The following is a 115,343-nucleotide window of genomic DNA, read 5'->3' as shown; positions in this document are numbered from 1 at the left end:
CCGGAAGGCGAGCAGCCCGGCGTCGGGGTCCACGCCGTCCGCGAGCCAGTCCAGCAGGATGGGCAGGAGCTGGCGCTGGAGCGCGGCGCGCCGGCTCACGCCGGCGGTGAGGGCCTCGATGTGCCGCATGGCGCCGCGGGGATCGAGGTAGCCGAGGGCCGCGAGGCGGCCTTGGGCGGCTTCCGGGGTCAGGCGCGCCTCTTCGCTGCTGAGGGTGGCGACGCTATTGAGCAGCGGGCGGTAGAAAATGCGTTCGTGGAGTTCCCGCACGGAGCGCTTGGTCTGTCGCCAGGCGGCCACCAGGGCGTCAGGCTTGGGCCGCTCGGCCGAGAACGGCCCCAGGACGGCCTTGGCGAGGGAGCGCAACGACGCTTCGTTGGCGGGCATGAGGTGGGTCCGGCGCAGCTGGAACAGCTGGATCCGGTGTTCGAGCAGGCGCAGGTAGCGGTAGTCGCGGTCGAACTCCGCGGCGTCTGAGCGGCCGATGTACCCGCCGGCGGAGAGCGCGGCGATGGCCGAGGTGGTGTCCCGGCAGCGCAGCGATTCATCGGACTTGCCGTGCACGAGTTGGAGCAGCTGGACGGTGAATTCGACGTCGCGCAGTCCTCCGCGGCCCAGCTTGATCTGCCGCTGTTCCTCCTCGGCTGGAATGTGCTCAGTGACGCGGCGGCGCATGGCGCGGACGGATTCGACGAAGCCTTCCCGGCCGGCCGAGGACCAGATCAAGGGCGTCACGGCCGCTTCGTAACGGGCGCCCAGCTCGGGGTCGCCAGCAATGGTCCGGGCCTTCAGGAGGGCCTGGAATTCCCAGCTCTCGGCCCAGCGCGCGTAATAGCTTTCGTGCGAGGCGAGGGTCCGGACCAGCGGCCCGGACTTTCCCTCGGGCCGGAGGTTCGCATCCACTTCCCACAGCCCGGGTTCGCGGCTAGTGGACATGATCGCCCGCGAGATTCCGGAAGCCAGGACCGTGCCGATGGTGGTGGCGAGGGTGTCCTCCAGCGCACCGGAATCGATCACGTAGATGACGTCGACGTCGGAGATGTAGTTAAGTTCGCGGGCACCGCACTTGCCCATGCCGATCACGGCGAGGCCGACGTCGGCCACCTCCGCGGCGTCGAACTTCTCCGCCGCCTCGGCCCGGGACACGGCGAGGGCCGCCTCGAGGGCGGCGCCGGCGAGATCGGCCAGTTCCGCACCTGCAGCCGGCATGAAGTCCAGCGGATCGGCTGCGCACAGGTCCTTGATGGCGAGTTCCACGAGCCCGCGCCGGTAGGCGGTCCGCAGGGCGGCGTAGGCTTCCTGACCACTAAGGGCCGCCACCGGCCGGGCAGACTTGGGGTCGGCCCGCACCGACTGCAGTAACCGGGCCCGCAGGGTCACGGCGTCCGCGGCCAGCGGTTCGGGGCTGATCCGCACCTCGAAGGCGTCGAGGTGCTCGGGGTGGCGGATGAGGAACTCACCGAGCGCCTCGGAGGCCCCAAGGACCCGGTACAGGGGTTCGCTGCTTTCCGGGTCCGCGACGGCAAGCTTGCGCAGCTCCGGGTGTTTCTCGATCAGCCGGACCAGGGACTGCAGGGCCGTGTCCGGGTTCGCCGCCAGCTGCAGCCCCGCGAACAGGGCATCCTGGTCGAGCCCCTCCAGTTCCCGGGCCGCCAGAAACCGCTCGCCCTTGTCGAGGTCGCTGAAGCCGGCGGCAATGAGGCGTCGTGCCAGGCTCATTGGGGCAGCCTACAGAATGCCGAGGTTGCGTTGCAGCTCGTAGGGCGTCACCTGGAGGCGGTAGTCCTGCCATTCTGCACGCTTGTTGCGCAGGAAGTGCTCGAACACCTGCTCGCCGAGGATCTGCGGCATGAGCTCGGAATCCTCCATGGTCCGGATGGCGTCGTGCAGGCTCGCCGGCAGCGGGTCGTGGCCCATGGCGCGGCGTTCCGCCGAGCTCAGCGACCAGATGTCGTCCTCTGCCGCTGCGGGGAGCTGGTAGCCCTCCTCGATGCCCTTAAGGCCGGCGCCAAGGAGCACGGCGTAGGCCAGGTAGGGGTTGGCAGCGGAGTCGATGCCGCGGTATTCGATCCGCGCTGACTGGCCCTTGCCGGGCTTGTACAGCGGGACGCGGACCAGCGCGGAGCGGTTGTTGTGCCCCCAGCTCAGGTAGCTCGGCGCCTCTCCCCCGCCCCAGAGCCGCTTGTAGGAGTTCACGAACTGGTTGGTCACCGCCGTGAATTCGGGTGCGTGCTTGAGGATGCCGGCAATAAACTGCCGCGCCGTCTCGGAAAGCTGGAACTCTGCGCCGGCCTCGTAGAAGGCGTTGGTGTCTCCTTCAAAGAGTGAGAAGTGCGTGTGCATGCCGGAGCCCGGGTGGGCGGTGAAGGGCTTGGGCATGAAGGTGGCATACGTGCCCTGCTGCAGCGCGACTTCCTTGATGACCGTCCGGAACGTCATGATGTTGTCCGCGGTCTGCAGGGCGTCCGCGTAGCGCAGGTCGATCTCGTTCTGGCCCGGCCCGGCCTCGTGGTGGCTGAATTCCACGGAGATGCCGACAGATTCGAGCATGGTCACGGCGGTCCGGCGGAAGTCCTGGGCCACACCGCCCGGGACGTGGTCAAAGTAGCCGCCCTCGTCCACAGGGATGGGCGATCCGTCGGGGCCCGGCTGCTGGGACTTGAGCAGGTAGAACTCGATCTCGGGGTGGGTGTAGCAGGTGAAGCCCATGTCCGCGGCCTTGGCCAGCGTGCGCTTGAGGACGTTGCGCGGGTCCGCTGCAGAAGGTTCGCCGTCGGGCGTCAGGATGTCGCAGAACATCCGCGAGGTGGCCTCGGTCTCGCCGCGCCACGGCAGGATCTGGAACGTGGCCGGATCCGGCTGGGCGAGCATGTCGGATTCAAAGACGCGGGCCAGGCCCTCAATCGATGACCCGTCGAATCCGAGTCCTTCCTCAAAGGCGCCTTCCACCTCGGCCGGGGCCAGGGCCACGGACTTGAGCGATCCCACGACGTCGGTGAACCAAAGGCGCACAAACCGCACATCGCGCTCTTCGATCGTCCGCAGGACAAACTCTTGCTGGCGGTCCATACTGGCCTCTTTCCGGTTCTTCCATCCGCCCCAGGCCCGCCATTCATGGGCCCCGCGGCTGCTCACCGTTCACTTTACTAAGCATTGCCGCCGATTGCTGAAGCCGGGCCCCCGCGTAACACACCGTTAACACAACGGCCGACGATTTCGCTGCGTGCGGCGGCGCTGCGCCGCCCCCTGGACCATGCCTGTGACGTGATTCACTGGCAACCGGGATGTTCCCCGGTAGCTGTGTCGACCCGTATCGCACTACGCTCGTGGCATGGCCACCAGCAACAGCTCTGATTCCAGCACGCCCGCAGAACTTGCGGCCCCCTACGGCAACGGCCCGGCAGCGGCTTCCGCCGCCGTCCCCTCCGGAACCACGGGCACCAGTGCGGGATCGGCGGACGCGTCCCGGAAACCGGTGGCCAGGATCCGCACGCATCACCTCCACCAGGCCAAGGTCAGCGGTGAGCGCTTCGCGATGCTCACCGCCTATGACCAGTACACAGCCGAGATTTTTGACCAGGCCGGCATCGAGGTGCTGCTGGTGGGCGATTCGGCCTCCAATAACGTCTTCGGCAACGAGACCAGCCTTCCCGTGACGGTGGACGAGCTCCTACCGCTGTGCCGGGCCGTCGCCCGCTCCGCGCGGCGGGCCCTGGTGGTCGCCGACCTGCCGTTCGGCAGCTACGAGGTCTCCGCCCAGCAGGCGGTGGCCACCGGCGTGCGGTTCCTCAAGGAGGGGCTGGCCCACGCGGTCAAGATCGAAGGCGGTAAGTTCTACGCCGAGACTGTCCGCGCCATGGTCCAGGCCGGCATCCCGGTCATGGCGCACATCGGCTTCACCCCGCAGAGCGAGCACGCCCTCGGCGGCTACCGCGTCCAGGGCCGCGGCGATGACGCCCAGCGGTTGATCGACGACGCCGTCGCGCTGGCCGACGCCGGCGCGTTCTGCGTGTTGATGGAAATGGTGCCGGCCGCCACGGCGGCCGCCGTGGATGCCGCCGTCGAGGTGCCTACCGTCGGCATCGGCGCTGGCAGCGCTACCACCGGACAGGTCCTGGTGTGGCAGGACATGGCGGGCCTGCGCGGCGGAAAAATGGCGAAATTCGTCAAGCAGTACGCGGACCTGCGGACCTCGCTCAGCGACGCGGCGAAGGCTTACGGCGAGGACGTGCGTTCCGGCCAGTTCCCCGGCCCGGAGCACTCCTTCTAGCGGCGCCTGCGGGCCTCGGTCCCTCCGGATCCGGTCAGCAGCCCGGCGCCGGGGCCCACACCTCATCCTTCACGGACGATGCGTTGCGCCTCCGCTGAGGTCAGGCTGACCATTAAGGTCTGCATCAAGGCCTCAGCAGATGCTCCGCCAGCCCGGACGGTTTCATGCGCGAAGCGCTGGGTCCGGCTCCGGCGGACACGATTGGAGGAGTAGCGATGGACACGAATAGCTTCTGGGACGTCCTGCTATGGAGTTTCTGGTTCTTTATCTGGATCGCCGCACTGATGGTGTGGTTCCGCTGCCTGATGGACTTGTTCGGCGACCATGAACTCAGCGGCTGGGCCAAGGCCGGCTGGGTGATATTGCTGATCTTCGTGCCTTGGCTCGGCGCCCTGATCTACCTGATCGCCCGGGGGCGGAGCATGGCCGAACGGCAGATGAAGGCACTGGCCCAGCAGCAGGCCGCCCAGCAGGAGTACATCAAGCAGGCCGCAGGCACAACGGCCAGTCCCGCCGGCCAGATCGCCGATGCCAGGGCACTGCTCGATTCCGGAGCCATCAACCAGACCGAGTTTGATTCCCTGAAGGCAAAGGCCCTGGCCTGACGCTGGCTTGACGCAACAGCTGACCTAAACAGCGGGGCGCCCGGCATGAGAATCACCTGGCTTGGTCACTCCACGGTGGTTCTGGATCTCGACGGGCTTCGGGTCCTGACCGATCCGCTGCTTCGTCCCCATGCCGGGCTGCTGCGTCGTTTGGCACCGCGGCCGGACCCGGCGTCGTGGAGCCGGCCGGACGTGGTGCTCCTCTCCCACCTGCACCACGACCACGCCGAGTTGCGCTCCCTGCGCATGCTCCGCGGGGCAGCGCTGATGAGCGCTCCGGCGAACGTTGCCTGGCTACGTCGCCGAAAGCTGCCGCACACAGTTCCGCTGGGCGACGACTGGACCCCGGTAAGCAGCGGGGTCCAGATTCGCCAGGTCCCGGCCGAGCATCGCAGCCGCCCCATGCCGCACCGACCCAACGACGCCAATGGCCAGCTCGTTCGGGGCCCATCGGGCATCGTCTGGATCGCCGGGGATACGGGATTGTATCCGGAGATGGCCGCGATTCCCGCCATGGCTGGAGGGCCTATCGATGTAGCCCTGGTACCGGTCTGGGGGTGGGGACCACGGCTCTCGGCGGGGCACCTGTCTCCGGAGAGCGCCGCCCAGGCTGTCGCGATGAGCGGTGCGCGGTTCGCCGTCCCGGTGCATTGGGGAACGCTGCACCCTCCGTTCTTCGCACACTTTGCCCGGGGCTGGTTCGAGCAGCCCGGGCAGCGGTTTGCTGACGCGATAGCGGAGCAGGCTCCTGGCTGCACGGCAGTGGTCCTCGCACCCGGCCAGTCCTGGGTGGCGCCCGCGTGAGTCACTCAGCCCAGACATTCAGCCCAGGCACTCAACCCAGTCACTCAACCCTGTCACTCACCGCCGCTCACTCAGCCCTGCTTACTCACCCTCGCTGATTCAACCCAGTCACTCAACCCCGGGACGTCGTCGTGGCGCGCTGGCCGCAGGACTCGAGCATCGTCACCAGCACCCGGTGGAGCTCTCCGGCGCCTTCGATCCGGTCGGGCAGCCCCACCATGAGATCGGTCGGGCCGATCAGCACGGCGCGGTCCTGCCAACCGCCGAGGCCCCCGTGGGATCCGACGAGGCCTTCGAACGCTGAGACGTCGTCGGTCACGGGATCAACCGTGCTGTTGACGTACAGATCCGGCGCCTCGGGGTGCAGCAGGGCACGGGCGAGCACCCGCGCCGCGTGGGACCCGAAGCCGGCCAACGGATCCGTGCCTTCGACCGCGCCGCTGGCGAGGTCGAGCCGCCCGCCGCTTCCGATCGCCCACGCCCGGCCGTCTTCATCGATTCCCGCGACGAACCCGACGCCGGGGTGGCCCGCCAGGCCGGGGATCAGGGCTGGCCACTGACTCTCGAGGGCTTGGAGAGTCAGGCGCCGGTCACCCCGCACGTAGATCAGGCCCAGGTTGCCGGAGCCCAACACGACCACCGGATCCTCGGCGTCGCCGCCTGAGCCAGAAGTCTGCGGTGCCGCCGTCTCTTGTGCCTTGGTCAGCACCTCGTCGGCACGGCCGGCCAGTTTCCCGGTCATCCCGCCGGCCGCGATGTCACCGGCGATGGAGTCCGCGCGGCCGAGCCCTTCGACGGACGCGTCCACGTTCTGAACCTGTTCATTCATGAGTTCCGCGCACAGCTCGCCGAGCGCCTGCCCATACCGGTCCGCGAACGGGGTGCCCTGGGATTGGCCGTGGTCCGAGAGCACCACCAGCCGATAGCGGCGGGGCGCTGTCCCGGCGAGCTGGGCCAGGGATCCGAGCGTGCGGTCCAGGCCATCCAGAGCGGCGAGCGATTCGGGCCGGAACATGCCGGCGTGGTGGGCGATCTCGTCGTAGTCGACGTAGTCGACATAGATGCTCTTCGTGCCGCGACGCAGTTCCTCCGCCACCAAGGCCGTGTTCAGGTCTCGCAGCAGGCCGTTGGTGACTGCTCGCAGCAGGGCGAAGGTCCAGTCTCGATGCACCCGCGGGTTGAGATCCCGTCTAACCTGCCTCCGGGCTTGCCAACGCTCCTTGAGGATCTCCCCCACTGTCCGCGTGAAGCTGCGCATGAACCCATTCGGCGAAGCGAAAAACCAGGCGAACGCGCGACGGGTTTGGGTGGAGCCGCGCCGGGCCTCCACCCGGCTCATCGTCAAGAGCGATCGGGGCGCGTCGCCGGTGAACAAATTCGAAATAGAGACGCCGTCGTCGCAGAGCAGTCCTTGGCCGGTGCTGTGCCTTTCCTCGATCACCCGGGCGTCTGCCGGACGGTTGGCCACCAGGACCCGTTTGAGCTCACGGTCATACCAACGGAAGGCGGGGATCCCGTCTACGGTGCCGTGCAGAATGCCCAGCTGGCTGGCCGGCGTGGTGCATGGCAGCTGCGGAGTCCATTCACGGAACTGGTAATTCCCCGACGTCAGCCAGCGCCGGATATGGGGCACTGCCCCGGACTGAACCGCCCACTGCAATACCGGGAAGGGAACACCGTCGAGCTGCACGAACAGGACGCCGTCAATCTCTGGATCGCTCACCGTTTCCTGCCGGCGTGCCCTTCCGGCCAGTGAGGTGATGAGTCCGTCATCGGTTCCGGCCGTAGTGGCCCACGAGATCAGCGTGCCCACGACGGCACTGACCCAGGTTGCGGCAAGTGCGGTCCATGCCGTCGACTCGATGCCCGGCACCAGGCGGATGGCGACGTACATGATCAGGGCCTGCCCGATGAAAGCAATAAGAAGCACCGCCAGCCAGCCCACCCTCGCGGAGACCTCCACCAGCGCGGGGCGGAGGACCAGACCGACGATGCCGGCCACCGCTGCCACGGCGGCGTAAGCCCACCAGCTGGTTGCCGAGAAGCCAGGCAGCAGCGCGCCGGTGATAATGAGGGCTACCGTCGAGGCAGCCCAGGCAACGGCCAGCCTGGCCAGGTCGGTGACTCGGGCGCCGCGGGTGCGCATAACGCTCGTCGGCATTTTCTCAGTATGGCTGGCCGCAACCGTCTGGAACTCACCCTCACAGGGTGAGAATGACGGGCTGAGAAAAATCAGTCCCCGTGCCCGGGGTCCGGTCCGCGACTGCCTGCGATGCCCTCACTGGCGCGGCTCGCCGAGCGGGTTAGTCGTCCTCGTCCTTGTCCCACGCCTCGTTACGCGCCTTGACCTTTTCCAGGGCGTGTTCGGCTTCCTCACGGGTCTTGTACGGTCCGATCAGCTGACTCCAGTCGGACATCGCGTCTTCCTCGATTTCGTGAGTGTTGACGTTGTACCAGTATTCGGGCATCGGGGTTCCTTCACTGTTTGTCCGGCTGATTTCCTGCGGTTTTTTCCTGCTGTTTCCGGAGGTATGTTCCGGGCCGATTTTCCGGGCTCTGTTTTCCGGGCAAAGCCCGGGGGCTTATATGATCAATCTATGCCTTCTCTAGCCTCAACTGCACCCATTGGCACGCTTGTCCCGGGGACAGTGAGCCCGCAGCTTCCCGTACCGCCGTCCATCCCGCGTCCGGAATATGTGGGCAAGCCGGCTCCGGCAAAGTTCACCGGCTCAGAGGTCAAGTCGGCGGAGATCATTGAAAAGATCCGGATCGCCTCCAAGATTGCTGCCCAGGCCATCGTGGAGGTCGGCAAGCACATCGAACCGGGCGTCACCACCGACCACCTGGACCGGGTGGGCCACGAGTTCCTGCTGGACCACAATGCATACCCGTCCACCCTCGGCTACCGGGGCTTTCCGAAGTCACTGTGTTCGTCCCTCAACGAAGTCATCTGCCACGGGATCCCGGACAGCACGCTGGTTCAGGACGGCGACATCCTCAACATCGACATCACGGCCTTCGTCGGCGGCGTTCACGGCGACACCAACTACACCTTCCTGGTCGGCGATGTGGACGAGGAATCCCGCCTCCTCGTCGAGCGCACCCGGGAATCGCTGAACCGCGCCATCCGGGCCGTAGCTCCGGGACGCGAAATCAACGTGATCGGCCGGACCATCGAGTCCTACGCAAAACGCTTCGGCTACGGCGTGGTCCGTGACTTTACCGGACACGGAGTCGGCGAAGCTTTCCACACCGGGCTGATCATTCCGCACTACGACGCCGCGCCCGCATACAACACCACGATAGAAACCGGTATGGTGTTCACGATCGAGCCAATGCTGACCCTGGGCACCGTTGACTGGGACATGTGGGCCGATGAATGGACCGTGGTAACCCGCGACCGCAAGCGCACTGCCCAGTTCGAGCACACCCTGCTCGTCACGGAGTCCGGTGCCGAGGTCCTCACGCTGCCCTGACCGACCGCTCCACTCGCTGTTTCCCTGAACCTCCCGCTCTTTCACCTGCCGGCCCGCCCGGTCACCACAGCCCGCCCCTGCCACGAACGGAACGACATTGGCCAAGAAGGACGAAAAGTCGAAGAAGCACGCACCCTTGATCGGTATTGACATCGGCGGGACCGGTATCAAGGGCGGGATCGTGGACCTGAAGAAGGGGAAGCTGATCGGTGACCGTGTGCGCTTCCCCACGCCGCAGCCCTCCACCCCCGAGTCCGTGGCCGAAGTCGTCGCCCTGGTTGTCGCTGAGCTCACGGCACGTCCTGACGCCCCCGATGCCAGCAGCCCCGTGGGAGTCACCTTCCCCGGCATCATTCAGCACGGCGTGGTCCACTCGGCCGCGAACGTGGACAAGTCCTGGCTGGAAGCCGACATCGATGGCATGCTCACGGCACGTCTTGGCCGCCCCGTGGAGGTCATCAACGACGCCGACGCCGCCGGCCTCGCCGAGGCCCGCTTCGGTGCCGGCGAGGGGATCGACGGCACCGTCCTGGTCATCACCCTTGGCACCGGCATCGGTTCGGCCTTCATCTTCGACGGCAAGCTGGTCCCCAACGCCGAGCTCGGCCACCTGGAGATCGACGGCTTCGACGCCGAGACCAAGGCCTCGGCCGTGGCCCGTGAGCGCGACGGCCTCAGCTGGGAGCAGTACAGCGTGCTGCTGCAGCGCTACTTCTCCCATGTGGAGTTCCTGTTCTCTCCCGAACTCTTCATCGTGGGCGGCGGCATCTCCAAGCGCGCCAACGAGTACCTGCCGCACATGAAGCTCCGCACTCCGATCGTCCCGGCCGAGCTGAAGAACGACGCCGGGATCGTGGGCGCGGCCATCGAGATTGCGCTGAAGCACAAGCTGGCCAAATAAAGGCCCCTTGGGCTGTAGAAGCCAATTGAGCTATCACTCCGGGTCGTTCTGAACGCTGGGAACGACCCGGAGTGATAGCTCAATTTTTTGGAGCCGGTGGTGGCCGCGGCTTCCCCTCCGCTGCCACCACCGGAGTCTGTGGTGGATCCTAGGACACAGTCACTGGGACAAAAGATTCACAAAATTCACGACGGAACTGCATCTACGACGGCGCTTGGAGCGGGCGCTTGTCCGGGCTCTTGCCGTCCCGGCCCTTGGTCTCGGCCTCGTGGCGAAGCAGGGAAATGGCCGATTCGAAGTCTTCCAGCGATTCGAAGGCCTGGTAGACGCTCGCGAACCGCAGGTAGGCGACCTCGTCGAGACGCTGCAGCGGCTCCAGGATTGCCAGCCCGACTTCGTGGGCATCGATTTCGGCGGCGCCGGAGCCCCGGATCGTTTCCTCGACTTCCTGCGCCAGCAGGGCGAGATCGTCCTCGGTGACCGGACGGCCCTGGCAGGCCTTGCGGACGCCGTTGATGACTTTGCTGCGGCTGAAGGGCTCGCCGACGCCGGAGCGCTTGATGACGGTCAGGCTGGTGGTTTCCACCGTGGTGAACCGACGGCCGCATTCGGGGCACTGCCGGCGGCGCCGGATTGCGGAGCCGTCGTCGGCGATCCGGCTGTCTACAACGCGCGAATCGGGGTTTCGGCAGAACGGGCAATACATGTCGGTTCCTCCCCTGTCGCAATCCGCAGTCAGTGCTGTATCAGGGCCGGTGCCACTGGCGCGGAAACCGCGGCAGTCAACGCTGCCCTGTGTCCCCAGTTTACGACTAGATGTAGCTGAATAACAAGCCTGTAATTACTACATGTAGTGGTCTGGGCCCTGGTTACCGGGCGGCGAACCGCACTGTGACGGCCTCGCCGTGCGCGGGCAGGTCCTCCGCGCCGGAGAGGCTGACGATGTGGCCGCTGACCTGCTCCAGTGCGGAGCGGGTGTAGTTGATGACCTGGATGGCCCGCAGGAACGTTGTCACATTCAGTCCGGAGGAGAAGGCCGCCGTGCCGCTGGTGGGCAGCACGTGGTTGGAGCCGGCGCAGTAGTCGCCCAGGCTCACGGGGCTGTAGTCCCCTACGAAGATCGCACCGGCGCTGCGGATCCGGCCGGCCACCCGGGCGGCATCGGCGGTCATGATTTCAAGGTGTTCCGCGGCGTACGCGTCACAGGCGGCGATGCCCTGCTCCAGGTCCTCGACCAGGACGACGCCGGACTGCGGGCCCGAGAGTGCCTCGCGGACGCGGCTGGAGTGCTTGGTGGCTGCGGCCTGCCGTTCAAGTTCCACGCGGACGTCGGCGGCGAGAGCCTCGGAGTCCGTGAACAGAACCGATGCCGCCTTGGGGTCGTGCTCGGCCTGGCTGATGAGGTCCGCGGCCACGAGGGCGGGACTGGCGGTGGAGTCGGCGAGGATCGCAATCTCCGTGGTGCCGGCCTCGGAATCGATCCCGACAACCCCCTTGACCAGCCGCTTGGCAGTCGCCACGAAGATATTGCCCGGACCTGTCACGACATCCACGGGGTCGATCCCGGGGAGGCTGCCGGCGCCGGACGCGTCCGCCGGAATGCCATAGGCGAAGGCGGCGATGGCCTGCGCCCCACCGATCGCGTAGACCTCCTCGATGCCCAGCAGACAGGCCGCGGCCAGGATCGTGGGGTGCGGGAGGCCGCCGAAATCCTTTTGCGGCGGCGAGGCCAGGGCAATCGATTCGACGCCGGCAGCGAGGGCCGGGACCACGTTCATGATCACCGAGGACGGGTAGACCGCCAGGCCGCCGGGGACGTAGAGACCCACCCTCGCCACGGGCACCCAGTTCTGGCTGACGACGGCGCCCTCGCCGAGTTCGACGTCGATGTTCGCCGGACGCTGGGCGTCGGCGAAGGCGCGGGCCCGCTTGATGGACTCTTCGAGTGCCGCGCGTACGGCGGGATCCAAGCCCTCAAGGGCCGCACGCAGCGCCTCGGCCGGGACCCGGGGGTGCGTCTGCTCGACGCCGTCGAAGGCCAGTGCCAGTTCCCGGAGTGCGCCGAAGCCGCGAGTCCGGACGGCGGAGATGATGTCCAGGACCTTGCCCTCGGCGTCGGCCATGGTGCCGGACTGTGCCCGGGGCACGGCAGCGCGGAGTCCGGCGAGGGACAGTTGCGCACCGCGCACGTCCACCGTGCGGAAGTTGAGGGCGGCGGTCATCGGGGTCACGGGGCTGTCAGGAGTTAGGCTCACCCGATCATTTTACGTGTCCTGCCGCGGCGGGCCGGCACTGGCCTCAGCGGCGGGGTTTGCCGCCGGAGCCAGGGAAGAGGCTGTTCAGGAAGATGGCCAGGGCGATCGCCGCGGGCCAGATGGCGAGGACCGCATAGGAGCGCAGTGAGAAGGCGACGCTGGCGCTGGCCGAGGTATCCGCCGGCGCGCCCCACCATTGGGCGCTGAGCACGCCGGTTCCCCACGCGATGAGCGCGCCGGCAGCGCCGGCGAGGACTACCAGGATGACGGTGCGGGGGCCGGGCTGGTGGTGCTTGGTGCCGGCGACGAAGGACCCGGCGATGCACCCGGCGAGCAGGCACAGCCCTGCCAGCACCAGGTCCCTGGGCAGCCAGGTGGCGGTGTTGGTGCCGGCGGCGAGGTCCGGGTTTCCCGTCAGGAGATTTAGGCCCGACGGCGCCAGCAGCCACCAAAGCAATCCCACCGGGATGCCGGCGGCCGCGATGACCGCGGCCTTCCGCCACGGGGTCCCGCCGGGTCCGGGCTGCTGCTCGGGATTCTCGGGCCGGACCGGCTGCGCGGGCTCCCCGGCATGGTGGACGGGGCCGTCTACTGCGGGCTGTGTCATGCAACAAACGGTAACAAGGATTCTGCAGGCGCATGGCGAAGCCCCGGCAGCACATGACGGCGGAAGTAAACAAAATGCCGCAGTCGATCGCCGGCGCAATACGCTGGCAGAGTAGGAAGTACGACACGCACGTGCAGCAGGGAGTTGGATCGCAGTGGCCACAGATGAAGGAATCTTCGAGGGAACGTTCAAGGAAATGTTCCGCCGGCACGCGGCGGGCGTGGCCATCATCACGGCCAACCACAACGGCGTGCCGTTCGGATTCACGGCAACCTCAGTGGCGTCGCTGTCCGCCAAGCCGCCGCGCTTCACGTTCAACATGGCCAGGACCTCCAGCTCATGGCCGGCGGTGGCGAACACGACCTACATTGGCGTTCACATGCTCGGGCTGGAGAACCAGGAGCTCGCCGACCGCTTCGCCCGGGCCGGCAACCGGTTCGACGGCGACCACTGGGAGCTCGGACCCCACGAGGTGCCCGTGCTCAAGGGAGTCAGCGGCTGGCTGATCGGCAAGGTCCAGATGCGGCTCTCCTTCGAGAACAACGCCGTTGTGGTGGTCGAGGTGGTGGAGGGCCAGGTCGGCGACGACGGCACTCCCCTGCTGTACCACTCCGGGGCCTACAGCCAGCCCGTGCCGCTCGACTACGAGATCTGAGGGCCCCAGTCGGCCACTGGTGAGCGGCGCTGGCTACCCGCCCTAGTGGCCGGAACTCCGGGGCAACTGACCCGCGCTAGTTGTCCAGGCAGGTCGGGCCGAGCAGCACCTTCAAGTCGCCAAACAGGGACGGGCTCGGGTTGACGCGCAAATGCACCGGCAGGCCCATGACCTCCACCCGGGTGTCACCCTGCAGGTGCAGCCGGACCTCGGAGTTTCCGCGGTGGGTCCGCAGCACGTCGCCCAGCTCAGTGACCACGGCCTCGGTTGCCTTGTGCGTGGCCATGGTGATCACCACGGGCCCGTTCTGGCTGTCGCTGAGGTCCGGCACGGAAAGTTCCATGCAGTTCAAGGTGACGGCACCGTCGTCGCGCCGTTGCAAGCGTCCCTTGACCACCACGATCAGGTCCTCCGCGAGCACCGAGGCGATGGGGCCATAGACCTGGCCGAAGAACATGACCTCCATGGAACCGGCGAGGTCCTCGATCTCGGCGCGGGCGTAGGCGTTGCCGCTGGCCTTGGCGATCCTTCGGCTGAGCGAGGTGATCATGCCCGCGATGGTCACGATCGAGCCGTCCGGCGGGCCGTCCTCGGCGATGATCGAGGTGATCGACCGGTCGGCGTGCTGGCTCAGGAGCCCTTCCAGCCCTTGCAGCGGGTGGTCGGAGACGTAGAGGCCGAGCATGTCGCGCTCGAACGCCAGCTTGTCCTTTTTCTCCCATTCCGGCAGGTCCGGGATCTCCGTGCTGAGCGAGGCCTCGGGCTCCTGGTCCTCAAAGCCGGCGAAGAGGTCGAACTGGCCGATCGCCTCGTTGCGCTTAAGGGTGATGACGGAGTCGATCGCCTCTTCATGGATCATGGCCAAGGCGCGCCGGGGGTGGCCCAGCGAGTCGAAGGCGCCGGCCTTGATCAGGGATTCGATGGTGCGCTTGTTGCAGACCACCGCCGGGACCTTCAGGAGGTAGTCCTTGAAGGAGGTGTAGGCGCCTTCTTTTTCTCGTGCCGCCACCATGGCTTCGACGGCGTTCACACCGACGTTGCGGATGGCGCCCATGCCGAAGCGGATGTCGGTGCCAACAGGGGTGAAGTTGAGGGCTGACTCATTGACGTCTGGCGGCAGCACCGTGATGCCCATCCGCCGGCATTCGTTGAGGTAGATGGCCGACTTGTCCTTGTCGTCGCCCACCGAGGTCAGCAGGGCAGCCATGTATTCCGGCGCATAGTGCGCCTTCAGATATGCGGTCCAGTAGGAGATTACGCCGTAGGCGGCCGAGTGCGCCTTGTTGAAGGCGTAGTCCGAGAACGGCAGCAGGATGTCCCAGAGGGTCTTGACCGCGGCCATGGAATAGCCGTTGTCCTGCATGCCCTGGGAGAAGCCGGCGAACTGCTTGTCCAGCTCGGACTTCTTCTTCTTGCCCATGGCGCGGCGCAGGATGTCGGCCTGGCCCAGGGTATAGCCGGCGAGCTTCTGCGCCACGGCCATGACCTGCTCCTGGTACACGATCAGCCCGTAGGTCCCGCCGAGGATTTCGGAGAGCGGCTCCTCGAGCTCCGGGTGGATCGGGATGACCTCTTGGATCTTGTTCTTGCGCAGTGCGTAGTCGGTGTGCGCGTTGGCGCCCATGGGTCCGGGCCGGTAGAGGGCCAGAACGGCGGAGATGTCTTCGAAGTTGTCAGGCTTCATCAGCTTGAGCAGAGAGCGCATGGGTCCGCCGTCGAGCTGGAAAACGCCCAGTGTGTCTCCCCGGGCCAGCAGCTCGTAGGACTCCGTGTCATCCAACTCGAGGGTTTCGAGGTCGAGGTCGACGCCGCGGTTCATCTTGATGTTTTCCAGGGCATCGGAAATGATCGTCAGGTTTCGCAGCCCGAGGAAGTCCATCTTGATCAGGCCGAGGCCCTCGGACGTCGGATAGTCGAACTGGGTGATGACCTGGCCGTCCTGGAACCGGCGCATGATCGGAATCACGTCGATGATGGGGTCCGAGGACATGATGACACCGGCGGCGTGCACGCCCCATTGCCGCTTCAGGCCCTCAATGCCCAGTGCCGTCTCGAAGACCTTGGCAGCCTCCGGGTCCGTGCTGATCAGCTGGCGGAAGTCCCCCGCCTCGCTGTAGCGCTTGGACTGGGGGTTCTGGATGTCCGCGAGCGGAATGTCCTTGGCCATCACGGCCGGCGGCAGCGCCTTGGTCAGCGTCTCGCCCATGCTGAACGGGTAGCCCAGCACGCGCGAGGAGTCCTTGAGGGCCTGTTTGGTCTTGATGGTGCCGTAGGTGACGATCATCGCCACACGTTCGTCGCCGTACTTGCGCGTGACGTAGTCGATCACTTCGGAGCGGCGCCGGTCATCGAAGTCGACATCGAAGTCAGGCATGGAGACGCGGTCCGGGTTGAGGAAGCGTTCGAAGATCAGGCCGTGGTGCAGCGGGTCAAGGTCGGTGATGCGCATGGCGTACGCCACCATGGAACCGGCACCGGAGCCACGCCCGGGACCGACGCGGATGCCGTTGTTCTTGGCCCAGTTGATGAAGTCGGCCACCACGAGGAAGTAGCCCGGGAAGCCCATGGAGGTGATGACTTCCAGCTCATAGTCGGCCTGCTTGCGGACCTTGTCCGGGATGCCCTGGGGATAGCGGTATTGGAGTCCCTTATCGACTTCCTTGACCAGCCAGGACGTTTCGTCCTCCCCCTCCGGGCAGGGGAACCGGGGCATGTAGTTGGCGCCGGTGTTGAACGAGACCTCGCAGCGCTCGGCGATCAGGAGCGTGTTGTCGCACGCCTCCGGGTGGTCGCGGAACAGCTCCCGCATTTCCTGCGGTGACTTCAGGTAGTAGCCGCTGCCGGAGAAGGCAAAGCGCGAGCCGCCGTTGTCGTAGGTCGGCTCCAGGAGGGTGGAGCCGGACTGGATGGCCAGCAGGGCCTCATGCGCCTTCGCGTCGTGCTCGTGCGTGTAGTGCAGGTCGTTGGTGGCCACGAGCGGCAGGTTCAGGTCCTTGGCCAGGCGCAGCAGGTCACCGGTGACGCGCCGCTCGATGTCCAGGCCGTGGTCCATGAGCTCGCAGAAGTAGTTCTCCGCGCCAAAGATATCGCGGAACTCGGCCGCGGCCTCAAGCGCTTCGCGGTACTGGCCCAGGCGCAGCCGGGTCTGGACTTCACCGGACGGGCAGCCGGTGGTGGCGATGAGCCCTTCCGAGTACGTGTTCAGCAGCTCACGGTCCAGCCGGGGCCATTTGCCGAAGACCGAGTCCAATGAGGCGATCGAGGAGGCCCGGAAAAGGTTCCGCATGCCCACGTTGTTGTAGCTGAGCAGGGTCATGTGCGTGTAGGAGCCACCGCCGGAAATGTCATCCTTGCGCTGGTGCTCCTCGCCCCACCGCACACGGGTCTTGTCCGTGCGCGCGGTCCCGGGAGTCACATAGGCTTCGACGCCGATGATGGGCCTGATGCCCTGGTCAGTTGCCCGCTTCCAGAAGTCGAAGGCGCCGAACAGGTAGCCGTGGTCCGTCGTGGCGAGGGCCGGCATGCCGAGCCGCTCGGTTTCGTCGAACAGCTCACCGAGCCGGGCGGCACCGTCCAGCATCGAGTACTCGGTGTGGTTGTGGAGATGGACAAACGAGTCGTTGCTGGAAGTCACCGCACCATTCTAGTGCCGAGCCACGACGGCGGCGTGCAACCACGACGGCGGAAGCGGAACCTGCCGGACAGACCGGCGGATCCGCCGGCCGAAACCAGGGGCAAGACCGAGGGCCGGAGCGGATCGGGCCGCCCGGCCCGGACCGGCTCAGGCGTCTCCGGACTCCAGGACCTCAAGCGCGTACTTCAGGTCCTGCGGGTACTCGCTGGCTACGGTAACCCGCTCCCCCGTCCGCGGGTGGTCGAAGGAGAGTTCCCGGGCGTGCAGCCACTGCCGGGTCAGTCCGAGGGTGGCGGCCAGCCGCGGGTCGGCGCCGTAGGTGAGGTCACCGGCGCAGGGGTGCCGCAGGGCCGCAAAGTGCACACGGATCTGGTGGGTCCGGCCGGTTTCGAGGTGCACCTCTACCAGGGAGGCCTTCCCGAAGGCTTCCAGGACCTCGTAGTGCGTCACCGAATCACGGCCGTCCTCGATCACGGCGAACCGCCAGTCATGGCCCGGGTGACGGCCAATGGGCGCGTCGATGGTGCCCGCCAGCGGATCGGGAAGGCCCTGGACCACGGCGTGGTAGACCTTGTCCACAGTGCGTTCCTTGAAGGCCCGTTTGAGCACGGTGTAGGCGTTTTCGGTTTTGGCGACCACCATGACGCCGGAGGTCCCGACGTCGAGCCGGTGGACGATGCCGGCGCGCTCGGGGGCGCCCGACGTCGAGATTCGGTAACCGAGCCCGGCGAGGCCACCCACCACGGTGGGCCCCACCCAGCCGGGCGAGGGGTGCGCTGCCACGCCCACCGGTTTGTCGATGACTACAAATTCGTCATCGTCCAGCAGGATCAACAGGTCGTCCACAACTTCCTCCACGATTTCCAGGGGATCCCTGCGGTCCGGCACGACGACGTCGAGCACGGTGCCGAGGGTGAGCTTGAGCGACTTCCCGACCCGCTGGGCATTGCTGGTGACGTTGCCCTCGGCGATCAGCGTGGCTGCCTGGGAGCGGGAGATGTCCATCAACCTGGCCAGGCCGGCGTCCACGCGGGAGCCGGCGAGGTCCTCCGGGACGGTGAACTGGCGGTGCCCGGCAGTTGCAGCACCGGCTTCACCGGCAGCATCAGCCGCCACGTCGTCAGACGCGTCGGCTGCCAGGTCGTCTGCGAGGCTGTCGGCGACGTCCGGCGCCAGATCCTGCGGCATTTCCTCCGCGGCGCGTCCTGCGGCGTTTCCTGAGGTAGTTTCAGACATCTTTGGCCACCGTATCCTTCGTGTGGCGTGAGCCGTCCAGGGAGATCCCGCGGAGGGTGAGCAGGCAGATAATCACGACGGCGGAGACCACGGCCGAGTCTGCGATGTTGAAGATCGCGAAGTTTGGGAGCTGGATGAAGTCCACCACGTGGCCCTGCGCGAAGGACGGCTCGCGGAACAGCCGGTCAGTGAGATTGCCGAGTGCGCCGCCGAGTAGCAGCCCCAGCGCCAACGCCCACCAGAGCGAGCCGAGCTTGCGCAGCTGCAGCAGGATCGCGACGGACACGGCCGCCATGATGATCGTGAACACCCACGTGACGTTCTCGCCGATCGAGAACGCGGCGCCGGAGTTACGGATGTAGAACCAGTGCAGCAGCGGCGGAAAAACGGGGATCCGCTCGCCCTCGGTCATGGTGCTGGTGACCCAGAGCTTGGTCAGCTGGTCGAACACGTAGGCGAACACCGCGAACGCAGCGAACAGGGCAAACAGTCTTGCCCGGCGCGGCCGGGGGTGCACAGGCTGTGCCGCCTCGACAGGCTGCATGGCGTCTGGTGATGGTGCGTCAGTCATAGGGCTTTCGTTCGGGAGCCAGTGCGGAGACCGGGGGGTCAGGTACCCGGCTAGCGCCAGGCACCGGACCGGTGGCGGCACGTTGCGGAAAAGTGAAAAGCCGGCGGCCGAGGAAACCTCAGCCACCGACTTTCAGAATACTTTGCTTTTTGCCTAGCTATTGGCTTCGACCTCAGGGGCCGCAACGGAGCCACGGGCATCGAGGTCACGGAGCTGGCCTTCGATGTAGGCCTTCAGGCGTGAGCGGTAGTCACGCTCGAAGCCGCGAAGCTGCTCGACCTTGCGTTCCAGCACGGAGCGCTGCTGCTCGAGGGCACCAAGGATCTTGCGGGACTTTTCCTGCGCATCGTTGACGAGGCTGCTGGCCTCGATCTGGGCTTCAGCGATGATTTTGTCCCGCTGCTGCTCGCCGTCGGCGACGTGCTTGTCGTGCATCTGCTGCGCCATAGCCAGCAGGCCGGCGGCGGACTCGGAAGCCGGAGTGGCAGCGGTACGCGCCGGTTCGACTGCCTGGGCTGCCTTGGCAGCCTGCTCGGCTTCCTTCTTCTTGGCAGCTTCTGCGGCCGCCTTTGCCTTGGCCTCGGCCTCGGCCTTGGCGGTGTCTTCCTTCTCGGCCTTGACGGGCGCCGGGACCTTTTCCACCACAGGTGCGGCGGCTGCGGAGCTGGCAGGCGTGCCGGCGCCGGATTCGGCGAGCTTCTTGCGGAGCTCGTCGTTCTCCTGGTTCAGGCGCCGAAGTTCGACGACGATCTCGTCCAGGAAGTCATCAACCTCGTCCTGGTCGTAGCCTTCGCGGAACTTGGTCGGCTGAAAGCGCTTGTTGACAACGTCTTCTGGCGTCAAAGCCATCTGGTCACCTCGTTGGTCTAGTTAGTCAGTAGGCCTTCCGGCCGTCAAAACTACGGTACCTAAATATGGTCTGGTTCCTCTAATTCAACACCGCAGTGTCAAACCGGAGTTTCATTCGGTGAGGGTCTGGGCCCGGGCAAGTCGCATGCCCGGCCCCGGGGGCTCATGCTGCGATCGGCTGGGCGTACACCAGGCCCTTGACGATCCACATCGCCACGCTGACGGCCACGAACAGGAGCAGGAAGCCGATGTCCAGTGAAATTCCGCCCAACCGCAGCGGCGGGATGAGCCGGCGTAGCAGCTTGAGGGGCTTGTCCGTGACCGAATACACAGCATGGGCCGCCACGAGTGCCATGCCGCGCGGCCGCCAGCTTCGGGCAAACATCTGCACCCAGTCGTAGACCAGGCGGATGATCAATGCCACGAAGAAGAGCAACAGAGCGATATAGACGAGTCCGAAAACAATTCCCATGAGCTAACTCATATCTCCATGTTCATTCCGGATACCGCAGTGTCCTAAGAAAAGTGTCACTTCTATTTCAACACGGATAATTCCGCACGGATGCCAGGCGGGTGTCCCCGCCTGGCATCCGTAACGATATTCGGGCCTAGCTTTGGTTGAAGAAACTTGCCTGGGTCTCGCTGACCTTCTTGTCATCGCCAATGACCTCGATGTACGACGGCGAGAGCAGGAACACCTTATTCGTCACCCGTTCGATGCTGCCGCGGAGGCCGAAGACGAGTCCGGCGGAGAAGTCCACGAGGCGCTTGGCGTCAGCCTCGCCCATGTCTGTGACGTTCATGATGACGGGGATGCCATCGCGGAAGCTTTCACCAATGAGCTTGGCGTCGTTGTACGACCGCGGATGGATGGTAGTGATTTGCCGGAGTCCGGTGGTCTCTTCGCGGCTCGATGCCGCACGCTTGATGGGTGTCACAGGTGCGCGATATTCCTCTTCAGCGGCGTGAGGCTCTTCCCGGGGGACCTCGCGGACGGGCGCCGGAGCACGTCGTTCCTCGCGGTCCTGCTCCACGGATTCGTCCTCATCCTTGTGCGGTGTGGGGTGCTCAGACTCGTAGTGTTCGTCGCCGTCGGCGAGCCCAAGATAGATCATTGTCTTGCGCAGAGCGCCAGCCATGGTCGACTCCTAATCTTGTCCGTAAGCGGGCCGCTTAGTGACTAGACAGCCTTGGAATCCCCGCCATTATCTTCCAATACGTCGAACTTACCGCAGGGCCGGACGCGGACCGAGAATATCGGAGCCTATGCGCAGGTGTGTCGCCCCGGATCGGACCGCCTCTTCGAGGTCCTGGCTCATTCCGGCGGATATTCCCGTGGCGCCCGGATATTGTTCAGCCAGCCGCCCGGAAATGCCTGCCAGCTTCTCGAAGGCAACCGCCGGATCCGCCCCGAGCGGGGCTACGGCCATGACGCCGGCGAGCCTCAGTCCGGCAGCACCGGCCAGCTGTTCGGCCAGTGCGGGGACCTCGTCGGGGGCTGCGCCGCCGCGGTGCGCTCCTGCGTCCTCGTCCAGGCTGACCTGGATGAAACACTCCAGGGGCGGGCGCCCGGTGCGTTCGCTTTCGGCGGCCATCGCCTTGGCGAGGGCGGAAGCCAGCGCCTCCCGGTCCACGGAGTGCACCGACGCGGCGTACTTCACCACGGACTTGGCCTTCTTGCTTTGGAGCTGGCCGATGAAGTGCCAGCTCAGGCCGAGGTCTTCGAGCTGCGCCGCTTTGTCGGCGGCCTCCTGGTCCCGGTTTTCCCCGACGTCGGTAACGCCCAGCGACGCCAGCCGCCGGACGTCCTGCGGAGGATGGAATTTGGTGACGACGATCAGGCGTGGCGGCGTCGCCTGGCGGCCGGCGGCGGCCACGGCGGCGTCGATCCTGCGGCGGACGGCCGCGAGGTTCGCCTCCAGCTGGGCAAGCCGCGGGCCCTCCAGCGCGTCCTCCCGGTTCTCCCCCGGCACGTTGACCGGCTTGAACGTGCTTGTGTCCGGTACATCCACCGGCTCAGTCATGGCCATCCGCCCTTGCCCCATGCGTCCCGTGCGCCCCGTGCGTCCACACCAGCCCCGCGAAGCGGCCGGTGCGGTTGTCGCGGCGGTAGGAGAAGAGGGTGTCGTCCTCGAGTGTGCAGCCCCCGGAGTATTCGATCGCGACGCCCGCTGCCTCCAGCTGGCTCCGGACACCTGCCGGCAGGTCCAGGCCGGGGGCGCCGGTGGATGTGGTGCACCACGTGGCAGGTACGGCTGCGGCAACGTCCGCGCGCAGGCCTTCCGGGACCTCGTAGCAGCGGCCGCAGACCGAGGGCCCAATCCAGGCGCTGATGCTGTCCGCGCCGAGCTCCCGCAGGCGAGCCACGGCGGCGGGCACCACTTCGGCGGCAACGCCGGGCCGTCCGGCGTGGACGACGCCGAGCACAGGTGCCCCGGCCACGTCCTCGCCGACCAGTACCACGGGCACACAGTCCGCCACCAGGACGGCCAGCGGCTCGGTCAGGGAGACCAGGGCATCGGCTGTGGGGGCAGCGGCCGCTGTCGTCGCCGTCGAGCCGACGATCGTGGCGACGTCATTGCCGTGGACCTGGTTCATGTACCGGAAGGAGCGCCCGCCGAGCCCGGCGGCCGCTTCGAGCTCGGCACGCCTGCGGCGGACCGCCGCGGGGTCATCGCCAACATGCAGTGCCAGGTTCCCGGCTCCGGCGTCGGTGAAGGCCACCCACACGCCCGGCCGGACTTCAGCCCGCCAGCAAAACAATCACAACACCGCCATCGACATGTCCGGAATATCTACGTTCATACAATCCACCGTATCCCGCCGCAAAGCAGCATGGCACCGCCGGACGGCAGTGCCATGCTGAAGCGGAACGATTTACTTGAGGAAGTCCGGGACATCCAGGTCATCGGAGTGCCGGCCGGACAGGTCCGGCTCAACGACGGCCGGGAGGTCGACGTCGAAGCCCGAATCGGCCGGTACCGCGGAGGGACGCTGCTGGCCCCAGCCGCCGTAGCCGGAGGCGCCGACAGTGGCGTGCAGCGGCTGGACCGGGGCGGCGGCGGGTGCCTGGGCCGGAGCGGGGGCGGCGGACGTGGGCCGCTGCGGCGCGGCCGGCAGGGACTGGTCCATGGACGGGGAGGTGGCCTTGACGTCATCGAAGCCGGCGGCGATGACGGTGACGCGTGCCTCGTCGCCGAGGGCGTCGTCGATCACGGCGCCGAAGATGATGTTGGCCTCCGGGTGGGCGACTTCCTGGACCAGGCGGGCTGCCTCGTTGATTTCGAAGAGGCCCAGGTCCGAGCCGCCCTGGATGGAGAGCAGGACGCCGTGCGCGCCGTCGATCGATGCTTCCAGCAGCGGGGAGGCGATGGCCAGTTCCGCAGCCTTGACGGCACGGTCTTCGCCGCGGGCAGAACCAATGCCCATCAGCGCGGAACCTGCACCCTGCATGACGGACTTGACGTCAGCGAAGTCGAGGTTGATCAGGCCCGGGGTGGTGATGAGGTCCGTGATGCCCTGGACGCCGGAGAGCAGCACCTGGTCGGCGGAGCGGAATGCATCCAGGACGGAAACGTTGCGGTCGCTGATGGAGAGCAGTCGGTCGTTCGGGATCACGATCAGGGTGTCGACTTCGTCGCGCAGGGCGTCGATGCCGGCCTCGGCGGAGCCGGCGCGGCGGCGGCCCTCGAAGGTGAAGGGACGCGTCACGACGCCGATGGTCAGGGCGCCAAGGGAACGTGCGATCCGGGCGACGACGGGGGCGCCGCCGGTACCGGTTCCGCCGCCTTCACCTGCGGTGACGAAGACCATGTCCGCGCCCCGGATGACCTCTTCGATTTCATCGGCGTGGTCCTCGGCGGCCTGGCGGCCAACCTCAGGGTTCGCGCCAGCACCGAGACCACGGGTCAGCTCACGCCCGACGTCGAGTTTGACGTCGGCATCGCTCATCAACAATGCCTGGGCATCGGTGTTGATGGCGATGAATTCGACGCCGCGAAGACCGACCTCGATCATGCGGTTGACTGCGTTCACGCCACCGCCGCCGATGCCGACGACCTTGATGACGGCCAAGTAATTCTGCGGAGCTGCCACGTTACGTGTCCCTTGTTCGTGTACTAATGCGAAAACTGGTCGAGTCCTGCTTGAAGCTTTGAACCTTAACCTTCGACTTGAAGGTTATAGTTATGTCAAGTAACTCATGTCTGTGACGGTATTTCCTATGCCGGGGACATTCAATAACCGCCGCCGCGTGTCGCGCGAATACCGGGCAAATAGCCCCTGTATGTACTCCGGAGGGCAGCTAGACGTCCCCTGGGCGTCCCTCTGGTGGTCCCTCTGGGGCGCGCGGACGGATCCGCGTGCCTGCCAGCGCAGTGTTGGGCGTCCCGGAGCGCGGCGGAAGCGGCCGCAGCTACCGCGTAACAGGGTGCCGGGGCACGCTGACATCGTAAACGTTGACGGGGTTCTTCGGGTCGGCCGGGACCTTCAGGAGGGCGGAAAGGACCCGCGCCTTCAGTTCCTTCTCCCCCGCGTTGCCCCAAACTATTCTCTGCCCGTCGTCGAGTTTGAGTTCGACGGCGTCGGCGGAGGCGGCGGAGGCGTTGGAAAGCCGCGCAAGCACATCCGCCGGCAGTGCCCCCAGCACCGCTGTGATGGCCTGGAAGAGGTCCTTCGGAAGTGTTCCGCTGCCGCCGTCGATCACTGGGAGCGATACCGAGGCGGCATCCGCGGTGGTGCTGAGCTGGACACCGTCGACGTCCACCAACTGGAATGTCTTGCCCTGCTTGACCAGGGCCACGGGAATGCGCTCGGTGACGTGCACCTGCAAGGTGGCGGGCGGCAGCGCCTTCGCGGTGACGCCCTTGACCTGGACCAGCGGCTTGAGCAGGGCTGTGACCTCCTCCTCGCTGATCTGAGGCAGTGGCTTGCCCTGAAGGGGCGCGAGGGCGGCCTGAACCTGATCCGGCTTCAGCATTTTCGTGCCCTCCACAGTGACCGTCCGCAGGGCGAGCACCGGCGAGTAGACGGCGGCCGCGACGATCCCCGCCATCAGCACGGCCACGATGGCTATGGTGCTGAGAAGGATGCGCCGGCGGCGTTTGCCCTTGGGCTCAGGAAAGGACAGCACCTTGCCGGACCCAATATCCGCTGTGCCCTGCGGGTGCTGTGGTTTCTGCGGGTGCTGAGTGTTCTTCGAGTGGCCGCTCGCGGCGTCTGCGGCGTTCTTGGACGCTGAAATGACATCCGTGCCCGTTCCGCCGGACGGCGGCCGGGAGCCGGTTCCGGAAGCGTTGGATCCGCCCCGGTAGGTGGGCCTCCTGGTGCTAGGCACCGGCGGCCTCGATCGTGAGGGCATCGACAATCAGGGGCCCGTAGGCCGTGACGTCGCCAGCGCCTGCAGTCAGAACGATGTCCCCGGGTCCGGCGTCCGCCAGAAGCGCCTGCACAGCCTCCCCGCCCGGTCCGACGAGGCGGCCGCCGGAGCCCAGGTGCTCGGCGATCAGTCCGCTGGTGACACCGGGAATGGGATCTTCGCGGGCAGGGTAGATGTCCAGGACCAAGGCCGTGTCCGCAGTGTTGAGGGCTTCGGCGAACTCGCGGGCAAATTCGCGGGTCCGGGAAAACAGGTGGGGCTGGAAGAGTACGTGCACCTTATGCTGCCCGGCCACGGCCCGTGCCGCCGACAGGGCGGCCCGGACTTCCGTCGGGTGGTGGGCGTAGTCGTCGTAGACGCGGACGCCGCGCCCTTCCCCTTTGAACTCGAAGCGGCGCGAGGCGCCTGAGAAGTGGGCCAGTGCCGCCGCCGCGGTCTCCGGCTCGACACCGAGTTCAACCGCCACGGCGAAGGCGGCCGCAGCGTTGAGCGCGTTGTGCCTGCCCGGAACCTGGAGTTCGACGCCGAAGGTGCCGGCCGTCGTCGAGATCTCCACCTGGCCCGGTTCGGCGTCGTGCAGCCGGATGGCGGCGTCGGCCGCCGTCCCGTAAAGGACCACGCGGGTATTGCCGCGGGCCAGGGTGCGCTCGGCCAGGGCCCTGGCCCCGGGGTCGTCCGCGCAGGCAACAAGGACGCCGTCGGCCGGGAGCAAGGCCGTGAAGCTGTCGAACGAGGCGTAGACGGCCTCGGCGGTGCCGTAGAAGTCCAGGTGGTCCGGCTCGACGTTGGTTACTACGGAGATCATAGGGCGGTAGTTCAGGAAGGAGCCGTCTGACTCGTCGGCCTCCGCCACGAAGATCCCCGCGGTGCCGTGGGCCGCGTTGACGCCGAGCGCCGGGACGTTGGCGCCGATGGCGAACGACGGGTCCAGTCCGGCGCCCTGCAGCAGCACCGTGATCATGGAGGTTGTGGTGGACTTGCCGTGCGTTCCGGCGACCGCCACCACGGTGTCATCCGCCATGGTGGCGGCCAGCGCCTCGGAGCGGTGCAGCACCGGTAGCCCGGCGGCGCGCGCCGCCGCGAGCTCGGGGTTGTCGGGCCGGATCGCCGAGCCGGCGACCACCGTCTCGGCGTCGCCGAGGTTGCCGGGCGCATAGCCGACGGCGATCCGTGCCCCGGCGGCTGCGAGGTCTTCCATGACGGGCAGGGACTTGGCGTCGGAGCCGCTCACCGGGATGCCGCGCGCCACCATGATGCGGGCAACGGCGGACATGCCGACGCCGCCGATGCCGATGAAGTGAACGCGGCCGAGGGATTCGAGGGAACGCGTTCCGTGTTGGGGCTGGGTCATTGCTCTACTGCTTCCTGCCGTGCTGGTTTGAGGACGCGACCTCGAGGATGAGATCGGCCATGCGCCGGTCCGCGTTCCGGATGCCGAGCTGTTCGGAGCTGGCGGCCATCCGGGCCAGCTTGCCCGGGTCCAGCAGCAGGGGAATGATGTTCTCGCGGATCCAGTCGACGGAGAAGGCCTTGTCGTCGACGATCAAGGCGCCGCCTGCGGCGACGAGGCCCGCAGCATTCAGCGCCTGCTCGCCGTTGCCAATGGGCAGGGGGACGAAGACGGCGGGCACGCCCACCGCGGCCACCTCGCAGACGGTGGCAGCTCCGGCACGGGCCAGCAGCAGGTCCGCCGCGGCGTAGACGGTTTCCATGCCGTCCACGTATTCCACCTGCCGGTATCCCGGCGCGGCGAGCGGCTTGCCGTCGGCGTCGTGCACGGACTTGCCGCGTCCGGTGATGTGCAGAGTCTGCACGCCGGCGTCGGCGAGGGCTCCCACGGCCGCGGCGAGGGACCGGTTGATGCTCTGGGCGCCGGAGGAGCCGCCCGTGACGATCAGCGTCGGCTTGTCCGCGTCCAGCCCGAGCGCCTGCCGCGCACCGGCCCGGGCGGCCGCGCGGTCGAGGCCGGAAATTTCGGGGCGCATTGGCATGCCGACGTGCCGCGCGCGGCCCAGTTTGGTCGCGGCGAAGGCGACGGCCACGTGGGCGCCGAGGCGTGCGCCGACACGGTTGGCCAGGCCGGGGCGCGTGTTGGCCTCGTGGACCACAATCGGGATCTTCCGGCGCCGGGCCGCGACGTACATCGGCGTGCACACATAGCCGCCGACTCCCACGAGGACGTCGGCGTCTGCCTCATCCAGGATGGAGCCCGCCTGCTTCACCGCACCGGCCATCCGGCCCGGAAGCCGGAGCAGGTCAGCGGACGGCTTGCGCGGGAGCGGGACCTTACTGATGGTGGCGAGGTCCAGCCCGGCCGCCGGGACCAGCCGCGCCTCCATCCCGCCGGGGGTCCCCACAGCCAGGAGCTGCACTCCGGGGCGGGACTGCCGGAGGGCCCCGGCAATGGCCAGCAGCGGGCTGATATGGCCGGCGGTTCCGCCGCCGGCAAGGACCACGGACAAGGGCGTCTCGGTGTTCATGAAGGGCTGTTTACGCTTTCGTACGGTTTTTGGAGGCGGAGTTCTTGATGGTGGGAATTTTGCCTGCAGAGTTCTTGCTGGCGGGGACCTTGGCCGATGACTTGTAGGCCACGTTCCGGGCGGGGTTCCCGGAGCCGTTCCCGGCGCCCTTGGCGCCGGGCTTGGTGCCGCTCTTGGCGCCGGGACGGGCGGCGGACCGGCTGGCTGCAGTGCTGACGGCCCGGGCAGCGCGGGCGCGCCGCACGGAATTCGCGAAGGCGGCCGGGCCGAACCTGAGCATCTTCTTCGGCTGCATGCCCGGGTCCATCTGGGCCCGGGCCAAGGACAGGACGACGCCGATTGCGCACAGCGACATCAGCAGGGCCGAGCCGCCGTAGGAAATGAAGGGCAACGGGACGCCGATCACCGGTGCCAGCCCGGTGACTACGGCCATGTTGACGCTGGCCTGGCCCAGCAGCCAGACCATGATCGCGCCGGCCAGGACGCGGTGGAAAACATCGTGCTGTGCGACGACGACGCGGTAGATGGCGGTGCCGAGGATGGCGAAAAGGACCAGGACGACGAGTGTCCCCACCAGCCCGAGTTCCTCGCCGATGATCGCGAAGATGAAGTCGTTGTGCGCTTCCGGGATCCAGCTGTACTTCTGCCGGCTCTGGCCCAGTCCGACGCCGAACCACCCACCGGACGCGAGCCCGTACAGGCCGTTGGTGGACTGGTAGTTCAGGTCTGAGCCATCGGCGCAGGTCTGGCCCGTCCAGGACAGGATGCGGCACATCCGGTTCGGGCTCGTGACGGCGAGGACCGTCGCGCCAATGGCCAGTAACGCCCCGGAAATGGCGAAGAAAGAGAGCCTTACGCCGGCGAAGAACAGTGCGGCGGCCACGATGATCATCACAATCATGGCCGTGCCGAGGTCGTTTCCGGCGAGAATGAGGACCAGGACCACAGCAGCGCCCGGGAACACGACGGGAATGAGCGCGTGGCGCCATTCCTGGAGGAGCTTCGCTTTGCGGTCAAGCACCGTGGCCATCCAGAGCGCGAGGGCAAGCTTCGCGGCTTCGGAGGGCTGGAAGGTGAACGGGCCGACGTCGATCCAGTTCTGGTTACCCAGGGCGCTCCGTCCCACGAGAAGGACCAGGCCCAGCAGCGCAATGGCCAGGAGCATGAGCCACCAAGCGACGCGCCTGAGCCAGACGACGTTGACGCGTGAGAGGACAAACATCGCGAAAACACCAAGCGCGGCGAATCCGCCCTGTTTGAGGGCGGCGGAGTACGGCGACTCCCCCGCCGCGATGGCTTCCACGCTGGAGGCGGAGAGGACCATCATGATGCCGATCGCCGTCAGGGCCAGGGTGGAGCCAAGGATCAGGTAGTACGTGGACCCGTTGCGGGACTTGCCGGTGCCTTCGAGCGCGGACCAGAAGCCGCGGTTCCAGGCAAGCACCCGGGCTGCCGGTGTGACGGCGGGCCTGCCGGCCGTTGGCGCGGCACCCGCGGCGGTCCTGGTGCCGACGGTCCTGCTGCCGGGGGTTCTGGTGCCGGCGGGCTTGCCACTGGTGGCCCCGCCTCCGGCGGATGGTGCCGCCGTCGTACGTGTGGGCGTGCTGACCATTGTTACTCCTCGCTGGTCTGAGCCTGCCCTTCCACGAGCTCGCGGACAGCTTCGATGAAGGCATCGCCACGGTGAGCATAGGAAGAGAACTGGTCCATGGAAGCAGCCGCCGGGGCCAAGAGCACAGTGTCCCCGGAGGCGGCCAGCTGCGCCGCCGAGGCAACGGCCTGGGCCATCACAGTCTCGCTGAAAATCGGCGAAGGGCCTGCGGCGGCTTTGGCCGTTCCGGCAGTCTGCACGTCTTCAGTCTCGCCCTTGGCCGGCAAGATCACGGGGACATCGGGCGCGTGTCGCTTCAGTGCGGCCTGCAGATCGCTGGAGTCCGTGCCGATCAGGACCACGGCTTTGAGCCGGTTGCCCTGTTCCTGGATCAGGGAGTCATAGTTCACGCCCTTGGACAATCCTCCGGCGATCCACACCACGTTCTGGAACGCGGACAAAGCGGCGGCGGCGGCGTGCGGGTTGGTGGCTTTGGAGTCGTTGACCCAGAGCACACCCTCATGGCGGGCCACGGGCTGGATCCTGTGGTCACCCGGGAGGTAGTTCAGCAGGCCCTGGCGGACCGCGGACGGCTCCAGGCCGTAGGCCCGGACCAGGGCGGCCGCTGCCAGCGCGTTCGCCACCATGTGGCGCGGTGCCGCCGACCCCAAGTCAGCAATGGACGCGAGTTCGGCGGCGCTGTCTTTGCGTTCGGCGATGAACGCGCGGTCCACTAACAATCCCTCCACGACGCCGAGCATGCTGATGGCCGGCGTCAGTGTGGTGAAGCCCACGGCCCGGCAGCCTTCCACCACGTCCGCGTCCTCGACCATGCGTTCGGTCTCGATCTGCTCGGCGTTGTAGATGCAGGCCTTCTGCGTGTTCGCGTAGACCTTGGCCTTGTCGGCCAGGTAGGAGGCGTAGGAACCATGCCAGTCCACGTGGTCTTCGGCGACGTTGAGGCACACGCTGGCCACCGGGGACACCGAGTGGCTCCAGTGCAGCTGGAAACTGGAGAGCTCCACCGCGAAAGCGTCGTAGTCCACCGGGTCGCGCAGCGCGTCCAGGATCGGGGTCCCGACGTTGCCGACGGCGATCGCCTTGAGCCCGGCGGCCTGGAGCATGGACTCGGTCAGGCCGACCGTGGTGGTCTTGCCGTTGGTGCCCGTAATGGTCAGCCAGTCGGCGGTCTTGCGGCCCTTGCGTTCGCGGAGCCGCCACGCGAGTTCGACGTCGCCCCACACCGGAATGTGTGCCCGCGCCGCAGCGGCGAGCAAGGCCTGGTCCGGGCGCCAGCCTGGGGACGTTACCACCAGATCAGGCTCGTGCCCGTCGATCTTCGGAACGGATTCCACTGCTTCTTCGCCCAGCAGGACGTCCGCGGCGCCGACGATCCGGAGCGTGTCGGCCTGGGCCAGCGCTTTGGCGCTGGTGGCGGCGTCTACCACCACCACCCGGGCACCGAGTTCAATCAGGGTATCGGCGGCGGCGAAGCCCGAGACGCCGATGCCGGTGACCACGACGCGCAGGCCGGACCAGTCGGAGTCCCAGGTGGTGAGTCCCTGCAGCCGGGGTGAGGTGGTGAGCGGGGCGGGGATCGGTCCGGTCACAGCAGCACCACCCATTCGGCGTAGAAGATGCCGAGGCCGGCGGCGACAAACAGTCCGGACAGGATCCAGAACCGGACCACCACCGTCACTTCGGCCCAGCCTTTGAGTTCAAAGTGGTGCTGCAGCGGTGCCATCTTGAAGAACCGTTTTCCCTTGGTGATTTTGAAGTAGCCCACCTGGATGATCACCGAGAGCGTGATGAGGACGAAGAGTCCGCCGATGAAGGCCAGCAGCAGCTCAGTGCGGGACAGAATGGCGAAAGCTGCGACGGCGCCGCCGATGGCCAAGGAACCGGTGTCGCCCATAAAGATCTTCGCGGGCGAGGTGTTCCACCACAGGAACCCGACCATCGCCGCGCTCAGGATGGCAGCCAACAGGGCCAGGTCCAGGGGGTCGCGGACCGAGTAGCAGCCACCGCCGGCCTGCCGCGGGGACCCGCACGCCTGGTTGCTCTGCCAGATGCCCATAAGCGTGTACGCCCCGAACACCATGACCGAAGCGCCGGCCGCGAGGCCGTCAAGGCCGTCGGTGAGGTTCACGCCGTTGGTCGCAGCCGTGACGATCAGGTTGGACCACAGCACAAACAGGATCGCGCCGAGCACGGTTCCGGCGAAGGCCAGGTTAAGCCACGGAATATCGCGCACCAGTGAGATCTGGGTGGAAGCCGGTGTCTCGCCGGCAGCGTTGGGGAAGTTCAGCGCCAGCACGGCGAAAACGATGCCAACGGCGCCCTGGAGGATCAGCTTGGCCTTGGTATCCAGACCCAGGCTGCGCTGCTTGGAGATCTTAATGAAGTCGTCCAGGAAACCGACCAGCCCCATGCCCACCATGAGGAACAGCAGGAGCAGCCCGGAAGCGCTTGGTCCCGGGGAGTGCGGGTTCATCATCCACATGAACAGGTGCGTGAGCCCGTAGCTGACCAGCACCGCCAGGACCACCACGGCGCCACCCATTGTGGGCGTACCGCGCTTGGTGTGGTGGGACGTGGGTCCGTCATCCCTAATGAACTGTCCGTAGCCCTTGCGGACCAGGAACCGGATGAACAGCGGGGTGCCCACAAACGCGAGGAACAGCGCCATTCCGGCGCCCATCAGCAGTGCAATCACAGCTGTGCACTCCCTTCAGTGGCGGTTGCGGCAGTTCCCTCAGCAGATCGCTCGGGAGAGTCTTTGGTGGCATGTGGGGGTAATGCTATCCGATCCCCCAAGTGGCGCAGCCCGATGCCGTTCGAAGACTTGAACAGGACCAGGTCGCCGGGCTGGAGCTCAGCTTGAAGCAGCTCATAGGCCTCGTCCGCAGTCTCGGCGAAAACGCATTCGTCGCCCCAGGAGCCCTCGTTGACGGCCGAGACATACAGCGACCGGGCCTCCCGGCCCACCACGACGAGCCGGGAGATGTTGAGCCGCACCACCTGGGTGCCGACTGCGATGTGCTCACGGATCGAATCCGGGCCAAGTTCCAGCATGGCGCCCAGGACCGCCCAGGTGCGCCGGCCCTGGCCCAACTCGGCCAGCGTCCGCAGTGCCGCCCGCATGGACTCCGGGTTGGCGTTGTAGGCATCGTTGATGACGGTCACGCCGTCGGGACGCTCGGTGCGTTCCATGCGCCAGCGGCTGGCGGCAGCCTGCGCGCTGAGCGACGCCGCGATCTGCTCGCCGGGGATGCCGGCCGCGTGCGCCGCAGCAGCAGCCGCGAGGAGGTTGGCCATGTGATGGGCACCGATCAGCTTGGCGGCAACGTGGTACCGGGTGGATCCGTGCCGGGTTGATCCTTGCGGGGTTGCCCCGTGAGGGGCCCCGTCGCCGGGCAGGTAGAGCTCAAATTCGGGATGGCCTTCGGCGTTCAGTTCCACACCCTCGGCCCTCACCACATTGGCTTGGGCCGCGTCCGCCTGGACGCTGTTGTCCTGGCCTATGCCGGCCGCGCGGGAGGTATAGCCGAGCACGCGGGCCCTGGTCCGGGCGGCCATCGCGGCGACGCGGGAGTCGTCCAGGTTCAGCACAGCGGTGCCGTTGGCCGGGAGCGCTTCCACGAGTTCGCCCTTGGCGACCGCGATGTTCTCGACGCCGCCGAATTCGCCGGCATGGGCGGAGCCGACGCCGAGCACGACGCCGATCTCCGGCCGGACCATGTCCGCGAGGTATCGGATGTGGCCGATGCCCGTGGCGCCCATCTCGATGACGAGGTAGCGGGTGTCGAAGTCGGCTTTGAAGACCGTGAGCGGGACGCCGATCTCGCCGTTGTAGGACCCCTGCGGCGCAACGGTGGCGCCTTCGGCGCCGGCGGCCGCGAAGATCCCGGCGAGCAGGTCCTTCGTAGTGGTCTTGCCGGCGGAACCGGTGATGCCGATCACGGTGAACGCGGCGCCGGCAGCCGCGCGGCTGGCGCGGATCCGGCGGACCGATTCGGCGGCCAGCGCGCCCATGGCGAGGACAGCGTCCTCAACGACGACGGCGGGATAGTTCGTTCCGGCGGCGTCGGCGATGTCGCGCTCGACGAGTGCCAGGACGGCACCGCGGTCGAAGGCGGCGCCCACGAAGTCGTGCCCGTCGGCGTTCTCCCCCGGTTTGGCCACATAGAGGGAACCCGCCGTGGCCTCGCGGGAGTCGGTCACCACGGATGCGGGGGTAATTCCCGGTTCCGCGGCGAGCCGGCCGTTGGTTATGTCGGCGATTTCCGCCGCTGTAAGTGCAATCATCTCGGTTTAGGACTCTATCCGGTGGTCTTCGAGAACGGTGAATCCCCGTGCTGTCAAGGCGTTCCGGAGCTCCACCCGGTCATCCAGTGCCAGGTTCACTCCCTTGACTTCCTGCCACACCTCGTGCCCGCGCCCGGCCACGAGGATGGTGTCCCCTGCTCCGGCGAGCTCCACGGCCTTCACGATGGCGGCGTCGCGCGGGAAAACCTCCAGGATCGTGCAGTCCAGGCCTTCGTCGTCCTTGGCCGCCAGGGCGCCGGCGAGGACGTCCGCGCGGATGGCTGCCGCGTCCTCGTCGTGGGGATCGTCGTCGCTGACAATGACGGTGTCCGCCAGCCGGGCCGCGATGGCACCCATGGCGGGGCGCTTGCTCTGGTCGCGCTGTCCGGTGGCGCCGAAAACGATGATCACCTTGGATCCGGGTTCCGTGGACCGGACCGCCTCGAGGGCACGTTCCAGGGCGTCGGGGTTGTGCGCGAAATCCACTACGGCCGCCGGGGCCGTAGACACGAGCTGCATCCGGCCGGGCACGGCGACGGTGAAGGGGTCCGCGGCGTCGAGGGCGGCCTGCACAGCGGCAGGCTCATGCCCGCCGGCGAGCACCATCACCGTGGCCAGCGCGGCGTTGGCGACGTTGAAGCTTCCCGGCATGCCGGTGTGGACGCGCAGCTCGACGCCGTCGCGGTGCCGGAGTACGAAGTCGGAGCCAAGGCCCCGCGGAGCGATGCGGGCCACCGTCCAGTCCGCTGTCCCGTCTCCTGTCGAGGCCGCCTCAGCCTCCCCCGTGCCGGTCGCCGTGGCCGTGGCCGTGGCGAGGGTTGTCACCGGGATGTCGGCGGTGTCCGCGAGCTTCCGGCCCCAGGCATCGTCAACTGTCACCACAGCGGCGCGGGCGCGTTCCGGCGTGAACAGCCGGGCTTTGGTCTGGAAGTATTCCTCCATGGTCCCGTGCAGGTCCAAATGGTCCTGGGTGAGGTTGGTGAACCCGGCCACGTCGAACACCACGGCGTCCACGCGGTGGAAGGACACGGCGTGCGAGGAAACCTCCATGGAGGCGGCATCGAGCCCGCGTTCGCGCATGAGCGCCAGCAGCGCGTGCACATCCGTGGATTCGGGGGTGGTCAGCAGGCTCGGGATCGGCTCGCCGCCGGCCAGGATCTCAATCGTCCCGATCAGCCCGGTCCGTTTGCCCAGCGCCCGAAGGAGGGCATTGATGAAGTAGGTGGTGGTGGTCTTGCCGTTGGTGCCTGTCACGCCGAAGAGGGCCGGTGCCCCGGCGCCGTCGGGCCGGCTCTGGTAAATGAGTGCGGACAGCCTGCCCACCACGCTGCGCGGCTCGTCGGCCAGCAGCACCGGGACGGGGATGTCATTGGCCAGGGCCAGCAGCCGTGCTCCGGCGTCGTCGGTCAGGACAGCCACGGCGCCGGCGTCGACGGCCTGGGACACGAAGTCGGCCCCGTGCCGTGTGGCGCCCGGCAGGGCCACGTAGAGGTCCCCCGGGCGGACTGAGCGGGAGTTCAGGGAGATCCCGGTGACCGGGACGGAGCCGGATGTCCCGGGAACGGCGACGCCGATCGCCGCACCGATGGCTGCCAGCGGCACTGCGGCAACCGCAGTGGGCCGGAAGCCCGGGGTGGAGTCATGGCCGGACGGCGCGGAAGCATCGGGGTCGGTGAGCTCTGACAAGTGGATCTCCGTTGTGGTGCTAGTGGATCGGGCGCTAAGTGAATCGGGCACTGCATGAATCGGGCACTGATGAATCTGGCACTAAATGGATCTGGCACTGGCACGGACATGCTCCGGCGCGCAGGCACTGGGCAGTGGCGCCCGCTGATAACTTCCGGGTGCCAGACGGAACAGGCGCTACCTGGCGTACTGCGGCAGCCGCACGGGTTCACCGGTGGAGGGCTGGACGTTGAATGTGCGCAGCGTCTGGCTCATCACCGAACGGAACACGGGTCCGTTGGTGATTCCGAAGATAGACCCTTTGGGCCGTTGCAGGACCACCTCAACAATAAACCGCGGATTGTCCATGGGCGCCATTCCGATGATCGAAGCGGTGTAGCCGCAGAAGCCGGATTTGCCGTCGTCGCACGGCGATTCGGAGGTGCCAGTCTTCGCGCCCACGCGGTACCCGTCGATTGCGGCCTCCTTGATCTCGCCCTCGGTCACCGCGCTCTCCAGGATGTCGCGCACCTGCTTGGCGGTCTCCTTGGAAACGATCTGCTGCGGCGTCTTGGCCGGGACTTTGTCCTCGGTTCCGTCCGGGTTGATGTAGCTGTCGATCAGCCGGGGCTGGAGCATCACGCCGTCGTTGGCGATGCTCTGGTAAGCCCGGACGGTCTGGAGAGTGGATTGGGCGACGCCCTGGCCAAAGAGGACGGTGTACTGCTGGCGGCCATCCCACTGGTCGGCCGGGGTCAGGATGCCCTTTGATTCGGCCGGGAGCCCAATGTCGGGGGCCTGGCCGATCCCGAACTTCTGCAGCCAGTCATGGCGCTGGTCCTTGCTCAGGCGCTGGCCCACCATGACCGTGCCGGTGTTCATGGAATAGCCCACGATTCCGGCCAGCGTCCGGTGCTCGGTGCCGTGTTCGAACGCGTCGCTGAAGGTCTGTCCGTCCACCGTGTACGTCGGCGGAACGGTGAAGGTGTCCAGCGGGCTGGATTTGCCCTCCTGGATCGCGGCGGCGGCCGTAATCATCTTCTCCACCGAGCCGGGCTCATAGGAGGCGGTGACGGCCCGGACTCCGCGGTCCTCGGCGGCAACTTTGCCGGGGTCGTTGGGATCCGGGGAGTCGGTATCGGCCATGGCGATGATGTTGCCGGTCTTGACGTCGGAAACCACGATCACACCCCACTCGGCGCTGAGCTTGTCCTTCTGACTTTGGATCGCCTGCTGGGAAAAGTACTGCAGGTCCGAATTCAGGGTGAGCTTGATGTCCTTGCCGTTGATCGCCGGCGTCAACTCGTCCACTCCCACGGGGATCCGCAGTCCGTCGGCGCCGATTTCGAACACGCGCTTGCCGGGGGTTCCTTTGAGGATCTCGTCCTGGGTCTGTTCGAGCCCTGCCTGCCCCGTGGCGCCGTCCTTGAGGAACCCGACGATCCCACCGGCCACGGAGCCGTTGGGATATACCCGCTTGCTGGTGCCTACAGTGACAATGCCCGGAATCGACAGCTTGGAGACCTGGTCCTCGACGTCCGGTTTCAAGTCCTTGGCCACGATGTAGTAGCGCTGGGTTCCGGTCAGGGCATCGCGCAGGGCGTCGCGGTCCATGCCGAGCACGCCGGCCAGTTCGGAGATGCCCTGGTCCCGGGTGACTTTGACGAGTTCGTCTTTGCCCTTGATGGTTTCGAGCCGGCGGAAGGATTCGGTCTTGGTGTTGACGGTCTGGTCCACCACGATGTTGTAGCGGATGACGCTGCTGGCCAGGACGGTGCCGGAGGAATCGAGAATACTGCCGCGCTCTGCGGGCAGCACGATGGGCGTGAGCCGGTTATTGAGGGCGGCCTCGGCCATGCCCCCGATGTCCAAGCCCTGGACCATGAACAGCTTGCCGCCGACCACCAGCAGGAGCGCCAGCATGATGCCTAGTCCCCAGCGGAGCCGCCGGGTGGCGTTTGGGGCTTGCGCCTTGCTTGCCTTGCCGGAGTTCTTCGCCACGGTGAGTCCTTGCTGCTTGCCTTGCTGGTGGTCAGTGAACGTTACTGCCCGGGGGTCTTCTGTGCGGGGGCGGGCACCGATCCGCCGTGGAGCTCCACGGCGGGGGCTGCCGGCGGTGCGGGGGCGGCAGGTGCCGGAGCCGGCTTGGTGTCAGCCGGTTTGGTGTCGGACGGCTTGGCGCCGGACGGCTCGGTGTCTGTTTCTGTCGTTTTGCGCTGGGCGAGCGGTTCATTCTCCGTGGCCGGCGGGACGACGTTGAGCGCTCCGGCGAGGGCCGGCGCGGCGATGACGGCGCCCGGGGCGTCGCCCTTGACGGCCGGTTTCGCCTTGCCGGTGACATTGAGGGTGGAAAGATCGATCTGGCCCTTGGCGAGGGAAGCCACCATGCCCAGTTCCGTGGCCTTGGCCGCGAGGTTCTGCGGGGCGTCGAAGTTCTGGACCTGCTGAGTGAGGTCCTGGTTCTGCTTGGTCAGGGTGGTCTGTTTACTGCGGAGTTCGACCAGCTGGTACTGGGCCGAGGAGACGGAGATGTTCAAGACCAGGACGGCCATGAGGGCAATCGCCAGGAGGCCGAAGCAGAGGACAACGAATGGTGCGCGGCGTTTGCGGGGCACCGAGCGGACCACAGAAAGCGGAGTGCGCGCCTTCCGGGTCGGTGCAGTGCCGGGGCGGCCTGGCAGGGCACGGGCGGTGGCGCCCTGGGCAACGGGGTAGCTGTTGACGGCGGCGTTGCTCATGCGGCTCTCCTGGCTTTGATGCGTTCGACGGCGCGCAGCCGGGCGGAAGCTGCGCGGGGGTTTTCGGCGATTTCAGCGGCGGTAGGTACCTCAGTGCCCTTCGTCAGGGTTTTGAGTTCGGCTTTGTGCTCTTCGAGCTCGACCGGGAAGCCGAGCGGGGCCGAGGACTTCGATCCGGCCTGGAAGAAGCCCTTGACGATCTTGTCTTCCAGTGAGTGGTAGGACATGACCACCACGCGGCCGCCGAGGGCGATGGCCGCGATGGCTGCCGGGATGGCGCGTTCCAGGACGTCCAGTTCCTCGTTGACCTCGATCCGGAGTGCCTGGAAAGTGCGTTTCGCGGGGTGGCCGCCGGACTTGGCGGCGCCAGCGGGCACCACGGACCGGATCTGTTCGACGAGTTCGCCGGTGGTGGTGAAGGGCTTTTCGGCGCGCGCGGCCACGATCCTGTTCGCGATGCGGCCGGCGAACTTCTCTTCGCCCCATTTCCGGATGATCCGGACGAGTTCTTCTTCGCTGTAGTTGTTGACGACGTCGGCGGCAGTCTGGCCGCGGCTGGTGTCCATCCGCATGTCCAGGGGCGCGTCGAAGGAGTAGGCGAAGCCGCGCTCCCGTTCGTCCAGCTGGAGGGACGAGACGCCGAGGTCCATCAGCACACCGTGGACTTCGGTGAAGCCCAGGTCCGCGAGGACGTCCGGGATTTCGTCGTAGACGGCGTGAACGAGGTCGGTCCGATTCGCAAAGGGCGCCAGCCGCGCCCCCGCCAGTGCCAGGGCTTCCTCGTCGCGGTCGATGCCGATCAGGTGGAGGTCGGGAAAGCGCTGGAGGAGGGCCTCGGAGTGTCCGCCCATGCCAAGCGTCGCGTCGATCACCACGGGGGTCTCGCCGCGGCTCCGGGCAGCCTCGAAGCCAGGGGCCAACAAATTGATGCACCGGTCCTTGAGGACCGGTACATGGCGTTCGGACGTAGGCTTCGCCTGGTCAGGATCAGTCATGCCTTCGTCCTTTCGTTGCGGGAGTTTGCTGACTGCGGGTGGTTGGGGCTCTTACGCAACGTTCCTTGGTCCAGATCCCCATCCGCGCCTACCCTGCGCCGGCCTGGCTCCGGGGAAGTGAGCCAGGACAACAACCGGATGGGCGGCTGGAGATCTCGATCAAGGAACGTTGTTTGCTTGTGGATCAGTGGGGGTTCAGAGAATCCCCGGAATAGCGTCGTCAGTCTCCGAGAAGGCGGTTTCCTTTTCGGCCAGGTACTCGTTCCAAGCCTGGGCGTCCCAGATCTCCGCGCGGGATCCTGCGCCAATGACGGCGAGTTCCCGGCCAAGACCTGCGTACTCCCGGAGCGCCGGCGGAATCGTCACGCGCCCCTGCTTGTCAGGTACCTCGTCCGAGGCTCCAGAGAGGAAAACACGGATGTAGTCACGTGCCTGCTTGGAGGAAATTGGAGCCCCCCGCATCTGCTCGTGAACCCGGCCGAATTCAGCCTCACTAAAGACGTAGATGCAACGCTCCTGGCCCCTTGTGAGAACCAGCCCGCTGGCAAGTTCCTCGCGGAACTTCGCGGGGAGGATAATTCGACCTTTTTCGTCCAGACGCGGCGAATGTGTGCCGAGAAACACGGCCCACCGCCCGTCTGTTCTAGAAAGTCCAACGTCCCCTGTGCTGCCACTACCCTCTTACGTCCTCCACATTACTCCACATCGCTCCACAGTCAACGACACGCCCGGGATGTTTAGACAAATTTGCGGATGTTTATCCCCTTTCTTCCCAGCATTTGCAGGGGATCAGGATTGGTGGGGGAAAGTGGAGCGATTTTGCCTGCTTGCCTTACTCGCCGTGGCGATTCGCGGCCCGGACCGGCCCCAGGGTGGAAACAATTCGACGGCGGCACCCTTTTGCGTCCCGATCGCAGCAAAATCTCTAGCCTTTAAATGGCGAAAGACCCGCCGAAGCGGGTCTCGCACCGTCCCCGGAGTACCGGTGGCGGGAAGTGGAGGGCCTAAGTGACCGTCACGGATTGGTTCAGGATTCGCCCCCGTGGCGTTCGTCCCAGCGCTGCTCAAGATTGCTCATGAACGAACTCCGGGGTTTGCCTTGCTTGCGGCCGGCTGCCCGGGCCTTGCCGACAGCCGAACTGCGCATGGTGGCGAAATATACGCCGGCGCCCATTACTACAAAGCCCACGACGCCGACGATGATGATTTGCGTCGACACTCCAACCAATAACAGCAGCACGCCCGCGAGAGTCGCGAGCACGCCCATGACCAGATGGCGCGTGGACCAAGAGCGTCCGGGGACCGAACCCATCTGGCTTGCAAACTTTGGGTCGTCCTCATGCAGCTGCTTCTCAAGTTGCTCCAGCAACTTCTGTTCGTGCTCCGAGAGCGGCATCACGACCTCCTCATGTCTGCCAACGTCCGGGCGTGACGTGGCCATTGCCCTTCTCCCCTAACGCCCGGGATGGCGAAGTGGTTCCCGCTCACCGCCTTTGGTGAACGGAGCACTTCAACAGTCCCGCGCCGGTCTGAGCCGCCCAGGTCGCCCGTACGGTCGATCCAGTAGTCCTAAACCTAGGTATTAATAAGGATAGATTGTTGCGGCCTGTTCTGAAAGACAGTCTTAAGGCCCTGTCCCATGCCCGGAACCGCTTGTCCGGAAACCCCTGCCGTGCCGGCACCCGTGAATCCCTGCGCCAGGCTCATTCGAGGGGTCCCCCGGGATCCAGCAGCCGCGCCGGTAGAACCGACTTATTGCCGAATTTCCGGGTGACAGCATCGAGGGCTTGTTCGGCAGCCCGCCAGTTGTCGTCCCGGCGGTCAAGGCTGAGCTGGAGCGGCGCGTGGGCGGCCTCTTCCAGCTGTTCGGCCCGGATGCCAACGAGACGGACTGTCATGGGCCTCTCTCCCACGGATTCCAGGAGCTGCACGGCCACGGCGTAAAGGAGTTGGGCGCTGTCGATCGGTGTGCTGACGGTGCGGCTGCGAGTGATGGTGGAAAAGTCCGCGTAGCGCAGTTTGAGCGCCACGGTGCGCGCGTGCATGCCGGCACCGCGGAGGCGCTCCGCCGTCCGGTGCGAAAGCCGCAGCAGCTCCCGGTGCAACAGGGCCTCATCCGCGGTGTCAGTGGCGAACGTCTCCTCGGCTCCAATGCTCTTTTCCGGCCGGACCGGCGTCACGGGCCGCGGATCGATCCCCCAGGAGAGCCGGTAGACATGCTCCCCCGAGGCGCCCAGCAGCTTCCGCAGCGAGGGCAGCGGCGACGCGGCGACGTCCGCCACCGTCCGGATACCCCTGCGGGCCAGCACTTCGACGGTCTTGCCGCCGACGCCCCAGAGCGCACTGACAGGAAGGCTGTGCAGGTACGGGACAGTTTCCTCAGGCCTGATCAGCAGCAGCCCGTCCGGTTTGCACCGGGTGGATGCGATCTTGGCCACAAACTTGCTGGCGGCAATGCCCACAGACGCCGTGATGCCCAATTCCCGGAAGACGCGGGCCCGGATCAGTTCTCCAATCTCACGGGGCGGACCGAGCCTCCGGATGGCTCCCCCGACGTCCAGGAATGCCTCGTCCACGCTGAGCGGCTCGACAAGGTCCGTAATGGAACCAAAGATTTCCATGATCTGGCCGGAGACTTCGTAGTAGAGCTTGTGGCGAGGTTCGATGATGACAGCCGAGGGGCACATTCGTGCCGCCACCACCATGGGCATCGCTGACCTGACGCCAAATGCCCGGGCCTCGTAGGACGCCGAGAGCACCACGGAGCGGTCCGCCGGGTATCCGACAATCACTGGCTTTCCCTTCAGCTCGGGACGGCTGCGCAGCTCCACCGAGACAAAGAACGCGTCCATGTCCACGTGCATGATGCTGGTGCGCCGAAGGTCCAGCAGGGATTCCCCGCTCGGGCGGCTGGAAGGCTGAATGTGGGGCTGCGCATTCGACGGCCCTGGAGGGTGCACATTCGTCTGCACTCGCTGCTGATTGTCTGCGTCCGGCCCCACGTCTTCAATCCTATGCCCGGGGACTGACTAAACTGGAGGCTGATTCCGCTTCAACACCAGGAGGAAAGTCTCTGTGAAGGTATTTGGACAGCGCAAACGTGCCGCCGCGGCCATCGCGGCGGCAGGCACGCTATTGGCCTTGGCCGCATGCACGCCTGCCAGCTCCGAGGGCCTGGCGACGTCGTCGGCGGCAAACCCGGCCGCATCTGCGCAGTCCTCCACCACGGCTCCCCCCAGCCCTTCCGCGGAGCCCGGCACGTCGGCGACGGTCGGCGCCCTGGTTCCCGGCTTCCCGCAGAAGCTCCTGCCGCTCATGCCCGGTGCCAAAGTGGTGTCCAGCAGCTTGGATAAGACCACCGTGCCGGCAACCGTGGCACTCGTCGGCAGTATCACTGCCCCTGCTGCCGATGCCCTGGCCTTTTACACCAAGGCCCTGCAGGCACAGGGCTTCAAGCCCGTACCCGGTGAAACCGTAGGCGCCCTGCCCTCCAAGGACTTCCTGCGCGGGGACAACGAAACCGTGAACATCTCCGTCATGCAGACAACTGGTGTGTCCACGTTCACGATCGGTGCGAACGTCGCTGCCGAGTCCGTCAAGTGAGTCTCGCGGAACAGCTGAGGCTCGAGCAGTCGGATTACGTGGCCGCCGTCGCCGGCAAGCTCACGGAGTTCCTGACCAGCCGTCAGGCAGTCATGTCCTCGATCTCCCAGGACATCGATCCGCTCATGGGCTCGATCTCAAACCTGGTCACGGGCGGAAAGCGCCTGCGGGCGCTCATGTGCTACTGGGGTTGGCGTGGCGCCGGCGGGGAGGCCGGCGCGGCCGAGGTGGTCACGGCCGGCTCGGCCCTGGAGCTGTTCCAGGCTGCGGCCCTGATCCACGATGACATCATTGACCGCTCGGATACCCGCCGGGGCGGCCCCAGCGTCCACCGCCGGTTCATTGAACTGCACGAGGCCCAGGGCTGGGCGCTGGACAGCGAGCGGTTCGGCCACGCGGCAGCAATCCTGACCGGGGATCTCTGCCTGTCCTTCAGTGAGGAATCGTTCACGGAAATCGGGCACCGCGCCGCCTCCGGCAGCCCGGCACGGCTGATCTTCAACCTTATGCGCGCCGAAGTGATGGCCGGGCAGTACCTGGACATCCTGGAAGAGGTCGCCGGGCCCAGGCGGGACCGCGCCGGGGCAGTCAGCCGGGCACAGTCCATCATCCGGTTCAAGTCGGCCAAGTACTCCACTGAACACCCGCTTGCCCTGGGCGGCGCCCTGGCCGGCGCCGGTGACGAGCTGCTGCGCGGCTATTCCGCCTTCGCCCTGCCGCTCGGTGAGGCGTTCCAGTTGCGGGACGATGTCCTTGGCGTTTTCGGCGACCCCGTCACCACAGGCAAACCTGCCGGAGACGATCTCCGTGAGGGCAAGCGCACAGTCCTGGTGGCTTTCGCCCTGGACCAGGCCTCGGCGGTCGAATCAGAGTTTATCGACGCCAAACTGGGCAGCCCCGATCTCAGCGACGCGGACATCGAGGAGATCCGGCGGATCATCGTGGACTGCGGTGCGCTCCAGGCCACCGAAGTACTCATCGAGGAGTTCGGCAAGGCGGCCTTCGCTGCCCTCGACCTCCTGCCGCTTCAGGATCTGCCCAAAACTGCGCTCCGCAGGCTGGCAGAGGCCACGGTCTCCCGCGCCGCCTAGCCCGGCCCTGCCAGGCCAAGGTGCCTGGAAAAGCGGTCGGGCCGTGCACAGCGGCTTGCGCTGTGCACGGCCCGTCATGGCACGTCGTTAATGATGTTGCCGGCTCATTAGGCTGCCAGCGTGCTCCTACCAGGCCAGTGACTGCGCCCTGCGGCGGATTTCGGTCTTGCGCCCTTCCCGGAGGGCGTCGATCGGCCGGCCGCGGAGGGACTCGTCCGGGGTAAAGAGCCAGTTGATCAGTTCCTCATCGGAGTATCCGGCGTCCGAGAGGACAACAATGGTGCCCTTCAGGCTCTCCACTGCATGCCCGTCCTGGATGAAAGCTGCAGGCACGGACCGGATGCGCCGGTCGCCGATTCTCACGGCCGCCAGCGCACGTTCGTCCAGGAGTGCATGGACCTTGGTAATAGATACGTTCAGAAGCTGTGCGACATCGGGCAGGGGCAGCCATTCGCCCACGAGGCTTTCTACATTACTCACGGATAAAGATTGCCACGGCGGGTGCCCCGCCGCCTAGTCGGCAGCCGCAGAAATGACGGCCGCGGCCATGGCCCATCCCGCCCGCCCGAATGCCGCCCGGGTTCGCGTGGGACCCCGCAGGGACGCCATTTGGCCGACACTCCGCCGGAGACTGGTTTGCGGAATGTCAAACGGTTCTTGTGCTAATTCCCAATTCATGAGACATTCACATAGATCACATTTGTAACAGAAATAACTTTTGTCACACTGGTAACACCAGTTCTACCGGCCTGACCGCAGCGTTGCCGCTGAGAAGAGGATCTTTCCAATGACAACCTCACGTTCGCCACAGCTCCGTCCGGGGCGCAGCCTGCCGCTAATTGCGGCCACAACGGCGGCGCTTCCTGCCGTCATGCTTTCCTCCCTGGCGATTGCCCAGCCTGCCGCTGCCGAATCACGTGTGCGTTCGGTACCGGCAACCCTCGCGGCCGCCATGCGGGCACAGGCAAAGGCGGACGCGGCGACGTCCCTCAAGGCGGCACTGATCCCCGCCGCCTCTGTCCCGGCATCGCTGCCAAGCGCCATGCGGCCCGCGCAGTCCGCGGTTCCCGCCGTCTACACGATCGCCCGCGGCGACACCATCAGTGCCGTGGCCGGCCGCTATGGCCTTGACACTTTCGCCGTGCTGAAGCTGAATAACCTGCAGGCGAACACCATCATCTACCCTGGGCAGAAGATCAAGCTCACGGGCTCGACGGCGGCCCCGGCAGCCAAACCGGCCGCCCCGGCCAAGTCAACGTCAGCCTCCGTTACTTCAGCCTCAGGCGCTGGGCGCGTCTACGTTGTGAAAGCAGGCGACACGCTGGGCGGAATCGCCGCGCGCCACGGCGTTGGGCTTTCCGAGGTCTTCAAGTGGAACGGGCTCGGCATGAGCTCCGTGATCTATCCCGGCCAGAAGGTTAAGGTCGGCGGCGGTTCCAGCACCCCGGCTCCCGCCGCGACAAAGCCCGCGTCGTCGGCGCCCGCGCCGGCCAGCTCGGGCTCCTACACCATCAAGGCCGGCGACACCCTTTCCGGCATCGCGGCCCGCAACGGCGTCAGGCTCTCGGACGTCCTGTCGGCCAACCGGCTGACGATGTCGAGCATCATCTACCCGGGCCAGAAGCTCGTCATCCCCGGCGCGTCGACGATCGCACCGGCCTCGAGCAAGCCTGCTGCCACCACGCCCCTCGTGCCCAGCACGTTCCTCGGCTTCAGCTACCCGGCCGCCGTGGTCAGCTCGGCCAACCAGAACAAGGCCCTGCTCAACGCCTCTCCGGTGCCCAGCCGTGCGCAGATGAAGTCGATCGTGGCGGACACGGCACGGCGCATGGGCGTGGACGCCAGCCTCGCCTTGGCCTTTGCCTACCAGGAGTCGGGCTTCGACCAGCGTGCCGTGTCACCGGCCAATGCGATCGGCACCATGCAGGTCATCCCGTCCTCCGGCCAGTGGGCCTCCGATCTCGTGGGCCGCAAGCTGAACCTCCTGGATCCGTACGACAACGCCACGGCAGGCGTCGCGATCATCCGCCAGCTGGTCCGCACGAGCCCTGATCTGGATAGTGCGATCGCCGGCTATTACCAGGGTCAGTACTCGGTGAGCCAGAATGGCATGTTCGAGGACACCAAGGGGTACGTCGCCGCCATCAAGGCCAACCGGCGCCTGTTCGGCTAAATACAGACTCCAGCACAGGCTCCCTTACAACGGAGCTTGACGCTACGGGCCCGGATCGCATGTTGATTCGGGCCCGTTTCTGTCCAGCGACTACGATTGTAAGGTGCAAGATTACGTGCAGGACGCTCTCGTAGGGAACCTGGTGGACAACCGCTACCAGGTTCAATCCAGGCTTGCCCGCGGCGGGATGTCCACCGTGTACCTCGCCACGGACCAGCGCCTTGAGCGCGATGTCGCGCTGAAAGTGCTGCATCCCCATCTGGCCGATGACCCGCAGTTCCTCGACCGGCTGGGGCGCGAAGCCAAGGCTGCCGCGCGGCTTTCCCATCCCCACGTGGTGGGCGTCCTGGACCAGGGCGAAGACGGCCGGATCGCCTATCTGGTCATGGAGTTCATCAAGGGCCACACGCTGCGCGACGTCCTCAATGACAAGGGCGCCCTGTCACCGCGGCTGGCCCTGGCGCTGATCGATCCGGTAGTCGAAGGGCTCGGCGCCGCGCACGCCGCCGGAATGATCCACCGGGACATCAAGCCGGAAAACGTCCTGATCGCCGACGACGGGCGGATCAAGCTCGGTGACTTCGGCCTGGCCCGCGCTATCTCCTCGTCCACGAGCACCGGCGCCCTGATCGGGACTGTCGCCTACATCTCCCCCGAACTTGTCCTGGGCAAACAGGCCGACGCCCGCAGCGACATTTATTCGGTGGGGATCATGCTGTACGAAATGATCACGGGCCGGCAGCCATTCGACGGCGACGTGCCCATCCAGGTGGCCTACCAGCACGTCAATTCCACCGTGGAGGCTCCCTCCCTGGCGGTGCCCGGGCTGGCCACGGAGATCGACGAACTGGTCCAGTGGTGCACGGACCGGGACCCGGACAAACGGCCCGTCGACGGGAGCGCACTGTTGTCCGAACTCCGGCACATCAGGACCAACCTCAGCGACGCCGAACTCGACCTCCAGCCGCCGGCGGCCGTCCGCAGCCCGCTGCCGGCCGTGGCCGCCCCGCCAAGCCGGCCGCCCGGCGGTACCGGCCCGGCGTCGGACGCGCAAGACGTGCGGGACGCACAGGAAACGGCCTACGTGCCGCCGCCCACCGAACTGCCCACGGAGATGTACGGCAGCCTCGCCCGGCCCACCGAGACGATCTCCCGCACCAGCGGCAACCCGACCACCGTGATGTCCGGCGCCCCGCGGCGTCCGGCCTACGGACCGTTGTCCACTCCGGACGAGGCGGCCTACGGCGCCGCCGGGTACGACGACGATCCGGTGGAAGTCGCGGCTGCCCCCAGCAAGCGCGTCCAGCGCAAGCTGGACCGGGACGAGGAGAAGGCGCGCCAGCGCGCCGCGGCCACGCCCACCAAGACCCTGCACGAGGGGAACCCGCGACGCCGCGGGCTGCTGTGGATCGTCCTGCTCGTGGTCGCGGCGCTGCTCGCCGCCGTCGCCGGCTGGTTCTTCGGCATGGGTCCGGGCTCGCCGGGAACCATTCCCCCGGTGGCGAACAAGACCGTTGCCCAGGCCCAGGACCTGCTCCGCACCGCCGGGTTCCAGTCGATCGTCAAGGACGTCTTCGACGACAACGTCTCACCAGGCCTGGTGGTCGGCTCTGAGCCGAAAGCCGGCGAGGTCATCCGAAAGTTCCAGCCCGTGTCCCTGGCTGTTTCCAAGGGCCCGCAACTGTTCCCGTTGCCGGATCTGACCGGCAAGACCCTGGACGAGGCCAAGGCCGCCCTCAACGGCGCCAAGATGGCCCTGGGACCGATTACCGAGACATTCGATGAGAAGGCGCCTGCCGGGACTGTCCTTGCGATGGCGCCGCGCAGCGGCAACCCGGTGCGGCACGGGACGCCGGTGGGCCTCACTGTCTCGAAGGGCCCGCAGCCCATCCCGGTCCCGGATGTCCGCGGCCAGGAGCAGCGTGCCGCCGTGGACGCGCTCCAAGGCGCCGGGCTGAAGGCCGTGGTCGCCCCGGAGCAGGTCAATGACAAGAATGTACCCAAGGGCGCCGTGGTGGCGCAGGACCCGGCCTCCGGCAACCTGACCAGGGGCGGTACCGTCACCCTGACCATCTCGAAGGGCCCGAAGCTCGTCGAGGTACCCAGCTTCATCGGGAAACAGGCCAAGGAAGCCAAGGAAGCCCTCGAAGCGCTCGGCTTCAAGGTCCAGGTCGATGAGATCCTGGGAGGATTCTTCGGAACCGTCCGTGACCAGTTTCCGGTGGACACGAGCGTCCCCGAAGGCTCGCTTGTCACCCTGACCGTGGTCTGACCGTACCCTCTGACCGGGCGCTGCTCGCGGCCGATCCACCATGCAGAAAAGCTCCGCCCGGCTGCATCAGCCGGCGGAGCTTTTCTGTCAGAGCTTCCTTATTAAGGAGCTTGTTTGCCGGTCAGCGCCGCGGGTCAGCGCTTGGCGAGGGCACCGGCCACCAGGAACGCCATTTCGAGCGACTGCATGTGGTTCAAGCGCGGATCACAGACCGACTCGTAGCGGTCGAGGAACGCTTCCTGGTCGATCGGGTCGGCTCCGCCGAGGCATTCGGCGACGTCGTCGCCCGTCATTTCCACGTGCAGGCCGCCGGGAACGGTGCCGAGCGCGTGGTGGACTTCGAAGAATCCGCGCACTTCGTCGATGACGTCGTCGAAATTGCGGGTCTTGTAGCCGTTGGGCGAGGTGACCGTGTTGCCGTGCATGGGGTCGGTGACCCACAGGACCTGAGCCCCGGAGGCGGTGACGCGTTCGACGATCGCCGGCAGCTTCTCGCGGATGTTGCTGGCGCCCATACGGGTGATGAAGGTGAGCCGGCCGGGCTCCCGGTCCGGATCCAGCTTGTCGATCAGGCGCAGGGCGTCGTCGCCGCTCGTCGACGGGCCGAGCTTCACGCCGATCGGGTTGCGGACGCGGGAGAGGAAGTCAACGTGGGCGTGGTCCAGCTCGCGGGTGCGCTCCCCGATCCATAGGAAGTGCGCCGAGGTGTCGTAGGGCAACCCGGTGCGCGAATCGATGCGGGTCAGGGCGCGCTCGTAGTCCAGCAGCAGGGCCTCGTGGCTGGCGTAGAACTCCACGCGCTTGAGTGCCTCGAAGTCGGCGCCGCAGGAGGACATGAACTTGATGGCGCGGTCGATGTCGCGTGCCAGGGACTCGTAGCGGGCGTGGGCCGGGTTTTCGGTGAAGCCCTTGTTCCACTGGTGCACCAGGCGCAGGTCCGCGAAGCCGCCCTGGGTGAAGGCACGGATCAGGTTCAGGGTCGAGGCGGAGGTGTGGTAGGCCTTCAGCATCCGGCCGGCGTCATGGGCGCGGGAAACGGGAGTGAAATCGTAGCCGTTGACGATGTCGCCGCGGTAGGCCGGCAAGGTGACGCCGTCGCGCGTTTCATCGTTGGAGGAGCGGGGCTTGGCGAACTGGCCAGCCATGCGGCCCATCTTGATGACGGGCATGGCCGCACCGTAGGTCAGGACGACGGCCATCTGCAGGATGGTCCGGACGCGGGCGCTGATCTTGTCCGCCGTCGCCGCTTCGAAGGTCTCGGCGCAGTCGCCGCCCTGGAGCAGGAACGCCTTGCCCTGTGCGGCGGCGGCGAGCCGTTCGCGAAGGATGTCCACTTCGCCGGCGAACACGAGGGGCGGCAGCACGGAAAGTTCCTTGACGGACGCCTCGAACACCGCCGGGTCCGACCATGTGGGCTGCTGCGAGGCCGGGATCTCCCGCCAGTTGTCCAGTCCGGGATAGTTGGCGGCTCCGCTCTGGGCGGTGCTGGTCAGCGGGGAAACTGGTTTCTCAGATAGCTCGGTCACCCTCTAAGGATAGTTGCCCCAGCGAGGTTCGGCGGCCCGGCCTGTCATTGACAGCTCCGTTGCCGTCACATGGCACCGTGGCGCCGGTCAGGCGGTCCCGGGAAGCTCGGGGCCGTCGTCCGCGGGCGCCGTCGGCGCGCCGGGGTTGTGAGAGTTTTCGTCGGTTGTGCCGGGTGTCTCGTTGGGTGTCCCGTCGGCGGCCGGTTCCTGCCCCGCGTCCGGGTCCGCGGAGGCTTTGACCGGTGCCGCTTCCTGCGCTTTGCCCGCCAGTCGGAGCTTCACGACGGCGGCGTACTCGTCCACGTATTCCTGACCGGACAGCCGCATGAGTTCATACATGATCTCGTCGGTCACAGAACGCTGGACCATTCGGTCATCCTCCATCCCGTAGTAGCGGCTGAAGTCGAGCGGTTCGCCAAAGATCATGCCGATGCGACGGATGTTGGGCACGCGCTTGCCGATCGGCTGGACTTTGTCCGTTCCGATCATCGCCACCGGAATGACCGGAACACGGGCCTGCAGCGCCAAGCGGGCGACGCCCACCTTGCCACGGTACAGGCGGGCGTCGGGGCTGCGCGTCCCTTCGGGATAGATGCCCATGAGCGAGCCGTTCCTGAGCACCTCCATGCCGGCGTTCAGGGACTGTGCGGACGCGGCTCCCCCGGACCTGTCCATGGGGAGCTGGTTGGTGAGCCGGAAGAAGGCCGCGGTCAGCCTGCCCTTGATTCCGGTCCCGGTGAAGTATTCGGATTTCGCCAGGAAGACGACCGGCCGCGGCACCATGAGCGGCATGAAGATCGAATCCGAGAAGGAGAGGTGGTTCGAGGCCAGGATCGCGGCACCCTCGGCCGGGACGTTGTCGAGGCCCTTGACCCAGGGCCGGAACAGCAGCTTCACCACCGGTCCCAGGACAAACGTCTTCATGAACCAATAAAACACTCGGTGACCTCTCCGGAAGGCGTCTGGCCGGCCGTCCAAATCGGGTCCGGCCAGGACTTCAATGGACACCTTACTCTAGTGAGTTTTGCCGCCAAGGGTGACACGATGGGCTCATGACTGAAAGCAGCACTCCCCCGGCGCCCGCCGCTTTCAGCTACCCCGGCCACGGCCCCAATGCCCGGACCGGCGTGGCCATCTGCCACGGCTTCACGGGCAGCCCGCACAGCGTTATGCCGTGGGCCCGCCACCTCGCCGACCAGGGCTTCGCTGTATCAGTGCCACTCCTGCCCGGGCACGGCACCCACTGGCGGGACCTCGCCCGGCAGCGCTGGCAGGACTGGTACGCGAGTTTTGAAACCGCGTACCTGGATCTGGCCGCCCGGACCAAGGACTGCTACGTCGCGGGGCTGTCCATGGGCGGCACCATCGCGCTGCGCACCGCGGCCCGCCACAGCGTGGCCGGCGTGGCCGCAGTCAACCCCGGCCTGAGCTTCTATGACCGCAGGGTCAGGATCGTGGGACTACTCAAATACTTCCAGCGCACCACCACGCCGATTCAGGAGGAGAATTCCACGGCAATTACCACCGACGACGGCGACTACTCCGTGACGCCGCTGGCCGCCGTCGACCAACTGCGCCGGCTGTTCTCCGTGACCCTGCGGGAGCTGCCGGCAGTCCAGGCTCCGACCCTGGTCTTCAAGTCCGGCACCGATCCCGTGGTCCCGCCGTCGTCCCTGGCGCTGCTGCGCAGGCGGCTCGGATCCCGTGACCTCACGGTGATCCCGCTGCCGCGCAGCGGGCACGTTGCCACCCTGGACGCCGATGCGCCGCTACTCTTTGAAGAATCAGTCCGCTTCTTCCTTCAGCACGCCCACACCACCCACACACGGTCCACCATGCCGCCCCCCGCCCCCTCGGAGACCCCATGAGCATCCTCCCGGACCACTCGCCGTTCAGCAGCCCGTTCACGGGAACCGGCCCCCGGACCGGTGTGGTGGTGTCCCACGGCTTCACGGGCAGCCCGCACGGTGTACGGGACTGGGCGTCGTCCTTGGCCACTGCCGGGTTCGCCGTGCGGCTGCCCCTGCTGCCGGGCCACGGAACAAGCTGGCAGGAGCTGACCAAGACCCGTTGGCAAGACTGGCATGCGGCCCTGGACGCGGCCTACCTGGAGCTTGCGGAAGAATGCGACATCGTGGTGATGGCCGGGCTGTCCATGGGCGGTGCCCTGGCGTTGCGGATTGCAGCCACCCGTCCCGTGGCGGGGGTTGTGGTGGTCAACCCGGGCCTGGTCATCGACGATCCCCGCGCCCCGCTGGCCGGCATCCTGAAGTTCGTCCTCAAGAGCACCCCCGCGATCGCCAATGACATCCTCAAACCGGACATGGATGAGGGCGCCTACCCGCGCACTCCGGTGGCCGCCGCGCACGAGCTCAACAAGATGTTCAAGGACACCGTGCGGCTGCTGCCCCGCGTAACGGCACCCGTCCGGGTGTACCGTTCCGCAGTGGACCATGTGGTGTCCGAATCCAGCATGGTGGCCCTGCACCGCGGGCTGACCAACGCCCCGCTCGAGGTGATCCGGCTGGAAAACAGCTACCACGTGGCTACCATGGACAACGACGCGCCCGAGATCTTCCGTGGAACGGCAGAATTTGTGCGGTCCGTTGCATCAGCAGCCAGTCCGGGCGCCGCCCGCGCCAGCCGGAAGGACACGGCCAATGACTAAACCAGACCCCGACCTCCCGGACCCCGAGACCCCGGACCAGGACCCCGCCGACGCCCGGTCCCCCGGCTCTGATGCTGATGCTGCCGAGCACTCCGGCGCCACGCCGCCCCAAGAGTCCCAGCCCAATGAGCCGGGCTCGCCCGCCGCGGACGCACCGTCCGACGACGACGACGCCGTCTGGCTGGATCTTGTCGCGAGGCTTGAAGGGGTCGGGACAGTCGGGGACGAGGCAACTGGCGGCCCCGCCGGCAGCACCGGCGCTGGCCCCAGCACCGGTGTCGGCTCCGGCGCTGGCCCCTCACGGGCTAGGACGTTCCGCGATTTTGACCCGCTGGGTCTCTCCGGCGCCGCGCCGATCGAGCTCTCCGCCAAGGAGCGGCTCGCCCCCGCCCCGGGGCGGCCGGCTGCGGGCAACAACGAGATCCCGGACACCGAACCCGGCCCCCGCGACTACGAGACCGACGACGACGACGGCGCGTTCGTCCCGGAGGAGCCGCCGAGTCTGGCAGGGGCAGATCCGATGACCGTCCTTGCCTGGATTGGCGCGGTGGGCGGCCCGATTGCGCTGGTGCTCTCGGCAATGTTCTGGCGGTCAGCCCCGCTGGTGGCGATCCTTGGCATGGTGGCCGCGTTCGCGGCCGCGGTGGTCTTCCTGATCATGAAGCTGCCGGGCGAGAAGGACGAGCACGACGACGGGGCCCGCATCTAGTCCACCCGGTCATCCAGTCCGCGGGCCACTCCGGCTGGGTATTCAGGGCTGGTTATTTCAGGGCTGGCAAGATCACACTGTTACGTGTGCATGCGGCTGCTCACCCGGGAGAGGTCGGCGGCGCCGATCAGTCCGGCGTTGGGTCCAAGGGCTGCCAGTTCGATCTCCGCTGCCGGCCGAAATCCGCGGCCGGTGAGGTTCCGGGCGAAGGCCTTCCGGGCCGGCGCGACCAGCAGCTCGCCGGCATCGCAAAGTCCGCCACCAATCACGAACTTTCCGGGGTCCAGGGCCGCTGCGAGGTTCGCCAGGCCAAGGCCCAGCCATTCCCCGACGTCCTCGAGGAGTTCGCGGGAGGTCTGGTCGCCGGCCTTGGCCAGCTCGGTCACAATCACGCCCGTGATGCGTCCTACGTCTCCGTCCACGGCCTTGAGCAGTTCCTGGGCAACCGGAGAATTCGCGGCGGCCAGTTCCCGGGCCTCACGGCCGAGCGCGTTGCCTGAGGCGTATTGTTCCCAGCAGCCGCGGTTGCCGCACTCGCAGCGGTGCCCGCCCGGCATGATGATCTGGTGGCCGAACTCCCCCGCCACCCCGAAGCGGCCGCGTTCCACCCGTCCGTCCATCACCATGGCTCCACCGATCCCGGTGCCCAGGGTAATGCAGACCAGGCGGTCCTGTCCCTGCCCGGCGCCGAAGCGCCATTCCGCCCAGGCGGCGGCGTCGGCGTCGTTGGTCAGCAGGACGGGGCGGCGCAGCAGCCTTTGCAGGTTCTCCCGCAGCGGTTCATTGCGCCAGGCCAGGTGCGGGCTGAAGAGCACCGTGCCGCCGTCGAGGTCCATCCAGCCGGCGGCGCCGATTCCGACCGACCAGATCCGGTGCCCTGCGCCCAGTTCGTTGACCAGTTCGACAATGACACGCTCCACGGCGCGCGGGTCGTTGCCCGGAGTGGAGCGTTTCGCCTGGCTGAGGATCCGGCCCTCGGCATCGACCACCCCGGCAGCAACCTTCGTTCCCCCGATGTCGACGCCGATCGCCAGGCCTTTGCGGCCCAGCCGCAGGTGTGAGCGGATGTCGTGCCCGGCGGTGGCGGCCGCCGCTCCGCCCACGGTCCTGCTCCGCCAGGCCGCGGTCCGGCCGCGCAGGCCGGGCTGCCGGCCGGGTGTTGGTGTCTGCATGGTGCCCCATTCTATTCGCCGGGGCCGCCGCAGCAGCGAAGGCCCGGCAGCATGACGCAGCGGCATGACGCAGCGGCGGTGTCCGCAGCAGCCCCGACTGGCGGAACGGCGGGCCTGACCGTAAAGTTACTGGCCAGTAGGTGTCGCAGAACACACCTTGGGGGGACCGCATACTAGGCTTAGCGGAACCCCTTGCGGGCCTATGGATACCTAAGGAGCTGTCGTGCGAGAAATCATTGTCCCGCCCCTGGTGAATGTCGATCCGGACACCAACGTCACTGATCTCGTGGTGCGCCAGGCGGCCAAGGCCTCCAACCCTGCGCTGTTCTCGCGGCTCGACGCGGCGGGCCAATGGCAGGACGTCCGTGCCGCGGATTTCCTGGCCGACGCCTCGGCCCTCGCAAAGGGCCTCATGGCCAGCGGTGTGGCCGCCGGTGACCGCGTGGGCATCATGTCCCGCACACGGTACGAATGGGCCCTGATCGACTTCGCCATCTGGTTCGCTGGCGCCGTCTCGGTCCCGATCTATGAGACCTCCTCCCCCTCCCAGGTGGCCTGGAACCTTGGCGACTCCGGCGCCGTGGCCGCGTTCGGCGAATCCGCGCACCACGAGGACATCATCCGGCAGGCCGCCACCTCCGAGGGCCTCACCGCCCTGCGGCATGTCTGGCAGCTCGAGGGCGACAGCCTGGACGAGGTCCGTGCGGCGGGAGCCGGCATCAGCGACGCCGAGCTCGAAGCGCGGCGCGGCGAGGCCTCCCTGAAGGATGTCGCCACGATCATCTACACCTCAGGAACCACGGGCCGGCCCAAGGGCTGCGAACTTACCCACGGCAACTTTGTGGAACTCTCCGAGAATGTGCTGGCCACGTCGCTGGGCACGGTTGTGCACGAGCACGCCAGGACCATCATGTTCCTGCCCATGGCCCACGTCTTCGCACGCTTCATCTCCGTGCTGGCGGTGGCCGCCGGCGTCACGGTGGCGCACACACCGGATATCAAGAACCTCCTGCCGGACCTGCAGAGCTACCAGCCCACCTTTATCCTCGCGGTCCCCCGCGTCTTCGAAAAGGTCTACAACTCCGCCCTGACTAAGGCCGAGGACGGCGGCAAGGGCGCCATCTTCCACCGCGCCGCGGACACCGCCATCGCCTACTCCCGGGCACGGCAGGCCGGCAAGGTGGGCCTTGGCCTCCGGCTCAAGCACACCTTGTTCGACAAACTCGTGTACAGCAAGCTCCGGGCCGCCATGGGCGGACACGTCGCCCATGCCGTTTCCGGCGGCGGCCCGCTCGGTGAACGGCTGGGCCACTTCTTCCAAGGCATCGGCATGCAGATCCTGGAAGGCTACGGACTGACCGAAACCACGGCCCCCGTCACGGTGAACACACCGCAGCTGATCAGGATCGGCACCGTGGGCTCCCCGATTCCCGGCAACTCCGTCAGGATCGCGGACGACGGCGAGATCCTCGCCAAGGGCGTGTGCGTCATGCGCGGCTACTACAAGCGCGATGACCTGTCCGCCGCGACCTTCGACGACGACGGCTGGTTCCGCACCGGAGACATCGGCCAGCTGGACGAGGCGGGGTTCCTGACCATCACCGGGCGCAAGAAGGAAATCATCGTCACGGCCGGCGGCAAGAACGTGGTCCCGGCCCTGCTGGAAGACCAGATCCGGGCGGACGCGCTCGTCTCGCAGGTGCTCGTGGTGGGCGACAACCGCCCGTTCATCGGGGCCCTTGTGACCCTGGACGAAGAAGCCCTCCCCGGCTGGTTGGGCCGCCACGGGCTCCCGGCCTCGACCCCGCTCGCCGAGGCTGCAGAGCATCCGACAGTCAAGGCCGCCGTCCAGGAGCTCATCAACCACGCCAACCAGTCGGTGTCCCAGGCCGAGGCAATCAAGTCCTTCCGGATCGTGCCCGCCGACTTCACCGAGGCCTCCGGCCACCTGACCCCCTCCATGAAGGTCAAGCGGGCGCAGGTGCTCAAAGACTTCGAGAACGTGATCGAGGAAATGTACAGCGCCAAGCGTGCCACCCTGGCATAGGTAGCGGACGCCGCGCACCACCAGAGCACAACAAAAGCAGCACCAGAAAAGCCCAGCACCAACAGAAGGGTCCTTCCAGCTTCCGCCGGAAGGACCCTTCGTCTGTGTTACGGGCTGTTGCCCTGCCGCTATTCGACGACGAGCAACAGATCCCCGCCCTGGACCTGCTCGATCGCGCCGACGGCGAGACGCGCCACGGTGCCGGCCACCGGCGTCGTGATTGACGCCTCCATCTTCATGGCCTCGATCGTGGCCACCGTGTCGCCGGCCTTGACGGTGTCGCCGGCCTTGACGGTCAGCGTGACGGCACCGGCGAACGGCGAGGCCACCTGACCCGGCTGGGAGGCGTCGGCGCGTTCGGCGGCCTTGACGTTGCTCACCACTGAACGGTCGCGGACCACCACGGGCCGGGACTGGCCGTTGAGCGTGCACATGACGGTGCGCATGCCCTTCTCGTCCGGCTCGGAGACGGCCTCGAGCGAAGCGATCAGGTGGACGCCCTTCTCGAGCTCGATCTCGTGCTCCGCGCCGCGCTGCAGCCCGAAGAGGTAGTCGCGGGTGTCCAGAACCGAGAGATTACCGTAGGACTCGACGCTCTTCTGGTAGTCCTTGGTGGGGCCGGCGAAGAGCAGGCGGTTGAGGGTGTGCCGGCGGGTCTTGGAGTCGCCGTTAAGCGCGGCGCTGTCCTCGGTGCTGAGCTCGACGTCGCGGACCTTGACCTTGCGGCCTTGCAGCGCCTTGGTCCGGAAGGGCTCGGGCCAGCCGCCGGGCGGGTCGCCCAGTTCGCCGGAGAGGAAGCCGATCACGGAATCCGGGACGTCGTACTTCTGCGGGTTCTCGTTGAAGTCCGCGGGATCGGCGTTGAGGCCCACCAGGTGCAGGGCGAGGTCGCCCACCACCTTCGACGACGGCGTCACCTTCACCAGGCGGCCGAGGATCCGGTCCGCCGCGGTGTACATGTCCTCGATCGCCTCAAAACGCTCGCCCAGGCCCAGTGCCATCGCCTGCTGGCGCAGGTTGGACAGCTGCCCGCCCGGAATCTCGTGCTGGTAGACCCGGCCCGTGGGCCCCGGCAGTCCGGACTCGAACGGCGCGTAGACCCGGCGGACGGCTTCCCAGTAGGGCTCAAGGGCGCAGACGTTCGCGAGGCTGAGGCCGGTGTCGCGCGGCGTGTGGGCCAGCGCGGCGACGAGGGCCGAGGCCGAGGGCTGGCTGGTGGTGCCGGCCAGCGAGGCCGATGCCACGTCCACGGCGTCCACGCCGGCCTCCACGGCCGCGAGGAGCGTGGCCAGCTGGCCGCCTGCGGTGTCGTGGGTGTGCAAGTGGACCGGGAGGTCGAACCGCTCCCGCAGCGCCGAGACGAGGCGTGCCGCGGCAGCCGGACGCAGCAGCCCGGCCATGTCCTTGATCGCGAGGATGTGCGCCCCGGCGTCGACGATCTTCTGCGCCAGCTCCAGGTAGTAGTCCAGCGTGTAGAGGGTTTCCTCCGGATCCAGCATGTCCGCGGTGTAGCAGAGGGCGACCTCGGCGACGGCGGTACCGGTCTCGCGGACGGCCCGGATGGCCGGGGCCATCTGGTTGACGTCGTTGAGGGCATCGAAGATGCGGAAGATGTCGATGCCCGTGGCGGCGGCCTCGTTGACGAACGCCACCGTGACCTCTTCCGGGTAGGGCGTGTAGCCGACCGTGTTGCGGCCGCGGAGCAGCATCTGCAGGCACAGGTTCGGCATTGCCTTGCGCAGGGCGGCAAGCCGGTCCCACGGGTCTTCGCCCAGGAAGCGCAGGGCGACGTCGTACGTGGCCCCGCCCCAGGCCTCTACCGACAGCAGCTCCGGGAGCAGCTTGGACTCGGCCGGACCGGCCGCCACGAGGTCGCGGGTGCGCACACGGGTGGCGAGCAGGGACTGGTGCGCGTCGCGGAAGGTGGTGTCCGTGACGGCCACGGCCTCCTGGGCGCGCAGGGCCCGCGCAAAGCCTTCCGGACCGAGCTCCAGGAGCCGCTGGCGGGACCCCGGCCGGGCCTCGGCGTCATCGAGGGCCGGAAGCTTGTCCGCCGGGTCCGTGTGGACCTTGAGTTCGCCGTTGGGCTTGTTGACGGTGACCTCGGCAAGCCAGGTCAGCAGCTTGGTGCCGCGGTCTGCAGAGACCCGCGCCTTCAGCAGCTGCGGCCGTTCGTCAATGAATGAGGTGGCTACATCCCCGGCCACGAAGTCGGCGTCGTCCAGGACGGCCTGCAGGAAGGAGATGTTGGTGGACACGCCGCGGATGCGGAACTCGGCCAGGGCGCGGCGGGCCCGGGCGACGGCCGCCGGGTAGTCGCGGCCGCGGCAGGTCAGCTTGACCAGCATGGAGTCGAAGTGCGGGCTGATCTCCGCGCCCGAGTAGACGGTGCCGCCGTCGAGCCGGACACCGGCGCCGCCGGCCGAGCGGTAGCCGGTGATCTTGCCGACGTCGGGCCGGAAGCCGTTGGCCGGGTCCTCCGTGGTGATGCGGCACTGCAGGGCAGCGCCCTTGAGCTGGACGCTCTCCTGCGACAGGCCCAGGTCCGCGAGGGTCTCACCGGCGGCGATACGCAGCTGCGCCTGGACGAGGTCGACGTCGGTGACTTCCTCGGTGACGGTGTGCTCGACCTGGATGCGCGGGTTCATTTCGATGAACACGTGCTGGCCGGCGCGCTCCCCCACAGTGTCGACAAGGAATTCGACCGTACCGGCGTTGACATAGTTCAGCGCCTTCGCGAACTTCACGGCGTCGCGGTACAGCGCCTGCCGGATGCCCTCGTCGAGGTTCGGGGCAGGCGCGATCTCGATGACTTTCTGGTGGCGGCGCTGGATGGAACAGTCCCGCTCGAAGAGGTGCATGACGTTGCCCTCGGCGTCGGCCAGGATTTGGACCTCGATGTGGCGCGGGCGCAGGACGGCCTGCTCCAGGAACATGGTGGGATCCCCGAACGCAGCGTCGGCTTCGCGCATGGCAGCCTGCAGGGCCTCCGGGAGCGCTTCGCGGGTGTCCACGCGGCGCATGCCGCGGCCACCGCCACCGGCGACGGCCTTGGCGAAGATCGGGAAGCCGATCTCATCCGCGGCCGCGATCAGCTCGTCGAGGTCCTTCGATGGCTGGCTGGACTTGAGCACCGGGACACCGGCCTTGCGGGCGGCCTCGAGCGCGGCAACCTTGTTGCCTGCCAATTCCAGGACCTCCGCCGGCGGGCCGACGAACGTAATGCCGGCCTCCTTCGCGGCGCGCGCCAGGCGCGGGTTTTCGGAAAGGAAGCCGTAGCCGGGGTAGATGGCGTCCGCCCCGGACTCCTTGGCTACGCGCACCACCTCGTCTACGTCGAGGTACGCCCGGACCGGGTGTCCCTCCTCGCCGATCAGATACGCCTCATCGGCCTTCTGGCGGTGAATAGAGTTGCGGTCCTCGTGGGGAAACACAGCGACAGTCTTGGCACCCAGCTCGTAGCTCGCGCGGAAAGCGCGAATCGCGATTTCCCCGCGGTTGGCCACCAGAATCTTAGAAAACATACTTCTCCTGCATCATCGCGGGCGTATCGGTAAGTGCTCACAGTGTCTAGGACCTGTGCGGGCAAACACAAATCATTGTGGCGACTGTCACAGCATTATCCGTCACGGACGTCGCGATGGGCAGGGCCCCGGCCATGGAGCTTTCCCGGCCTGTCCGGTTCGGGAGGTTCTGGCGCCCCCACGCCGGATGAAACGGGTTTCGCCGGAGCATCAACATATGATGAGTGGGTGGGTGGCGCATGCACGCCCCGGCTCCGAAGAACGCAGGAGCCGGCACGACCCCGTCTCGGCAACCGGCGTTAGGTATTGGTTTTTCAAGTGCAAGTAGTGAGCATCAGCAGCCTCAAAGGCGGTGTCGGCAAGACATCCGTGACCACCGGACTGGCGTCAGCGGCATTGGCCGCCGGCATCCCCACCCTCGTCGTCGACCTTGACCCGCACGCTGACGCCAGCACCGCCCTGGGCGTGAGCCCGGACGATCAGCTCGACATCGGCAGGATGCTGAGGTCGCCCCGGCGGGCGCACTTGGCGGACAACGTGGTGCCCAGCGGCTGGGTGGAACGCGCCAGGATCAACGGCAGTGCCAACGGTAGTGCCAACGGCAGCACCAACGGTAGAACGCAGTCCGGCACTACAACTTCCGTCCTCGACGTGGCCGTCGGCTCCGCCTACACCGGCATCTACGACCGGCCTGACTTGGGCCGCCGCGACCTCCGCCGGCTCTCCGCTGTCCTCGCCGGTGCCACGAACTATGAACTCGTCCTGGTGGATTGCCCTCCGTCGCTGAACGGCCTGACCCGGATGGCGTGGTCCGCCAGCGACAAGGTGACCCTGGTGGCCGAACCGGGGCTCTTCTCGGTGGCCGGCACGGAGCGCACCATGCGCGCCATCCAGCTGTTCCGGCAGGAATTCGCCCCCAAACTGTCCCCCGCCGGCATTGTGGCCAACCGGGTGCGCAGCGGTTCAGCTGAACACACGTTCCGGCTCTCGGAGATGGAGTCCATGTTCGGCGAGCTGCTGCTGAGCCCGCACATCCCGGAGCAGGCCAACTGGCAGCAGATCCAGGGCGCGGCCCATTCCATCCACCACTGGCCCGGAGACTCGGCCAAGAATGCGGCCGGGCTCTTCGATACCCTGCTGCAGAACCTGCTGCATCCCAACGGCGTGGCCCCGGCCGGGACTGTCCGCACCCGCAGCCAGCGTTAACCGGGCACGGGCGCACCGGCCGGAATCCCGCCACACACGGCTCCCCGACACACACGGCTCAACGAACTGAGGCCGCCTTCCCTGTCCGGGAGGCGGCCTCAGTCTTGTCCGTATCAATCTTGTCCGTATCGATCTTGTCCGTATCGATCTTGTCCGTATCGATCTTGTCCGTATCGATCTTGTCCGTATCGATCCTGTCTGAAACTGTGTGCGTTAGCCGATCTTGCGGGCCGCGCGGCGCTTGCTCAGTTCGTCGTCGGGAAAGGACTGGTCCGTGGCGTGTTCGCTGGGAAGGGCTGCGAGGCTTCCTTCAACTTCGCGCCACACACGGCCGACGGCGATGCCGAACACCCCCTGGCCGCCCTGGACGAGATCAATCACTTCATCCGCCGACGTGCACTCGTAGACGCTCGCACCGTCGCTCATGAGCGTGATCTGGGCGAGGTCTTCGACGCCGCGCTCCCGCAGGTGCTCCACAGCCGTGCGGATCTGCTGCAGGGAGACGCCGGTGTCCAGGAGCCGTTTGACCACCTTGAGGACCAGGATGTCGCGGAAGCCGTAGAGCCGCTGGGAGCCGGAGCCGGCCGCGCCGCGGACGGCGGGCTCAACGAGCCCGGTGCGTGCCCAGTAGTCGAGTTGGCGGTAGGTGATGCCGGCCGCCTTGCAGGCGGTGGGGCCGCGGTAGCCCGCGTCTTCGTCCAGAACGGGAAGATCCTCGGTGAACAGCAGGCCTTGGGCACCGCTGGCGGGCACAGCAATGCCGGCCGTTGCGGCCTGCTTCAGCTCGCCTGCTTCGCCTTTCGGACTCACGTGGACCCTCCTTGTCGTGGGTTCCCCTGGGTAAGTTGCATCGGCAGCAATATATGTGAACAGCTGCATGACACTGGACGATGACTTCATCCGTGTAATTCAGCCGGGGCTGCACTTTCCAGTGTGACTTGCGCGGCTACCGTATGCAATGGGAACTTGTACCTCCGACGTTAGGCCTGCTCGGGCCCAAGGTCAAAGACGTTGGGGCTATTTGGCGGGCGTGTCGAAAGTTTCATCCTCGGCTTTAACGTTTGGTGACGCCACAGCTGTCCCGGGCGTTTCAGAAACCTCAGCCGTCACAGACACACCAGCAACCCCGGCAGCCTCCCTGGCCCCGGTTGCCAGGTGCAGTTCAGCCGCCGAAGTCTTCGGGTTCGACGTCGTCGAGGAACTCGCGGAAGCGCCGCAGTTCGCCTTCCTCGTCCACGGCGGGTCCGGGGTGCGTGTCCTCGCCCTCGTCGTGTTCGGTGATCCGGACGCCGGCCTCGTCCATGACGGCGTCGGCACACCAGATCCGGCACTTGGCGCGCAGGGCAAGCGCCAAGGCATCCGAGGCCCGGGAGCTCACCGTGGTGCCGTTCTCGAACTGCAGCTGCCCGTAAAAGATGTTGTCTTCCACAGCGACGATGTTGACGCTGACGATCGTGTGGCCCAGGGCCTCGACAACGTCCACCAGGAGGTCGTGGGTCATCGGCCGGGGCGGGACGACTCCCTGCTGGGCCAGGGCGATGGCGCTGGCTTCCGGAGTGCCGATCCAGATCGGCACGTGGCGCTCACCATGGATTTCCTTGAGCAGGACAAGCGGCTGGTTGGACGGCAATTCAATCCGCACGCCGACAATCTCCACCTCAATCATCAGATGTCCATCCTCGAGATGCGGTCGTGGACCAGCGCCTGGTGCAGGGACAGACAAAGGTCGCTGATTTCCCGGGCCGCCTCGGCGGCCCGGGCGTGGGAGGCTGCGTCCTTGCGGGACGTCAGCGTGGCCACGGCGCGTTCCACGAGTCCGAATTCGCGGTCGGCAGCCGCCTGGAACGGGCGCAGGTGGCGGGGTTCCAGGCCATGGCTCTCCAGCTGGACGCAAGCCCGCGCCACCTGCAGGGCGTGTTCGTCGAACTTGCCGTTGACGTGCCCAATCAGGCCGTAGCTCAAGAGCGATTCCAGCAGCGGGACGCTCGCGCCGGATTCCGCACGGAGCTGCTCCTCGCTGAGCCGGCGCGCACGGCTCTGCAGCTCGGTGGCGAGCTCCTCGGAAACGATCCGCGGGGAGAGCGTGAGGCCTGCCGGCAGGTTTTCCGGCCGTTCGCCCCGGTCGATCGCGTCAAGGTAGTCCTTGATGACCTTTAGCGGCAGGTACTGGTCACGCTGGAGGGACAGGACGAAGCGCAGCCGTTCGACGTCGTTCTCGGAATACTGCCGGTAGCCGGCAGGGGTCCGCTGCGGGTTAATAAGTCCCTTTTCCTCAAGGAACCGGATTTTTGACGCCGTCATGCTTGGAAAGTCGTCGCTCAGTTGAGCCAGGACTTCCCCGATGTTCAGAACCTGGGGTCCGCGCCGATCCGCATGTGCCGTGGCCACAGGCAGCTACCCCGGAATCAGACGTTGCCTGCTGCGCGGGCAGGGCTGAGGTAGAAGGTGAGGCGGAACTTGCCGATCTGGACCTCATTGCCGGATTTCAGTTCCACGGAGTCCACGCGGTCGTGGTTGACGTAGGTGCCGTTCAGGCTCCCGGTATCCACTACCTCAAAGCTGCGCGCGGTGCGGCGGAATTCCACGTGCCTGCGGGACACGGTGACGTCGTCGAGGAAGATGTCGGCGTCCGGGTGGCGGCCCGCCGTCGTGACGTCCGAGTCCAGCAGGAACCGGGCGCCGGCGTTGGGGCCGCTGTGCGCCACGAGCAGGGCCGATCCGAAGGGAAGGGCCTCGACCGCTGCCCGCTCCTCGGTCGAGAGCTTCGGCGTGAAGTTTGGTTCATCGCGCACCGGAGTGAGGTTGATCGACGTGGTCTCCGAAGCTTTCACTCCACCCGTGCCGTAACCATCACCGGTGTCGTTCCGTTCGTGCCCAAACATTGAGTCCTCCTCATTCGTTGCAGGTGTCCCCCCTGCAAACAACGCATGCCGTCCGGAAAAGCCTCGCAGTCCCGGTATTGAGGCCTTTCGGCGGGGCGCGGCTTGTTTTGTTATCCCAACAACACTCTCCGGCGACCCCGGACCGAACGACCTCTGTCTTTAGCCTACCTGCTGTTCATACTCGGATGCACTGAGTAGGGACTCGACGGCGTCGGCTTCCGCGAGCTTGATTTCGATCAGCCAGCCCTCACCGTACGGATCGGAGTTAATAAGGGCAGAATCGGTGTCCAAGGCCTCGTTCCGGGCCACGACTTCGCCCGTAACAGGGGCGTAAATGTCGCTGACGCTCTTGGTGGATTCGACTTCTCCGACCACGTCGTTGGCCTTGATGGTTGTCCCCACTTCGGGCATCTGGGCGTAGACGACATCCCCGAGGGCGTCCTGGGCAAAATCGGTGATGCCGACGCGCACAATCCCGTCGGCATTGGGGGTCGAAACCCATTCGTGTTCTGCGGTGTAGGACAGGTCTTCGGGAATGATGCTCATGACGGGCCTTTCATCGGGTCAATCACCTATGCGGCGGCAGTCGTTTGTTCTAGCCGCCGCTGAAAGTATAGGCATATCGGGCAGGGGCCGGGGAGGGTTCTGTCATGATGGTGCGATGGCAGAACATGCGCCGCCGAATGTCAGGAATGTGAACAACCGGGGCGCCGGGACCCTCCGGACCGGCCAGGGCTAGGCCATGCCTGAGCTCCCTGAAGTTGCGGCCCTGACGGACTTTCTGGACGAGCACCTGCGCGGAGCAGCTGTGACGAAGATCCAGCTGGTCTCCTTCGCCGTGCTCAAGACGGCGGACCCCCTCTACTCCGACCTCGAGGGCAGGGCCATCACCGGGGTGCGCCGGTTCGGCAAGTTCGTCAGCATGGAAGCCGACGGGCTGCATTTCGTCTTCCACCTGGCGCGGGCCGGCTGGGTCCGCTTCACTGACACCCCCACCGATGCCCAGCTGAAAATGGGCAAGGGGCACATCGCTCTGCGGCTGACATTTACCGGCGCTGCCGGCCCGGCGGGCATGGACCTGACCGAGGCGGGCACGAAAAAGAGCCTGGCGGTCTACGTGGTCCGTGATCCGCTTGACGTTCCCGGCATCGCGGCGCTCGGACCGGATCCGTTCAGTCCGGACTTCGACGTCGACGCTTTGGCCGGGATTCTCGGTTCCAGCTCCCAGCAGATCAAAGGCGTCCTGCGGAGCCAGAGCATCATCGCCGGGATTGGGAATGCCTACAGCGACGAGATCCTGCACGCCGCCAGGATCTCGCCATTCGCGCTCGCCAAGTCCCTGGACAGGACGGACGTCCAGCGCCTCTACGAGGCCATCCACACCATTTTGGGAACCGCCGTGACGGAAGCCCAGGGCAAGCCGCCCAACGAACTCAAAGACACCAAGCGGAGCCATATGAGGGTCCACGGCCGGACCGGCGAAGCGTGTCCGGTGTGCGGCGACACGGTCCGGGAGGTCTCCTTTGCCGACACCGCCCTGCAGTACTGCCCGACGTGCCAGACGAAGGGAAAGATCCTGGCCGACCGCCGGACGTCACGCTTCCTGAAATAGGCCCTTCTTGAAACGGGCGCCGGCGTCCCGATCCCTTGCGCTGGCGCCTCCCAGCGAACACGATACAAGTACGCCTTTCAACGGCGCCTGAGGGAGTTGTCTCAACGATGCGAATGCTGATTATGGGTCCCCCGGGGTGCGGCAAGGGCACCCAGGCCGAACGCTTGTCCCGGCGCCTCGGCATCATCGTGGTGTCCACTGGGGAGGTTTTCCGCGACCATGTGAAGAACCTGACGCCGCTGGGCCAGGAAGTCATTGTGCATCTGGACGCCGGTGATTTGGTGGCCGATACGCTGACGAACCGTGTGGTGCGTGACCGTCTGAACCAGGATGATGTCAGGGTCGGGTTCCTCTTGGACGGGTATCCCCGGAACACGGCGCAGCAGGCTGAACTCGACGTCATCCTTGCCGCCAACGGCCACGAGCTGGACGTTGCAGTCCAACTGACGGTTGACGACGCGGAACTCGTCCGCCGAATGCTCCACCGCGCCACCATGACCGGACGCAGCGACGATACCGAGGACGTCATCCGGCACCGCTTGGAGCTCTACCACCACGAGACCGAGCCGGTGGCCTCAGCATACTCAGAGCGCGGGATCCTGCTCAGCGTCGACGGCACGGGAAGCGAGGATGAGATCTTCGGCAGGCTGCTTGCGGCACTCAGTGCGTCCTTCCCCACGGCTATATCCGGTGCCACCACTGCCACCAGGGACGGAGCGGCGCCGAACTGAGTGAGCCTCCCCAAAAGTTTTCGGGAAACAGAAAACCCCGCCATTCCTTTGTCAGGAATGACGGGGTTTCGTCTGTTGGTCGGGCTGACAGGATTTGAACCTGCGACCCCTTGACCCCCAGTCAAGTGCGCTACCAAGCTGCGCTACAGCCCGCTGGTTCCACCGTTCTCCGCTGGGAATTCGTCCCGGATTCTCTCCAGGTTTTCTTCCAAGCAGTCCGGCCGAACCACCTCCAAAAGCTTACACGATCCCGGAGGGTGCCTGTGACAATTTCATGCTGTCACAGCCACGGTGTGTCGGAATTAACGTTTCTTGCCGCGCTTTTCACGCACACGCATGTTGACCTCGATCGGCGTGCCCTCGAAACCGAAGGTCTCGCGGAGGCGCCGGGTGATGAAGCGGCGGTAGCCAGGGTCCAGGAATCCGGTGGTGAACAGCACGAACTTCGGCGGCCGGCTCGACGCCTGGGTGCCGAACAGGATGCGCGGCTGCTTGCCGCCGCGGACGGGGTGCGGGTGCGCCGCCACAAGTTCGCCCAGGAACGCGTTGAGGCGTCCGGTGGGGATGCGCTTGTCCCAGTTTTCCAGGGCAACGTCCAGGGCCGGGGTGAGACGGTCCTTGTGCCAGCCGGTCAAGGCTGAGATGTTCACGCGCGGGGCCCAGGCGACGTGTGCCAGGTCCTGCTCGATTTCGCGTTCCAGGTAGCGGCGGCGTTCGTCGTCGAGGAGGTCCCACTTGTTGAAGGCGAGCACCAGGGCGCGGCCGGATTCGACGGCGAGCTGCAGGATGCGAACATCTTGCTCGCTGAGGACTTCGTCCACGGCCAGGAGCACGACGGCGACTTCAGCCTTTTCGAGCGCGCTCTGCGTTCGCAGGGAGGCGTAGAAGTCCGCGCCCTGGGCCATGTGCTGCCGGCGCCGGATGCCGGCGGTATCCACGAAGCGCCACGTGCGTCCGCCGAGTTCGATGAATTCATCGACCGGGTCGCGGGTGGTGCCGGCGGTGTTGTCCACCACCACACGCTCGGAACCGGCGAGCTTGTTCAGCAGCGAGGACTTGCCGACGTTCGGGCGGCCGATCAGGGCCACACGGCGGGGTCCGCCGGAGCGCTCGAGGCCTTCAATCAGGGAGTACTCCGGGAGGGTGTCCATGACGTGGTCCAGGAGGTCGGCCACGCCGCGGCCGTGCAGGGCCGACACGGGGTACGGTTCGCCGAAACCCAGGCCCCAGAGGGTTGCCGAATCGGCTTCCTGCGCGAAGTCGTCCACCTTGTTGGCCACCATGATGACCGGCTTCTTAGACTTGCGCAGCATCTTCATGACGCCTTCGTCGGTCGCGGTTGCGCCCACGGCGGAGTCGACGACGAAGAGGACGGCGTCCGCGAGTTCCACGGCCATCTCGGCCTGTTCTGCCACACGGGCGTGGATGCCGCGGGCATCGTGTTCCCAGCCGCCGGTGTCCACCACCGTGAAGTTGCGGCCGTTCCAGTTCGCCGAGTACATGACGCGGTCGCGGGTGACGCCGGGGGTGTCCTCGACCACTGCCTCGCGGCGGCCCAGGATCCTGTTGACCAGGGTGGACTTGCCCACGTTGGGCCGGCCGATGATGGCCAGCACCGGATCCAGTTTGACCGGACCATCAAAGTCCTCGTCGTCGAACTGGCCGCTCAGCAGCGCGGCGTCGTCCTCGTCCAGCTCGTAGTCGTCCAGCCCGGCCCGAAGGGAGGCCGCGCGGAGCTCCGCCTCGTCATCGTCCAGGGCGGCAAGGTGTTCAGCCACCTGGTCGGTGCCGGTGGGCGTGTATTCGTCTTCGCCGGCGCCAAAATTGCCGGAGGTTTGAGTCGTATCGCTCATTGCACTTTCCTTAGGTGGTGATCTGCCGGCGTCCCGGCTACTTCTTCGTGACGTTCATGCGGGGATTCCGCGTGGGGCAGGGACTGCCCGGTTCTTAGTACTGAGTCCTGGACATGGCGCGCTAACGCGGCCCGGATTTCGGTTCCCGCCCTGTCCATTGAAACACGGCCGGTCTCACCGGGCCTGCGGCTGACGTTGATGGCCCCGCCAAAGCTGACGTGCAGCCGCCGGCGGGGTGCGGGAACCGTGTCCAGGTGTTCGCCGCCGATTCTGGTGCCCAGGATGGCCACGGGAACCACAGTGGCGCCGGAGTTGAGCGCCAGCCAGGCGACGCCGTTGCTGATCGCGGAGGCCTCACCGCTCCCCCGGGTGCCTTCGGGCAAAATCCCGACGCACCGTCCGGCGGCGAGCAGGCTCCGGGCGGTGGCCAGCGCCGCACGGCCGCCGCGGCGGTCGACGGGCAACTGGCCCGACGCCGCCAGTACGCGGCCGAGGAGCCCGTTGAACATCTCCTGCTTGACGAGGATGTGCATGGGCCGGGGCGAGGCGCCGAACATGACGGGCCCGTCGAGGAAACTGATGTGGTTGCCCGCGAAGATGACGGGGCCGGCCGCCGGGACGTTGGACCGTCCGGTGACCGAAGTGCGGTAGACGAGGTGGTCCAGGATCCAGCCCACAGGCCGGCTCCACGCCGTCGTCCAGTGGCCGGGCACGGAGGCGTGCACGCTCGCCGGCCGTCCGGTGCGCCCCTCAGTCACCGTGGATGGCCCGGCGTGGAACGGCAGTGTGGTTGACCACGGTTTCGACGATGTCGAGGGCGGCCTGAACCGTCTCGTCAAAGTCCAGCTCCGAGGAGTCCAGGGTGACGACGCCGTCGGCGGCCGTGGTGAAGTTCACAACTGTGGAGTCCTTGGCATCGCGGTGCGTGACCTGGGCTGCCAGCTGCTCGGCATTCTGGCTCCCGCCCAGCTGGATGCCGCGGCGGCGCAGCCGTGCTTCCTCGCTCGCGGTCAGCAGCATCCGCACCTCGGCATGGGGCGCGACGACGGTGGTGATGTCCCGGCCCTCGACCACCATGCGGCGGTGGTGCCTTTCGATCAGCTCGCGCTGCCGGCGGATCAGTTCCGTACGCGCGCCCAGGGTGGTGGCAACGGCACTGACCGCCGCGGAAATGGCGGGTTCACGGATGGCCAAAGTGACATCGTGCCCGCCGACGCGGACGTACTCTTCCTGCGGGCTCGTGCTGATGTCCAGCGGCAGCGCCTCGGCCGCGACCTCGACGGCCGAGGCGTCGTCCAGGTCCGTGCCGTTCTCCAGGCAGAACCACGTCAGGGCACGGTACATTGCTCCGGTGTCGAGGTAGGCCAGTTTGAGCCGGCGGGCCACCTCTTTGCTGACGCTGGATTTGCCGGAGCCGGAGGGGCCGTCGATGGCGACCACTAGGCTTTTTCCGGGGCGGAGCACGTCCACGGTCTCGATGAGTTCCTGGGTCATTACTGGAGTACCTGCCATCCGCGGTCGTTGAGGGCTTCGATCAAAAGGTCGTGTTTGTTGGGCAGAACGGAAATTTCCACCATGCCCACATTCTGTCCCGAGGAGTGGTCCAGGCGGAGGTCCTCGACGTTGACGCCGATCTCGCCGATCTCGGTCAGCAGCTTCGCGATCTGTCCGGGCGTGTCATCCACCAGGACCGTCAGCCACGCGTAGGCCTGCGGGGGTCCACCGTGCTTGCCCGGGATCCGGGACTGGCCGGCATTGCCCTCGCTGAACAGCTGGGCAAGGTCCAGCCGGGCCCCGGGAGCCGTCGGGGCCTCCAGGGTGCCGATCAGCCGGTTGAGGTCCTCACGGACTCCGTGCAGGATCTCCACCACCTTGTCCGCGTTCGCGCCCAGGATCTGCACCCAGAGCGTGGGATCGCTCGCGGCGATCCGGGTGACGTCCCGGAGCCCGTTTCCCGCCAGGGACAGGGCGTGCAGGGGTGTGCCCTGCAGGCGGCTGGCCACGAGCGAGGACATCACCTGCGGCAGGTGTGAGACGAGCGCCACGGCTTCGTCGTGTTCGGCAGCGGCGAATTCGGATACGACGGCGCCGAGGTCGCCGGCCAGCGCACGCGCCACCTGCAGTGACTCCGGCAGAGTCTCTTCCGCCGGGCACACGACCCACGGCATGGACGTGAACAGCTCGCCGCGGGCAGCGACGGGACCGGATTTCTCCCGCCCGGCCATGGGGTGAGTCCCCACGTAGCGGCCCAGGTCAGCGCCGCGGCTGCGGAGATCGGCCAGGATGCCTGCCTTGACACTCGCGATGTCCACCACGACGGCGTGCGGGTAGTCCCGGAGCGCGTTGGCAACGACGTCCGCCGTGACATCCGGCGGCGCAGCCACTACGACGAGCTCCGGCTGGTCCGCGTTCAGGCGCGCCAAGGGCAGGCCGGCGCCGATGTCTACGGCGACGGCCTGGTTGGTCGGCGAGGGATCAGAGAGGAACACAACGACACCGCGCCCCCGCAGCCCCAGCCCGATGCTGGTGCCCAGAAGCCCGGAGCCCAAGACGACCACCGGGCCGTTCAGGTGGCCGCGGCCGTGCGCGCGGAAGGCGGACACGCTTACAGCCCCACGGATGCCAGCAGGTGGCCGACTTCCTGCTTGCCGAGGTTGCGGATGCTGCCCTGGCGCTGGTCGCCCAGCCCGATGGGGCCAACCTTGACGCGTACCAGGCGCAGTACGGGGAACCCGACGGCGTCGAACATGCGCCGGACGATCCGGTTCTTGCCCGAGTGCAGCACGACCTCGATCAGCACGTGGCCGGGGGTCGAGTCGACGAGCTTGAAGGAGTCCACCGAGGCGATACCGTCCTCGAGCTCGACGCCGGCCTTGAGTTCGGCGCCGATGCCCTGCGGGAACGGCCCGCGGACCTGCACGAGGTAGGTTTTGGGCACTTCATAGGACGGGTGGGTCAGGCGGTTGGCGAGCTCGCCGTCGTTCGTCAGGAGCAGCAGCCCTTCCGTGGCGACGTCGAGCCGGCCCACGTGGAAGAGGCGTTCGCCGTGGTGGTTGCGGACGAAGTCGCTGATGCACGGGCGGCCGTCCGGGTCCTCCATGGTGGAGACAACGCCCTTGGGCTTGTTGAAGACCATGTAGACCATATTCTCGTCCAGCTGGATGCGCAGACCGTCGACGTGGATCACTGCCGACTTCGGGTCGACGCGCACGCCGAGCTCGGTGACCACCTGGCCGTCGACCTCGACGCGGCCCTCGGCGATCATTTCCTCGCAGACCCGCCGTGAGGCGACCCCGGCGGAGGCCATGACCTTCTGGAGGCGGGTGCCGTCGGCGTCGTGCAACTCAGACTGCGGCACCTCGCGGCGCGGTCCGCGGTTGCGGGCGGGCTTGCGCACCGGTCCGAGGTTCTGGCCGAAGCGTTCGCTGCCGAAGGCGCGGGGACCGGCGAATTTGGCGGCACCGGTGCGCGGCTTGGGCTTGAGGGCACCGGGGGTGCCGGGGGCCTTGCCGAAGCCGGGCTTGCGGGCGGCTGCCTTGCGGGCTGCTTCCTTGCCGGAGGGCGCCTTGGACTTCCAGTCAGCGGAAGCCGGGCGGGCAGCCGACGGCGCGCCGTCGGGACCCTGCAGGTCCGGATCGACGAAGGCCTCTTCGCGAGGCTTGGGGTGCTTGAAGGGGCGGTCTCCGCCGCCCTTGAATCCGGCTCCTCCGGTGCGGCTTCCGCCGCCCTGGGCGCCGCGGCCTGAGCCGCCCTTGTAGTCGGCTCCGCCGCTGCGGCCCGAACCGCCCTGTGCGCCGCGGCCTGAGCCCTGACCTCTGCTTTGTCCGGCACTGCTTTGTCCGGCACTGCTTTGTCCGGCACTGTTACGTCCCGAACTGTTACGTGGTGAACCCTGGCGTCCCGCCTGTGTCATGACCCGTCCTTCGTTTGTTGGCCGACGGCCGCTGTCTCCCGACAACACCCGCCGACGGGGCAAAATGATTCTGCCCTGGTGGATACTCGTGCGCAGGCAGTTGTTCCTGCCTACATTCTTCCAGCGTCGTAAAACTCTTCGATGCCTTCAAGCCCCGGAAGGTGGGGTGAAAGCTGCGGCAATTCCGCCACCGAGCCGATTCCCATTCGCTCCAGGAAATACGACGTCGTGCGGTACAGGATTGCTCCGGATTCGGGATCGGTTCCCGAATCCTCGATCAGCCCCCGCTGCGTCAGCGTCCGCACGACAGAGTCAACATTGACTCCTCGAATTGCAGATACCCGCGCCCTTGATACGGGCTGGCGGTAAGCGATGACGGCGAGCGTTTCGAGCGCCGCCTGCGTCAGCCTGGCTGTCTGTCCTTCCAGCACAAATCCGCCGACGATATCGGCGAATTCAGCGCGGGAATAGATCCGCCAGCCTCCGGCGATATTCCGCAATTCAAAACCCCGGGCGGTGGCGCTGAAGCCGTTGAAACTGGCATCGTCCACATCCGGGGCATTAACAGTATAACCGTTATACTCCCGCTGCAGTTCCTCCAGCAGACCCTCGACGACGTCGACCGTCAGGTCCAGTCCGGCGGCGAGGGCCGTGGCTGTGGCCGGTTCGTCGATCACCATCAGGACGGCTTCGAGGGCCGCGCGGGCCCCACCGGGCAGGTTCGCGACGTCCGGCCGCGTGTCCGGCCCGGCGTCCGGATCGGCGTCCGGCAATCGTTCGTTCACGGCTTGTCCTCGTATTCTTCACTCAGGTTTTCGCTGCTCCACCCGTGGGAATCGGCCGTCCAGTGCACGGTCAGGTCGCCCAGCGGCAGCAACTGGTCAAAGCCCACCACGCGGTCGCGGAACAGCTCCAGCAACGCAAGGAACCGCGCCACCACCACCAGCGTGGATTCGGCGTCGGCGATCAGCGCCCGGAACGTCAGCGGCGTCCCCAGCCGCAAGCGGTTCCCCAGCAACTCGGCCTGCTCCTTGACGCTCACGGGCGTACCGTGCAGGTGCGCAAGGCCAACTTCCGTGGGGGCTGCCTCCTTCGGTTTGAGGGCCGCCTCGGCCAGGGACGCGAACTGCTCCGGGGTGTGCCGCCAAAGGAGTTCCGGAAGCAGGGCAGCGAAGTGTCCCTCCAGGGCAACCTGTCGGGGATACCGCCGGGCTTCAAGCTCAAGCGTGGAGCCGATCATGCCGGCCACGTGCTTGAACGCCTTGTACTGCAACAACCGGGCGAACAGGAGATCCCGGGCTTCCAGCAGGGCAATGTCCTCTTCGTCCTCAACCTCGCCTGCGGGCAGCAGCCGGGCCGCTTTGAGGTCCAGGAGCGTGGCCGCAATCACCAGGAATTCGCTGGCTTCATCCAGCGCCCATTCCTCCCCCAGCTGCTGCAGGCCCCGGATGTACTTGATGAATTCGTCCGTGACCGTGGACAGCGCCACCTCGGTGATGTCCAGCTGGTGTTTGGAGATCAGGCCGAGCAGGAGGTCGAACGGGCCGGTGAAGTTGGCGAGCCGCACTTCGAATCCGGGCTTCTTCCCGGACGGCGCTGGGAGGTCAGGTGCTGGGAGGTCAGGTGCAGGGAGGTCAGATGCTGCGGCGACGCCAGGCACTGCCGGGACGGCCGGGCCTGGGGACTGCGCGGAATCCGCGCGTGTGTCGAGCTCCACAGGCGTGTCGAGTACGGGCATGTGGAGATCCGCTGGCGGAGCGGAGGCGCCTGCCACGATCCTGGCTAGGGCGCGCCGCCGCGCGAGATCAGCTCTTTGGCCAGGCGGCGGTAGGCGTCGGCACCGACGTGGTTGCCCGCGTAGGTGGTGATGGGCTCGGCGGCAACCGTGGCGTCGGCAAACTTGATGGAGCGCTTGATGACCGTTTCGAAGACCTTGTCACCGAAGGCCTCCACCAGGCGGGCGATCACTTCGCGCCCGTGCAGGGTCCTGGCGTCGTACATCGTGGCGAGCACGCCGTCGACCTGCAGGCGCGGGTTGAGGCGGTCCTGGACCTTGTCGATGGTTTCCACGAGCAGCGCCACGGCGCGCAGGGCGAAGAATTCACAGATCAGCGGGATGATGACGCCGTGGGCGGCGGTCAGCGCGTTGACGGTGAGGAGCCCGAGTGAGGGCTGGCAGTCGATCAGGACGACGTCGTAGTCGTCCTCGACCTTTTTCAGCGCCCGGTCCAGGACCTGCTCGCGGGCCACTTCGTTGACCAGCTGCACCTCGGCGGCGGAGAGGTCGATGTTGGCAGGGAGCAGATCCACGTTTTCCACGCCGGTCTTCTGGATGGCGTCGCGGATGTCCACCTTGCGGTCCATCAGCACGTTATACACGGTGAGATCGAGCTCATGCGGGTTCGTGCCCAGGCCGGCGGACAAGGCGCCCTGCGGATCGAAGTCCACCAGGAGCACGCGGCGGCCGTATTCGGCCAGGGCTGCGGCGAGGTTGATCGTGGACGTGGTCTTGCCCACCCCGCCCTTCTGGTTCACCATGGCGATGACCCGCGCAGGACCGTGGGAAGACAGCGGTGCGGGCTCCGGAAAGTCGCGATGGGGCCGCCCGGTGGGGCCCATGACGGCGTCTTCCAGGTCGAGTTCGGTGCCTTCCAGAGTTGCTGAACCCTGCTCGCTGCTCACGTATCTATCCACACTTTCGATGACGGTGATTGTCGTGCTTCATATTGCGCCTCCGGGCTTCCAGAACCCAGCGCGTTCCTCCCAAGGTTACAGCGCCCGACACGGTATTCGCCGGACCTTGACACCGGGGCGGGCGCTGTGCCTTGACGTTCTGGTTGAAGTCGAAGGTTGCACCCCCGGCCGGGCACGGCGGCCGGAGCACGCCGGCAGCTGTGTCGGGAGCCGCTAAGGGAGGCGGCAGCCGCGGCCGGCAGGCGCGGCGACCGGCGCGGCGACCGGCGGCTGCGACCCTTTCGCGGGCGTATTGCAGGCGTATTGAAGTTTGTACCCCGCGGGCCTACATTGAAACGACGAGGTGGCCACGGCTCATGCACGAACTTGCGATTACCCAAGGTCTTGTGGAGGCGGTCCTGAACCGGACCGGCGACCGCCCCGTCACGGGCGTTAACCTGCGGATTGGCCCCTTGAGCGGCGTCCTGCCGGATGCCGTGCGCTTTTGCTTCGAAGTCGTTTCAGCTGACACGCCGCTGGCCGGCGCAGCCCTCACGATCGATGAGTCCGAGGGCCGGGCCAGGTGCCGAAGCTGCCGCGACGAATTCGTCCTTGAGGACATGTTTCTGCTCTGTCCGTGCGGCAGTGCCGATGTCGAAATCGTCAGTGGCCGGGAACTCGTGGTCACCTCGGTGGAGGTTGCGTAGACATGTGTGCGACGTGCGGATGCGGCGACGACGCCGGGACCAGGGTTTCCGACGTCGACGGAACGTTACACCCCCTTGCAGCCCCGCACGAGCATCCGCATCCCCACGATCACAACCACGGGCACGAACACACCCACGATCACGAACATCCTCACGATCACGAACATCCGCACGATCACGACCACGGGCACAGCCACGCGCCGGACGGACGGACCATCATTTCTTTGGAGGAGAATCTTCTCGCCAAGAATGACCTCCTGGCCGCACGCAACCGGGGATGGCTGGAAGGACGCGGCATTCGGGCCTTCAATGTCATGAGTTCCCCCGGGGCCGGCAAGACCACGCTCCTGGTGCGGACCATCCGGGAACTGGCCGGGGAACTGGACATCGGTGTTATCGAAGGGGACCAGGAGACCTCCCTGGACGCCGACCGGATCCGGTCCACGGGGCGGCCGGTGATCCAAATCAACACCGGCGCAGGCTGCCATCTGGATGCCGGGATGCTGCAGCGGGCCCTGGACGCGCTGGACCCGGCACCCGGTTCCACAGTCTTCATCGAAAACGTGGGCAACCTGGTGTGCCCGGCATTGTTCGACCTCGGCGAATCGGCCAGGGTCGTTGTGATCTCAGTTACGGAGGGCGATGACAAACCGCAGAAATACCCCCACATGTTCCTGGCTGCCGACCTGGTGATCATCAACAAGGCAGACCTGCTCCCCTATGTGGAGTTCGACGTCGAGCGCTGCGTGCGCCAGGCGCGCCGGCTAAATCCCGGCGTCGACGTCCTGACCCTGTCAGCTACCACCGGCGACGGCATGGATGGCTGGCTGGAGTGGATCCGGAAGAATCCCCACCTGGCGGCGGCCGCCGCCGGGAGCGCGCCGCGCTCCGGTGGACTACGCGTTTGACCTGCTGACGCAACATTGGAGCCGCAGCCGCAGGGCGGGCCCCGAAGGAGGCAATGATGCCTACAGCTACTGCATTGAAAGCGGAAGAAACTTTGATCCACGTGTTGTGGATCAACGCCGGACTCAGCTGCGACGGTGACTCCGTGGCCCTGACGGCTGCAACCCAGCCAAGTGTCGAGGAGATAGCCCTCGGGGCCCTTCCCGGACTTCCCAAAATCGCCATGCACTGGCCGCTGATCGACTTCGAATGCGGCCCGCAGCAGGGGGCCGACGACTTCCTCGAGTGGTTCCGCAAGGCGGATCGCGGCGAGCTGGAACCGTTCGTGCTGGTGGTGGAGGGGTCCATCCCGAATGAGAAGCTCCACGCCGCGGGTGGCTACTGGGCGGCCTTCGGCAACAACCTCGACACCGGACAGCCGATCACCACCAGCGAGTGGCTGGACCGGCTGGCCCCGAAGGCGACGGCCATCATCGCGGCGGGGACCTGTGCGACGTACGGCGGCATCCATGCCATGGCCGGAAACCCCACCGGGGCCATGGGCGTGCCCGACTATCTCGGGTATGACTGGCGGTCCAAGGCCGGAATCCCGATCGTGTGCGTCCCGGGCTGCCCCATCCAGCCCGACAACCTGTCCGAGACAATGACGTATCTGCTGTACCAGGCCACCGGGCAGGCACCCATGATTCCCCTTGACGAGGCGCTCCGGCCAACGTGGCTGTTCGGCCAGACCGTGCACGAGGGATGCGACCGCGCGGGATATTACGAACAGGGCGACTTCGCCACGGAATACGGGTCCCCGAAGTGCATCGTCAAACTCGGCTGCTGGGGACCTGTGGTCAAGTGCAACGTCCCCAAGCGTGGCTGGATGAACGGAATCGGCGGCTGCCCGAACGTGGGCGGCATCTGCATCGGCTGCACGATGCCGGGATTCCCGGACAAGTTCATGCCGTTCATGGACGAACCTCCCGGCGGCAAACTGTCTACCGCGTCGGTCATGCCCTACGGCAAGACCATCAGGACACTGCGGAACATCACGAAGCACACGCTGGACCAGGAACCACGCTGGCGCAAACCCGGTAATGATCTGCTGACCGGCGCCAAGCGGACCTGGTAGGGACGCTAAGCAGAGAGGCAATGCAATGACTTCGACGATTCCGATGCCCTCGGCGGATGGTTCCGCGGGCGAGAACCTGGTGGAGATGGCCTGGGATCCGATCACGAGGATCGTCGGCAGCCTCGGCATCTATACCAAGGTCGACTTCAAGAACAATCAAGTGGTGGAATGCCACAGCACGTCATCGATCTTCCGCGGCTATTCCATCTTCATGCGCGGCAAGGACCCCCGGGACGCCCACTTCATCACGAGCCGGATCTGCGGAATCTGCGGCGACAACCATGCCACCTGCTCCTGTTACGCGCAGAACATGGCCTACGGGGTGAAGCCGCCGCACCTCGGCGAATGGATCGTGAACCTGGGCGAGGCTGCCGAGTACATGTTCGACCACAACATCTTCCAGGAGAATCTGGTCGGCGTTGACTACTGCGAGAAGATGATCTCCGAAACCAACCCCTCGGTGCTCGCCAGAGCCGAGAACACGCCGGCCCCGCACGCGGGCGAGCACGGCTACCGCACCATCGCTGACATCATGCGCTCGTTGAACCCGTTCACCGGGGAGTTCTACCGCGAGGCACTGCAGGTCAGCCGGATGACCCGGGAAATGTTCTGCCTGATGGAGGGCCGGCATGTCCATCCCTCCACGCTTTACCCCGGCGGCGTGGGCACCGTGGCCACCATCCAGCTGATGACGGACTACCTCACCCGGCTCATGCGGTACGTGGAGTTCATGAAGAAGGTCGTGCCGATGCACGATGACCTCTTCGATTTCTTCTATGAGGCCCTGCCCGGCTACGAGCAGGTGGGACTGCGGCGCACCCTGCTGGGCTGCTGGGGCTCCTTCCAGGATCCGGAGTTCTGCAATTTCGCCTACAAGGACATGACGGAGTGGGGCCGGAAGATGTTCGTGACCCCCGGCGTCGTGGTGGACGGCAAGCTCGTGACCACGGACCTGGTGCGGATCAACCTGGGGATCCGGATCATGCTGGGCTCGTCGTACTACGAGGACTGGGGCGACCAGGAAATGTTCGTCACCCGCGATCCGCTGGGCAACCCGGTGGACCGCCGGCACCCCTGGAACCAGCACACCAACCCGCGGCCGCAGAAGCGCGACCTGGAGGACAAGTACAGCTGGGTCATGTCACCGCGGTGGTCTGACGGCCAAAACAACCTGGCGCTCGATACCGGCGGCGGCCCGCTGGCCCGGCTCTGGTCGACCGCCCTCGCGGGACTGGTCGACACCGGCTACCTGAAGTCAACGGGCAGCAGCGTCCAGATCGAGCTGCCCAAGACTGCGCTGAAGGGCCCGGTGACCCTGGAGTGGAAGATCCCGCAGTGGAGCAACACACTGGAGCGCAACCGTGCGCGGACCTATTTCCAGGCCTACGCAGCCGCCGCGGCACTGCACTTCGCCGAAAAGGCCCTCGAGGAGATCCGGGCGGGCCGCACCAAGACCTGGGAGTCCTTTGAGGTGCCGGACGAAGCCATCAGCTGCGGGTTCACGGAAGCCGTCCGCGGCGTGCTCTCACACCACATGGTGATCCGCGACGGCAAGATCGCCAACTACCATCCCTACCCGCCGACGCCGTGGAACGCCAGCCCGCGCGACTCCGAGGGAACACCGGGCCCCTACGAGGACGCGGTGCAAGGCCAGCCCATCTTCGAGGAGAACGACCGCGATCATTTCAAGGGCATCGACATCATGCGCACCGTCCGGAGCTTCGACCCCTGCCTGCCGTGCGGCGTCCACATGTACCTAGGGGACGGGCAGACGCTGGACCTGCTGCACTCGCCTACGCAGTCGCTCACCGGTGAGTAGCCCGCCATGGACCGGGAGAATCTGTTGGGCTCGGCAGGTGAACGGATCAGTTCGCTCCTCGATGCGCTGGGTTCCGGCGGTCCTGTGGCCCGGGACCGGGCAGAGGAACTGATCCGGCAGGTAACGGAGCTGTACGGCGCCGGGCTGGAACGAATCCTGCAGGTGCTGGATTCCCAAGGTGTGCTCGGCCCCGGAACGGTGTCCGCCCTCACGTCCGACCCGTTGGTGTCAGGCCTGCTGCTGATCCACGGGCTGCATCCCGTGGACCTGCCCGGGAGGGTCGCGGGAGCCCTCGACTCCGTCCGGCCCTACCTCGGCTCGCACGGCGGGGACGTGGAACTGCTCGGCATCAGCGAAGAAGGCGTGGTCCGGCTGAGGCTGCTGGGCAGCTGCCAGGGCTGTCCGTCGTCGTCGGTCACCCTCAAACTCGCCGTCGAGGACGCGATTGAAACCGCGGCGCCCGAGGTGACCGGCATCGAGGTGGAGGAGGCGGCCCCCGCCGCCGTTGCTGCCCTGATACCGGTTGGCGCCTTGCGCTCGAGGCTGGACGGGCTGGGCGGCCCGTCCGACGGCGGCCCGTCCGGCGCCGGCGCATCGGACTGGACGGCCCACGGAGCCGCCACGCCGGCCGCCGGCACGTGGCAGGCGGTCCCCGCCCTCGCTGAGCTGGAGTCCGGAGGCGTCGCGGGCTTCCTGGTGGCGGGCGTCGAGGTGCTCACGTGCCGGATCGGCCCGGACGTCTACGCGTTTGTGGACCGCTGCCCCCGTTGCACGCACTCCATGCCGGGCGCCTCGCTGCAGCGGGCGCTGGCGGCCCCGGTAGGCGGCGGGCTGCTGCGCTGCCCGCACTGCCGAAGCCACTTCGACGTCCGGAAGGCCGGGGCCTGCCTCGAGGACAAGGCGCTGCATCTCGATCCCCTTCCGCTGCTGCTCCGCGACGGTGTTCCCTCCGTGGCCGTCCCCACCACGGCGGAGCCGCTGTGACCAGCGGCAAGGGACCCGGCGGCGCCGGGATCAGCAGCGCCGGGATCAGCAGCGCCGGGATCAGCAGCGCGTCGGCGCTCTCCGTGTTGCGCAGGATAGCCTCCACCCGCCCGGCCCAGCCTGCCGGCGAGCGCTGCGAGATGTGCGCTGAGCCCATTGCGGAGGCCCACCAGCACGTGGTGGATCTGGAGAGCCGCTCCCTGCTGTGCACGTGCAGACCCTGCTATCTGCTGTTCACGGACTCGTCGGCCCATCTGCGCTACCGTTCCGTCCCTGACCGCTACCTTTCCTTCGAGCCCTTCGAACTCGGCCCAGCCCAATGGGACGAGCTGGAAATCCCGGTGGGACTGGCATTCTTCTTCTTCAACTCCGCTCTAGGCCGGACCGCTGCTTTCTATCCGAGCCCGGCGGGCGCCACGGAATCGGAACTTCCCCTGAACGCCTGGGCATCTGTCCAGGCCGCCAACCCGGCCATCACCGTGCTCGCCCCTGACACGGAGGCCCTGCTGATCCGCTCCCCCGGCCCCGACCGGGAGCGGGCGGACTGCCATCTGGTCCCTATCGATGCGTGCTACGAGCTGGTGGGCCACCTGCGGCGGGTGTGGAAGGGCTTCGACGGCGGCCAGGAGTCCCGCCAGGAGCTCGCCGGATTCTTCGACCGGATCAGCAGCCGCAGCAGGCCCGCCCCCGCTCCGGCCGCAGCAGACCCGGAGGGAAGCCATGGTTGACCTCGAATTCAGCGTGCTGGATATCGCCCCGGAGCTCTATGCGGCCGCGCCGCAGCTGACCGCGCGCCTGCGGATCCAGGAGCGAAGCGGCGCCGCCATCCACGCCATGGCCATGCGTTGCCAGGTGCGGATCCTGGCCCAGCGCCGCGCTTACGACGCCGACGAGGAAGCCGGGCTGCTGGAACTCTTCGGCAGCCGCGGGCGGTGGCCCACCACCCTCAAGCCATTCATGTGGATGCACAGCGGCGTCCTGGTCCAGGGATTTGCGGACAGCGTTGACGTTGATCTGCCGCTCCCCTGCACCTTCGATTTCGAGGTCTCCGCGGCGAAGTACCTGAACTCCCTGCGGGACGGGACTGTTCCGCTGGAGTTCCTCTTCTCCGGGACAGTATTCACGCGCGGCGCGGCGGGCTTCGGCGTCGAGCAGATCCCCTGGGACCGGGAAGCGCGGTACGCCCTGCCCGTGGCGGCCTGGCGCGCGCTGATGGACGCGTTCTTCCCGAACCAGGGATGGATCCGCCTGGACCGCGACGTCCTGGCTGCCCTGGCCAAATACAAGGCGGTCCACGGCCTGACGTCCTGGGAGGCCGCCATCGAAGGCCTGCTGGCCGGGGCGGGTGACCCGGTACCGTGAACGCCGGCCTCAGCCTGGCACGCGCCGTCGCCGACGCTGTCCTCTATGAGGGGTACCTCCTGTACCCGTACCGCGCCTCGTCCGCCAAGAACCAGGCGCGCTGGCAGTTCGGGGTGCTTGGGCCACCGGGCGCGGCAGCCGCGGGCGCCGGTGAAGAGCCGGACATAGCAGCGGACTGCCTCCTCGAGCCGGGACCCGCAGCCCGGGTGGACGTCCATCTGCGCTTCCTGCACCTGCAGACGCGGTCCGCCGAGCGCGCGGATGACGGCGGCTTCGCGCCTATCGAGGAACTGGTCGTCGGCGCGTCCCGCTGGCTCAGCTGGGATGAAGCAACGGATCAGGAGATCGCGCTCGGGCCCTACAGCCTCGGCCAGCTTGCCGCGGGCGTGCGCGCGCCGGTCAACGTCCCGGCGACCGAGGCCATCGAGCCCGTGCTGGACGCCGACGGCGCCACCGCCGGCAGGCTGGTGCGCCGGCGTCGGCAGCTCCGCGGCGAGCTGCGCCTGATGGCGACGCAAGTGCCGACGCAGATGCCGGCCGCTTCCGGCGCCGCGGACGTGCCGGCCCACGGTCCGCTCTGGCGGCTCAGGGTCACGGTCGAGAACACGGCCGCAGCCACAACCGATAAACATTCCGCCATCGAGCACTCGTTCATCGGAGCCCACGTCCTGCTCGCGGTCCACGATGCCGACTTCCTCTCGGTGATCGATCCACCGGAGTGGGCGTCGGCGGCGGCGGCTTCGTGCCGCCAGCACCGCTGCTGGCCCGTGCTCGCCGGTCCCGAGGGGCAGCGCGACGTCCTGTTGCTGTCCCCGATCATCCTTTATGACCATCCCGCGGTAGCGCCGGAGAGCACCGTGGAGCTGTTCGATGCGACGGAGATTGATGAAATCTTGACCCTGCGGGTGCTCACACTGACCGATGAGGAAAAGGCGGAGGCCCGGTCAACCGACGCCCGGGCGGCGGCGATCATCGAACGCTGCGAAAACATGACAGCCGAGGAGCTGCAGCAGTTGCACGGCATCCTGCGGAACCCGCACGCCGGTTCGCCGGGTGGACCCGGAACATCCGGGAACGGAGACTTCCCGGGCTTTGCCGTCCCGGAATATTCAGATTCGGAATTTTCCGTCCCTGAATATTCCGTTCCGGGCGACGGTGCTGTTGACGAGACCATCGACGAGACCACAGGCGAGACCACCGGCGCCGATACGCCGTGGTGGGATCCTGCCCGGGACGCCGCCGTCGATCCGGAATCGGACACCGTCTTCATCGACGGCGTCCCGGTCTCTCGCGGCAGCCGGGTGCGGGTTGTTCCGCTGCGCCGCGCCGATGCCCAGGACCTCTTCTTCGCCGGGAAATCGGGGCGCGTCACAGGAGTCCACTTCGACGTCGACGGCGGAACGCACGTCGCGGTGGTCCTCGAGGCCGACCCGGCGGCCGAACTGCAGGAATGGTACGGCCGGTACCTGTATTTCGCCCCCGAGGAGCTCGTGCCGCTCGCCGCGGCGCCGCCCCCGGATAACGGAAAGGAACCAACATCATGAAAGGTCTGGGCATCATGACCGTAGTGCTCCTGCTGGCCGCGGGCCTGGCAGCAGCCGTCGTCGGACTGCGTTCGATTCCCGACATCAAGCGCTACGTGCGAATTTCCAGGATGTGAGGCCCCGTTGTGAGCGGGGTTCTCGTGGCCGGTGTGGGGAACGTGTTCCTGAGCGACGACGGATTCGGACCGGCCGTCGCCCGCCGCCTGGCGGAGGAGGTGTCCGGCCTGCCCGGCTGGACGCCGGAGCAGGTGCAGGTGCGGGACTACGGGGTCCGCGGGCTGCACCTCGCCTACGATCTCCTGGACGGCGTGGATGCGCTGGTGCTCGTGGATGTGCTTCCGGCCCCGGCGGACGGGAGCACCAAGGCCGGAACGCTCCGAATCCTGAAGATCCGGGCGGAGGATCTGGAACCCGGCGGTCCGCTCACGCCGGCGGGCCTGCCGGTCAGCCCTGTATTCGATCCGCATGGCATGGACCCGCTGGCGGTCCTGCGCCGCCTCCGCGTCCTGGGCGGATCGCTGCCGGAGACCTACCTGGTGGGTTGCATCGCGGGGCGAACAGACGACGGCATGGAACTGTCCGAGGAAGTGTCCCGTGCCGTCCCCGCAGCCGTGGAGGCAGTGCGCACCCTGGTCACGGCCCGCATACCGTCCGCGGACGCAGCGACCGCGAGCGCGGGCCCAGATGCCGCAGGGTGAGAAGAACAGGCTGAGGAGGAAGCGCGGATGTGCTTGGGAATACCGGGCCGGATCATCGAAGTGATCGACGGCTATAACGGGCAACTGGCCCTCGTGGATGTGGCAGGCGTGCAGCGAAAGATCAACATCGGGCTCCTCGACGACGGTCCGTTGGAGAGCGGCACGTGGGTCCTGATCCACATGGGCTTCGCCCTGGAGCGGGTGGACCAGGAGGGCGCCGACCGTGCGATGACCGGACTGGAGCTCATGGGCCGGGGCCCGGACCCTACCGACACCGTCCCGTAGCCCTGCCCCCGCTCACTATTCCAGGGCAATCGCGGCGCCGCGGTGCTCCACGCCGGAGTTGGCGATCTTGAGGTGGCGGGCAAAGTAGTGCTGGAGCCGGTGGAGCTGGCCGGGCGTCAGGCGGTCGCATATCCAGTCCCAATGGAGGGACACCATGTCGCCCGCCGTGAGGTCAGCAATGAACCCGGTACCGGCCACGGCATACTTGGCCGTCTCGACCACCGGCTCGCCGAGCGAGAGCGCTATTCCGTCCCAGACCAGGGGCCGTGAGCGCACCAGGGCGTTGTCCCCTTCGACGGCCACCACTTCGCCCCACCGGATGCGGCACTGGTCAAGGACGTTCAGTGCCGTGGATGAGCGTCGATCATCGCGCAGGAGTCCGAGCCACGGATAGATTTCCAGCACATGGAAGCTGTGGTGCGGCACGCCGCCGGCGATGACCCCTTCCATCAGGTGCGGAAACTGATGGCCGGTCCGTGCGCGGAACCTGTCCTCCATGGAATTGCCGATGCTGCGCACACCCACGGAGTCCAGCAGCGCGTTTCCCACCCAGTAGGCCTCCACCACCCCGTAATCAAGCGGGTCCGGGTTGCCTGTGGCACCGGCGATGAGCTCCAGATACGGCCACGCACCGGCGAACCCCTTTGCAAGTTCGCGCAGGCCCGCGTCGGTCACCCCGGACTGGCCGTAGTGCAACAGCGCATCGCTGTCAGGCGGCCCGCAACTGCCCCGCGAATTCGGCGGATATGCGTACCGGACAAAGAGTTGAGCGCCATTGACGTACATCCCGTGGCCTCGTTTCACAGGGGATATGTGCGAGGCTAGCACCGCCCCCGGACCACTAACAATGCCCTCGATGCATGCATTGACACCCCTGCGCATTCGGCAGATGCTGTGAGGGAATGCCGTCCCGGAATCATTGGTGTTGCCGGCGCGGAGCGGATGGCCGCCCCTGTGCGGTCCCTCCCGGGAGGTAGGCCGATGAACATCCCCGAAGCCAACCGACGATCAGTACTGGCAGCGGCCCTCTACGGCGGAGGGGCGCTGTTCTTGGCTTCCTGCGCCGCCCCGGGAAGCACGTCGCCACAGTCCCAACCGGCAGGTACGGCACAGCCTGGGACGGCACCACCGGGTTCCGCCTCCGGTTCGGCCGGGATCCAGGTGACGGACCAGCGCGGAACCGTGCTGAGTTTCGAGCGCCCAGTCACCCGCGTAGTGACGATCCCCATGCCGGCCGCCTCCCTGCTGGTCGCCGTCGACCAGGGTGCAAGCCATCTCGCCGGGATGCACAACGCCTCCTGGGCCGCCATGCGCGACGGCATCATGGGCACCATGTACCCGGAGGCCCTGAATATTCCGCACGACATCGCCACGACCGATTTCACGCCCAATGTCGAGAGCATCCGGGCGCTGAACCCCGACGTCGTGGTCCAGTGGAGCGATGCCCAACTGACAGCTCCGCTGGAACAGGCAGGAATGAAAGTCCTGGGTATCACGAACTCCGGGACACAGCAGGACGTGGACACCTGGACCGCGCTCTTCGCGACGATGCTGGGGCAGCCGGACCGGGCTGTGCAGATGAAGGCGCGCAGTGACGAGCACCAGAAGTCCATTCAGGCCGAGGCCGCCTCCCGCGGCACCGGCGGCCCGGGCATCATCTACTTCAACAGGTTCAGTGGCGGGCTCAAGGTTGCCGGAAACGGCAGCTACAACGACTTCTACATCAAGCTCGTCGGAGCACACAATCCGGCAACCGGACCGCAGGGACTCCAAGGCAAGGGCATGGTGGGCGTGGACGTCGAACAGGTCCTGGCCTGGGATCCGGAGGTCATTTTGCTCGGGAATTTCGACGAAGCGATGCCCGGGGACCTCTACGGCAACCCGGTGTGGCAAAGCGTGTCCGCCGTGCGCTCCCGGCGTGTCTACAAGGTCCCGCTGGGCGGATACCGCTGGGATCCCCCCAGCCAGGAATCGCCGCTCATGTGGCGCTGGCTCAGCGACATCAGTTTCCCCTCCGGCAACCGGTCCGCGCTGCGGGACGAGACAAGCGACTACTTCGATTTCCTGTACCGCCACCGGCTATCAGCGCCGGAAATGGACAAGATCCTGTGGACTGAAGTCAATGGCGCCTCGGCCAACTACCGGCAGTTCGATGCTTCGTGAGGCCCAGCCTCTGACCACGGGATACCTTGGCGGCCGCCGGGGGCCAGGGCTGCGCCAGGTTCTCGGGCCATGCCTGCTCTCCCTGGCCGTCCTGGCCGCCGTGTCGGCGCTTGCACTCGCCAGCGGCCGCTACAACGTGTCCCTCGCCCATGTCGCGGAAATCCTGGCCTCCCGGGTATTTCCCTTCGGATCAAACCTGCCCGCGGCCGAGGAAAACGTGGTGCTGCTGGTCAGGTTGCCCAGGGTCCTGCTGGCCCTGCTGGTGGGTGGTGGCCTCGCAATCGGCGGGGCCGCGCTGCAGGCCGTGTTCCGCAATCCCCTGGTCAGCCCGGAGGTCATCGGCGTTTCATCCGGGGCCTCCTTCGGGGGTGCCCTGGCCCTGCTGCTGGGCCTGGGTCCCGTGGCCCTCGTCGGCGGATCCTTCGGCTTCGGGCTGCTGGCACTGGCCATCGTCTTCCTCATCACCTCCGGCCGGGGCGGCGCCCACATCCTCATGGTCGTCCTCGGGGGTATCGTCACGGCGTCGTTCTTCTCCGCTTTGGTGGCCCTGGTGACGTATCTGGCGGACCCGTTCACCACCCTTCCCGCGATCGTCTTCTGGCTGCTTGGCAGTGTTGCCACCGCTACCTGGGCGAAGGTGCTGGTGGCCTTCGTTCCGATCGCTGCCGGCGGCGTCGTCCTGCTGGCGCTGCGGTGGCGGGTCAATGTCCTCTCGCTCGGCGACGACGACGCCACGGCCCTGGGGCTCCGGCCGCGGCCGCTGCGCTGGACGGTCCTCTCCGCCGTGGCCCTCATGGTGGCCGGGGCTGTGGCCGTCAGCGGGGTTATCAGTTGGGTGGGGCTGGTCATTCCGCATCTGGCGCGGATGTGGGTGGGCCCGGACCACCGGGTCCTGCTGCCGGTCTCATTCCTGCTGGGCGGGGCTTACCTCGTCGCCATCGACACCATCGCGCGCACCGCCACGGCCGGCGAAATCCCGCTGGGTGTCCTCACCGCGCTGATCGGGGCACCGGTCTTTTTCGTGCTGTTGCGCCGGAACCGGGAGAGGATCTGGGACGGTGCTTGAGCTGCGCGGGGCCGGGTTTGGCTATTCACCGCAGAACTGGGTGTTCAAGGATCTGAGCTTCTCGGTGCCGCCGGGCACCGTGACTGCGGTCCTGGGGCCAAACGGCAGCGGCAAAACGACACTGGTGCGCTGCGCGGCCGGCCTGCTGGCCGTTCAGGAGGGGGCGGTGCGCAGGTCCGAGACGGCCGGCTACGTCCCCCAGGCCCGCGGCAGCACGTTCGGCTACTCGGCCCTGGACATGGTGGTCATGGGCCGCGCCCGCCACATCGGCGTCTTCCGCTCCCCCGGCACCCGGGACAGGGCTGCCGCGCTACAGGCCATGGACCGGGTGGGGGTCGCTGCCCTGGCCTACCGGCTGTTTCCCACCCTGAGCGGGGGCGAGCAGCAGCTGGTCCTCATTGCACGGGCCGTCGCGGGCGGTTCGCGGCTCCTTGTCCTGGACGAGCCGTCCACCGGGCTGGACCTGAAAAACCAGGTCCGGGTCCTTCAGCTCCTGAGGGAACTCGTGCGGACCGGGATGTCGCTGCTGGTGAGCACCCATCACCCGGACCACGCCCTGTTCCTCGCAGACTCGGTGGTCCTTATGGGCGCCGAGGGTGTGGTGACTGGGCCTGCCGGGCCGCTCCTCGCCGATGCGCAGCTCTCGGCCCTGTACGGCGTCCGCGTCAGCACCCTGAACTACGACGACGCCGGGACGCCCCGCCGGACGGTGGTCACCCCATTCGGCGCTGACGAGGGCTGAACCGAACGCCGAAGCGCCCGGCAGCTGAGCTGCCGGGCGCTTCGGGTGTCATCTGGCGGGGGTGAGTCCGGTCCGGCTAGGGCCGGAGCTCGGGCTCGGGTGTGGGGTTCAGGCGTGCGCCAGGACCGGCTGCGCCGGTTCTTCGACGGCGTCCTGCACACCGGTGTGGCCGGCGAGCATGGTCTCTTCGTCGAACGGCTCGGCACCGGCGAGGACACGGTCCACGCGTCCGCCGTCGATCTCCTTGACCCAGGTGCCGATCAGCACCGTGGCGACGGCGTTGCCGGTGAAGTTGGTCAGGGCGCGAGCCTCGGACATGAACCGGTCGATGCCGACGATCATGCCCACGCCGCCCAGCAGCTGAGGTGCATGCGCCTGGAGTCCGGCGGCCAGCGTGGCCAGGCCGGCGCCGGTAACGCCGGCGGCACCCTTGGAGGCGATGATCATGAAGACCAGCAGGGAAACCTGGGCGCCAAGGTCCAGCGGCGTGCCCATGGCGTTGGCGACGAAGAGCGCGGCCATGGTCAGGTAGATGGCGGTGCCGTCCAGGTTGAAGGAGTAGCCGGTGGGGACCGTGACGCCGACGACCGGCTTGGACACGCCGAGGTGTTCCATCTTCGCGATCAGGCGGGGCAGCGCGGCTTCGGAGGAAGACGTGGAGAAGATCAGCAGGTATTCGCGGCCGAGGTACTTCATAAGCTTGAAGATGCTGACGCCGGCGACCACCTTGAGCAGGCCGCCGAGGATCACGACGATGAACAGGGCGCAGGTGATATAGAAGGCGCCCATCAGGGTCGCCATGCTGATGATGGCCTGGAAGCCGGTGGCACCGACGACGGCGGCGATCGCACCGAAGGCTCCGACGGGGGCCAGCCACATGATCATGATGAGGATGCGGAACACCAGGGCCTGTCCGTAGCCCACGGCCTTGAGGATCGGGGCCCCCTGCGGGCCCATCTTCTGAAGGGCGAAGCCGACCAGGATCGCGGCGAGGAGAGTCGGCAGCACGGGAATGTCGCCCGGGATGATGCCAAGCAGGAAGTCAACGGTGCTGTCGACCGCCGCCTTCTTGTTCGGATCGTAGGGCGCGAGCTTGAGGCCCTCGCCCGGGTGGATCAGGTTGCCCACCACGAGACCGATCGCCAGGGCGAAGGTGGACATGACGACGAAGTAGCCGAGCGCCAGGCCGCCGACCTTGCCGACCGTGGCGGCCTTGGCGATGGAGCCGATGCCCAGCACGATCGTGCAGAAGATCACGGGCGCGATCATCATCTTGATGAGTTTAATGAATCCGTCGCCCAGCGGTTTGAGGGACTTGCCGACCTCGGGGAACATCAGGCCGATAACGGCACCTGCAATCACGGCGACGATGACTGCCATGTAGAGGTAGTGGGACTTGTCCAGTCCCTTGCGTTTCTTGGCCGGCGTTGCGGCTGGTGCTGCCAACTCTCCTCGTTGAGAGGCCATGGTGTTCTCCTTGGATAGGCTGGACTTGGTGCGGTCCAGTCTGTGGTCCGCTCACGTCCGTTCTTGTGTGTATCCCCATCATTGATGACGGGGTGACGCGCATCACTATTGCGTTCATATTGGTCATGGAAGGTGTTGATGATCCAGCGCTGGAGCATCGCCCGCAGGCTGTTTGTGGCCCAACTGCTGTTCGTGGTGGCCCTGACGGCCATCGTCGGCACGGCCACCTTCGTCGACACCCGCGATCACGCCTACGAGGAGGGCGGCCGCCGGATGGCCGGCATCGCCACGACGGTGGCCGACGCTCCCTTCGTCCTGCAGGCGGCGAGCGCCGCCGATCCCACGGCCCTGCTCCAGCCGTATGCCCTGAAGATCATCAAGGATGCCGACGCGGATTTCGTCACGATCATGGCCCCGGACCGCACGCGGTGGACCCATCCACGGGATGAGGAACTGGGCAAACCGTATATCGGTTCCATCGACGCGGCCCTCAACGGCCAGGTATTCACGGAGGTCACGGCAGGAACCCTCGGCCCCTCGGTGCGCACCATCGCCCCGGTCAAGGATGCCGCCGGCAAGGTCCGGGCGCTTGTGGCCGCGGGCGTCACGGTCCGGACGGTGGACGTGGCCGTCTCGAGCAGGCTGCCGGCGCTGCTGGCCATCGCCCTGGCGCTGCTGGCCGGCGGCGCGGCGGCATCCTGGCTCCTGGGCCGGTACCTGCGCCGGGTGACCCGCGGCTGGGGACCGGAGCAGCTGGGCCAGCTCTTCGCGTACTACGAATCGGTACTTCACTCGGTGCGTGAGGGCGTGATCCTCATCGACCCCAAGGGCAAAGTGGTGATGTATAACGACCAGGCCGCAGAACTGCTGGGTCTGCCGAAGCAGGACTCCGACGCCGTTACCGGCGCGGAAGCTGCCGGCGCCGCTGGCAGCGGGCGCCAGACGGCGCCCTCCCTCGCGGAGTTACCGCTGGCACCCAGCCTCAAAGAACTCTTCGGATCGGGGCGGACCGCGCTCGATGAGATCCACCTGACCGGTTCCCGGATCCTCGTGGTCAACCAGGGCCCGGCGGTGGGACCCGAATCTGCCGGAGCGCGTCAGCGGGGAGCGGCTTCCGGCGCTCCCGTCCACGGCACTCCTGTCTACGGCACTGTGGCCACCATCCGTGACCGCACCGAAATCGAATCACTGGGCAGCGAACTGGAAACCATGCACACCCTCTCCGACGCGCTGCGGGCCCAGACCCATGAACATGCCAACCGGCTCCACACGATCGTCTCGCTCATGGAACTGGGGCGTACCCACGAGGCGCTGGACTTCGCCACGAAGGATCTGGAACTCAGCCAGAGTCTGACGGATGACATTGTGAGCTCCATCGAGGAGCCGGTGCTCGGCGCCCTGATCATGGGCAAGGCCGCCGAGGCGCACGAGCGCGGCGTCGAACTGACCCTCAGCGCCGGCGGCTCCACGGCCGCGACCGGACTGGCCGTGCAGGACCTCGTGGCCATCCTTGGAAACCTGTTGGACAACGCCATCGACGCCGCGGCCGAGGCGCCGGCGCCCCGGCTCGTGGAGCTGTCCGTCGAGACCACCGGAGCCGCCCTCGAGATCACGGTGGAGGACAGCGGCCCCGGAATCGACCCTTCGGCGGTGGAGGACATCTTCCGTCACGGCTTCAGCACCAAGACAGCGGGTCCGTTCGGCCGGGGCCTTGGCCTGGCCCTGGTCCGCCAGGCCGTGCAGCGACTGGGCGGTACCATGACAATCACCAGCCCGGCCGGAGCACTGTTCCGCGTCACCCTGCCGTTCACAACACTGCCGGTCACAACAGAGGAACAGCCATGAGCGACATCCGGGTGCTTGTCGTCGAAGACGAGCCCATCGCTGCCGCGGCGCACGCCGCCTACATTGAAAGGCTGGATGGTTTCACCCTGGCGGGTTCCGCGCCGGACGGGCAGTCCGCCCTGCGGCTGCTCACGGACTTCGCGGCAGCGGGCAACCCGGTGGAGCTGGTACTGCTGGACATGAACCTCCCGGACCTGCACGGGCTGGACATCGCACGCCGGATGCGGGCGGCCGGACTCTTCGCGGACATCATCGCGATCACCGCCGTGCGGGAACTGAATATCGTCCGCAGTGCGGTGGCCACCGGCGTGGTCCAGTACCTGATCAAGCCGTTCACCTACGCAACGTTTGCGGACAAACTCGCCAGCTACCGTCAGTTCCGCGAGCAGCTGGCATCGCCCCTAACTGGAGTGGCCGGGGCCCGTGCGTCCCAAAGCGATGTGGACCAGGCCTTCGCCAGCCTCCGCGCCCCCTCCGAAGTGTCGCTGCCCAAGGGCCTGGCCGTGTCCACGCTGGAATCCGTCCAGGACTACATCAAAGCGCAGGACGGGGCGGTCTCGGCCAGCGAGGTCATGGAGGCGCTCGGCATGTCCCGGGTCACCGCCCGGCGCTACCTCGAATACCTCGCCGACGCCGGAACGGTCTCCCGCGCAGCACGCTACGGCGCCCCCGGCCGGCCGGAGAACGAATACCGCTGGAACCGGCCGCGGCCGTAGTCGGCGCCGCCGCGGTTCCTGTCATCGAAACGACACTTGACGGCAATGATTCCCGGAAACACTGCCGCCAAGTGTCATCTCGACGAGGGGCTGGGGCGACTTTGGCTGCCGGTCACTCCGGATTTTCGGGACGCAGGGTTTCGAGCAGCCGGTCGATCACGCCGGCGTCCTCGATTGTGGACGGCACCACGTAGGTCTCGCCGTCGGCGATCTGGCGCATGGTCTTGCGCAGGATCTTTCCGGACCGGGTCTTGGGCAGCGCCTCCACCACGGTGACGTGCTTGAAGTCCGCCACGGCCCCGATGTCGCGCCGGACCAGGGCAATCAGGTCCTTAGCCAGAACGTCCTCCGCAACGTCCACCCCGGACTTGAGGACCACGTAGCCGCTGGGACGCTGGCCCTTGAGGGAATCGGCGAGGCCGATCACCGCGCATTCGGCGACCGCCGGGTGCTGGCCGATCACTTGTTCCATGGCGCCGGTAGAGAGCCGGTGTCCGGCGACGTTGATGATGTCGTCGGTGCGGCCCATGACAAAGACATAGCCGTCCCCGTCCCGGTAGCCGGAGTCGCCCGTGGCGTAGTAGCCCTCGAACGCCTGCAGGTAGGAGGAAATGTAGCGTTCGTCGTTGCGCCAAAGCGTGGTCAGGGTGCCGGGCGGCAGGGGCAGGCCCAGGACGATGTTGCCTTCCGTGCCGGCCTCGACGTCCCCGCCCGCGCCGTCGACGATGTTGAGCCGGAAGCCGGGCATCGGGACGCTCGGCGAGCCGGCCTTGATCGGCAGCCCGTGAAGGCCGCGGGGGTTGGCGCAGATGGCCCAGCCCGTCTCCGTCTGCCACCAGTGATCGACCACCGGAACGCTGAGGACCCGGGAGGCCCAGTGGAAGGTGTCGGTGTCCAGCCGCTCGCCGGCCGCGAACAGGGTCCGCAGGCTGGAAATGTCGTACTTGTCCAGGAGCTGGCCCTCGGGGTCGGCTTTCCGGATGGCGCGCAGCGCCGTGGGCGCGGTGAACAGCACGTTGACCTTGTGGTCCTGGATGACCCGCCAGAACGCGCCGGCGTCGGGCGTCCCCACCGGCTTGCCTTCGTACAGCACCGTGGTGGCGCCGGCCAGCAGCGGCCCGTACACAATGTAGGAGTGGCCCACCACCCAGCCGACGTCCGAGGCGGTCCACATGACGTCCCCGGGGCCGACGTCGTAGATGTTTTCCATGGTCCACTTCAGGGCCACGGCATGGCCGCCGTTGTCCCGCACCACGCCCTTCGGAGCCCCGGTGGTGCCGGAGGTGTAGAGGATGTACAGCGGATCCGTGGCCGTGACATCCACCGGCGCCGCCGGCTCTGCGGAGGCCATCTCGGCGTCCCAGTCGAGCCATCCGGGCTGTTCGGCCGTCATGGACGCCGCCATGGAGGCCACAGTGGAGGCGAAGCCTTCCCTGGCCTTGACCAGCACTGGGGTGTCCGGGGCCCCGGCGATGCCCAGGGCCTCGGCGACGGCGGGCAGGTATTCAATCCGGCGCGATGGCTCGATTCCGCCGGACGCCGTCACCACCGCGGCGGGGGCGGCGTCGCGGATCCGGGCGGCGAGCTCCTTGGGGGCGAACCCGCCAAAGACCACCGAGTGCACGGCGCCGAGCCGTGCGGTGGCCAGCATCGCGATCACGGCCTCGGGGATCATCGGCATGTAAATCACCACCCGGTCGCCCTTACCAACACCGCTGCGGCGCAGGACCCCGGCGAACCGGGCCACGAGGTCCGTCAGTTCCGCATACGTGTAGCTCTGCTGCGTGCCCAACATCGCGGAGTCGTAGACCAGGGCGTCCTGCGCACCCCTGCCCTGGGCGATGTGCCGGTCTAGGGCGTTATAGGACGTGTTCAGGACACCGTCCGGAAACCAGTCGTAGAGCGGTGCACGGCCGGAATCGAGGGCCTGACGCGGTGGCGTCTGCCAGGAGATCCCGTCCGCGGCCTCCAGCCAGAACTCTGCGGGATGATCCAGGCTCCGGTCGTAGGCGGCCTGGTAGCTCTTGGTGACCATGACGTACATCCTGTCCACGACGTTGTGATGCAGCCCATCGTAAACCGGGGCGAGGCGGCGTTACAAGGGGTTCTGTATACACAGCTCATCCTTTTCAGCACCGTTGACCCAAATTGCTGGGCAAATCAGCCGTGCGTGTATACACTGTTGATGTTCCACCGTTACAGAGCCACCACCGAAGGAGGCAGGATGCGCGCCAGCGACAAGGCCTATGCGGCCCTGCGCGACGACATCATCGAATGGCGCCTCCTGCCCGGAACCGTGCTCGCGGAAGTCGAACAGTCGGAGCGCCTCGGCATCTCCCGCACCCCGCTGCGGGAGGCCCTAAGCCGGCTCACGGCCGAGGGCCTGACGACGACGGCGGGCGGCCGCGGCGTCGTCGTGACTGACATTTCCCTGGACGACATCGACGAACTGTTCGAACTGCGCGAAACCCTCGAAGGCAGGGCCGCCGCCCTGGCCGCCGAGCGCGGAGACCCCGCCACGTTCGAACAGCTCCGGCGCGAGCTGCTCCAGGCACCCGAGTTGATCGGCGGGCGGAATCCGGCCCTGCACGACTACTACGCGCTGGTCGGACGGCTGGACACGGCCATTGACGCCGCAATCTCCAACGCCTACCTCGTCCAGGCCATGCGCAGCCTCCGCGTCCACCTCGTGCGGGTTCGGCGCCTGGCCGCGGACGACGCCGCACGGCTCACCGCCGCCGCCGCCGAGCACGCCGCCATCGCCGAGGCGATCGCCGCCGGCAACCCGCGGCTGGCCGAGGCCGCCACCACGCTTCACCTGCACCGCAGTCTTTCGCACGTCAAAGCCACCCATACACCTCAGCAAAGGGAGCACCATGGTTAAGGAACACCACGTCCGCGTTTACAAGAGCGAGGAAAACCTGGGCCGCGAGGACCAGCTCGCCTACAAGATCGCCAAGGTGGCCGCGGATCCCGTGGATGTCACCGATGAGGTCACCGACATGGTGATCAACCGCATCATCGACAACGCCTCGGTGGCGATCGCGTCGCTGAACCGTGCCCCGATCGTCGCTGCCCGGGCCCAGGCCCTCACCCACGGCCCCAGCACCGGCGGCCAGGGCTCCAAGGTCTTCGGCATCGAGGAACGCGTCTCCCCCGAATGGGCCGCCTGGGCCAACGGCGTCGCGGTCCGCGAACTCGACTACCACGACACCTTCCTGGCCGCGGACTACTCGCACCCGGGCGACAACATCCCTCCGATCCTGGCCGTCGGCCAGCACGTCGGTTCCAGCGGCCAGGACCTGATCCGCGGCATCGCCACCGGCTACGAGATCCAGGTCAACCTGGTCAAGGCCATCTGCCTGCACAAGCACAAGATCGACCACGTGGCGCACCTCGGCCCCTCCGCCGCCGCCGGCATCGGCACCCTGCTGGGACTCGACGTCGAGACCATCTTCCAGTCCGTCGGCCAGGCCCTGCACACCACCACCGCCACCCGGCAGTCCCGCAAGGGCGAAATCTCCACCTGGAAAGCCCACGCCCCCGCATTCGCCGGCAAGATGGCCGTCGAATCCGCGGACCGTGCGATGCGCGGCCAGACCTCCCCGGTGCCGATCTACGAAGGCGAAGACGGCGTGATCGCCTGGATGCTGGACGGTCCGGACGCCTCCTACACCGTGCCGCTGCCCGAAGCCGGCGAGGCCAAGCGGGCCATCATGGACACGTACACCAAGGAACACTCGGCCGAATACCAGGCCCAGGCGTGGATCGACCTCGCCCGCAAGCTCAATGGCGAACACCCCGAGGTCACGGACCCGGCCAACGTCGATTCCGTGCTGATCAAGACCAGCCACCACACGCACTACGTGATCGGATCCGGCGCCAACGACCCGCAGAAGTACGATCCCACGGCTAGCCGCGAGACGCTGGACCACTCGATCCCGTACATTTTCACCGTCGCCCTGCAGGACGGCAGCTGGCACCACGTGGACTCCTACGCCCCGGAACGCGCCGCCCGCCCCGACACCGTGGAACTCTGGCACAAGGTCAGCACGGTCGAGGACCCGGAATGGACCCGGCGCTACCACTCCCTGGACATTGCCGAGAAGGCCTTCGGCGGCACTGTGGAGATCACGCTCAAGGACGGCACCGTGATCACCGATGACATTGCGGTGGCCGATGCCCACCCGCTGGGCGCCCGCCCGTTCGCGCGGGAGCAGTACGTCAACAAGTTCCGCACCCTTGCCGCCGGCCTTGTGGCCGACGAGGAGATCGAGCGCTTCCTCGCCGCTGCTGCCCGGCTCCCCGAGCTCGCCGCCGGCGAGCTGGACCAGCTGAACATCCAGGCGGCCGACGGCGTGATCGACCTCGCCGCGGCCCCGAAGGGACTCTTCTAATGTTGTATTCGAAGGTCACGCCGGAGCAGAAGCGGATACATTTCCGCGAACTCCTCGCCTCCGGCTCCATCGCCCAGTTCCCCGGCGCGTTCAACCCGCTATCGGCGCGGCTGATCGAGGAGAAGGGCTTCGCCGGGGTGTACATTTCCGGTGCCGTCCTCGCCAACGATCTCGGCCTGCCGGACATCGGTCTGACCACCCTCACCGAGGTGGCCACCCGCGCCGGGCAGATCGCCCGGATGACCGACCTGCCGGCAATCGTCGACGCCGATACCGGCTTCGGCGAGCCCATGAACGTGGCCCGTTCGGTCCAAGAGCTCGAGAACGCCGGCCTGGCCGGCTGCCACATCGAGGACCAGTTCAACCCCAAGCGCTGTGGCCACCTCGACGGCAAGAACGTGGTGGACCTGGACACCGCCACCAAGCGGATCCGGGCCGCAGCCGACGCCCGGCGCGACCCGAACTTCCTGATCATGGCCCGGACCGACATCCGCGCCACAGACGGCCTGCAGGCCACGCAGGAGCGCGCCCGGGCGCTGGTCGAGGCCGGTGCGGACGCGATCTTCCCCGAGGCGATGAAGGACCTGAGCGAGTTCCAGGCCATCCGCGACGCCGTCGACGTGCCGATCCTGGCCAACATGACCGAATTCGGCCAAAGTGCCCTGTTCACCGTGGAGGAGCTGGCCGGCGTCGGCGTCAATATGGTGATTTATCCGGTGACGCTGCTCCGTAGTGCCATGGGCGCTGCGGAGCGTACTCTGGAATCGATTAAGGCCGACGGAACCCAAGAGGCACAGGTTGGAAGCATGCTGACCCGTGCGCGTTTGTACGATCTCGTTGATTACGAGGCTTACAACCGTTTCGATACCGGAGTTTTTAATTTCCAGATCCCCGGTAAGTAAGCCCCGCATAGAACCTCCGGCACGTGCCGGTATACAAGCGTTAGGAACAAAGGAGTTTCAGCATGGCTGAACAGGACATCAAAAAGGGCCTCGCCGGCGTCGTGGTGGACTACACCGCGGTTTCCAAGGTCAACTCGGACACCAACTCTCTGCTGTACCGCGGCTACCCCGTGCAGGAACTGGCTGCCAGGTGCAGCTTCGAGGAAGTCGCTTACCTACTCTGGAACGGCGAGCTGCCCACCGCGGAGCAGCTGGCGGAGTTCACCGCCCGGGAACGCGCCGGGCGCGCCCTGGATCCGGTTGTCAAACAGGTGATCGACGCGCTGCCCACCACCGCGCACCCCATGGATGTCTGCCGGACTGCCACCTCGGTCATGGGGGCCCGCCACCCCTTGGCGGAGGATTCCTCGCGCGAAGCCAACCTGGCCAAGGCCGTTGACCTGTTCGCCGCGATGCCGGCCGTCGTGGCCTACGACCAGCGCCGCCGCCACGGCCAGGATGTGGTGGAGCCCCGCGAGGATCTGGGTTACGACGCCAACTTCCTCTGGATGACCTTCGGCGAGGAGGCCGTCCCCGAGGTGGTAGACGCGTTCAACGTCTCCATGATTTTGTACGCCGAGCACTCCTTCAATGCCTCCACCTTCACGGCCCGGGTGATCACCTCCACGCTCTCGGACCTGCACTCGGCCGTGACCGGCGCCATCGGCGCCCTCAAAGGCGCGCTGCACGGCGGTGCCAACGAGGCCGTCATGCACACCTTTGACGAGATCGGCATCAGGCCCGAGGAGTCCCTGGAGGACGCTCACGTCCGGGCCAAGGCCTGGATGGAAAACGCCCTGGCCAACAAGAAGAAGGTCATGGGCTTCGGCCACCGCGTCTACAAGCACGGCGACTCCCGCGTCCCCACCATGAAGTCGGCGTTGGACAAGATGATCGCGCATTACGGCCGGCCCGAGCTGCTGGGCCTTTACAACGGGCTCGAGACGGCGATGGACGAGGCGAAGGGGATCAAACCGAACCTCGATTATCCGACCGGACCCACCTACCACCTCATGGGCTTCGACACCGCCACCTTCACTCCCCTGTTCGTCGCCAGCCGCATCACCGGCTGGACGGCGCACATCATGGAGCAGCTAGATTCGAACTCCCTGATCCGTCCGTTGAGCGAGTACAACGGCGTCGACGAACGGCACCTGGCGTAGTAGGTCCTCCTGCGTAACGCACGTCGGCGGGCAGAAAGCGCGGGCCGGCCACCTTTGGAAGGTGGCCGGCCCGCGCTTCTTGCTGCCTGGGCGTAGCCTGCTAGCCCTCGGTGATCTTCAACGAGGTAATCATGCGCTTCGCATTCAGGTACTCCGGGGTCTGCATATAGGCCCGGGCTGCGTCCAACGAGGGGAACGTCTTGGCTCCCTTGTGCATGGGATCGTCCTCCGAGCCCCCCGCCCGGACCTGGAAAGCGTCGGCGAAGGAGAACAGCGGCGACTCGGGCGGGCCGGTGACTACGTTGTAGAACATGCAGGTGGTGCCGTTCTGCCCGGCCGGAGTATCGGTTAGGCCGAAGGACGCCGTGACGCGGTCCGGTTCCTGGAGTGCCCGGAAGGCAAACCTCGGCGTGACAGAGCCCTTGGCGGGCTGGTGCGGAAGATCCACTTCGGCCGAATCAAGCACCGTGTAGGGAACGGCGCCCTGGCACGCGCCGCCGATCCCACCGGACGGGCCGAAGTGCAGGGACGCCACCACCACAGCGGCCTCGTTCGCAACGTCAACATCAACCCCACCGGAACCCCCGGAGACATCGGAGACACGCCACGAGGCCGGGTAGTCGAAACTGACCTTCGAATCGGCGCTGGTGAAGGTCAGCCAGGTCCCGGCGGACGGTGCCGGGGTTGCCGGAGCGGCCGATGCCGGCGGCGAGGGCGACACGGGCGCCGACGTCGAAACGATCGGCGACGGCGTCGCCGTGAGGGCAGCGGACGCTGTCGGCGCCATCACTGCGGCCGTCGAGGCTGCCGCGGGAGCCCGGTCAACAGACCCCATGTTTCCGGCCACGGCAACGCCGCCGGCGACGGCCGCCACCGCGAGGGCAACGACGGCGGCCGCCCACGGCCAGCGCCGGCGTGCCCCGGTGTCATTGGACGGCTCGTCATCCCAAGGATCCCCGCCCGGAAGGTCGTGATTGTTTGAGTCCATGCCTTGCCCCCAAAATGGCTCGTGTGCCGCTCGCTGGTGTGCGATGGAAGTGCGTGAATCGCCGCGGCGCAATGTTCGAACCCTAGGCTACCGGCCAGGCCGCGGCATTCCCGGCATGAGGGTTCGAGTCGCGGAATTCTGCGGCGGGGAAGCCTGCTCACCTCCGCGTGGAGGGATACCGGACCGACGCAACGGTCTCGTTGTCCTCGTTGAGGACCACGACGACGTCGATCGTTTCGCCTGCCAAGGCCGGGGGCAGCCAGTGCCCCGCATCCTGCCACATCCGTTCCAGCGGCAACGACGCGGTGTCGAACCACTCGGGCGTGATTTCCGGGCTCTCGGCGGGTTCGCCTTCCCACCGCCGGGTGGTGAAGAGCCGGCACGACATGTTCAACTCGGGCCGGGCGGGAAAGATGAACTCGACGACGCCGGCGTGGGCCAAGTCCTCTTGGAGCACCACGATGCCGGTCTCTTCCCAGACCTCGCGGACCACGGCCTCGGCATCGCTCTCCCCCGGCTCCACGTGGCCGCCGACGCCCACGATCTTGCCGATGCCGAAACCGGTTCTTTTCAGGCCCAGCAGCACCTCGGTGCCGGTCGCTGCCTCACGGAGCGGGAAGCAGAGAGTGACTGGCGTGAACTTCATGTGCTCAACCCTATAGCGGCCGCAGGCTACCGATGCTGTCCGGCTGCCAGGCCATCGTCCACAAGGGCCAGCAAAAAGTTCGCAGGAACGAGATTTCTGGAGGATGTCGTGAGGTCCACTACGCTCCGCGAACCGCGCTCCCGGACGCACCGCTACTCTCGTCGAACTGCACGTAGCCACACGGCCATTTGGCCATTTGGCGGAGGCGGACGCCCATCCGCTCCCCGAGGATTTCATTATCGAAGAGCACATCCACGGCCTTCACCGAATGTGGCGCCCCCTCCTCGGGAATCCACGTAGGGCATGGAGCATCAACACCGGCATCAAAACCGCGGAGAACAGCGGGGTCGATCATCGGCTTCGCATTCTCGGTCCCAGCTTCGGCCTCCCGCGCTGAAACGGCCCGCTACTAGTCGATCAGACTCATCGGAACTGGAAGCTTTCCGGGTAGGGGCCGTCGAGGGACGCCGGCCAGTACGGGTCGTCCGTGTCTGCGGCGGGCATTGGATGCGCGGCGGTGAATTGGTACCAGTCCGGGAAGGGGTCCGGGGGCAGTTCCGGCTCGGGATCCCGGCCGGGTTCCTGGCCGGCGTACCGCGGCGGCGCCGGGTCCGGGTGGTGTCCCGGGTCCGGGTGGTGTCCCGGGTCCGCGGGCAGGCCGTGGTCCGCGGGCAGGCCGTGGTCCGGGCCTGTGTCTGTGTCTGTGTCTGTGTCTGTGTCTGTGGGCACGAGGTGGTCCGGCCAGTCTGGTGGTTCCCAGTCCTGGTGTTCGCTGGGGTAGTGCCGTCCGGACGGTGAGGTCCAGCCCGGCGGGCTGTCCTTGCTGGCCCCGGCGGGTGTCCAGGCGGAGCCGTGTTTGAGGCGGTGGTGTCGGGGGCAGGGCTGGCCCAGGTTGGAGATGCCGGTGGTGCCGCCGTCGGCCCAGGCCAGGAGGTGGTCTGCCTCGTTGTCCAAAGAGTGGTTGCCGCAGCCGGGGAAGGGGCACCTGCCGTCGCGGAGCCGGAGCCAGTGCCGCTGGGCCGTCGTGAGACGGTAGCTGGTCCGGCCGATTTCCAGCGGGGCGCCGTCCCGGGGGTCGGTCAGGACCCGGTAGAAGGATCCGGCGCCGTCGGTGATCAGGCGGCGGGCCATGGACGGCGGGATCGGCCCGTAGCCGTCCAGGGTGGCGGGTTCGTCGGTGGCGCCCAGCAGGGACAGGACCGGGACGGTGATCAGGACCTGCGCCCGCGGGGACGGAACACCCCCGGCCACATGCCCGCCCGGACCGGTGCGGCCGTCGGCCATTCCGCCGCCGGCCGCTCCGCGGGCCGTTCCGCGGGCCGTTCCGCAACTGGCCATTCCGCCGATGCCGGTGCCGCCGTCCGCTCGGTCGGTGGCCCCGGTGCCGGTGCTGTGGCTGGTGAGCAGCCAGGTGGCGGTGATGTCGGCGCGGAGCTGGCTGAGGGTCCGGGCCTCGTCCGGGCCCTGGAGGGAGCGGGCGGCGGCGGTGGTCCGCTCCCAGATCCCTGCGGCGCTGTCGGCCGGGAGGTAGGCGGAGAGCCAGGCCATGCCGTCCCGGTCCGGGAGGTAGTCGACCCGCCGGTCCTCGGCGCTTGTGCTGTGGCGTCGTTCGATGCTGACCGGGTGGTGGCGTTCGCGCCAGGCGCGGGCCTTGGCCCGGAACCGGGACGCCACGAGGTCCCCGGCCGGGCAGCCGCGGGCGGGGGTGGGCGCGTCGGGGTCCAGGAAGTGGGCTTCCAGGCCGGCCGCTCCGGCCGGGTCCAGTCCGGTGGTTTCGTCGGCGATGATCCGGGCGTGCTGCCAGGAGATCGTCCCGGCCTGCAGGGCGGCCAGGGTCAGCGGCAGCGCCGTGGTCAGTGCCCGGCAATCGGACAGGAGGGCGCCGGCGGTTCGTTCGCTGACGGTCAGGACACAGGCGACCTCGGCGACCAGCGCCATGGCCTGGGCGGTGCGGTCCTGCGGCGATGCCGCCGGTGGCGTCAGGGCCAGGGCAGCCCGCGCGTAGTCGGCGGCCAGCCTCACCTTCAGCGCCGCGGTCCGGGCTTCGATCCGGGCGACCTCGGCGAGCCCGTCCAGGCACCCGTCCGCCAGGCGCCGCAGCGGATCCGCGTCCCGCCACGGATCGGCCCCGGACAGATCAGCCCCGGACGGATCGGAGCGGTCCACGCCAACGCCCGCGAAAGCAGCAAGCGCAGCAACGGACGCGGCGACAGCCTCCACGGCCTCCCTGCTTTCCGCACTCCACGCCGCGCTGCTTTCCATACCCCAAGCAAATCACGAGGCACTGACAATTTTGGCGAAACCGGCGGCGGTGCAGCGCGACGCCGGCCCTGACTTCAGAGCGCCGTCCTCACTTACGCGCTGAGAGTGTTTCTCGGCTCTTCGCAGTTAGGGTGTACGGCTCGTCGGCACGTCGGTGGCCGGGTGGGGTGACAGCCCGCATCCAGCCCGGTCGTATCGTACGAGCCGACATCGCCCGGCCAGACGCTCGTAGGAGGCGCGCTCCTCCGACAGCTCCCAACTCAGCTCGAGATGGCTGAGCCACCCGCTGACGTACAGCAGAGGCCGACCGGCTCCGATCGACGAGTGGGTCAGCGATGTGCCGTGGGTCGAGGTCACGCGCCGCGCTACGCGCTGCTGCACGCCTTTCATTATGGGCCCCGTTTCATGATGGGCCCGCGCCGCACGACCGACTCTGGCTGACGTCGCCCTCGTCAGCTGGCCGGGTCGTACGCGAACTGCCGGACCTCTTGCGAGCAGCGGCAGGCGACGGCGATCTTCGCGGCCCACTCAAGTGCCGCCTCCCGCGAGGGCAGCTCGAGAACGGTGTAGCCGCCGTTGGGCACCTTGTGGCCTGGGTACGTGCCCTCGGTGACGGTGCCGTCACCGGCCACGAGCACCGGGTCTACGTCCTCATCGATCCCGCCGCCGAAGATGTACACGCCCGCCGCCTTGGCCTGGTCGATGACGGCATGCGAGGCTTCGACCACGTCCTCGAAGTCCTCCTCGGGGAACACCATGGCCTCACCGGGGAACGAGATCAGGTACTTCGTCATTCGAGGACTCCTCAGCTCCGGCGGCGCCATCCGTCGGCTCTTGTCTGCGGCACCGCTCTGGTGCCCAGCTCGATTATGGCTCCGGCGCCCGACATGTGGTCAAGATAGAGCGTCGCGAGCGACGCAGTATCTGCTCGAGCGGTACCGTCTGGGAGCACGTTCTAAAACGCGCGCCCGCGAAGGAGGGTCAGCCATGAATCACTTCTACAGGATCGTGATCGGCGCGGGGGTTACGGGTCGAGGTCTCCGAATGAATGAGGTTCCTACGCCATCCATCCAGGAGACCTCGACGTGCTCGACGCTACCCTCACGACCGCTTTCACCTGTCCTGATCTGACCACGGCTTAGCCCAGGGCGCGCGGGTGCGCCGCGGCGTAGATCTCCCGCAGCGTATCGGCCGTCACCTGGGTGTAGACCTGCGTGGTGGTTACCGAGGCGTGCCCCAGCAGTTCCTGGACCACCCGGACATCGGCACCGCCCTCAAGCAGGTGGGTGGCGAAGGAGTGCCGCAGGGTGTGCGGGGAAACGTCTTTGGTGATGTTGGCCTTGTCCGCCGCCGCCTTCAAAATGGTCCAGGCGCTTTGTCGGCTGATCCTGCCGCCGCGGGCGTTGAGGAACAGGGCAGGGGTGCCCTTGCCCTTGGCGGCCAGCAGGGGCCGGCCGCGGACGAGGTAGGCGTCGAGGGCACGTGCCCCGTAGGAGCCGAGCGGGACGAGGCGTTCCTTGGAGCCCTTGCCGAACAGCCGGACGATCGCCGGCCCGTCGCCTTCGCCGGCCTGCTCGGGCGCGTGCAGGGAGATATCGTCGACATCCAGGCCCACTGCTTCGCTGATGCGGGCACCGGTGGAATAGAGGAACTCGAGCAGCGCGCGGTCGCGCAGGCCGGTTGCTGTGTCCGTGCCGGCCGCCTCGAGGATCCGGGTGACCTCGTCCACGCTGATGGCCTTGGGCAGCCGTCTGCCGGGCATGGGCGGGTGGACGTCGCTGGCGGGGTCGGTGGGCGTGACGCCTTCGAGGGCCCAGAACTTGTGGAGTCCGCGCACGGCCACCACCGTTCGGGCCGCCGAGCGGATGCCCAGGGCGGAGCCGCCGTCGGACCCGTCGGAGAGGGCCTGGACGAAGCCGGTGACTTCGTGCCGGGTGATCTCGGCGGGACGTTCCCGGCCCGTGTGGGCGAGGTGCCTGGCGTAGCGGGCCAGGTCCCGCCGGTAGGCGGAGAGGGTGTTAGCCGCAAGCCCGCGTTCCACGCCCATGTGCTGCAGGTAGTCAGTTATTGCGCGGTCTATGGCTGTGAGCGGCCGTGTGGGCGGGCGTTCGGGAGCTGCCGCCGCCGGTGCCGGGGCCGGAGGTTGAGCAGGGGCCGGAGGTTGAGCAGGGGCCGGAGGTTGAGCAGGGGCCGGAGGTTGAGCAGGGGCCGCAGGTTCAGCAGTCAGCGCATCGGTCATTGGCGCTGGCTGGGATGGGCGGGCCAGGGCGCGTCGGCCGGGCGGAGGCTTTCGAAGTTGTCGGCGCGGGCGGCGGCGGCGGCCAGCACGCCGACGACGGCAGACGGGTTGTGCAGGCGGCCGTCAAGCACTGCTTGCACGGCCTCGTCCAGCGGGGTCCAGTGCAGTTCGATTTCTGCTTCTTCGTCGGTGCGCACGTGCCGCTCGTGTCCCGGCACCTCGCTCAGACCGCGGGCCAGGTAGATGCGGATGGCTTCGCTGGAGGATCCCGGGGAGTTGAAGAAGTCCGCCAGCACGTTCCAGCGGTCCGCCACGAGGTCCGCTTCCTCGGCCAGTTCGCGGGCGGCGCCGATGACGAAGTCCTCCCCTTCGACGTCCAGCAGCCCGGCGGGGATCTCCCAGAGGTCCATGCCGACGGGATGCCGGTACTGCCGGAGCAGCAGCACGTCGCCGGCGTCGTTCATGGGGAGAATGGCCACCGCGCCGGGATGGTCAATGTAGTCCCGGACCAGGGTGTCGCCGTCGTCGTTGAGCTGGAAACTGTCGCTAACGACGTCCCAGATCCTACCCTCGTAAACCTTCCGGGAAGACAAAAGACGGCGCGGGCTCGGCTCGTCCGAAACCTGCCGTGCAGCATTGGGGGTCTCAGACATACCGGGCATCGCGCCGTCCTTTGATTCAGTTGGAAATTACTTGGACACCGCAGCCGACGAGGGCTTGGGCGCAGCAGCCGGGGCATCAGCCTTTGCACTGGCCGTGCTACTTGCAGAGGGCGCGGCGTCGCCGGCCCGCTGGTGCCCCAGGGCAGCCTCGATCAGGCCCGCGAACAGCGGGTGCGGGCGCGTGGGCCGCGAGCTGAGCTCGGGGTGCGCCTGCGTGGCTACGTAGTACGGGTGGACTTCGCGGGGAAGTTCCACGAACTCGACCAGCTTGCCATCGGGCGACGTTCCAGAGAACGACAGGCCCTTGGCGGCAATCTGTTCGCGGTACTTGTTGTTGACTTCGTAGCGGTGGCGGTGCCGTTCGCTGACCTTTGTGGTGCCGTAGGTTTCGGCGACGACGGAGCCTTCGTCAAGCTTGGCTTCGTACAGGCCCAGGCGCATGGTGCCGCCGAGGTCGCCCTTGCCGTCGACGATGTCCAACTGCTCCTCCATCGTGGCGATGACGGGGTACTTGGAGTCCGGCTCGAACTCGGACGAGGACGCTCCCTCGAGGCCGACCACGTTGCGGGCGTACTCGATCACCATGCACTGCAGGCCCAGGCACAGGCCCAGGACCGGGAGCTTGGTTTCGCGGGCGTACTTCAGGGCGCCGAGCTTGCCTTCGAGGCCGCGGATGCCGAAGCCGCCCGGAACGCAAATGGCGTCGACCCCGGCCAGGGACTGCACGGCGCCCTCGCGGGTTTCGCATTCGTCCGAGGGGACCCAGCGGATCTTGACCTTGGTGTCATTGGCGAAGCCGCCGGCACGAAGGGCTTCCGTGACGGACAGGTAGGCGTCCGGCAGGTCGATGTACTTGCCCACGAGCGCGATCTCAACTTCATGCTTCGGGTTGTGGACGGCGTCGAGCAGCTTGTCCCAGCTGGTCCAGTCCACATCCTTGAACGGCAGGTCCAGGGCGCGGACGATGTACGAGTCCAGGCCCTGGGAGTGCAGGGTCTTTGGGATGTCGTAGATGCTCGGTGCGTCCGGGCAGCCGATCACGGCGTCGATGTCGACGTCGCACATGCGGCCGATCTTGTCGCGCATCGGCTGCGGGACTTCGCGGTCCGACCGGATCACGATTGCCTCCGGCTGGATGCCGATGGAGCGCAGCGCGGCAACGGAGTGCTGCGTCGGCTTGGTCTTCAGCTCCTGCGAAGGGCCGATGTACGGCACCAGGGATACGTGGAGGAAGAACACATTTCCGCGGCCAATGTCCTGGCGGACCTGGCGGGCGGATTCCAGGAACGGCTGGGACTCGATGTCGCCCACCGTGCCGCCGATTTCGGTGATGATGACGTCCGGGGCGTTCTTGCCCTCGGCGGGAAGCCGCATGCGCCGCTTGATCTCATCGGTGATGTGCGGGATGACCTGGACGGTGTCGCCGAGGTATTCGCCGCGGCGTTCCTTGGCGATGACGGTCGAGTAGACCTGGCCGGTTGTGACGTTGGCCGATCCTTCGAGGTTTTCATCGAGGAAGCGCTCATAGTGGCCGATGTCCAGGTCCGTTTCGGCGCCGTCGTCAGTGACGAAGACTTCGCCGTGCTGGAAGGGGTTCATCGTGCCCGGATCCACGTTCAGATAAGGATCGAGCTTTTGCATTGTTACAGACAGACCGCGTGCCCGCAGGAGGTGGCCGAGGCTCGAAGCCGTCAGTCCCTTACCGAGCGAGGACGCTACACCACCGGTGACGAAGATGTGTTTGGTCGTCTTGGACGAGCCCGGAAACCGGGAATTTACACGAGAGTTTGATCGCTGCACCACGGGGTTTGAGCTTATCATCAATTCGGCCTTCCACGGGCTCTTTGGCGGGATCCCGATGTGATTGTTGTCCTAGCAGCGGTCCTGCGGGAATCCTTGCGGACGTTCCCGCCGGGCCGCTCAGATTTGCGGCAGCAGTTTGGCGTCGTCCAGCAGCTCCTGTGCGTGCGCCTGGGCTGATTCGGAGTCCTCCTGGCCCGCCAGCATGCGGGCCAGCTCGCGGACGCGCTCTGACTCGTCCAGCAGCTGCACGTCGCTGGAAGTGAAGCCCGTGGCGGTAGCGCCGTCGGCGCCCCGCACGGAGGTCTTGGTGACCCTGATGTGCTGGTTCGCGAACGCGGCCACCTGCGGCAGGTGGGTCACCACGAGGACCTGAACGTGCTGGGCCAGCATCGCCAGCCGGCGCCCGATCTCGACGGCGGCACGGCCGCCCACGCCGGCGTCGACCTCGTCGAAAACGAACGTCGGGACGGGATCGACGGCGGCCAGCACCACCTCGATGGCGAGCATCACCCGGGAGAGTTCACCGCCCGAGGCGCCCTTGCCCAGCGGCCGGGCCGGCGCGCCGGAGTGCGGCTGCAGCAGGAACGAGATCTCATCGGCCCCGAACGGCCCCAGCTGGGCTGCGGGCTCCACGTTGATGACCAGGGTGGCATCGGCCATGGCCAGCGCGGTCAGCTCGGCGCTGACCCGCGCGGAGAGGTCCTTGGCGGCCTTCGTGCGCGCCTTGCTGATCGTGGCGGCCTTCTTCCGGAGCTCGGCTTCGGCCCGGGCCACCTCGGCGTCCAGCGATTCGATCCGGGTGGAGTCGTCCTGCAGTTCCTCGTGCCGGGCCCGGGCGGCCTCGGCCCAGACCAGCACCTCGTCGATGCTCGGCGCGTACTTGCGGACCAGCTTGGCCAGCGCCGCCCGGCGGTCCTCGATCTCGGCGAGCCGCTCCGGGCCCTCCGTGTCCAGGGCGGCCTGGTAGCTGGCGAGCTCCGCGGCGATGTCGTTGAGCAGGAAGCCGACCTCGGCCAGGCGCGCCGCGGCTGAGCCCAGCTCCTCGTCGTGTTCGGCCACGTGCTCCAAGGTGCGCTTGGCGGCATCCACCAGGGTGGTGGCGTCGGCATCTTCGCCGAAGTCCTCGGCGATGAGCGCCTGGTGGGCTGTGCTGGCGGCGATCCGCAGTTCCTCGACGTTGGCCAGCTTCACGGCCTCGGCCTTGAGGGCGTCGTCCTCCCCCGGCTGCGGGTCCACGGCGTCGATCTCGGTCAGGGCAGCCTGCAGCGACTCGGCCTCGCGGAGGCGTTCGCGGGCGGCACTGCGCAAAGCGTCCAGCTCACCCTGGCTGGCATGCCAGTGGGCATAGAGGTCCTGATAGGCGGCAAGCGTGCCCGCAAAGCTCTCGCCGGCGAATTTGTCCAGGGCGCCGCGCTGCGCCACCGGGCTCTTGAGCCGGATCTGGTCCGATTGCCCGTGCACCACCACGAGGGTTTCGCCGATTTCGGCCAGCACGCCGACCGGCGCGGCGCGTCCGCCCAGGTACGCACGGCTGCGGCCGTCGGCACCGACGCTGCGGGCAAGCAGCAGTTCCACGCCGCCGTCGAACTCCTCAACCTCCGCCCCGGCCTCGCGGGACCGCGCGACGGCGGCGTGCCCGGCGTCGAGCTTCAGCACGGCCTCCGCGGAGGCGCTCTTCGCACCGCTGCGGACGGCGCCGGCGTCGGACCTGGCACCGAGGAGCAGTCCGACGGCGGTGACCACCATGGTCTTGCCGGCACCGGTTTCACCGGTCACCACGCTGAGGCCCGGGCCCAGCGGCAGGGTGGCGTCGGTGATGACGCCGAGGTCGCGGATACGCAGTTCTTCAAGCATGGTTCACTTCGCAGTCGAGGGATCTGGGGCGTCACCGGGTTCCGAGTGGTGCGGCGAGGGCAGCGGCGGCATGGGACGGGGCGTGCGGATGATCGGGATGGGTCCGGTGTGGATTGCCCCGGCCTGCGGCATGGGGCCGCGCCAGCCCTGGATTGGGAGTTCGAACTTGCGCACCAGCCTGCCGGAGAAGGGGGTCTGGCGCAGCCTGGCCAGCCGCACGGGCGTCGCGGAGCGGGTCACTTCGACGCGCGCGCCGGGCGGCAGATCCACCGAGCGGCGGCCGTCGCACCAGAGGACGCCCTGGGCGTCGGTCCGGTTCAGGATCTCGACCGCGAGCCTGGACCGGGGCGAGACCACGAGCGGCTTTGCGAAGAGGGCATGGGCACTGATCGGCACGATCAGGAGGGCCTCGACCTCGGGCCAGACCACAGGACCGCCGGCGGAAAACGCGTAGGCCGTGGAGCCGGTGGGCGTGGCCAGGACCACGCCGTCGCAACCGAATGAGGTCAGGGGGCGTTCGTCGACTTCCGTGACCACCTCCAGCATCCGTTCCCGGTTGCCTTTCTCGATCGCGGCCTCGTTCAGGGCCCACGTGTGCCAGATCTTCTGTCCGCGGACCCAGACCTGGACGTCGATCGTCATGCGCTCTTCCACCGTGTAGTCACGGCTGGCGATCCACTCGACGGTCTGGGCGAGGTCGGCCCGCTCGCTCTCGGCCAGGAACCCCACGTGGCCGAGATTGACCCCGAGCAGCGGCACGTCGACTTCGCGGACCAGCTCGGCAGCGCGGAGGATGGTGCCGTCTCCGCCCAGCACCATGACGAGTTCTACCTCTGGCAGCTTCACGTGGTCGTGGAGGACCTCGACGGGGTGGTCGAGCCGGCCGAAGAAGCGGACCATGTCGCCGAGCTCGTTCTCCTGCAGCACAGGGACCAGCCCGAATTCATGCAGCAGGGCACACGCTTCCCAGGCAGCCTTGAGGGATTCCTCGCGCCCTGTGTGGGCAAGGATGAGGACACGCCTGCTCATCGGGTTCCGCCTTCTGGTGGTACTAGTGGTTCGGCCAGATTGTTCCGAGCAACGCAGCAACGGCTGCGTCCCGCTCCTCGATCTTAGGCGGGACTTCCGACATCGCGCGTTTTATCCACAGGAAGTATTCGACATTGCCGTCCTGGCCCGGCAGCGGACTCTGGGCGAGCCCCTTCAGTTCGAGCCCCGCGTCCGCGGCGGCAGCTGCCACTTTGCCCACGGCCAGCCGGCGTTCCCGTTCCGAGGTGACCACGCCGGTGCGGCCCAGCCGGTCCTTGCCGATCTCGAATTGTGGTTTGACCATGAGGACGAGGTCGCCGCCGGGCTCGGTACAGGCCCTGAGTGGCGCCACCACAAGGGTCAGCGAGATGAAGGACAGGTCCGCCACCGTCAACGCAGCCATCCCGCCGATTTCCCCGGGCGTCATGTACCGGACGTTGAGGCCTTCGTGCACGGCAACGCGGGCGTCGTTCCGGATTTCCGGCACCAGTTGGCCGTGCCCAACGTCCACAGCCACCACGTGGGCGGCTCCGCGCCGCAGCAGCACGTCCGTGAACCCTCCGGTCGAGGCACCGGCGTCGAGACACCGCTTGCCCGCGACGTCGACGGCGGGAAAGGCATCCAGCGCGCCGGCCAGCTTGTGCCCGGCACGGCTGACGTAGCCGTCCTCGGCAGAGGCCGTGACGTCCAGCGGGGCGTCATCCGGGATTTGCAGGGATGCCTTGGCGAGGACCTCGTCGCCGGAGCTGACCTTGCCTTCGGAAATCAGCCGGGCGGCATGCGTCCGGGACCTCGCGAGCCCGCGGCTGACGAGCGCCTGGTCAAGCCGGCTCACGATCCCCCGTCCCCCGCAGCATGGATCCGGCGCGCCACGCCGGCGGGGCCGGCCACGTCCTCGTTCAGGGCCTCCAGCAGGGCGTCGTGCATGCCTGCATAGACTTCCCCGTGCTCGGACACGGGCGTTTGCCGCAGGGCCGCGAGGCGGTCCAGCACAGCGCTGACGGCGGGGTCCTGGACGAGTGCCTGCTGGCCGTGTGCCGCGCGCCCGGAGGGTTCCGCCGAGCGCTGCTGCGACGGCAGGTCAGGCCAGGCGATGTCGGCCGCGAGGCTCGGCGCCTCCGCCTCAGCTGGCAGCTGGCTTGGGGCCTGGTTCAGCGCAGAGTCTGGCAGCTGGTTAAGCTCGGTCATGTCTCCAGCCTAGTGATCGAGCCACTCGAGGACCGGAGCCAGGGCGCTGGTCGTCTCGGGGTTCGCGGCCCACCAGGCCGAACAGGCGGCACGCCATGAATCGAGGTCGGCGGGGTCTCCGCTGATGTGGACGGACTGCCCCCGTACGATCGCCGAGGCCGCGCCACTGCTGAACCGCCCGGCGTCGTGCTCCACGTCAGGGTACGGCGCGTACAGGCCGGTCAGGTCATTGATGAGGAAATCGGGGCGTTCCATCGACTTTGCGGCGAGGATCGATTCCCTGGTGTCCACTCCGGTCAGCACCGCCACCGTGGCGAAGCCGGCGTTGTTGCCGCCCAGGATATCGGTGTCCAGCCGGTCACCGACCACCAGCGGCCGGTCCGCGGCCAGCCGCTTGGCGGCGGTGTGGAACAGCGGCGCCTCTGGTTTGCCCGCCACGATTGGGCTCTTGCCGGTCGCTGCCGCCACGGCCGCCACCAGCGTCCCGTTACCGGGGGCAATGCCGCGCGCCTGGGGAATGGACCAGTCCGTGTTGGTCGCCACCCAGAGGGCACCGCCGGCGACGACGTACGACGCCTCGGCGAGGTCCTTCCACCCAATGTCCGGGCTAAAGCCCTGCACGACGGCGACGGGGTCATCCTGCGCGCCGCGGACGGGAACCAGGCCAACCAGCTCAATTTCCTGGGCCAGCGCGGCACTGCCCGTGATTAGCACGTGTGCCCCGGCCGGCAGCAGCGAGGCGAGCAGCGCTGCCGCCGCCTGCGAGGAACTCACCACCTGGTGGTCCTCGGCGGGGGCGCCGAGATCGCGCAGGTGCTGCGCTACCTGCGCCGGGGAACGGGATGCGTTGTTGGTGACGTAGCCCAGCCCGACGCCGACGCCGGCCAGCCGGCGCAACGACTCGACGGCCCCGGGGATGGCATGGGGGCCGGCGTAGACAACGCCGTCGAGGTCGGAGAGCAGGGCATCAAAGGGGGAGATCAGGGCGGTATCCGTCATGCGGCTAGTCCTCCACACGTTCACGCTGGGCAGGCTCTGAGTCGTCAATGAGTTCCTGCTCCGCTGCAACGTCGGCTTCTCCATCGGCTTCAGCGTCAGCTTCAGCGTCCGCTTCACCATCGGCGTCATCGAGCACGTCGGCCTCCACCGAATCCTGGTCCGACTCGGCGTCGTCGGACTCGAAGTAGTCAGCTTCGGCGTCGTCGGCGCTGTCATCGATGGCATTCTCGTCGATCGCGTTGTCGTCGGTCGGGTTCAGGCCGGTCGCTGCGTCTGCGGTGCCGGCGGCTTCTGCCGCGGCGGCAGCACTGGCGGCACGCGGGGCGCGCTCTTCGGTTCCGGCGTGCATGTCGGCGTTCTCCTGCGCACGGAGGCGCCGCTGCCGCTCCTCCTCGCGGGCCTCTTCCTCCTCATCCCAGCCGAGGTCAATGATGTCGGGTTCCTCATCCTCCCCGAGACCCAGCGCGTTTTCGGCCACGATGGCCTGCCGTTGCCACTTGTCGGCTTCGGCGGCGCGGCCGGCTGCCGTCAGCGCGTCGGCGTAGGCGCGGAACAACCGCGGGCTGTAGGAAAAGGCGCGGTTGATGTCCAGCTGCGGGATTTCCAACTCGGAAACCGCGGCGTCGAGCTGCCCGAGGTCGGTGCGGGCACCGGCGGCCACGATAGCCAGCTCCACCTTGCCGGGGGCGTCGAGATCCTTGGCTTCGTCGGACCGGGCCATGTCCAGGGCACGGTCCGGGCGGCCCAGGCCCCGCTCGCAGTCGGCCATGACCGGCAGGTGCATGTTGGAGCCGCTGATCCGGCGGTAGGTGCGGAATTCCCGGAGGGCTTCACCATAGTGGCCGGCCGCATAGGCCGTCAGGCCGACAGCTTCGCGGACGGATGCAAGGCGTCCGCCGCGGCGGCTGGCTGCCAGGGCGTGCTGGAAGGCAAGCTCAGGTTCTTCGTCCAGAAGCCGTCCCGCCATGACGAGGTGGCGGGCCACCCATTCGGCGCTGGTGCCTTCGAGGGTCTTGATCTGGTGCTGGGTGGCGCGGTCAAGTTCCTTGCCCGTGACGTCCTCGTCGATCTGGGGTGAGCGCTCCCGGTCCGGACGGTTGGCGCTCCGGAGATCGCGGGCATTGGGCACACGCACCGGACGGTCCTCCGGGCGGTCCCGCCCGTACTGGCGCGGGCCTGAGTCGCCACGGTCAAAGCTCCGTGCCGGACGGTCCTCGCGGTTGCCGAACGGCTTGCGGTTCTCGCCGCCGGAATAGGGCTTACGGTCACGGTCGCCACCGCCGAAGCTGCGCTGTCCCCCGCCTTCACGCGGAGCACGATCACCATACGGCTTACGGTCACCATAGGACGGGCGGCTGTCGCCGCCGCTGTACGGCTTGCGGTCACGGTCGCCACCGAAGCTGCGCTGGCCGCCACCTTCACGCGGGGCACGGTCACCATACGGCTTACGGTCACGATCGCCACCGCCGCTGTACGGCTTGCGATCGCCATAGGAGGGGCGGCTATCGCCACCGAAGCTGCGCTGGCCGCCACCTTCACGCGGAGCACGGTCACCATACGGCTTACGCTCGCCGCCACCGCTGTACGGCTTACGGTCACCATAGGAGGGGCGGCTATCGCCACCGAAGCTACGCTGGCCGCCACCTTCACGGGGGGCACGATCACCATACGGCTTACGCTCGCCGCCGGCGCCACCGCCGCTGTACGGCTTACGCTCGCCGCCACCGCTGTACGGCTTACGGTCGCCATAGGAGGGGCGGCTATCGCCACCGAAGCTGCGCTGGCCGCCACCTTCACGCGGAGCGCGATCACCATAAGGCTTACGCTCGCCGCCGGCGCCACCGCCGCTGTACGGCTTACGCTCGCCACCGCCGAATCCACGCTGATCCCCGCCTTCACGCGGAGCACGATCACCATACGGCTTACGGTCACGGTCTTCCCTGGAACGGAACCCGCGAGGATCGCCGCCCGAGTTGCTCGTGCCGCGGAAAGGGGCTCCACCGGAACTGCGTCCGCCAGAGTTGTCGCGGGCCTTGCCACCGCGGTTGCCATCATTGTGCTCAGCCATGCTGAATCCTCCTGTTGCGAGCTGACCACTGGCGCAATCGCAGCCGCTCTGTTCCGTGTTTCGTTTCCTACGCAACCCGAAATCAAGCGCTTCGAAGTCCGTACATCTCCCCCAATTCTAGGCGAGCAACCCGCCACCGGCTAACGGCATCACATCAATAGGGCCCGCGGTGGGATGTCTCACAACCTCCTGCACCACTTCTCTTAGCGGCCGGCGGTCGGCCCAGCGGCGCCGGTGGCCGAGACCCTGTTTGGGGGTCTGCTGCGGAGGACCCCAACGTGGTTGGGGGTCCTCGACCTGAATAGTGTTCTTCCGATGACCCGCAGTTGAGAAGTTCCCGCGGCGACGCTCCCTCGGGTATGGGGTGTCCGACGGCGGCGCCCGCTTGGGTTGCCGTGCCGGCTTCCGCGGTGGAGAGCCCGCCTCCGAAAGGTGCGTGCGGGAGGTGTGGCGCCTGGCCGATGGTGTAGCCAGCGCCGCCGGCGTTCCAGGGGCCTGGCTGGGTTTTGTGTTGTGGGGGTTAAATGCGGGAGGACCCCCAACCTTGGTTGGGGGTCCTCGACCGTGAATGGTGTTCCGGCGGTGACCTACTCTCCCACACCCTCCCGGGTGCAGTACCATCGGCGCTGTGGGTCTTAGCTTCCGGGTTCGGGATGGGACCGGGCGTTTCCCCCACGCTATGACCGCCGTAACCCTGTGTCCGCACCCGCCGGCGCCTAAGGGGGCGTGGGGGTGGGAAATCCGGTGGTTACAACATGTTCGCTGCGGACTGGGTCCGCAGGTGTGGTGTTGTTATGTAGTTGTCGGTTCTCAAGCAACGGGTTTGTTGGTTGGGAACCACATAGTGGACGCAAGCAGTCTTGTTTCTTTGTACCACCCCTGGGTGCAAACCCCTTTTGAATGGGTTTGCGGGGTGGTGTGTGGTGTAAGTTATCGGCCTATTAGTACCGGTCAGCTTCACGAGTCGTTAGTCCTCGCTTCCACATCCGGCCTATCAACCCAGTGGTCTGG

The 115,343-nt window shown here is 67.2% G+C and carries 101 protein-coding genes, 1 tRNA gene and 1 rRNA gene (1 of these 103 running past the window's edge); 36 read left to right on the top strand and 67 right to left on the bottom strand.

The genetic code is table 11. From position 1 onward, the window contains the following. Positions 1-1,719: the 5' portion of a bifunctional [glutamine synthetase] adenylyltransferase/[glutamine synthetase]-adenylyl-L-tyrosine phosphorylase gene (locus M2428_RS15860; RefSeq protein WP_277526912.1), read on the bottom strand. The gene continues 1,293 nt to the left of window position 1, outside the view; the window shows 1,719 of its 3,012 coding nt (coding positions 1-1,719); it begins with the start codon at positions 1,717-1,719; the stop codon falls past the left edge of the window. Positions 1,720-1,728: 9 nt separating this feature from the next. Continuing rightward, the gene (gene glnA / locus M2428_RS15855) at positions 1,729-3,069 is read right to left on the bottom strand and encodes a type I glutamate--ammonia ligase (protein WP_277526911.1); all 1,341 of its coding nucleotides are present in this window, start codon (positions 3,067-3,069) and stop codon (positions 1,729-1,731) included. Between the two features lie 262 nt (positions 3,070-3,331). Between glnA and panB the strand changes: the two genes are divergently transcribed. From panB to M2428_RS15840, 3 genes are all read left to right on the top strand, one after another. Continuing rightward, positions 3,332-4,270: a 3-methyl-2-oxobutanoate hydroxymethyltransferase gene (gene panB, locus M2428_RS15850; protein WP_277526910.1), complete on the top strand. Its 939-nt coding sequence runs from the start codon at positions 3,332-3,334 to the stop codon at positions 4,268-4,270. A gap of 215 nt (positions 4,271-4,485) precedes the next feature. Then, positions 4,486-4,875, top strand: a complete 390-nt coding sequence (locus M2428_RS15845; RefSeq protein WP_277526909.1) for an SHOCT domain-containing protein — start codon at positions 4,486-4,488, stop codon at positions 4,873-4,875. A 45-nt stretch (positions 4,876-4,920) separates the two neighbouring features. After that, the gene (locus M2428_RS15840; RefSeq protein ID WP_277526908.1) at positions 4,921-5,679 is read left to right on the top strand and encodes an MBL fold metallo-hydrolase; all 759 of its coding nucleotides are present in this window, start codon (positions 4,921-4,923) and stop codon (positions 5,677-5,679) included. Positions 5,680-5,791: 112 nt separating this feature from the next. On the opposite strand, the gene M2428_RS15835 is transcribed toward M2428_RS15840, so the two are convergent. Beyond that, positions 5,792-7,840, bottom strand: coding sequence for a phage holin family protein (locus M2428_RS15835; protein WP_277526907.1), 2,049 nt, complete (start codon positions 7,838-7,840; stop codon positions 5,792-5,794). Positions 7,841-7,982: 142 nt separating this feature from the next. Next, positions 7,983-8,147, bottom strand: coding sequence for an SPOR domain-containing protein (locus M2428_RS15830; protein WP_018772367.1), 165 nt, complete (start codon positions 8,145-8,147; stop codon positions 7,983-7,985). Between the two features lie 129 nt (positions 8,148-8,276). On the opposite strand from M2428_RS15830, the gene map reads away from it, so the two are divergent. Both map and ppgK read left to right on the top strand, forming a co-directional pair. Then, entirely contained in the window at positions 8,277-9,155 is an 879-nt protein-coding gene (gene map / locus M2428_RS15825) for a type I methionyl aminopeptidase (protein WP_277526905.1), read from the top strand. Positions 9,156-9,252: 97 nt separating this feature from the next. Continuing rightward, positions 9,253-10,056 carry a polyphosphate--glucose phosphotransferase gene (ppgK, locus tag M2428_RS15820; protein WP_277526904.1) on the top strand — a complete coding sequence of 268 codons (804 nt, stop codon included), beginning with the start codon at positions 9,253-9,255 and terminating at the stop codon, positions 10,054-10,056. A 202-nt stretch (positions 10,057-10,258) separates the two neighbouring features. Here the strand turns inward: ppgK and nrdR are convergent, their stop codons facing one another. From nrdR to M2428_RS15805, 3 genes are all read right to left on the bottom strand, one after another. Then, positions 10,259-10,762 (bottom strand): transcriptional regulator NrdR, encoded by a 504-nt coding sequence (gene nrdR / locus M2428_RS15815; RefSeq protein ID WP_277526903.1) that lies wholly within the window; start codon positions 10,760-10,762, stop codon positions 10,259-10,261. Positions 10,763-10,925: 163 nt separating this feature from the next. After that, positions 10,926-12,311, bottom strand: coding sequence for a histidinol dehydrogenase (hisD, locus tag M2428_RS15810; RefSeq protein ID WP_277526902.1), 1,386 nt, complete (start codon positions 12,309-12,311; stop codon positions 10,926-10,928). Between the two features lie 43 nt (positions 12,312-12,354). Next, a complete protein-coding gene (locus M2428_RS15805) occupies positions 12,355-12,918 on the bottom strand; it encodes a hypothetical protein (protein WP_277526901.1) in 564 nt (187 codons plus the stop codon). Between the two features lie 196 nt (positions 12,919-13,114). On the opposite strand from M2428_RS15805, the gene M2428_RS15800 reads away from it, so the two are divergent. After that, positions 13,115-13,573, top strand: a complete 459-nt coding sequence (locus tag M2428_RS15800; protein WP_090583640.1) for a flavin reductase family protein — start codon at positions 13,115-13,117, stop codon at positions 13,571-13,573. A 76-nt stretch (positions 13,574-13,649) separates the two neighbouring features. Here M2428_RS15800 and dnaE read toward each other — a convergent pair whose 3' ends face one another. The 23 genes from dnaE to dinB form a co-directional block, all read right to left on the bottom strand. Then, a complete protein-coding gene (gene dnaE, locus M2428_RS15795) occupies positions 13,650-17,207 on the bottom strand; it encodes a DNA polymerase III subunit alpha (protein WP_277526900.1) in 3,558 nt (1,185 codons plus the stop codon). A 147-nt stretch (positions 17,208-17,354) separates the two neighbouring features. Beyond that, entirely contained in the window at positions 17,355-18,323 is a 969-nt protein-coding gene (locus M2428_RS15790; protein ID WP_277526947.1) for an RluA family pseudouridine synthase, read from the bottom strand. Positions 18,324-18,435: 112 nt separating this feature from the next. Continuing rightward, positions 18,436-19,014: a signal peptidase II gene (gene lspA / locus M2428_RS15785; RefSeq protein ID WP_277526899.1), complete on the bottom strand. Its 579-nt coding sequence runs from the start codon at positions 19,012-19,014 to the stop codon at positions 18,436-18,438. A 153-nt stretch (positions 19,015-19,167) separates the two neighbouring features. Beyond that, positions 19,168-19,863, bottom strand: coding sequence for a DivIVA domain-containing protein (locus tag M2428_RS15780; RefSeq protein ID WP_277526898.1), 696 nt, complete (start codon positions 19,861-19,863; stop codon positions 19,168-19,170). Between the two features lie 163 nt (positions 19,864-20,026). Beyond that, positions 20,027-20,335: a YggT family protein gene (locus M2428_RS15775; RefSeq protein WP_277526897.1), complete on the bottom strand. Its 309-nt coding sequence runs from the start codon at positions 20,333-20,335 to the stop codon at positions 20,027-20,029. A 136-nt stretch (positions 20,336-20,471) separates the two neighbouring features. Further along, the gene (sepF, locus tag M2428_RS15770; protein WP_277526896.1) at positions 20,472-21,002 is read right to left on the bottom strand and encodes a cell division protein SepF; all 531 of its coding nucleotides are present in this window, start codon (positions 21,000-21,002) and stop codon (positions 20,472-20,474) included. Between the two features lie 87 nt (positions 21,003-21,089). Then, positions 21,090-21,887: a YggS family pyridoxal phosphate-dependent enzyme gene (locus M2428_RS15765; RefSeq protein ID WP_277526895.1), complete on the bottom strand. Its 798-nt coding sequence runs from the start codon at positions 21,885-21,887 to the stop codon at positions 21,090-21,092. Then, positions 21,880-22,626 carry a polyphenol oxidase family protein gene (locus M2428_RS15760; RefSeq protein ID WP_277526894.1) on the bottom strand — a complete coding sequence of 249 codons (747 nt, stop codon included), beginning with the start codon at positions 22,624-22,626 and terminating at the stop codon, positions 21,880-21,882. Before M2428_RS15760 ends, M2428_RS15765 begins: the two co-directional genes overlap by 8 nt. A 114-nt stretch (positions 22,627-22,740) precedes the next feature. Continuing rightward, positions 22,741-23,958 (bottom strand): cell division protein FtsZ, encoded by a 1,218-nt coding sequence (gene ftsZ, locus M2428_RS15755; protein ID WP_277526893.1) that lies wholly within the window; start codon positions 23,956-23,958, stop codon positions 22,741-22,743. Between the two features lie 319 nt (positions 23,959-24,277). Next, a complete protein-coding gene (locus M2428_RS15750) occupies positions 24,278-25,198 on the bottom strand; it encodes a cell division protein FtsQ/DivIB (protein WP_277526892.1) in 921 nt (306 codons plus the stop codon). Continuing rightward, entirely contained in the window at positions 25,191-26,591 is a 1,401-nt protein-coding gene (gene murC, locus M2428_RS15745) for a UDP-N-acetylmuramate--L-alanine ligase (RefSeq protein WP_277526891.1), read from the bottom strand. Before murC ends, M2428_RS15750 begins: the two co-directional genes overlap by 8 nt. Before the next feature lie 4 nt (positions 26,592-26,595). Further along, positions 26,596-27,720: an undecaprenyldiphospho-muramoylpentapeptide beta-N-acetylglucosaminyltransferase gene (gene murG / locus M2428_RS15740; protein WP_277526890.1), complete on the bottom strand. Its 1,125-nt coding sequence runs from the start codon at positions 27,718-27,720 to the stop codon at positions 26,596-26,598. A gap of 10 nt (positions 27,721-27,730) precedes the next feature. After that, the gene (ftsW, locus tag M2428_RS15735) at positions 27,731-29,332 is read right to left on the bottom strand and encodes a putative lipid II flippase FtsW (protein WP_277526889.1); all 1,602 of its coding nucleotides are present in this window, start codon (positions 29,330-29,332) and stop codon (positions 27,731-27,733) included. 2 nt (positions 29,333-29,334) lie between these two features. Beyond that, positions 29,335-30,936 carry a UDP-N-acetylmuramoyl-L-alanine--D-glutamate ligase gene (gene murD / locus M2428_RS15730; protein WP_277526888.1) on the bottom strand — a complete coding sequence of 534 codons (1,602 nt, stop codon included), beginning with the start codon at positions 30,934-30,936 and terminating at the stop codon, positions 29,335-29,337. Then, positions 30,918-32,027, bottom strand: a complete 1,110-nt coding sequence (gene mraY / locus M2428_RS15725; RefSeq protein WP_277526887.1) for a phospho-N-acetylmuramoyl-pentapeptide-transferase — start codon at positions 32,025-32,027, stop codon at positions 30,918-30,920. The genes murD and mraY overlap by 19 nt, the downstream gene beginning before the upstream one ends. Then, a complete protein-coding gene (gene murF, locus M2428_RS15720; RefSeq protein ID WP_277526886.1) occupies positions 32,024-33,619 on the bottom strand; it encodes a UDP-N-acetylmuramoyl-tripeptide--D-alanyl-D-alanine ligase in 1,596 nt (531 codons plus the stop codon). The genes mraY and murF overlap by 4 nt, the downstream gene beginning before the upstream one ends. A gap of 6 nt (positions 33,620-33,625) precedes the next feature. Then, a complete protein-coding gene (locus M2428_RS15715; protein ID WP_277526885.1) occupies positions 33,626-35,305 on the bottom strand; it encodes a UDP-N-acetylmuramoyl-L-alanyl-D-glutamate--2,6-diaminopimelate ligase in 1,680 nt (559 codons plus the stop codon). Positions 35,306-35,482: 177 nt separating this feature from the next. Then, positions 35,483-37,285, bottom strand: coding sequence for a penicillin-binding protein 2 (locus tag M2428_RS15710; RefSeq protein ID WP_277526884.1), 1,803 nt, complete (start codon positions 37,283-37,285; stop codon positions 35,483-35,485). A 41-nt stretch (positions 37,286-37,326) separates the two neighbouring features. Beyond that, positions 37,327-38,022, bottom strand: a complete 696-nt coding sequence (locus M2428_RS15705) for a hypothetical protein (RefSeq protein ID WP_277526883.1) — start codon at positions 38,020-38,022, stop codon at positions 37,327-37,329. Then, a complete protein-coding gene (gene rsmH, locus M2428_RS15700; RefSeq protein WP_229992567.1) occupies positions 38,019-39,017 on the bottom strand; it encodes a 16S rRNA (cytosine(1402)-N(4))-methyltransferase RsmH in 999 nt (332 codons plus the stop codon). The genes M2428_RS15705 and rsmH overlap by 4 nt, the downstream gene beginning before the upstream one ends. A gap of 195 nt (positions 39,018-39,212) precedes the next feature. Then, positions 39,213-39,641, bottom strand: coding sequence for a division/cell wall cluster transcriptional repressor MraZ (mraZ, locus tag M2428_RS15695; RefSeq protein ID WP_277526882.1), 429 nt, complete (start codon positions 39,639-39,641; stop codon positions 39,213-39,215). A 403-nt stretch (positions 39,642-40,044) separates the two neighbouring features. Further along, complete coding sequence (locus M2428_RS15690) at positions 40,045-40,413, bottom strand: DUF3040 domain-containing protein (protein ID WP_277526946.1); 369 nt, start codon at positions 40,411-40,413, stop codon at positions 40,045-40,047. Between the two features lie 307 nt (positions 40,414-40,720). Then, positions 40,721-41,881, bottom strand: a complete 1,161-nt coding sequence (dinB, locus tag M2428_RS15685; RefSeq protein ID WP_277526945.1) for a DNA polymerase IV — start codon at positions 41,879-41,881, stop codon at positions 40,721-40,723. Between the two features lie 211 nt (positions 41,882-42,092). Here dinB and M2428_RS15680 point away from each other — a divergent pair, with 211 nt between their 5' ends. After that, the gene (locus M2428_RS15680; protein ID WP_277526881.1) at positions 42,093-42,620 is read left to right on the top strand and encodes a hypothetical protein; all 528 of its coding nucleotides are present in this window, start codon (positions 42,093-42,095) and stop codon (positions 42,618-42,620) included. Next, the gene (locus tag M2428_RS15675; protein WP_277526880.1) at positions 42,617-43,711 is read left to right on the top strand and encodes a polyprenyl synthetase family protein; all 1,095 of its coding nucleotides are present in this window, start codon (positions 42,617-42,619) and stop codon (positions 43,709-43,711) included. The genes M2428_RS15680 and M2428_RS15675 overlap by 4 nt, the downstream gene beginning before the upstream one ends. A 126-nt stretch (positions 43,712-43,837) precedes the next feature. Here the strand turns inward: M2428_RS15675 and M2428_RS15670 are convergent, their stop codons facing one another. Continuing rightward, complete coding sequence (locus M2428_RS15670) at positions 43,838-44,191, bottom strand: Rv2175c family DNA-binding protein (protein ID WP_026538795.1); 354 nt, start codon at positions 44,189-44,191, stop codon at positions 43,838-43,840. Between the two features lie 307 nt (positions 44,192-44,498). Between M2428_RS15670 and M2428_RS15665 the strand changes: the two genes are divergently transcribed. Together M2428_RS15665 and M2428_RS15660 are read left to right on the top strand one after the other, a co-directional pair. After that, positions 44,499-45,884 (top strand): LysM peptidoglycan-binding domain-containing protein, encoded by a 1,386-nt coding sequence (locus M2428_RS15665; protein WP_277526879.1) that lies wholly within the window; start codon positions 44,499-44,501, stop codon positions 45,882-45,884. Between the two features lie 103 nt (positions 45,885-45,987). Then, positions 45,988-48,156: a PASTA domain-containing protein gene (locus M2428_RS15660; protein ID WP_277526878.1), complete on the top strand. Its 2,169-nt coding sequence runs from the start codon at positions 45,988-45,990 to the stop codon at positions 48,154-48,156. Between the two features lie 134 nt (positions 48,157-48,290). Here the strand turns inward: M2428_RS15660 and M2428_RS15655 are convergent, their stop codons facing one another. Both M2428_RS15655 and M2428_RS15650 read right to left on the bottom strand, forming a co-directional pair. Then, on the bottom strand, positions 48,291-49,682 hold the full coding sequence (locus tag M2428_RS15655) for a 3-deoxy-7-phosphoheptulonate synthase class II (RefSeq protein ID WP_277526877.1): 1,392 nt from the start codon (positions 49,680-49,682) through the stop codon (positions 48,291-48,293). Between the two features lie 87 nt (positions 49,683-49,769). Continuing rightward, the gene (locus M2428_RS15650) at positions 49,770-50,621 is read right to left on the bottom strand and encodes a lysophospholipid acyltransferase family protein (RefSeq protein WP_277526876.1); all 852 of its coding nucleotides are present in this window, start codon (positions 50,619-50,621) and stop codon (positions 49,770-49,772) included. A gap of 113 nt (positions 50,622-50,734) precedes the next feature. Here M2428_RS15650 and M2428_RS15645 point away from each other — a divergent pair, with 113 nt between their 5' ends. The 3 genes from M2428_RS15645 to M2428_RS15635 are packed head-to-tail and all read left to right on the top strand — an operon-like array spanning position 50,735 to position 53,059. Continuing rightward, entirely contained in the window at positions 50,735-51,550 is an 816-nt protein-coding gene (locus M2428_RS15645; RefSeq protein ID WP_277526875.1) for an alpha/beta fold hydrolase, read from the top strand. Beyond that, a complete protein-coding gene (locus M2428_RS15640; RefSeq protein WP_277526874.1) occupies positions 51,547-52,350 on the top strand; it encodes an alpha/beta fold hydrolase in 804 nt (267 codons plus the stop codon). The genes M2428_RS15645 and M2428_RS15640 overlap by 4 nt, the downstream gene beginning before the upstream one ends. Continuing rightward, the gene (locus M2428_RS15635) at positions 52,343-53,059 is read left to right on the top strand and encodes a hypothetical protein (RefSeq protein ID WP_277526873.1); all 717 of its coding nucleotides are present in this window, start codon (positions 52,343-52,345) and stop codon (positions 53,057-53,059) included. The genes M2428_RS15640 and M2428_RS15635 overlap by 8 nt, the downstream gene beginning before the upstream one ends. Before the next feature lie 80 nt (positions 53,060-53,139). Here the strand turns inward: M2428_RS15635 and M2428_RS15630 are convergent, their stop codons facing one another. Further along, positions 53,140-54,231, bottom strand: a complete 1,092-nt coding sequence (locus M2428_RS15630) for an ROK family glucokinase (RefSeq protein WP_277526872.1) — start codon at positions 54,229-54,231, stop codon at positions 53,140-53,142. A gap of 223 nt (positions 54,232-54,454) precedes the next feature. Here M2428_RS15630 and M2428_RS15625 point away from each other — a divergent pair, with 223 nt between their 5' ends. Continuing rightward, entirely contained in the window at positions 54,455-56,278 is a 1,824-nt protein-coding gene (locus M2428_RS15625; protein ID WP_277526871.1) for a long-chain fatty acid--CoA ligase, read from the top strand. A gap of 128 nt (positions 56,279-56,406) precedes the next feature. On the opposite strand, the gene M2428_RS15620 is transcribed toward M2428_RS15625, so the two are convergent. Further along, complete coding sequence (locus tag M2428_RS15620) at positions 56,407-59,802, bottom strand: pyruvate carboxylase (protein ID WP_277526870.1); 3,396 nt, start codon at positions 59,800-59,802, stop codon at positions 56,407-56,409. A gap of 318 nt (positions 59,803-60,120) precedes the next feature. On the opposite strand from M2428_RS15620, the gene M2428_RS15615 reads away from it, so the two are divergent. Beyond that, entirely contained in the window at positions 60,121-61,008 is an 888-nt protein-coding gene (locus M2428_RS15615) for a ParA family protein (protein WP_277526869.1), read from the top strand. 213 nt (positions 61,009-61,221) lie between these two features. On the opposite strand, the gene M2428_RS15610 is transcribed toward M2428_RS15615, so the two are convergent. The 5 genes from M2428_RS15610 to gcvH form a co-directional block, all read right to left on the bottom strand. Further along, positions 61,222-61,818, bottom strand: a complete 597-nt coding sequence (locus M2428_RS15610; protein ID WP_277526868.1) for a MerR family transcriptional regulator — start codon at positions 61,816-61,818, stop codon at positions 61,222-61,224. 352 nt (positions 61,819-62,170) lie between these two features. After that, positions 62,171-62,674 (bottom strand): bifunctional nuclease family protein, encoded by a 504-nt coding sequence (locus M2428_RS15605; protein ID WP_091255089.1) that lies wholly within the window; start codon positions 62,672-62,674, stop codon positions 62,171-62,173. Next, the gene (locus M2428_RS15600) at positions 62,674-63,396 is read right to left on the bottom strand and encodes a MerR family transcriptional regulator (protein ID WP_277526867.1); all 723 of its coding nucleotides are present in this window, start codon (positions 63,394-63,396) and stop codon (positions 62,674-62,676) included. Before M2428_RS15600 ends, M2428_RS15605 begins: the two co-directional genes overlap by 1 nt. Before the next feature lie 17 nt (positions 63,397-63,413). After that, positions 63,414-63,890, bottom strand: coding sequence for an FHA domain-containing protein (locus tag M2428_RS15595; RefSeq protein WP_028275906.1), 477 nt, complete (start codon positions 63,888-63,890; stop codon positions 63,414-63,416). 159 nt (positions 63,891-64,049) lie between these two features. Next, positions 64,050-64,436 (bottom strand): glycine cleavage system protein GcvH, encoded by a 387-nt coding sequence (gene gcvH, locus M2428_RS15590; protein ID WP_277526866.1) that lies wholly within the window; start codon positions 64,434-64,436, stop codon positions 64,050-64,052. 196 nt (positions 64,437-64,632) lie between these two features. On the opposite strand from gcvH, the gene M2428_RS15585 reads away from it, so the two are divergent. Both M2428_RS15585 and M2428_RS15580 read left to right on the top strand, forming a co-directional pair. Next, positions 64,633-65,502 (top strand): DNA-formamidopyrimidine glycosylase family protein, encoded by an 870-nt coding sequence (locus M2428_RS15585; protein ID WP_277526865.1) that lies wholly within the window; start codon positions 64,633-64,635, stop codon positions 65,500-65,502. A gap of 113 nt (positions 65,503-65,615) precedes the next feature. After that, entirely contained in the window at positions 65,616-66,233 is a 618-nt protein-coding gene (locus tag M2428_RS15580; RefSeq protein ID WP_277526944.1) for an adenylate kinase, read from the top strand. A 76-nt stretch (positions 66,234-66,309) separates the two neighbouring features. On the opposite strand, the gene M2428_RS15575 is transcribed toward M2428_RS15580, so the two are convergent. The 9 genes from M2428_RS15575 to M2428_RS15535 form a co-directional block, all read right to left on the bottom strand. Continuing rightward, positions 66,310-66,386 (bottom strand) — tRNA-Pro (locus M2428_RS15575). A 149-nt stretch (positions 66,387-66,535) separates the two neighbouring features. Next, positions 66,536-68,086, bottom strand: a complete 1,551-nt coding sequence (gene der, locus M2428_RS15570) for a ribosome biogenesis GTPase Der (RefSeq protein WP_277526864.1) — start codon at positions 68,084-68,086, stop codon at positions 66,536-66,538. Further along, a complete protein-coding gene (locus tag M2428_RS15565; protein ID WP_277526943.1) occupies positions 68,083-68,763 on the bottom strand; it encodes a lysophospholipid acyltransferase family protein in 681 nt (226 codons plus the stop codon). Before M2428_RS15565 ends, der begins: the two co-directional genes overlap by 4 nt. Positions 68,764-68,836: 73 nt before the next feature. Then, the gene (gene cmk, locus M2428_RS15560; RefSeq protein ID WP_277526863.1) at positions 68,837-69,580 is read right to left on the bottom strand and encodes a (d)CMP kinase; all 744 of its coding nucleotides are present in this window, start codon (positions 69,578-69,580) and stop codon (positions 68,837-68,839) included. Further along, positions 69,580-70,689: a prephenate dehydrogenase gene (locus tag M2428_RS15555; RefSeq protein ID WP_277526862.1), complete on the bottom strand. Its 1,110-nt coding sequence runs from the start codon at positions 70,687-70,689 to the stop codon at positions 69,580-69,582. The genes cmk and M2428_RS15555 overlap by 1 nt, the downstream gene beginning before the upstream one ends. Positions 70,690-70,691: 2 nt before the next feature. Beyond that, positions 70,692-71,999: a pseudouridine synthase gene (locus M2428_RS15550; RefSeq protein ID WP_277526861.1), complete on the bottom strand. Its 1,308-nt coding sequence runs from the start codon at positions 71,997-71,999 to the stop codon at positions 70,692-70,694. A 110-nt stretch (positions 72,000-72,109) separates the two neighbouring features. Continuing rightward, positions 72,110-72,772, bottom strand: coding sequence for an SMC-Scp complex subunit ScpB (locus M2428_RS15545; RefSeq protein WP_277526860.1), 663 nt, complete (start codon positions 72,770-72,772; stop codon positions 72,110-72,112). An 8-nt stretch (positions 72,773-72,780) separates the two neighbouring features. After that, positions 72,781-73,737: a ScpA family protein gene (locus M2428_RS15540; RefSeq protein ID WP_277526859.1), complete on the bottom strand. Its 957-nt coding sequence runs from the start codon at positions 73,735-73,737 to the stop codon at positions 72,781-72,783. A 44-nt stretch (positions 73,738-73,781) separates the two neighbouring features. Beyond that, a complete protein-coding gene (locus tag M2428_RS15535) occupies positions 73,782-74,681 on the bottom strand; it encodes an AAA family ATPase (protein ID WP_090583539.1) in 900 nt (299 codons plus the stop codon). A 368-nt stretch (positions 74,682-75,049) separates the two neighbouring features. Here M2428_RS15535 and M2428_RS15530 point away from each other — a divergent pair, with 368 nt between their 5' ends. Further along, positions 75,050-75,379 carry a hydrogenase maturation nickel metallochaperone HypA gene (locus M2428_RS15530; protein WP_277526857.1) on the top strand — a complete coding sequence of 110 codons (330 nt, stop codon included), beginning with the start codon at positions 75,050-75,052 and terminating at the stop codon, positions 75,377-75,379. Between the two features lie 65 nt (positions 75,380-75,444). On the opposite strand, the gene M2428_RS15525 is transcribed toward M2428_RS15530, so the two are convergent. Further along, positions 75,445-75,576, bottom strand: coding sequence for a hypothetical protein (locus M2428_RS15525; RefSeq protein WP_277526856.1), 132 nt, complete (start codon positions 75,574-75,576; stop codon positions 75,445-75,447). Between the two features lie 27 nt (positions 75,577-75,603). On the opposite strand from M2428_RS15525, the gene hypB reads away from it, so the two are divergent. The 9 genes from hypB (at position 75,604) to M2428_RS15480 (ending at position 84,094) form a co-directional block, all read left to right on the top strand. Next, on the top strand, positions 75,604-76,287 hold the full coding sequence (gene hypB / locus M2428_RS15520) for a hydrogenase nickel incorporation protein HypB (RefSeq protein WP_277526855.1): 684 nt from the start codon (positions 75,604-75,606) through the stop codon (positions 76,285-76,287). Positions 76,288-76,343: 56 nt separating this feature from the next. Then, positions 76,344-77,402, top strand: a complete 1,059-nt coding sequence (locus M2428_RS15515; protein ID WP_026538777.1) for a hydrogenase expression protein HypE — start codon at positions 76,344-76,346, stop codon at positions 77,400-77,402. Positions 77,403-77,427: 25 nt separating this feature from the next. After that, entirely contained in the window at positions 77,428-79,221 is a 1,794-nt protein-coding gene (locus M2428_RS15510; protein ID WP_277526854.1) for a nickel-dependent hydrogenase large subunit, read from the top strand. A gap of 6 nt (positions 79,222-79,227) precedes the next feature. Further along, the gene (locus M2428_RS15505; protein ID WP_277526853.1) at positions 79,228-80,205 is read left to right on the top strand and encodes a NifU family protein; all 978 of its coding nucleotides are present in this window, start codon (positions 79,228-79,230) and stop codon (positions 80,203-80,205) included. Beyond that, positions 80,202-80,933: a DUF5947 family protein gene (locus tag M2428_RS15500; protein WP_277526852.1), complete on the top strand. Its 732-nt coding sequence runs from the start codon at positions 80,202-80,204 to the stop codon at positions 80,931-80,933. The genes M2428_RS15505 and M2428_RS15500 overlap by 4 nt, the downstream gene beginning before the upstream one ends. After that, positions 80,926-81,567 (top strand): DUF6084 family protein, encoded by a 642-nt coding sequence (locus M2428_RS15495; protein ID WP_277526851.1) that lies wholly within the window; start codon positions 80,926-80,928, stop codon positions 81,565-81,567. The genes M2428_RS15500 and M2428_RS15495 overlap by 8 nt, the downstream gene beginning before the upstream one ends. Next, positions 81,564-83,111: a hypothetical protein gene (locus tag M2428_RS15490; RefSeq protein ID WP_277526850.1), complete on the top strand. Its 1,548-nt coding sequence runs from the start codon at positions 81,564-81,566 to the stop codon at positions 83,109-83,111. Before M2428_RS15495 ends, M2428_RS15490 begins: the two co-directional genes overlap by 4 nt. Positions 83,112-83,236: 125 nt before the next feature. Then, positions 83,237-83,809 (top strand): hydrogenase maturation protease, encoded by a 573-nt coding sequence (locus tag M2428_RS15485; RefSeq protein WP_277526849.1) that lies wholly within the window; start codon positions 83,237-83,239, stop codon positions 83,807-83,809. A 27-nt stretch (positions 83,810-83,836) separates the two neighbouring features. Next, a complete protein-coding gene (locus tag M2428_RS15480) occupies positions 83,837-84,094 on the top strand; it encodes a HypC/HybG/HupF family hydrogenase formation chaperone (RefSeq protein WP_091564422.1) in 258 nt (85 codons plus the stop codon). 15 nt (positions 84,095-84,109) lie between these two features. Here M2428_RS15480 and M2428_RS15475 read toward each other — a convergent pair whose 3' ends face one another. After that, positions 84,110-84,880 (bottom strand): DUF6390 family protein, encoded by a 771-nt coding sequence (locus M2428_RS15475; protein ID WP_277526942.1) that lies wholly within the window; start codon positions 84,878-84,880, stop codon positions 84,110-84,112. 195 nt (positions 84,881-85,075) lie between these two features. On the opposite strand from M2428_RS15475, the gene M2428_RS15470 reads away from it, so the two are divergent. Genes M2428_RS15470 through M2428_RS15460 form a run of 3 tightly spaced genes read left to right on the top strand, consistent with a single transcriptional unit; the run spans position 85,076 to position 88,065 of the window. Further along, complete coding sequence (locus M2428_RS15470; protein ID WP_277526848.1) at positions 85,076-86,257, top strand: ABC transporter substrate-binding protein; 1,182 nt, start codon at positions 85,076-85,078, stop codon at positions 86,255-86,257. Beyond that, positions 86,247-87,323: an iron ABC transporter permease gene (locus M2428_RS15465; RefSeq protein WP_277526847.1), complete on the top strand. Its 1,077-nt coding sequence runs from the start codon at positions 86,247-86,249 to the stop codon at positions 87,321-87,323. Before M2428_RS15470 ends, M2428_RS15465 begins: the two co-directional genes overlap by 11 nt. Continuing rightward, on the top strand, positions 87,316-88,065 hold the full coding sequence (locus M2428_RS15460; RefSeq protein WP_277526846.1) for an ABC transporter ATP-binding protein: 750 nt from the start codon (positions 87,316-87,318) through the stop codon (positions 88,063-88,065). The genes M2428_RS15465 and M2428_RS15460 overlap by 8 nt, the downstream gene beginning before the upstream one ends. Positions 88,066-88,173: 108 nt before the next feature. On the opposite strand, the gene M2428_RS15455 is transcribed toward M2428_RS15460, so the two are convergent. Further along, on the bottom strand, positions 88,174-89,532 hold the full coding sequence (locus M2428_RS15455; protein WP_277526845.1) for a cation:dicarboxylase symporter family transporter: 1,359 nt from the start codon (positions 89,530-89,532) through the stop codon (positions 88,174-88,176). Positions 89,533-89,670: 138 nt separating this feature from the next. Between M2428_RS15455 and M2428_RS15450 the strand changes: the two genes are divergently transcribed. Together M2428_RS15450 and M2428_RS15445 are read left to right on the top strand one after the other, a co-directional pair. Continuing rightward, positions 89,671-91,377: a sensor histidine kinase gene (locus M2428_RS15450; RefSeq protein ID WP_277526844.1), complete on the top strand. Its 1,707-nt coding sequence runs from the start codon at positions 89,671-89,673 to the stop codon at positions 91,375-91,377. Next, a complete protein-coding gene (locus M2428_RS15445; protein WP_277526843.1) occupies positions 91,374-92,093 on the top strand; it encodes a response regulator in 720 nt (239 codons plus the stop codon). Before M2428_RS15450 ends, M2428_RS15445 begins: the two co-directional genes overlap by 4 nt. Positions 92,094-92,205: 112 nt before the next feature. Here the strand turns inward: M2428_RS15445 and M2428_RS15440 are convergent, their stop codons facing one another. Further along, positions 92,206-94,128: an AMP-binding protein gene (locus M2428_RS15440; protein ID WP_277526842.1), complete on the bottom strand. Its 1,923-nt coding sequence runs from the start codon at positions 94,126-94,128 to the stop codon at positions 92,206-92,208. Positions 94,129-94,317: 189 nt separating this feature from the next. Between M2428_RS15440 and M2428_RS15435 the strand changes: the two genes are divergently transcribed. The 4 genes from M2428_RS15435 to M2428_RS15420 all read left to right on the top strand — a co-directional run bounded on the left by M2428_RS15435 (position 94,318) and on the right by M2428_RS15420 (position 98,594). Further along, on the top strand, positions 94,318-94,977 hold the full coding sequence (locus M2428_RS15435) for a GntR family transcriptional regulator (RefSeq protein ID WP_277526841.1): 660 nt from the start codon (positions 94,318-94,320) through the stop codon (positions 94,975-94,977). After that, positions 94,970-96,490, top strand: coding sequence for an MmgE/PrpD family protein (locus M2428_RS15430; RefSeq protein WP_277526840.1), 1,521 nt, complete (start codon positions 94,970-94,972; stop codon positions 96,488-96,490). The genes M2428_RS15435 and M2428_RS15430 overlap by 8 nt, the downstream gene beginning before the upstream one ends. Next, positions 96,490-97,392: a methylisocitrate lyase gene (gene prpB / locus M2428_RS15425; protein WP_277526839.1), complete on the top strand. Its 903-nt coding sequence runs from the start codon at positions 96,490-96,492 to the stop codon at positions 97,390-97,392. Before M2428_RS15430 ends, prpB begins: the two co-directional genes overlap by 1 nt. Positions 97,393-97,454: 62 nt before the next feature. After that, a complete protein-coding gene (locus M2428_RS15420) occupies positions 97,455-98,594 on the top strand; it encodes a bifunctional 2-methylcitrate synthase/citrate synthase (RefSeq protein WP_277526838.1) in 1,140 nt (379 codons plus the stop codon). Positions 98,595-98,694: 100 nt separating this feature from the next. Here the strand turns inward: M2428_RS15420 and M2428_RS15415 are convergent, their stop codons facing one another. From M2428_RS15415 to rrf, 14 genes are all read right to left on the bottom strand, one after another. After that, positions 98,695-99,582, bottom strand: a complete 888-nt coding sequence (locus M2428_RS15415; RefSeq protein WP_277526837.1) for a hypothetical protein — start codon at positions 99,580-99,582, stop codon at positions 98,695-98,697. 157 nt (positions 99,583-99,739) lie between these two features. Beyond that, positions 99,740-100,228: an NUDIX domain-containing protein gene (locus tag M2428_RS15410; RefSeq protein ID WP_277526836.1), complete on the bottom strand. Its 489-nt coding sequence runs from the start codon at positions 100,226-100,228 to the stop codon at positions 99,740-99,742. A gap of 423 nt (positions 100,229-100,651) precedes the next feature. Next, positions 100,652-102,490: an HNH endonuclease signature motif containing protein gene (locus M2428_RS15405; RefSeq protein ID WP_277526835.1), complete on the bottom strand. Its 1,839-nt coding sequence runs from the start codon at positions 102,488-102,490 to the stop codon at positions 100,652-100,654. 452 nt (positions 102,491-102,942) lie between these two features. After that, entirely contained in the window at positions 102,943-103,284 is a 342-nt protein-coding gene (locus M2428_RS15400) for a YciI family protein (protein ID WP_277526834.1), read from the bottom strand. A gap of 344 nt (positions 103,285-103,628) precedes the next feature. Continuing rightward, the gene (gene xerD / locus M2428_RS15395) at positions 103,629-104,570 is read right to left on the bottom strand and encodes a site-specific tyrosine recombinase XerD (RefSeq protein ID WP_277526941.1); all 942 of its coding nucleotides are present in this window, start codon (positions 104,568-104,570) and stop codon (positions 103,629-103,631) included. Between the two features lie 155 nt (positions 104,571-104,725). Next, positions 104,726-105,391 carry an NUDIX hydrolase gene (locus M2428_RS15390; protein WP_277526833.1) on the bottom strand — a complete coding sequence of 222 codons (666 nt, stop codon included), beginning with the start codon at positions 105,389-105,391 and terminating at the stop codon, positions 104,726-104,728. Positions 105,392-105,418: 27 nt separating this feature from the next. Beyond that, positions 105,419-107,212, bottom strand: coding sequence for a CTP synthase (locus M2428_RS15385; RefSeq protein WP_277526832.1), 1,794 nt, complete (start codon positions 107,210-107,212; stop codon positions 105,419-105,421). A gap of 99 nt (positions 107,213-107,311) precedes the next feature. Next, a complete protein-coding gene (gene recN, locus M2428_RS15380; RefSeq protein ID WP_277526831.1) occupies positions 107,312-109,048 on the bottom strand; it encodes a DNA repair protein RecN in 1,737 nt (578 codons plus the stop codon). A 3-nt stretch (positions 109,049-109,051) separates the two neighbouring features. After that, positions 109,052-110,077, bottom strand: a complete 1,026-nt coding sequence (locus M2428_RS15375; RefSeq protein ID WP_277526830.1) for an NAD kinase — start codon at positions 110,075-110,077, stop codon at positions 109,052-109,054. A 22-nt stretch (positions 110,078-110,099) separates the two neighbouring features. After that, positions 110,100-110,912: a TlyA family RNA methyltransferase gene (locus M2428_RS15370; protein WP_277526829.1), complete on the bottom strand. Its 813-nt coding sequence runs from the start codon at positions 110,910-110,912 to the stop codon at positions 110,100-110,102. Next, on the bottom strand, positions 110,909-111,265 hold the full coding sequence (locus tag M2428_RS15365; protein WP_277526828.1) for a hypothetical protein: 357 nt from the start codon (positions 111,263-111,265) through the stop codon (positions 110,909-110,911). The genes M2428_RS15370 and M2428_RS15365 overlap by 4 nt, the downstream gene beginning before the upstream one ends. A gap of 9 nt (positions 111,266-111,274) precedes the next feature. Next, on the bottom strand, positions 111,275-112,264 hold the full coding sequence (locus tag M2428_RS15360; RefSeq protein ID WP_277526827.1) for an HAD-IIA family hydrolase: 990 nt from the start codon (positions 112,262-112,264) through the stop codon (positions 111,275-111,277). Between the two features lie 4 nt (positions 112,265-112,268). Beyond that, a complete protein-coding gene (locus M2428_RS15355; protein WP_277526826.1) occupies positions 112,269-114,332 on the bottom strand; it encodes a hypothetical protein in 2,064 nt (687 codons plus the stop codon). A gap of 574 nt (positions 114,333-114,906) precedes the next feature. After that, a 5S ribosomal RNA gene (gene rrf, locus M2428_RS15350) occupies positions 114,907-115,023 on the bottom strand. Between the last annotated feature and the right edge of the window lie 320 nt (positions 115,024-115,343).

The organism is Arthrobacter sp. ES3-54, assembly GCF_029504395.1.
Lineage (GTDB): Bacteria > Actinomycetota > Actinomycetes > Actinomycetales > Micrococcaceae > Arthrobacter.
This window is presented reverse-complemented; position numbering and strand designations above follow the sequence as displayed.

What these genes read in the sequence shown, in the direction of transcription:
- M2428_RS15635 (WP_277526873.1), top strand. Translation starts at nt 52,343, where the DNA reads ATGACTAAACCAGACCCCGACCTCCCGGACCCCGAGACCCCGGACCAG.
- M2428_RS15365 (WP_277526828.1), bottom strand. Translation starts at nt 111,265, where the DNA reads ATGACCGAGCTTAACCAGCTGCCAGACTCTGCGCTGAACCAGGCCCCA.
- M2428_RS15445 (WP_277526843.1), top strand. Translation starts at nt 91,374, where the DNA reads ATGAGCGACATCCGGGTGCTTGTCGTCGAAGACGAGCCCATCGCTGCC.
- M2428_RS15550 (WP_277526861.1), bottom strand. Translation starts at nt 71,999, where the DNA reads ATGACACAGGCGGGACGCCAGGGTTCACCACGTAACAGTTCGGGACGT.
- ftsW (WP_277526889.1), bottom strand. Translation starts at nt 29,332, where the DNA reads ATGGTCAGCACGCCCACACGTACGACGGCGGCACCATCCGCCGGAGGC.
- M2428_RS15410 (WP_277526836.1), bottom strand. Translation starts at nt 100,228, where the DNA reads ATGAAGTTCACGCCAGTCACTCTCTGCTTCCCGCTCCGTGAGGCAGCG.
- M2428_RS15800 (WP_090583640.1), top strand. Translation starts at nt 13,115, where the DNA reads ATGTTCCGCCGGCACGCGGCGGGCGTGGCCATCATCACGGCCAACCAC.
- M2428_RS15530 (WP_277526857.1), top strand. Translation starts at nt 75,050, where the DNA reads ATGCACGAACTTGCGATTACCCAAGGTCTTGTGGAGGCGGTCCTGAAC.
- cmk (WP_277526863.1), bottom strand. Translation starts at nt 69,580, where the DNA reads ATGACCCAGGAACTCATCGAGACCGTGGACGTGCTCCGCCCCGGAAAA.
- M2428_RS15435 (WP_277526841.1), top strand. Translation starts at nt 94,318, where the DNA reads ATGCGCGCCAGCGACAAGGCCTATGCGGCCCTGCGCGACGACATCATC.
- M2428_RS15765 (WP_277526895.1), bottom strand. Translation starts at nt 21,887, where the DNA reads ATGACTGAGCCGGTGGATGTACCGGACACAAGCACGTTCAAGCCGGTC.
- M2428_RS15585 (WP_277526865.1), top strand. Translation starts at nt 64,633, where the DNA reads ATGCCTGAGCTCCCTGAAGTTGCGGCCCTGACGGACTTTCTGGACGAG.
- M2428_RS15805 (WP_277526901.1), bottom strand. Translation starts at nt 12,918, where the DNA reads ATGACACAGCCCGCAGTAGACGGCCCCGTCCACCATGCCGGGGAGCCC.
- murG (WP_277526890.1), bottom strand. Translation starts at nt 27,720, where the DNA reads ATGAACACCGAGACGCCCTTGTCCGTGGTCCTTGCCGGCGGCGGAACC.
- M2428_RS15645 (WP_277526875.1), top strand. Translation starts at nt 50,735, where the DNA reads ATGACTGAAAGCAGCACTCCCCCGGCGCCCGCCGCTTTCAGCTACCCC.
- M2428_RS15630 (WP_277526872.1), bottom strand. Translation starts at nt 54,231, where the DNA reads ATGCAGACACCAACACCCGGCCGGCAGCCCGGCCTGCGCGGCCGGACC.
- M2428_RS15400 (WP_277526834.1), bottom strand. Translation starts at nt 103,284, where the DNA reads ATGACGAAGTACCTGATCTCGTTCCCCGGTGAGGCCATGGTGTTCCCC.
- recN (WP_277526831.1), bottom strand. Translation starts at nt 109,048, where the DNA reads ATGCTTGAAGAACTGCGTATCCGCGACCTCGGCGTCATCACCGACGCC.
- M2428_RS15430 (WP_277526840.1), top strand. Translation starts at nt 94,970, where the DNA reads ATGGTTAAGGAACACCACGTCCGCGTTTACAAGAGCGAGGAAAACCTG.
- M2428_RS15665 (WP_277526879.1), top strand. Translation starts at nt 44,499, where the DNA reads ATGACAACCTCACGTTCGCCACAGCTCCGTCCGGGGCGCAGCCTGCCG.
- M2428_RS15845 (WP_277526909.1), top strand. Translation starts at nt 4,486, where the DNA reads ATGGACACGAATAGCTTCTGGGACGTCCTGCTATGGAGTTTCTGGTTC.
- nrdR (WP_277526903.1), bottom strand. Translation starts at nt 10,762, where the DNA reads ATGTATTGCCCGTTCTGCCGAAACCCCGATTCGCGCGTTGTAGACAGC.
- lspA (WP_277526899.1), bottom strand. Translation starts at nt 19,014, where the DNA reads ATGACTGACGCACCATCACCAGACGCCATGCAGCCTGTCGAGGCGGCA.
- M2428_RS15595 (WP_028275906.1), bottom strand. Translation starts at nt 63,890, where the DNA reads ATGTTTGGGCACGAACGGAACGACACCGGTGATGGTTACGGCACGGGT.
- M2428_RS15705 (WP_277526883.1), bottom strand. Translation starts at nt 38,022, where the DNA reads ATGAGCAACGCCGCCGTCAACAGCTACCCCGTTGCCCAGGGCGCCACC.
- M2428_RS15780 (WP_277526898.1), bottom strand. Translation starts at nt 19,863, where the DNA reads ATGGCTTTGACGCCAGAAGACGTTGTCAACAAGCGCTTTCAGCCGACC.
- M2428_RS15605 (WP_091255089.1), bottom strand. Translation starts at nt 62,674, where the DNA reads ATGATTGAGGTGGAGATTGTCGGCGTGCGGATTGAATTGCCGTCCAAC.
- M2428_RS15465 (WP_277526847.1), top strand. Translation starts at nt 86,247, where the DNA reads ATGCTTCGTGAGGCCCAGCCTCTGACCACGGGATACCTTGGCGGCCGC.
- murD (WP_277526888.1), bottom strand. Translation starts at nt 30,936, where the DNA reads ATGGGTGGTGCTGCTGTGACCGGACCGATCCCCGCCCCGCTCACCACC.
- M2428_RS15690 (WP_277526946.1), bottom strand. Translation starts at nt 40,413, where the DNA reads ATGCCGCTCTCGGAGCACGAACAGAAGTTGCTGGAGCAACTTGAGAAG.
- M2428_RS15835 (WP_277526907.1), bottom strand. Translation starts at nt 7,840, where the DNA reads ATGCCGACGAGCGTTATGCGCACCCGCGGCGCCCGAGTCACCGACCTG.
- murF (WP_277526886.1), bottom strand. Translation starts at nt 33,619, where the DNA reads ATGATTGCACTTACAGCGGCGGAAATCGCCGACATAACCAACGGCCGG.
- M2428_RS15470 (WP_277526848.1), top strand. Translation starts at nt 85,076, where the DNA reads ATGAACATCCCCGAAGCCAACCGACGATCAGTACTGGCAGCGGCCCTC.
- dinB (WP_277526945.1), bottom strand. Translation starts at nt 41,881, where the DNA reads ATGCACGTGGACATGGACGCGTTCTTTGTCTCGGTGGAGCTGCGCAGC.
- M2428_RS15405 (WP_277526835.1), bottom strand. Translation starts at nt 102,490, where the DNA reads ATGGAAAGCAGCGCGGCGTGGAGTGCGGAAAGCAGGGAGGCCGTGGAG.
- M2428_RS15640 (WP_277526874.1), top strand. Translation starts at nt 51,547, where the DNA reads ATGAGCATCCTCCCGGACCACTCGCCGTTCAGCAGCCCGTTCACGGGA.
- M2428_RS15375 (WP_277526830.1), bottom strand. Translation starts at nt 110,077, where the DNA reads ATGAGCAGGCGTGTCCTCATCCTTGCCCACACAGGGCGCGAGGAATCC.
- M2428_RS15620 (WP_277526870.1), bottom strand. Translation starts at nt 59,802, where the DNA reads ATGTTTTCTAAGATTCTGGTGGCCAACCGCGGGGAAATCGCGATTCGC.
- M2428_RS15495 (WP_277526851.1), top strand. Translation starts at nt 80,926, where the DNA reads ATGGTTGACCTCGAATTCAGCGTGCTGGATATCGCCCCGGAGCTCTAT.
- M2428_RS15475 (WP_277526942.1), bottom strand. Translation starts at nt 84,880, where the DNA reads ATGTACGTCAATGGCGCTCAACTCTTTGTCCGGTACGCATATCCGCCG.
- gcvH (WP_277526866.1), bottom strand. Translation starts at nt 64,436, where the DNA reads ATGAGCATCATTCCCGAAGACCTGTCCTACACCGCAGAACACGAATGG.
- M2428_RS15440 (WP_277526842.1), bottom strand. Translation starts at nt 94,128, where the DNA reads ATGGTCACCAAGAGCTACCAGGCCGCCTACGACCGGAGCCTGGATCAT.
- glnA (WP_277526911.1), bottom strand. Translation starts at nt 3,069, where the DNA reads ATGGACCGCCAGCAAGAGTTTGTCCTGCGGACGATCGAAGAGCGCGAT.
- panB (WP_277526910.1), top strand. Translation starts at nt 3,332, where the DNA reads ATGGCCACCAGCAACAGCTCTGATTCCAGCACGCCCGCAGAACTTGCG.
- M2428_RS15420 (WP_277526838.1), top strand. Translation starts at nt 97,455, where the DNA reads ATGGCTGAACAGGACATCAAAAAGGGCCTCGCCGGCGTCGTGGTGGAC.
- map (WP_277526905.1), top strand. Translation starts at nt 8,277, where the DNA reads ATGCCTTCTCTAGCCTCAACTGCACCCATTGGCACGCTTGTCCCGGGG.
- M2428_RS15450 (WP_277526844.1), top strand. Translation starts at nt 89,671, where the DNA reads ATGATCCAGCGCTGGAGCATCGCCCGCAGGCTGTTTGTGGCCCAACTG.
- M2428_RS15580 (WP_277526944.1), top strand. Translation starts at nt 65,616, where the DNA reads ATGCTGATTATGGGTCCCCCGGGGTGCGGCAAGGGCACCCAGGCCGAA.
- M2428_RS15415 (WP_277526837.1), bottom strand. Translation starts at nt 99,582, where the DNA reads ATGGACTCAAACAATCACGACCTTCCGGGCGGGGATCCTTGGGATGAC.
- M2428_RS15390 (WP_277526833.1), bottom strand. Translation starts at nt 105,391, where the DNA reads ATGCCCGGTATGTCTGAGACCCCCAATGCTGCACGGCAGGTTTCGGAC.
- M2428_RS15505 (WP_277526853.1), top strand. Translation starts at nt 79,228, where the DNA reads ATGGACCGGGAGAATCTGTTGGGCTCGGCAGGTGAACGGATCAGTTCG.
- M2428_RS15385 (WP_277526832.1), bottom strand. Translation starts at nt 107,212, where the DNA reads ATGATAAGCTCAAACCCCGTGGTGCAGCGATCAAACTCTCGTGTAAAT.
- M2428_RS15360 (WP_277526827.1), bottom strand. Translation starts at nt 112,264, where the DNA reads ATGACGGATACCGCCCTGATCTCCCCCTTTGATGCCCTGCTCTCCGAC.
- M2428_RS15830 (WP_018772367.1), bottom strand. Translation starts at nt 8,147, where the DNA reads ATGCCCGAATACTGGTACAACGTCAACACTCACGAAATCGAGGAAGAC.
- prpB (WP_277526839.1), top strand. Translation starts at nt 96,490, where the DNA reads ATGTTGTATTCGAAGGTCACGCCGGAGCAGAAGCGGATACATTTCCGC.
- M2428_RS15515 (WP_026538777.1), top strand. Translation starts at nt 76,344, where the DNA reads ATGCCTACAGCTACTGCATTGAAAGCGGAAGAAACTTTGATCCACGTG.
- M2428_RS15455 (WP_277526845.1), bottom strand. Translation starts at nt 89,532, where the DNA reads ATGGCCTCTCAACGAGGAGAGTTGGCAGCACCAGCCGCAACGCCGGCC.
- M2428_RS15840 (WP_277526908.1), top strand. Translation starts at nt 4,921, where the DNA reads ATGAGAATCACCTGGCTTGGTCACTCCACGGTGGTTCTGGATCTCGAC.
- murC (WP_277526891.1), bottom strand. Translation starts at nt 26,591, where the DNA reads ATGACCCAGCCCCAACACGGAACGCGTTCCCTCGAATCCCTCGGCCGC.
- M2428_RS15355 (WP_277526826.1), bottom strand. Translation starts at nt 114,332, where the DNA reads ATGGCTGAGCACAATGATGGCAACCGCGGTGGCAAGGCCCGCGACAAC.
- der (WP_277526864.1), bottom strand. Translation starts at nt 68,086, where the DNA reads ATGAGCGATACGACTCAAACCTCCGGCAATTTTGGCGCCGGCGAAGAC.
- M2428_RS15540 (WP_277526859.1), bottom strand. Translation starts at nt 73,737, where the DNA reads ATGCCCGTACTCGACACGCCTGTGGAGCTCGACACACGCGCGGATTCC.
- M2428_RS15480 (WP_091564422.1), top strand. Translation starts at nt 83,837, where the DNA reads ATGTGCTTGGGAATACCGGGCCGGATCATCGAAGTGATCGACGGCTAT.
- sepF (WP_277526896.1), bottom strand. Translation starts at nt 21,002, where the DNA reads ATGGCTGGCGCTCTGCGCAAGACAATGATCTATCTTGGGCTCGCCGAC.
- rsmH (WP_229992567.1), bottom strand. Translation starts at nt 39,017, where the DNA reads ATGACTGATCCTGACCAGGCGAAGCCTACGTCCGAACGCCATGTACCG.
- M2428_RS15510 (WP_277526854.1), top strand. Translation starts at nt 77,428, where the DNA reads ATGACTTCGACGATTCCGATGCCCTCGGCGGATGGTTCCGCGGGCGAG.
- M2428_RS15775 (WP_277526897.1), bottom strand. Translation starts at nt 20,335, where the DNA reads ATGGGAATTGTTTTCGGACTCGTCTATATCGCTCTGTTGCTCTTCTTC.